The sequence below is a fragment of the Amycolatopsis sp. FDAARGOS 1241 genome (assembly GCF_016889705.1).
Taxonomy (GTDB): Bacteria; Actinomycetota; Actinomycetes; order Mycobacteriales; family Pseudonocardiaceae; genus Amycolatopsis.
Window position 1 is genome coordinate 3840139 of the sequence record NZ_CP069526.1, and the last position, 110638, is coordinate 3950776.

Consider the following 110638-nt stretch of genomic DNA (forward strand, 5'->3'; position numbering starts at 1 on the left):
CTTCCGGTTGGCGGCGCTGACGTGCCGGTCTTGTTCTTCGGTGGCGTCACACGGGTCTTCGTGCCGTTCGCCGAACGGGTCGGGGTAGCTGCGCCAGGCAGCTTCTCCATCGGCCAGCTCCTCGTCGGTCAGCAGCGCGCCCCGCAGCGCGTCCTCGAGGTCGCGCGGGGCCGCCAGATCGGTGACCACCACGAGCTCCTGCGCCCGGTCGCCCCAGACCTCGTGCCAGCGCAGCGACGCCAGCGTGCGGCGTTCGGGGGAGACGTCGGCCCAGTCCGGCCCGTGCGGGGACGCGAGCCACGGTCCGGCGTGCCCGAGGGCCAGGCCGCCGCCGGCCGACTCGAGCCAGAACGCGACGTCGGGCCGGCTCGCCACCCAAACGCGGCCGCGGGTGCGGACCACGCCGCCGAGCAACGTGTCGATCGCCTCGTGCAGGCGCTCGGGGTGGAACGGCCGCTGCGCGGTGAACGTGAGTACCTCGATGCCGCACTCCGCGTGCAGTGGCGGCTGGCCGCGCAGCAGGGCGCCGTGCAGGTCGGTGACCTCGCCGCGGCGGGCGCGCTCGGGCACGGCGGCGAGCAGCGCAGCCGCGTCCGTCCGGCTGAGCTCGACCCGCGGGACCGACGGTGCGACGCGGTCGAGCACGGCCGCGGACTTGGCCGCGCACCACGCATCCGGCGCCGCACCCGCGAGCACCAGGACGTCGGCGAACTCCACCTGCGCCAGCGCGACCTGGGCGACCGTCCGCTCGTCCTCAGGACTGCCCTGCAGGCCGCGTTCGAGCAGCAGCTCGTCGCCGGACGCGTCGGCCAGCCACGTGGCGCAGTCGACGACGGTGTACACGGCTTCGATCCCGACGTCGTCGCTCACGGGCCGGTCGCCGACGAGGACGTTGGCGATCGCCCAGCTCACGGGCTCGGGCTCCATGGCCTCGTCGAGGCGCACGACGATCCGGTCGACGTCGGGGCGGCGGGCGAGCCGGCGCAGCAGGGGGAGCAGGTCTTCGCGCAGGGTGCAGTTCACGCAGCCGTGGGCGAGCTCGAGCGCGGTGAGCTCTTCGCGGGCGCCGAGGCGGATCCGCCGGCGCACGACGCCGCTGCCGATCTGCCGCAGGTCGTGGTGGACCACGGCGACGCCGGGGCCGGCGCGGCGCAGCAGTTCGGCGAGCTCGTCGTCGGGATCGGCGGCGAGCCCGCTGACGAGCACGAGCGGGACACGCGGGTGTGGGGTCACTGAAGCTCCAGTCGACGGGACGGGGTACGGTGGCAGCTTAATTGAAAACGAATGTCACTATCAACTAGGGAGGGGCCGTGTCAGCCGTGTGCCAGGTCACCGGCCGCAAGCCGGGCTACGGCAAACAGGTCTCGCACTCGCACCGCCGAACGTCGCGGCGCTGGGAGCCGAACCTGCAGACCCGCCGCTACTACGTGCCGAGCCTCGGCCGGACGGTGCGGCTCAAGGTGTCCGCGAAGGGCATGAAGACGATCGACAAACGCGGCATCGACGCGGTCGTCACCGAATTGGGCGCGAAGGGGGTGAAGCTCTAGATGGCGAAGAGCACCGACGTCCGGCCGATCGTGAAGCTGCGGTCCATCGCCGGGACCGGCTACACGTACGTGACCAGGAAGAACCGCCGCAACGATCCCGACCGGCTGGTCCTGCGCAAGTACGACCCCGTGGCACGCAAGCACGTCGAGTTCAAGGAAGAGCGCTGATGGCCAAGAAGTCGAAGATCGCGAAGAACGAACAACGGAAGGTCATCGCGGCGCGCTACGTCGAGCGGCGCCGGGCGCTCAAGGCGGTCATCGCCTCGCCTTCGGCCTCGTCGCAGGAGAAGGCGGACGCGGTGGTGGCGCTACAGCGCATGCCGCGCGACGCGAGCGCCACGCGCATCCGCAACCGCGACGCCGCAGACGGCCGCCCGCGCGGGTACCTGCGCAAGTTCGGCCTGTCCCGCGTGCGCGTGCGGCAGCTGGCGCACCGCGGCGAGCTGCCCGGCGTCTCGAAGTCGAGCTGGTGAGCCGGATGCCGAAGCCCGGTCGTGACCGCGCCGCCCGCAAGCGGGTGAACCCCTTGCACGCCCGCGGGATCACCGTCGTCGACTGGAAGGACGTGGACCTGCTGCGCACGTTCATCTCCGACCGCGGCAAGATCCGCGCCCGCCGGGTCACCGGCTTGACGCCGCAGCAGCAGAAGCAGGTGGCCGCGGCGATCAAGAACGCGCGGGAGATGGCGTTGCTGCCGTATCCGGTCGCCGCGCGAGGCTGACGCGGGCCCGTCCCGGAGGCCGTGGCCCGGCCTCCGGGACGGCGCGTGATGCTCACCGCACCGCGGAGACGGCCGAACCGCGCCGTTCGCCGGCGCGACGGGGCCGGCGCTGCTCACCGGTGCCGACCGGGTGCTGCGGGCCTCGGCGGAGTCGCGGCCCTGCCGCAGCGCGCGACGGGACGGGCAGGCAGACTTCCCGGCATGGACGACCCGCACTACCTCTCCGGACTCCAGCTCGCCGGCCGTCGCGTCGTGATGGTCGGGGGCGGCTCGGTCGCCCAGCGCCGCCTGCCGCGGCTCATTCGCGCGGGCGCGCGCGTCGAGCTGGTGTCACCGCACACGACGCCGTCGGTGAGCGCGATGGCCGACGCGGGTGAGCTCGTGTGGCACGAGCGCCGCTACGCCGAGGGTGATCTTGCCGGCGCCTGGTACGCGCTCGCGTGCACCGACGACCCCGAGGTCAACGCCGCCGTGTGCGCCGAGGCCGAGCGCGAGCGGGTCTTCTGCGTGCGCGCCGACGAGGGGGAGTCCGGCAGCGCCGTGACACCCGCGTCGGGCCGCCACGGCGGGCTGCTGTTCGGCGTCCTGTCCGGCGGCGAGCCGCTGCGCTCGGCGGCCGTGCGCGACAGCGTCCTCGACGCCTTGCACGCCGGAACCGTCCTCGACGGCCGCGTTCCCCGTGCCGACGACACCGAACTGCCGGGCGTCGCGCTCGTCGGCGGCGGCCCGGGCGACCCGGACCTCATCACCGTGCGCGGCCGCCGGCTGCTCTCGCGCGCCGACGTCGTCGTCGTCGACCGGCTGGCGCCGCGTGAGCTGCTCGACGAACTCGCGCCCGAGGTCGAGGTCGTCGACGCCGCGAAGATCCCCTACGGCCGGGCCGCGAGCCAGGACGTCATCAACCGCACCCTCGTCGAGAAGGCCCAGGAGGGCAAGTTCGTCGTCCGCCTGAAGGGTGGCGACCCGTACCTCTTCGGCCGCGGTTTCGAGGAAGTGCAGGCGTGCGTGGCCGCGGGCGTCCCGGTGACCATGGTCCCCGGCATCACGAGCGCCTTCGCGGTGCCGGCCGTCGCCGACGTCCCGGTTACCCACCGCGGCGTCGCCCACGAAGTCGTGGTCGTGTCGGGCCACGTCGCGCCGGGCGACCCGCGCTCGCTCGTCGACTGGTCCGTGCTCGCCCGGCTGAGCGGCACCATCGTACTGATGATGGGCGTCGAACGCCTGCCCCAGTTCGCCGCGGCCCTGCTCGACGGCGGCCGCCCCGCCGACACCCCGGCCACCGTCATCGAAGACGGCACGATGCGCACGCAGCGCACACTGCGCTCGACCTTGGCCAAGGTCGCCGACGAAGCCGCGGCCGCGGGCGTGAAGCCGCCGGCGGTGATCGTGTTCGGTCCGGTGGCCGGCCTGGCCCGGTGAGGGCTCAGCTCTCGTAGCAGCGCTCGGCGAAGTCCTTGATCGCCGCCGTGAGGCGCTGGGGGTCCATGCGGAGTTCGACCGGGCTGCGCGCCTGGACGAACTCCGCGTTCGGCATGTCCGCGGCCAGCGTGTCGGCGTCGCCGAACGGGTGGATGGGGTCGCCTTCGTGGCCGATGACCAGGGCGGGCGTGGCCAGCGAGCGGCGGATCGACTTGGGGGGTGCGATCCGGCCGAACAGCACGCCGTGCAGGAGCGCCGCCATGGGCTCGGGCTGCTGGGTCAGGGTGTCGGTGACGACGTCGACCCACTGGCTGCCGTGCGGCACCAGGTTGGCGGCCAGCGCCACGCCGCGCACGGTCACGGGCAGGAAGCGCGCCGCGAACAGCAGCGGGGCGAACGTGAGCAGGCCGGCGACGATCGCGTTGTCCAGCACCGGCATCTCGACCACCAGGCCGCGTGCCCGCGCCGGGTCGGCCACCGCCACCTCGAGTGCGACGTTGGCGCCGAGCGACGTCCCGCCGATCACCGCCGACGGCAGCTCGAGGTGGTCCAGCAGCGCGACAGCCTGCTCGCCGAACGCCGGCATCGAGTAGCGCCACGACTCGGCCGGCCGGGCGGAGTCGCCGTGGCCCAGCAGGTCGAGGGTGACCACGCGGTACCCCGCGCGGGCGAGACGGCGGGCCAGGGGCGCGTGCATCCGGCGGGTGAACATGATCCCGTGCATCAGCACCACGACGCGGTCGCCGGTGCCGTACTCGGTGTAGCAGAGCCGCTGCCCGCCGACGGTGAACGAGCCCGACAGCTCGATCGGCCGGGTGCGGCGCGCGGGCACCGGATCCGGCGGCGGGACGTCGACGGCGGGGACGGGGGCCGGGCTCATGCGCCACCTTCCTCTCGTGGTCGAGGGCCGCTTCGATCTCTCGCTCCCCACACAGGAAAGCATCCCGGGACCGAATTGGCACAGCGTCAACCGGATGGGTCAAGATGACGGACATGACCGCACCTGCTGACGCCCTGCCCGCTCTCGTCTCGCTGCAAGTCGACCTCGAGGGCGCCATCGCCGAGGTCACGTTGCTCGGCCCGGCGAAGGGCAATGCCATGGGCCCCGACTTCTGGCGGGAGCTGCCGCTGGTGTTCGGCGCCCTCGACGCCGACCCGCGCGTGCGTGCGATCGTGCTCACCGGCAGCGGGGCGCACTTCTCCTACGGTCTCGACCTGCCCGCGATGATGGGCGGCTGGGCACCGCTGCTCGCCGGCGACGCGCTCGCCGGTCCGCGCACGGAGTTCCACCAGGAGGTGCGGCGCCTGCAGGAGGCCGTCAGCTCGATCGCCGAGTGCCGCAAGCCCGTGATCGCCGCAGTCTCCGGCTGGTGCGTCGGCGGCGGCGTCGACGTGATCAGCGCGGCCGACATCCGCCTCGCCAGTGCCGACGCCAAGTTCAGCGTCCGCGAGGTCAAGGTCGCGATCGTCGCCGACCTCGGCAGCCTGCAGCGGCTCGCGACGATCGTCGGTGAAGGCCACGTGCGTGAGCTCGCCCTGACCGGCAAGGACGTCGACGCCGCGCGCGCCGAGAAGATCGGCCTGGTCAACGACGTGTACCCCGACCGGGAGACGCTGCTCGCCGAGGCGCGCGAAGTCGCCGCCGACATCGCCGCGAACCCGCCGCTGGTCGTGCAGGGCACCAAGCAGGTCCTCGCCGCCGGCACCGAACGACAGGTCGCCGACGGCCTGCGCTACGTCGCCGCGTGGAACGCCGCGTTCCTGCCGAGCAGGGACCTCGCCGAGGCCGTGCAGGCGTTCCTCGAGCGGCGAGCGCCGGAGTTCAAGGGCGAGTAGAACAGGCACGTACGCGAGCAAGAGGGAGTACGACGTGAGCAATGGCGCTTCGGAGAGCTACCGGGTCTTCCGTGAGGCGCGGGACTACCTGCAGGCCAACCGCGAGGACTACGACACCGCCCGCCGCGATTTCGCCTGGCCGCAGCCGGCGGAGTTCAACTGGGCGCTCGACTGGTTCGACGTGGTGGCCCGCGACCCCGCGAACGCGCAGCGGTACGCGCTCTGGATCGTCGAGGAGGACGGCTCCGAGAACCGCTGGACGTTCCCGGAGATGTCCGCCCGCTCGAACCAGGTGGCCAACTGGCTGCGCCGCCTGGGGGTCGCGCGCGGTGACCGGCTGATCCTCATGCTGGGCAACCAGGGCGAGCTGTGGGAGACGATCCTCGCCGCGATCAAGCTCGGCGCCGTGATCATCCCGGCTTCGACGCTGCTCGGCCCGGCCGACCTCGTCGACCGCGTGGAGCGAGGACGGGCCAAGCACGTGGTGGTCCGCGCCGAGGACGCGCCCAAGTTCGCCGATGTGGCCGGCGACTACACGCGCATCGCCGTCGGCGACCCGGTCGAGGGCTGGCACGCGTTCACCACGGCCTACGCCGAGCCGGCCGAGTTCACCCCCGAGGGCACGACCGCCGCGGCCGACCCGCTGCTGCTGTACTTCACGTCCGGCACCACGGCGAAGCCGAAGCTGGTGCAGCACACGCACGTGTCCTACCCGATCGGGCATCTGTCCACAATGTACTGGATTGGGCTCGAGCCCGGCGACGTGCACCTCAACATCTCCTCGCCCGGCTGGGCCAAACACGCGTGGAGCAACGTGTTCGCGCCGTGGAACGCCGAGGCCACGGTGTTCCTGTACAACTACGCGCGCTTCGACGCCGGCGCCCTGATGGCGCAGATGGACCGTTGCGGTGTCACGAGCTTCTGCGCGCCGCCGACGGTGTGGCGCATGCTCATCCAGGCCGATCTCACCGTGCTGCGCACGCCGCCGAAAAAGGTCGTCGGCGCGGGGGAGCCGCTCAACCCCGAGGTGATCGAGCAGGTCGAGAAGGCCTGGGGGGTCACCATCCGAGACGGCTTCGGCCAGACCGAGAGCAGCGTGCAGATCGCGAACACCCCCGGTCAGGAAGTCGTACCCGGTTCGATGGGCCGTCCGCTGCCGGGCTTCGAGGTGGCGCTGATCGACCCCGTGACGGGCGAGCGCGCGACCGAGGGCGAGATCTGCCTCGACCTCGCGCACCGGCCGGTGGGCCTGATGGTGGGCTACGCGGACGACGACGAACGCACGGCGGCCGCGTTCGCGGGCGGCTACTACCACACCGGCGACGTCGGCTCGATCGACGAACGCGGCTACCTCACCTACGTCGGGCGCACCGACGACGTGTTCAAGGCGTCGGACTACCGGATCTCGCCGTTCGAGCTGGAGAGCGTGCTGCTCGAACACGAGGCCGTCGCGGAGGCCGCCGTGGTGCCCGCGCCGGACCCGATCCGGCTCGCCGTGCCGAAGGCGTATGTGGTGCTCGCCGCCGGGCACGAGCCGACCGCCGGCACCGCCCGCGAGATCCTCGCCTACGCGCGGGAGAACCTCGCGCCCTACAAGCGGATCCGGCGCCTGGAGTTCGGCGAGCTGCCGAAGACGATCTCCGGCAAGATCCGCCGCGTCGAGCTGCGCGGGCGCGAGCACGAGAACACCCGGCCCGAGGGCGAGTACCGCGAGGAGGACTTCCCGGACCTCAAGGGCTGACGGGCGCGGCCGTCGTCCCGCTCACTCCGACGGGACAACGGCCGCGAACACCGTCTGCTCGCCCTTGCTGCACGTCGTGCCTCCTTGCGACGCGGGTGGTCCCGACGTGCACAGCCACCCCGACACGGTGTCGTTCACCGCGTCGTTGGACCCGGCGCCCTGGCGGCCGGCGATCTTCGCGTGGAAGTCGCGGACGAGTGTCATGGCCTCGGCGCACGGCACACCGCCCGCCTGGCTGTCGAACACGTACAGCGTCAGGCCGCTCGCGGCCGTCACGGTGCCGCAGGAGCCCGGAACCGTGGTGGCCGACGTCGTGGGCTTCGCCGTCGTGCCCGGCGGCGCGTGCGTCGGCTGAGGCGGCGGGGGAGGGGAGAACGTCGTCGACGGCGGTGACGACGTCGGGGTGGTCGCGGACGGTGGCGGCGGTGCGGCCAGCCGGGGTGCGGGGTCGCCCGAACAGGCGGCGAGCGCCGGCACCACGAGCCAGGCCGCGAGCAGCGGCCGCCACGCGGGCTTCGACGGGGGCACCGGAGTCCTTTCGCCGGGGGTTCTGCCGGACATTCTGGCCCCCGGGACGCGCCGTAACCGGCACCGACACCCGGCACGGCGGACGGAGGTTACCGGAACCGGGGCTTCCGTCTCGCCGGGCTCCCCCGGAAGTGGGTCTACTGTGGACGGTTAAGCTGGTGTTAACGCGTTGATACAGCGGAAATCCTTTTCTCACCGATCGGACGAATCTCCGGCGCGGCCGCTAACGCCCGCCGCTCTCGTGCCGAAATACCGGTGGGAACGCCCCGTCGCGTTCCCGTCCCCGTCCACCCGCCGACCCCGAGAGACAAGAGCACCGCGAGCATGACCACCGAAACGGCCAGCGAGCCCGTCACCCCGTCAGCCACCGCAGAGACTTCAGAGACCTCAGTGACCGCAGAGATCTCCGAGACCTCCGGGAACTCCAAGGCCACGCCGCCCACCGCGCCCTGCAGCGTCGTGTGGTGCTGCGGCCGGCCCTACGTCCTCGAAGGCCGTCCCGGCCGTGCCCGCTGGGCCGGCACGGACGACCGCGGCCGCCCCGAGACGCTCAGCAACGCCGAACTCCAGCGCCGGGGCTGGAGCCACCGCCGCGCCGGCTGAGCGAACCGAGTTCGCACCCGCGGCCGGGTCCGCGCACCCCGTGACCCGGCCGCACCGCCGCCCCGTTGCCCGCATCCGCCATCAGCCGCCGCGCGGGCAAGCGCTGGCGGCGGGAAATCCGCGACCCGACCGCGTGACCACCGGCGTCAGCGGCGCTCGCCCCCTCTAGGCTGGGCGGGTGACGACGGTCCCCGAGCCCAAGACGGAGCCTTCCCTGCTGCGGCAGGCGTTCAACGTCCCGAACATCCTGTCGCTGCTGCGGCTCGCGGGCGTGCCCGTGTTCCTCTGGCTCCTGCTGGGCCCGAAGGAGGACGGGTGGGCGCTCGCGCTGCTCGTCTTCTCGGCGCTCACCGACTGGCTCGACGGCAAGCTCGCCCGCTGGCTCGACCAGATGTCGCGGCTGGGACAGCTGCTCGATCCCGCTGCCGACCGGTTGTACATCCTCGCGACCCTCGTCGCGTTCCTCATCCGCGGCATCATCCCCTGGTGGGTCGTGGTGCCGCTCGTGCTGCGCGAGGCCGTGCTCGGCGTGTGCGTGCTGGCCCTGCGCCGCGCCGGGTTCGCGCCGCCCGAAGTGACTTACATCGGCAAGGGCGCGACCTTCGTGCTGATGTACGCGTTCCCGTTCCTGCTGCTCACGCAGGGCGGGTCCACGGTGGCCGCGGTGGCGCGGCCGATCGCCTACGCCTTCATGATCTGGGGCGGGGCGCTCTACGTGTGGTCCGGCGCGCTGTACGTCATGCAGGCAGTGCGCGCACTGCGCAGCCGGTGATGGAAGACTGCCCGCGAGAAATCGGTTCCAGGAAGGGGAGGGGCGTTGACCACTCCAGAAGAGCTGCGTTACACGGAGGAACACGAGTGGGTGGCCACGCGGGAGGGCGCGCTCGTCCGCGTGGGCATCACGGAGTACGCCCAGGACCAGCTCGGCGACGTCGTGTTCGTCGACCTGCCCGAGGTCGGCAAGCAGGTCGGCGCGGGCGACGTCTTCGGCGAGGTCGAGTCGACCAAGAGCGTCTCGGAGCTGTTCGCGCCGGTCGACGGCGAGATCGTGGCGGTGAACGACGCGGTGGGCGAATCGCCGGAACTGATCAATTCCGACCCCTACGGCGAAGGCTGGCTCGTCGAGATCCGCATGGACGACCCGTCGGGGCTTGACGCCCTGCTCGAAGCCGAGGCGTACCAGGCGCTGACCAACGGCTGAGCCCGTTCGGGCTGGCCCGGGGGTTCCGCAGGCCGAAGGGGGGAGCCCCGGGGTCCGGAACCGATCAGGCACGGTACGTTGGCAGCTACACGTTCTTGGTCAATGGCAACATCTTGTGTAGAGGAGAGCTCAGGTGAGCACGAACGACGGGCCCGGCGTTCCCCCGGAGCAGTCTCCGGAGCGGACCTCTGTCTTCCGGGCCGACTTCCTGGCCGACGTCGAAGGCCAGGAGTCCGCGCCGGCCGCCGAGGCACCGGTCCAGGGTGTCGACGCCCTGCCACCGGGTTCCGCCCTCCTGGTCGTCAAGCGCGGCCCCAACGCGGGTTCGCGCTTCCTGCTGGACCGCGACACCACGAGCGCGGGCCGGCATCCCGACAGCGACATCTTCCTCGACGACGTCACGGTCTCCCGCCGGCACGCCGAGTTCCGGCGTGAGGGCGGGGAGTTCGTCGTCATCGACGTCGGTTCCCTGAACGGCACGTACGTCAACCGCGAGCCGGTCGACCAGGCCGTGCTCGCCGGCGGCGACGAGGTCCAGATCGGGAAGTTCCGCCTCGTCTTCCTGACGGGCCCGGGGCACGGGGGCCAGGGGGCGCAGTGACGGCGGCCGGGCAGCCCGGTCGTTCGGAGGCTCGGCGCGACGGGTTGAGCATCGGGGCGGTCCTGGCGCAGCTGCGCGGCGACTTCCCCGATGTCACCATCTCGAAGATCCGGTTCCTCGAGGCGGAAGGCCTGGTTCGGCCGGGCCGCACGGCCTCGGGGTACCGGCAGTTCGCCCCGGCGGACGTGGAGCGGCTGCGCTTCGTGCTGTCCGCGCAGCGGGATCACTACCTCCCGCTCAAGGTCATCAAGGAACAGCTGGACGCGGCGGACTCCGGTGCGGAGCCCGCCGCGGCCGCACCTCGCCTGCCTCGCAAGCTGGTGTCGCTCGACCCGGCCGACACCGGCGGCCTGCCGGCGGCGGAGGACTTCGAGACCGGGCCCGAGGTCCGGCTGACGCAGGAAGAGCTGCTGGCGCAAGCCGGCATCGACGTCGCCACCCTCGCCGAACTGCAGCAGTACGGTCTCGTGCGGCCGGGCGCGGCCGGGTTCTTCGGGCCCGACACGGTGCTGATCGCGCGCACGGTGAAGGCGATGACCGAATTCGGTATCGAGCCGAGACACCTGCGTGCCTTCCGCGCGGCGGCCGACCGCGAGGTCGGGCTCCTCGAGCAGATCGTGACCCCGGTGTATCGCCACCGTGACGAGGACGCGAAAGCCCGGGCCGACGAGGTGGTCCGGGAGCTCGCGGCGCTGTCGGTGACGCTGCACACGCTCCTCGTGAAGGCGGGTATCCGGGGTGTCACCGGTGGCTGAACCGGACACATCGGGCCGAGAAGCCGTTCACATCACTTGTCAATGCCTGAATGTTGGGCTCTGCATGCCGTACCGTGAGAGACGGTTTGCGGCGCAGCGAACCGAGAAAGTCCGCCACTAGCGAGCACAGTGCCCTGAGGACGGGTAGCGTCGAACCCAACGGCGCGAGTACGTCTCACCGCGCTGCAGCCCGTGTGCACGAGAGGGAGGCGAAACCCGATGAGCGAGATGCGCGTCGTCGGTGTGCGGGTGGAGCTGCCCCACAATCAGCCGATCTTGTTGCTGCGGGAGACCGAGGGCGAGCGGTACCTGCCGATCTGGATCGGGTCGGTCGAGGCGACCGCGATCGCCTTGGAGCAGCAGGGAGTCCGGCCCGCCCGGCCACTGACCCACGACCTGCTCAAAGACGTCATCGGCGCGCTCGGCCGCGAACTCGAGCAGGTCGTGATCACCGATCTGAAAGAAGGCACGTTCTTCGCCGAGCTGGTCTTCGACGGTGACATCCGGGTGTCCGCCCGCCCGAGCGACTCGGTCGCGCTGGCGCTGCGGATCGGCGTCCCCATCCACGCGGTCGACGCGGTGCTGGAGGAAGCCGGCCTGATCATCCCGGACGAGCAGGAGGACGAGGTCGAGAAGTTCCGCGAGTTCCTCGACTCCGTCTCCCCGGAAGACTTCCGCGGCGCCGACACCTGAGCCGTGCCGCCGGCGCGAGCGCGGTCGTCCCCCCGCGTTCGCGCCGACATCAGCGCTTCGGGGCCGTCGCCCGTTCGAACAGGTCCGCGACCTCCCGCCCGTAGCGGTCGAGGTCGATCGACGGGTCCGCCGCGTACGCCGCCGCCACACCGTCGATGGCCTGGGCGATCGACATCGCCATCACCTCCGGCGCGAACTCGCCGAACGCCCCTTCGGCCTGCCCCTGCCTGAGCTGGCGTTGCACGGCGCCCACGCGCAGCTCGCCCACCAGCACCGACGTCATGGCCCAGCCGTCCGCGTCGCCGGCATTCGCCGACAGCTCACCGAGCACCTTGACGCACTCGGGGTATTCGCGCAGGAACGCCACTGACGTCTCGATGTGCGCTCGCAGGTTCCGCGGCCGGTCACCGGGGTCGATGCCGTGGGTGCGCTCCTGGAGGAACATCGCCTTCGTCTCGGACACCGTGCTCAGCACGTTCTGCATCAGCCCGGCCTTGTTCGTGAAGTGGTAGCTGATCATGCGAGTGCTGGAGAGCCCCGCACGGTCCTTGATCTTGGCGAACGTCGTGCGCGCGTAGCCGTGATCGGCGATCGTCGCGATGGTCGCGCCGATGATCTGCGCTCGCGTGGTCGCCTCGGTGACGCTCAGGCCCAGCTCGGCCTGCGTGTCGAGGTTTACTCGCATGAGTAAATAGTTACTTGGCTGGATAAGCCATGTCAACTCGTACGGCGAACGGACCAAAGCCCCGAGACGAGCTGGAGGTACGCCGCGCGTCGCGTTGACCGGTCCGCAACGCGGCCTTACCGTCGAAGGCGGTAAATCGCCACGATGTGATTCTCCGACCGGAGCGCGGTCGCGGCGGTTCACCCCGGCCGATCCCGCTCCTGGGCTCGACCGGCTGTCGTTCGCCGGCCACCAGGTCGGGCGAAGGGAGGCTTGCGTGGTCGAGGCTGGTAGTCCGGAGAGGCCGCCCGTTCGTGCCGCCGATGGCGAGCAGGGCGAGCTGTTCCCCGACTCCTCCCTTCCGGACGAGCTGGTCGGCTACCGCGGCCCGGCCGCGTGCCAGATCGCGGGGATCACGTACCGGCAGCTCGACTACTGGGCCCGGACGAAGCTGGTCGCGCCGAGCATCCGCACCGCCCACGGCTCGGGCTCGCAGCGGCTGTACTCGTTCAAGGACATCCTGGTCCTCAAGGTCGTGAAGCGCTTGCTGGACACCGGGGTCTCGCTGCAGAACATCCGCGTCGCGGTCGATCACCTGCGCGTGCGCGGGGTCCGCGACCTGGCCCGCGTCACCCTCTTCTCCGACGGAACCACGGTGTACGAGTGCACCTCACCGGAGGAGATCGTGGATCTGCTCCAGGGCGGCCAGGGTGTGTTCGGCATCGCGGTCAGCGGCGCGATGCAGGAGATCAGCGGAACCATCCACGAGTTCCCGGCCGAACGGGCCGACGGCGGCGTGATCGAATCGGTCGTTCCGGACGAGCTCACCCAGCGCCGCAACTCCCGCCGCACCGGGTGATCACCGCCCGCGAAGGCGCGCTAGACTGAGCGTGCGGTCGACGAACCCGCGCGGGAGAGACCGAGCCGGCATCCACGAGCTCGGCGCCGAAGGAGCAAGTCCTCCCCGGAACCTCTCAGGCACCCCGGACCGCGCGGACGAGACGCCTCTGGAAAGTGGGCCGGTTGGAGACCACCAGCCGGTTCCGCCGACGGTGCAAGCCCGGCAATCCACGCGGGTGAAACTCTCAGGCGCCCCAAGGGGTACGGACAGAGTGGGGAGGACCACGGACCTGGCTGTCGCGCCGGGTCTGTGAAGGGTCGTTCCGGGTGGTTCAGACCTCATGCGGCGGAACGGGTGATCGTTTCGCGCCAGGATCACGGCTCCCGCATTGGTCTGAACCGCGCATCCGTCCACAGTGGACCGACGCGGCGGCGGACCCGCGTCCGGGCGAGCCCGCCGCTCTCGCGCGGCACGTCAGCCCGGGATCTTGTCCAGGAACCCGTGCACCTTGGTGATGCGGCCGTCGGCGAGTTCGACGACGTCGAAACCGATGGCGAGGGGCTCGGTGGCACCCGGCGCCGTGAGGTACCAGTGAAAGCGCGCCAGGTCGTGGTGCGCGTCCGGTGCCTCCGGCAGGCTGAACGTCAACCCGGCGAACTGCGCCTGCGCACCGCCGATGAAGCCGTCGATGCCGTCGTGGCCGGTGACGGCGCCGAGCGGGTCGGTGTAGGACACGTCGGGCGTGAAGACTTCGGCGACGAGGGCGCGCCGGCGCTCGGCGTCGGTCTCGTTCCAGATGGCGATGTACTGCTCGACGGTGGTGGTCACATCGGACACGGGTGCTCTCCCTCTGCTTGGCGGACAACGGGTTCGTCGTCCGGCGTGCCGCCAAGACTGCTGCGGCCGGCGCCATCCGTCGATTACGCGGGAGGTAACGCCCGCCCGGCCCGAAACCCGCACCCGCCGATTACCCCCGGGGTAATGGCCCCGGGCCGCCGCGGGCCGTAGCGTCGGACCCGTGACGACTTCGGTGAAGGCCCCCACGCGGCGCGCGGTCGGCGAGCTCCTGCGGGAGTGGCGCGACCGGCGCCGCATCAGCCAGCTCGACCTCGCTATCGCGGCGGACGTCTCCACGCGCCACCTGAGCTTCGTCGAGACCGGTCGGTCCCAGCCGAGCCGCGAGATGGTGCTGCGCCTCGGCGAGCACCTCGACGTCCCGCTGCGCGAACGCAACCGGCTCCTGCTCGCGGCCGGCTACGCGCCCGCGTACGGCGAGAGCGAGCTGACCGCGCCGGAGCTGACGGCGGTGCGTGACGCGGTCCGGCAGCTGCTCACCGGCCACGACCCGTACCCCGCGGCCGTCGTCGACCGCGGCTGGAACCTGGTCGATGCCAACAGCAGCCTCGGCCTGCTCGTCGAGGGGGTGGCACCGGACTTGCTGGCCGCCCCGGTCAACGTCCTGCGGGCCACGCTGCACCCCGACGGCATGGCGCCGCGCATCCTGAACCTGGGGGAGTGGCGCGCCCACCTGCTCGGCCGGCTGCGCCGGCAGGTCGAGAGCACCGCCGACGCCGAGCTCGCCGAACTGCTCGCGGAACTGCGCGGGTACCCGTGCGATCAGCCCGTGCCGGAGGTCGAGATGCCCGGGCCCGGCGACATCTTCGTCCCGCTGCGCTACGTGCACCGCGGCACCGAGCTGACGTTCTTCAGCACCGTGGCCACTTTCGGTACGCCGCTCGACGTCACCGTGGCCGAACTGGTCATCGAGTCGTTCTACCCCGCGGACCCCGGGACGGCGCGGTACCTGCGCTCGCGGGAGGGCTGAACACGCCGGACGGCGAGGTGCTGGGCCGGGGCGCGCGAGGAGTGGAAGGATCGTCGGTGCACCCCAGGACACCGCAGTGAGGATCCCGCCTTCATGGCCAACCCGCCCCTGCTCACCCTGAACAACTCCGTGCCGATCCCGCAGCTCGGGTTCGGCGTCTACCAGGTCCGCGCCGCGCAGGCGGAGAAGGTCGTCGCGGCGGCGATCGAAGCAGGTTACCGCAGCATCGACACCGCCACTCTCTACGGCAACGAGGCCGAGGTCGGCGCGGCCGTCCGCGCGTCGGGCCTGCCACGGGAAGAGCTGTTCGTGACCACCAAGGTGTGGAACGACTCTCACGGCTACGACAGCACCCTGCGCGCCTTCGACCGGAGTGCGGCCCAACTCGGGCTCGAGCAGGTCGACCTCTACCTCATCCACTGGCCGCAGCCGCGGCTGGATCGCTACGTCGAGACCTGGCGCGCGCTGGAGCGGCTCTACCGCGACGGCCGCGTGCGTGCGATCGGGGTGTCGAACTTCGGCATCCCGCAGCTGCGGCGGCTGCTCGACGAGACCGACGTGGTTCCGGCCGTGAACCAGGTGGAGCTGCACCCGTGGTTGCAGCAGCTGCCGCTGCGCACCTTCCACGCCGAGTACGGGATCGCCACCGAGGCGTGGAGCCCGCTCGCGCGCGGGCGGCTGCTGGGCGAGCGCGTGCTCACCTCGCTCGCGGCGAAGTACGGCAAGTCGCCGGCTCAGCTGGTGCTGCGCTGGCACCTGCAGCAGGGGATCATCGCCATCCCGAAGTCGGTGACGCCCTCGCGGATCCAAGAGAACTTCGCGGTGTTCGACTTCGAGCTCGCCGACGACGACCTCGTCGCGCTGGCCGAGCTCGACGAAGGCCGCCGCACGGGCGCCGACCCCGAAGCGTTCGGCTGAGCACCCGCGACCAGCGGCCGGCCCCGGTGTCCGGGACCGGCCGCTGGTCGCGTTCGGAGGTCAGGCCGCGCGGATGCCGGCCGCCGCGAAGGCCGCCAGCTGCGCAGGTTCCTTGAGGTACGCGCGGAAGGTCTGCGTGGCGCGCTGCTGGTTCTCGTCGGTCGCCGGCCCGCCGAGCGATGAGCCCACCAGACCCACGAACGGGTAGTCGGCGGGCTTGCCGGAGCCGATCGACATCGGCGGCGCGCCGATGAGCGCCGGCTTCGCGTTCGTGAGCTGCGTGATCCAGTACGACGACTCGGGGATCCAGCCGTCGGGCAGGCCGCCGATGGTCGCGACGTCGGTTTTGCCCGTCAGGGCGTTGAGCACGTCGGCGGAGGGCTTGCTCTCGACGTCGACGTGCACGCACGCGCCGTGGCTCTGCGTGAGGTCGGAGTTCCAGCGGGCCGCGGCGGTGTCGACCGGTTGGGCGATCTGCGGGGTGACGACGACCCGCACGGTCGTGCGCGTTCCGGTGCACGTGGCGGCCTGGGCCTCGGCGCGGTTGTTCAGGACGCTGTCGGCGTAGTTCCAGCCGAAGACACCGACCGCGACCAGGATGACGAGTCCCAGGCAGGCGAGGGGCCACTTGGCGATCCGGCGGCGCGGAGCCTTCGCGGCGACGATGCGGTGGGAACCGGTCGTCTCGCTGCGGCCCTGGGGGCGCTTCGGCGGATCGAGAGGGTGCGGCACCGGCTCTTCGGCCAGGCTGTGTCGCCCCATCGTTGTCCTTTCGAGATGTGCGCACACGCGCTGCTACGCAATTAAACCGTTATCACTCTAACAGGTTAGCGACCCTGGGTGAATAACATGACTCACAGTTGCACGGTCTGTGCCCAATTCACCTATTGCCGCCGAGCAGGTGACGGCAGTGCTCGATCAGCCGAGCTCGCAACGGTGCCGCGCGGCGCGCGAAAGCGCCCTGCGCACGGGCGTACTCCGCCCGACCCTCCGGTGTCTCGATGCGGACGGCCGAGTAGCCGTACCCGGCAAGATCATACGGGCTCGCCCGCATGTCGAGTTCGCGGATGTCGGCCGCGAGCTCGAAGCAGTCGGCCACCAGCTCGGCTGGGACGAACGGGTCGAGCTTGTAAGCCCACTTGAACAGATCCATGTTGGCGTGCAGGCAGCCCGGCTGCTCGAACTCGACCTGGTTCTCGCGCGCCGGCTCGAGCGTGTTGCGCTGCCGCGCGGGCGGGGTGAAGAACCGGAAGGCGTCGAAGTGGCCGCAGCGGATCTCCAGCGCCTCCACCACGCGGTCGGTCCCGGCCGAGCCCAGGCGCAGCGGTACCTGCGAGTGGCGCACCTCCGCCGCGGGTTCGCCGTAGACCATCGCCCACTCGTGCAGCCCGAAGCAGCTCAGGCGCGGCGAGCGCGACGCGGTGGCGTCGAGCAGCCGCAGCACGAACTCCGCGGTGCTCACGCGGCGGCCGGTGAACGCGGCCGGGTCGAGCGTCACGCCGTCGTCGGTCTCGACATAGGCGGGCCGGTCGAGGAACCGGCGCGCGCCCGGGCCGGCGAGCACCACGCCCGGGCCCGGTTGCCAGCGCTCGAGGTGACCGGGCCGGTACGAGTAGTACGTGAACAGGAAGTCGAGCACCGGGTGCTTCTCGCCCCGCGCCCGGCGCTCCTGGTGCGGGGCGATCCACGCCCGCATCCGCTGGACGTGGGCCCGTTCCCGGGCCCGCCACTGCGGCTCGGCGAGCACGACCGGCCCGGTCATGCCATCACGTGGGTGCCGTCGCGCACGGTGCCCACGTACTCCTCGACGAGGTCCTCGAGCGCGACGACCCCGACGGCGTGGCCCGCGGCGTCGAGCGCCCGCGCGAGGTGGCTGCCTTCCTTGCGCATGGCCGAAAGCGCCACGTCCAGCCGCGCGTCGGCGCGCAGTTCGGTGAGCGGGCGCGTCTTCGAGTCCGGCACGCTCGTGTCCGGGCTCTGACCCACGAGGTCGAGCACGTCCTTCACGTGGATGTAGCCGGTGAGCGTGCCGTCGTCGGTGCAGACCGGGAAACGCGAGAACCCGGTGGAGGACACCGCGCGCTCGACGTCGCCGAGCGTCGGTCCACAAGGGAGGGTCGTGAGCTGCGCGGTCGGCACCAGCACGTCGGAGACGGTCTTCGCGACCGACGACAGCGTCTGCGAGAGCCGCTGGTGCTCCGACTGGTCCAGCAGGCCTTCCCGGCGCGACTCGCTCAGCAGCTCGGCCAGCTCGTCGGACGTGTAGGCCGTCTCCAGCTCGTCCTTGGGTTCCACCTTCACCAGGCGCAGGATCGAGTTCGCCACGAAGTTCAGGAACCAGATCACCGGGTTCGCGAGCTTCACCCACGCGACGTGCGCCGGGACCAGCCACAGCGCGAGCCGCTCCGGCTCGGCGATCGCGAGGTTCTTCGGGACCATCTCGCCGACGAGCACGTGCAGCATCGTGATGAACGCCAGCGCGATCGCGAACGACACCGGGTGCAGCACCTGCTGGGGCAGCCCGAGCAGGTCGAAGAACCCGGAGAGCCGGTGCGCCACCGCGGGTTCGCCCAGCCGGCCCAGCAGCAGCGAGCAGATGGTGATGCCCAGCTGCGCGCCGGCGAGCATGCGCGACACGTGCATGCTCGCGCCGATCACGATCTTCGCGCGCGTCTTCCCCTGTTCCAGCAACGCTTCCAGCCGGTCGCGGCGCGAGGAGATCAGGGTGAACTCGGCGCCGACGAAGAACGCGTTCGCCAGCAGCAGCACCACGACGAGGGCGATGTTCAGCCAGTCGTTCACGCGATCACCTCGTGCCCGGCGGTCTGCGGTTCGGCCACCGGCTCGACGGGCCGCACCTCGACCTCGGCGATCCGGTGCCGGTCCATGCACGTGACGGTGAGCCGCCAGCCGTCGACCACGGCCGCGTCACCCTCGGCGGGGATGCGGCCGAGCCGCTCCAGGATCAGGCCGGCGATGGTCTCGTAGTCGCCGTCGGGCATGCGGAACCCGGTGACCTCGCTGACCTCGTCCGAGCGCAGCTGGCCGGACACCAGCCAGCTGTCGGAGCCGACCTGTTGCGAGGCCGGGGCTTCGCGCTCGTCGTGCTCGTCGCGGACGTCGCCGATGATCTCCTCGACCACGTCCTCGAGCGTCACGAGTCCCGCCGTGCCGCCGTATTCGTCGACGACGAGGGCGAGCTGGTAGCGCGAGTCGCGCAGGCGGTTGAGCAGGTCGTCGCCCGAGAGCGATTCGGGCACGGTCGGGACCGGGCGCATCACCGAGGCGATGGGGACGGTCGCGCGTTCGTCGGCCGCGACGGCGAACACCTGCTTGACGTGCACGGCGCCCTGCACATCGTCGAGGTCCTCGCGGTACACGGGGAACCGCGAGAACCCGGTGCGGCGCGAGATCTCGATGAGGTCGTTGATCGTGTCGTCGACGGTCAGCGACTCAACCTGCACCCGCGGGGTCATCAGTTCCTCCGCGGTGCGCTCGCCGAAGCGCAGCGACCGGTCCAGCAGCTCCGCCGTGGACGTGTCGAGCTTCCCGCTCTCGGCGCTGGAGCGCACGATCGAGCCGAGCTCCTGCGGGGAGCGCGCCGACCGCAGTTCTTCCTGCGGCTCCACACCGAACTTGCGCACCACGAAGTTGGCGCTGTTGTTCATCAGCGTGATGAGCCAGCGGAACAGCGCCGAAAACTTCGAGTGGTAGCCGGTGACGGCGCGAGCCGTGATCAGCGGGCGCGCGATCGCGATGTTCTTCGGCACCATCTCGCCGAGGATCATCGACAGGAACGTGGCCAGGACCAGCGCGACGACCACCGAGATGCCGGCGGCGACGGCGGTGGAGAACCCCACCGAGTCGAAGAGCGGGCGCACGAGCTCGCCGATGAGCGGCTCGGCCAGATAACCGGTGACCAGCGTGGTCAGCGTGATCGCGACCTGCGCGCCGGAGAGCTGGAAGCTCAGCGTGCGGTGGGCCTTCTGCACCGCGAGCGAGCGGCGGTCGCCGTTCTGGCGGACGTCGGCCTCGACCGTGCTGCGCTCAAGCGCGGTGAGCGAGAACTCCGCGGCGACGGCGAGGCCGGTGCCGATCGTGAGCAGGACGAACAGGAACACGCCGAGGACGGAGAGCAGGACGTGGGTCATGCCGCACCGCCCACGGAGGGCGAGGGGGCGGCTGGCGGGAAGCCGGGTCGTCGACCCGGCCCGGTACTGTCACCGGGCGACTGCGCGGCGCGCACGTGTGGAGTCACTCCTAGCGAAGATGAATCGGCTTGTACTGCGACGATGCCGACAATCCTAACGTGTGCCCGACGAGCGCCGGGGGAGTGCGCCGTGTGTCGGACGGCTCAGCGCGGCCGGCGGCCCAGCAGTGCGACCAGCCGCGTCGCCGCGCTCGCGCCGCGGCCCACCGCGACCGGCGGGTCGAACAGGCCGATGCCCTGCCAGTCGTCGACCATCGGACGCAGCACCTCGAGCAGGTGCGCGGCCAGGTCGGACGGCACCGGGTTGGGCTTGCCGAGCGCCATCGCGAGGTCCCAGCCGTGCACCGCGAGGTCGAGCACCATCTGCCAGCCGTACTCTTCGGCGGGGATCAGTCCGAAGGAGACGTGCACGGTGCGCTGCAGCACGCCCGGCGCGACCCACGCTTCGCGCGCGGCCGCGGCGGCCGTCTCCCACGCCGCGACCGGGTCGTCGCCGAGCACGTCGCCGTCGAAGCGGTCGCCGACGTCGTCCAAAGTGGCACCGTCGAGCAGCAACGGCGCCCACAGCTGTTCGGCCACGAGATGGTTGACCAGGTCGCGGACGGACCACCCGGCGCACGGGGTGGCGCGCCGCCAGTCGGCGGGGCCGGTTTCGTGCACGGCCCGGTCGAACACTTCGAGGGCTCGCGCGTGGGCGTCGAGGAGGTGCACGGGCACATTCAACACGAATTCCCGGGTCGCGCAGCGCGGAAATCTATCGGGTGGCGCCGGGCCGGTGCCGGCGGACGGTCTCCTCGACCAGGTCGAGCACCGGGCCGAGGTCGTCGCCGGGCAGGCCCATCGCCAAGTGCGAGACCAGGCCTTCGAGGACGAGTTCGAGGAACGCGGTGAGCACGTCGACGTCCACGTCGTCGCGCAGGTTGCCCGCTTCGCGCTGGCGCGTGAGGCGTTCGCGGGTCGCGGTGGTCAGCTGCTCGGAGCGCTCGGCCCAGCGCGCGCGGAACTCCGGGTCGGTCCGCAGGCGGCGCGAGACCTCCAGGCGCGTGCCGAGCCAGTCGGCGGGGTGCTCGCTGTCGCCGGCGAGCAGCTCACGCATGACCTGCACGAGGCCCTGCTCGGCCACGACGTCGGCCATCCGCACCGCGTCGTCCTCGGCGAGGGCGAGGAACAGCGACTCCTTGTCGCGGAAGTGGTGGAAGATCGCCCCGCGCGAGAGCCCCGTGGCCTCTTCGAGGCGGCGAACTGTGGCACCCTCGTACCCGTAGCGGGCGAAGCACACGCGCGAACCGTCGAGGATCTGGCGCCGGCGTGCGTCGAGGTGATCCTGGCTGACCCGTGGCATCCTCGAATCCTGACATCTGGGACGGGGCTTTCGCAATCCGTACGTACGTACTGTGACCCCGAGTTGCCGGAACCGCGCCCTGCCGTTCTTCGTCTCACCTTGGCCACGTTCTGCTGACACGGACGGGGCCGGTGACTACGCTGTGCGTGATCACGGTGAGTGAGACTGGGGAAAGGGATCGGCCTTGATCATCGGCGAAGCAGGCCGTGCGGCGCAAACCGTCTTCGGCGACGTGGCCGGCCGCGCTCCCGTGTACGGCGGCGGTGGCGGCGGCACGTTCGAGATGGACCTCGCGGAGCTCGACACCGTGATCGGGCTGTGGGAGGACCAGCTCACGAAGATCACCGAGGACGCCCAGACCATCCGCGCCATCTCCGACAACCTCCGCGCGCCCGGCACCGACCCGGCCAGCACCGGCTACGCCGGCACCGGGCTCGACTCGCTGCGGGCGCTCGAGGACCAGAACGAGTCGATGCGCAAGTACGTGCAGGGCTACGTCGAGAAGCTCAAGGCGGCCCGCGGCAAGACCGTCGCCGCCGACCAGGTGGCCGGCGACACGTTCGCACAGGCCCGGTGACCGTGGCCGAGTTCGCTCGACCGGCGGCCCTCGGGTGCGCCGTGGTCCTCGGTTCGGCTGTGCTCGTCGCGTGCTCCGCCGCGACCGGGGGCGCCGCACAGCCCGCGGCGGTGTCGGCGAGTTCCCCGGCGAACTCCGGCGCGCCGGATCCCGCTGTTGCGCGGGTCGACCACCCGCTGGACGTGTCCGCGTATGTGGGCGACCCGTGCCGGACCGTGCCACCCTCGGTGCTCGCGCCCCTGGGATACAGCAGCCCCGGCGAGCCGCACACCGCGGCCGCCGCGGACACCTCCGCCGGCCCGTACTGCGGCTGGCTGATCGGCGCCGGGGGACTGAGCGTCCAAGTGGGACTGCTCACCGGCAACCGCGATCGCGGCATCGGTGGGCTTTCGGGCCTGTACCAGGGCAAAGCCGCCGGGCAGGTCGGGTTCCTCGCACCCGCGCCCGCGGTCGCCGGGTACCCCGCCGTCTACACGGGACTGCGGGACCGCCGTGCGCAGGGCGACTGCGGCCTCGACGTCGGCATCGCCGACGACCTCGTCTTCTCGGTCGCCGCGCTGGGGTACCAGGGCGAGCAGGATTCCTGCCACGTCGCGGAAACCGTGGCGGCCGCCGTCGTCGGCACACTCAAGGGGGCTTAGGTGGACGGCAAGCAGATCTACGACAACTTCAGAAACGGCAACACCTCGGGGCTGCGTGCCGCGGCCACGCAGGTGCAGCAGCTGTCTTCGGCGTACCTGGAGCGGGCGCAGAGCATCAAGGATCTCCAGGACCGCATGGCGAAGTCGTGGCAGGGCGACGCGGCCGACGCCGCCAACGCCGGCGCGGGACCGCTGGAGAAGGCGTTCGCGAACACGGCGGACCCGCTCGACATGACCAACGCGTCGGTCGAAATGCAGGCCGGCAGCTTCGAGGAGTCGAGCCACGCGGTGGTCGAGGTGCCGCCGAAGCCGGACAAGCCCAACCCGTGGACGACGGGGCTGAAGGCTGCCATCCCGATCGCCGGGCCGTTCATGGCGGCCCACGACCAGAACTCCTACCAGGACAAGCTGAACGAGTACAACGCCGCCAACGACACGAACGTGCGCGTGATGGACCAGTACAACGGGGTCACCACGAGCACGAAGTCGGTGCTGCCGACGCAGTACGGCACGCTCGAGTCCGACGGCGCGGCCATTAGGCTGTCGACGCCGGCGCCGTCGGGGCAGGTGACCCTCCCCGGCGGCGGGGGAACGACGACGCCGGGCACCTCGACGGCCGGCACGACGACGGACCACACCGCGGCGACCGGCGTCCAGACCACCGGCACCGCGACGTCCACGCCCCCCGGCACCGGAAACCACGCCACTGGCAACCACGCCACCACGGGCGGGCACGACACGAGCAGCACCGGAGGTCCGCACGCCGGGGGCGCGCACGACCCGGCCGGCACCACGACGGCGCAGAGCAGCACCGGCGGCACCGACACGCTCCCGCCGCCCGGCACGCGGGTGCTGGGCGGTCCGGACCAGCCGTTCGGGCCCGGCCGCCCGGGTGGCACGCTCTTCGTCCCGGACACCGGAGCGACGTCCGTTCCCGGTCCGGCCGGGCTGGTCGGCGGCAGCCCGGAAAGCTCGCCGGGGCGCGGGGTGGCCGGCGGCCGGCCCGGCGGTGCGGGGGAGCCGGGTGGCTCGCGCGGTGGCGCCGGCGCACGGTCCGGCGCCCGTGGTCCGAAGGGGGTCGCCGCCGAGGAAGCGGCCGCGGCGCGAGGAGCGTCGGCGGGCCGGGGCGGGCCGATGGGATCCGCGAGTGGGGCCGGCCGTCGCGGGGAAGAGGAGGAGGACGCCGAACACCGCCGTCCCGACTACCTCGTCGAAGCCGACCCCGACGCCCTCTTCGGCACCGACCAGCGGACGATCCCGCCGGTCATCGGCGAGTGACGGCGGTGGCGAGACGGGTCGACGTGCCTCTCGAGGCGCTCGCGGCGCTGGCCGAACGCGAGCAGGTGGGCTCGTTGCACGTGACCCTGCGGCCCGAGCCCGTGTGGCTGTCCGACCTCGAACGCGAGGAAGCGGCCAAGCGCATCGACGCCGCGCTCGCCGAAGCCGGCCTCGTCGACGCGCGTGGCCGCGCCACCGTCGCGTTCCTCGACTGGCTGCCGCTGCTGGCCCGGCCCGCCCGGGAGTACTACGGGTGGGTTTCCGTCGACGGGCGCACCTACGGCGTGCTCGTCGCGGCCGGCGGGTTGCAGGCCGTGCTCGCGGTGTCCGACGGCGAGCAGGTGGGTGTGCAGGAGATCGACCGGCAGCGGCTGGTCGAGACCTTCGTCGAGCAGCTCCCGCACGTCGGTGCGGGCGGCGGAAGCCCGCGTTCGGTCCGGGTTTCCGACCTCGCGGACGCCGCCCGCGGCGGCGATGACGCGGACGCGCCGGCGCCGGCGCTCGCCGACCTCGTCAGGCTGGTGCAGCGCCCCGTTCACGGCAGCGGTGAGCTGTACGCCGCCCGCCGCGACGAAGTGGGCCGCCGCGTGTGCCTGGCGGCGCCGCTGCACTACGCCGACACGGACTGGGGCCGCTACTTCAGCTACACCACCGGTGTCGGCGCGGACGCCGTGATCCATCTCGGCCCCGCCGCGCCGGCCGACCTGTGCCGGACGCTGCGCGAACTGGCCACCGAACTGGACTGACGATGCCCGGCCTGTACCCCGAGATCACCCCGTACCGCACGGGCCGGCTCCACGCCGGCGACGGCCACTCCGTGTACTGGGAGGAGTGCGGCAACCCGGACGGCAAACCGGCGCTGGTGGTGCATGGCGGCCCCGGCGCCGGCTGCACCCCGGGCACCGCCGGTTCTTCGACCCCGCGCGCTACCGCGTGGTGCTGTTCGACCAGCGCGGCTGCGGCCGCAGCACCCCGCACGCCGGCGAACCGGTCGCCGACCTCTCCGCGAACACCACTCCCCACCTGATCGCCGACGGGGAGCTGCTGCGCACCACCCTGGGCATCAACCGCTGGCTGCTGCCCGGCGGTTCGTGGGGCTCGGCACTTTCGTTGCTGTACGCCCAACGCCACCCGAACCGCGTGAGCGAGCTGGTGCTGCTGAGCCTCGCCACCGACCGGCAGTCCGAGCTCGACCTGCTCACACGCGGGCGCGGCGCGGTCTTCCCCCAGGCGTTCGCCAAGTTCCGCGACGGCGTCCCCGCGCAAGACCGCGACGGCGACCTCGCTCGTGCCTACCACCGGCTGCTGATGGATCCCGATCCCGCCGTCCACGAACCGGCCGCCCGCCGCTGGTGCGAGTGGGAGGACGCGATCCTGTCTCGGGAATTCCCCTCGCCGCGCTTCGCCGATCCGGCCTACCGGCTCGCGTTCGCCCGCCTCGTGACGTACTACGTCGCCAACACCTGCTTCTCCACCGACGGCGCCATCCTGCGCGACGCCCACCTGCTCGCCGGGATCCCCACGGTGCTCCCGCAGGGCTTCCTCGACCTCGGCAATCTCGCCGGCACGCCGTGGCTGCTCGACCACGCCCTGCCGGACGCCGAACTGGTGCTGGTCTCCGACTCCGGGCACACCGCGGACACCGGATCCCTGGCCGAGGCCGTCGTGGCCACGCTCGACCGGCTCGCCGCCTGACGGCCGGGCGGGACAGGTCCAGGACAGTTTCCTGCTGGGACCCGCGCTCGACGAGCGGGAGCTGGTGCCGTTCGCCGATTCCGGCACCCGATGGACTTCGGGTCGGCGGTGGTTGCCGCCGGCGGCCCGGCGAGGAAGGGCCCGTCTCAAGCACCCTTGCGGGACGCCGAATCCGGGCTGGTCTCCGACTCCGGCACACCGCGGACACCGGATCCCTGGCCGAGGCCGTCGTGGCCACCCTCGGCCGGCTCGCCGCCTGACGGCCGGGCACCGATCAGCGGCCGGGGAAGCTTCGCGCGGTGCCCCGCCCCGGTCCGGGACACCGCGCGACCCCCGGCTCTACGGGATGAGCAGCGCCGGCGCGCCCTCGTCCGCCTGGGCGTCCGCGGCCCTCGCGGCGCGCGTCTCCTCGGCCAGCCGCAGGCCGGTGACGCGAGGCGGGACGCGGTCGAGGTGCCACTCGGCCAGCAGCAGTGCCACCTTCGCCTGCATCTCCGTGCGCAGCCGCAGGAACGAGTCGGCCGGGTCGGCGCCCACCTCGCCAAGCAGCAGCCACCACGCCCAGGCCGCGGCGCCCGCGTTCGCGACGAAATCGGGGATCACCGCGACGCCGCGGGCGGACAGAGCGGCCTCGGCCTCCGGGGTCGTGGCGGCATTGGCGGCTTCCACGACGACCTTGGCCTTCACGAGGTTCTCGTTGTCCACGTGCAGCGCGTACGAGATCGCGGCGGGCACGAGGATGTCGGCGTCGGTCGAGACGATCGCTTCGCGCGGCAGCGTGCGCACGCCCTCGGGCAGCCTTGTGCGGTCCACCTCGCCGAAGCGGTCGCGCAGCTCCAGCAGCGCCGGGATGTCCAGACCCGCCGGATCGTGCAGGGTGCCGGCGGCGTCGGCCACCGCGACCACCTTCACGCCCGCTTCGTGCAGGTACCAGGCGGCGCCACCACCCATGGTGCCGATGCCCTGGATCGCGACGGTCGTCTCGCCGCTGTCCCAGCCCCACGCGGCCGCGGCGCCGAGGCAGGCCTGCGCGACGCCGTAACCGCCGATCACGTCACCCAGCAGCAGCCCGCCCGGCACGGGGGCGTTGAGGCCCGCCTGCACGCGGCGCAGTGTGCGCGCCGGGTCGGCCGAACGGTGGATCGCGGCGTGGTAGGACTGCTCGAGCCCGAGCTTCTCGAACACCAAGTCGATGAGGTGCTGCGGCACGCCGAGGTCCTCGGCCGTCACCCAGCAGGCGTCGAGCCACGGGCGCAGGAACTCGCAGAACCGCGTGAGCACACCGAAGGCCCGCGGGTCCTTGGGGTCGAAGTCGAGGCCGCCCTTGGCGCCGCCGACCGGGAGGTTGAACGTGGCCGTCTTGTTCGCCATCCCGCGCGCGAGGTCCTCGACCTCGCCCATGGTGCAGCCCGCCCGCATCCGCGTGCCACCCGTGGCGACGCCGGACACGAGGCTGTGCACGACCAGGTAGCCGTGCGCGCCGGTGACGGGGTCGGTCCACGTCAGCCTCATCAACGGTTCGGCGTTCTGCGGAAGCATCGGGCCACTCACCTCCAGGAGTCGGGGGCGGCCCGGGTCGGCCGCCGCATTCGAGGGTGCTGGTGGACCCGGCTTCGCGTCCATTTAACGAAGCTGCACGAAGTTGTTTAGGGTTCCTGCATGGAGCTTTCGTTGCACCGCCTGCGGATGCTCCGGGAGCTGCGGCGCCGGGGGACGGTGACCGCTGCCGCGGCCGCGCTGCACTACACGGCTTCGGCCGTGTCGCAGCAGCTGGCGCAGCTCGAACGGGACGTGGGCGCGAAGTTGTTCGAACGGCTCGGCCGGCGCGTGCAGCTGACCGAGCTGGGCGTGCTGCTGACCGAGCACGCCGAGGAGATCCTGGGGTCCGTCGAACGGGCGACGCTGGCCTTGGAGGAAGCCCAGGGCACGATGTCCGCCCGGCTGACCGCGGGGGTGTGGGCGTCGGTCGCGTCGGGCCTGCTGCCGACGGCGCTCACGGCGCTGGCCGCCGAGTACCCGGGCATCCAGCTCAAAACGCGCGAGCTGGCCCCCGAGGACACGGCCGAGGCGGTCCGCGACGGCACCCTCGACCTGTCGTTCGTGATCGACTACTCCGACGCGCCGATGCAGTGGGACGCCGGGCTGGAACGCGCCGTGGTCGCCGTCGAGCGGCTGCACGCCGCGGTGCCGGCGGGCGCGGTGCCCGGCGGTTCGGCGTCGCTGGACGAGCTGGCCGAGCACCCGTGGATCCTCGCGAGCCCCAAGTCGCACTTCGGCCGCGCGATGCGCATGGCGTGCCAGCGCCACGGGTTCGCGCCGAAGATCAACCACGAGGTGGAGGAGCAGTCCACGGCCATGGCGATGGTCGGCGCGGGCCTGGGCGTCACGCTGGTGTCGGACCTGGGATTGCGGCTGCTGCGCCCGCCGGGCATCGACGTGGTCACGCTGACGACGCCCCTGCTGCGGACCGTGTCCATCGCCTACCGGCGCACGGAGATCCGGCGCCCGGCGCTGCACCTGGTGATCAGCGCGGTGCAGGCCGCGGCCGCGGAACTCGGGCTGGGCACCGAACCGGCGCTCCCGTGATCACCCTGATGGCCCGGTGATCCGGGATGTTCACGGTGAACACGCAGGTCAGTAGTCCTTACGAGATTCTTGTGAATGCCGCCCCCGGCTGCGTGGCCCTGATTTTGTCGGGCCCCGCGTGTAGCGTCCGAAGGCACGAGGTCCCACCCCGCGGGCCTCCTTCGATCGGACGGCGAACGATGACTGCGGTGCACGATTTTCCGGAAAAGTCCGGAAGTGCGTCGAACCGGACTGCGCGGGTGCTCGCCGACCGCGCGGCCGGGGAGGCGTACGTCGCCTCGGTGTGCTTCAAGCACGGCCCACCGAGACTGCTGGGCGTGGAGCTCGAGTTCACTGTGCACCACACCGAGGACCCGGCCCGCCCGCTCGATCCCGATGTCCTGGCCACGGCACTGGGTCCGCACGCCCCGCGGACCCTGCGCCCCGACAGTCCCGCAGCCCCGCTCCCCGCGGGCTCTCCCGTGAGTCTCGAGCCCGGCTGCCAGGTGGAGATCTCCACCCTTCCCCAGGCCTCGCTGCGTGAGCTGAACGCAGTCGCTTCGGCCGACCTCTCCTTTCTCACCACCCTTCTCGCCCGCCACGGTCTCGAGCTCGGCGAGTCGGGCATCGACGCGCACCGCCCGCCGCGGCGGGTCCTGCACACCCCCCGCTACGCCGCGATGGAGCGGCGGTTCGCACCGCTCGGCGACGGCGGGATCACGATGATGTGCAGCACCGCCGGGCTGCAGATCTGCGTCGACGTCGGAGAGGGCGAAGACGTCGCGGCCCGCTGGGCGGCGGCGCACCTCATGGGCCCGCCGCTGCTGGCCACCTTCGCGAACTCCCGGGTGCGTGCCGGTCGTGACACCGGCACCGAGTCGGCGCGCTGGCTCGCGGTGATGGACACGGAGCCGGTGCGCACGCGCGCGGCCGACCCCGGGCCCGATCCGGCCGCCGGCTGGGGGCGGCGGATGATGGACACGCCGCTCATGGTGCTGCCCCGCGGCGACCGGCCGTGGGACGCGCCCGACGGACTGACGTTCGGCGACTGGATCTGCGGCCGCGGCGCGGCAGCGGTCCTGAGCCCGCCGACCGTCGAGGACCTCGACTACCACCTCACCACGATGTTCACCCCGGTACGGCCCCACGGGTACCTCGAGATCCGCTACCTCGACGCCCAGCCGCCAAGGGAGTGGCTGCCCCCGGTCGCCCTCGTCTCGGCGCTGCTCGCCCGCCCGTCCACAGTGGACGAGGTGCGCGAGCTGTGCGCGCCGGTCGCGGGCCGCTGGGCCGACGCCGCCCGTGCCGGGCTGCAGGACGACAGCATCGCCGCTGTCGCCAAGGACGTGGTGGAGCTCGGGATCACCGAGCTGGGGACCACCGGTCTGGACACCGAAACCACCACCGAGATCGCCGAAAGCGTGCGTGCACGCGTGAACGGATCGAGGAGTCACCAGCGATGAGCGTCACCCCCGAGCACAACCCGCTGCTCGAGCTGAGCCCGCAGGACTTGCGGGCCCACGCGGCCGAAGCCCTCACGCGGGCACGGGCCCGAAGCGTCGCCCTCACCGACGCCGTCGACGACGAGGACCTGGTGCGCCAGCACTCGAAGCTCATGTCGCCGCTGGTCTGGGACCTCGCGCACATCGGGAGCCAGGAGGAGCTGTGGCTCGTCCGCGACGTCGGCGGCCGTGAGCCGCTGCGCCCGGACATCGACGACCTCTACGACGCGTTCCAGCACAAGCGCGCCGACCGGCCGGACCTGCCGCTGCTGGGTCCGGCCGAGGCCCGGGCGTATGTGCGCGAGGTCCGCGAGAAGGCGTTCGACGTGCTGGAGAAGGCGCCACTGGAGGGCCGGCGGCTCACCGAGAGCGCGTTCGCCTTCGGCATGATCACCCAGCACGAGCAGCAGCACGACGAGACCATGCTGGCCACGCACCAGCTGCGCCAGGGCGAACCGGTGCTCCACGCCCCGGAGCCGCCTCGCGCGCCGCGGGGCCGGCGCCCCGCTGAGGTCCTCGTGCCGGGCGGCCGGTTCACCATGGGCACGTCGGCCGAGCCGTGGGCGCTCGACAACGAACGCCCGGCCCACGAGGTCGACGTCCCGGCGTTCTTCCTCGACACCACACCGGTCACGTGCGGCGCGTACGTCGAGTTCCTGGAGTCAGGTGGTTACGACCAGCGCCGGTTCTGGAGCGCCGCCGGCTGGGCCTACCGGCAGGAGCACGACATCACCGCACCGCGGTTCTGGTACCGCGAGCCGGACGGCTGGTGGCGCACCCGGTTCGGCGTGCGCGAGCCGGTGCCGGTGAAAGAGCCCGTTGTGCACGTGTCGTACTACGAAGCCGAGGCCTACGCAGCGTGGGCGGGCAGGCGGCTGCCCACCGAGGCCGAGTGGGAGAAGGCCGCGCGCCACGACCCGGCGACCGGCCGCTCGCGCCGCTTCCCGTGGGGCGACGAGGAGCCGACGGCCGAGCACGCCAACCTGGGACAGCGCCACCTGCGCGCGGCCGAGGCGGGCGCCTACCCGACGGGGGAGTCGCCGCTGGGGATCCGCCAGCTGATCGGCGACGTGTGGGAGTGGACGAGCACCGATTTCCACGGGTACCCCGGCTTCGCGTCGTTCCCGTACCGCGAGTACTCGGAGGTGTTCTTCGGCCCGGAGTACAAGGTGCTGCGCGGCGGGTCGTTCGGCACCGACGCGGCGGCGATCCGCGGGACGTTCCGCAACTGGGACTACCCGATCCGGCGGCAGATCTTCTCCGGCTTCCGCTGCGCCCGCGACCCCCGGCCCGGCGAGGTGAGCTGACGGCGTGTGCCGGCATCTCGCTTATCTCGGCGCGCCCGTCTCACCGGCCGAGCCGGTGTTCACCGCTCCGCACGCGCTGCTCGTGCAGTCGTACGCGCCGCGCGACATGCGCGGCGGCGGCTCGGTCAACGCCGACGGCTTCGGCCTCGGCTGGTACCCCGAGCCGGGTGGCGCTCCGCAGCGCTACCGCCGCCAGTCTCCTCTGTGGACGGACGACACGCTGCCCGCCCTGGCCGCGTCGGTCCGGACCACGGCGTTCGTGGCCGCGGCCCGCAACGGCACCACCGGGATGCCGGTGACCGAGGCGGCCGCGGCACCGTTCACCGACGGGCGGTGGCTGTTCAGCCACAACGGTGTCGTGCGTGGCTGGCCCCGTTCGGTGGCCGGACTGGCGAAGGCGCTCGACGTCACCGAACTGCTGACGCTGGAGGCGCCGACCGACTCGGTGCTGCTGTGGGCGCTGCTGCGCGCCCGGCTGCGGGCGGGCGCCGACCCGCTGGCCGCGGTCACCGACCTCATCGGCGAGGTCGAGGCGGCGGCACCGGCCTCGCGGCTCAACTTCCTGCTGACCGACGGCGAGACGCTGATCGGCACCACGTGGACGCACTCGTTGTCGATGCTTTCGACGGCGGAGGGCGTGGTGCTGGCGTCCGAGCCGTACGACCCGGACCCGGCGTGGACCGCCGTGCCCGACCACCACGCCGTGCGGATCCGCCGTGGCGTGGCCGACGTGATTCCCCTGACCTCCGATCGGAGTGCCGCCTCATGACCGACGTGGACCTCGAAAGCCATCGGCGCGACGTCGCGGGCGAACTGCGCGCGGACGTGCGCGCCGGCCTGACGGCGAAGCAGAAGTGGTTGCCACCCAAGTGGTTCTACGACGCCGAGGGCAGCGAGCTGTTCGAGAAGATCACCGAGCTGCCCGAGTACTACCCGACCCGCAGCGAGCGCGAGATCCTCGCCGCGCGCGCTGGCGACGTCGCCCGGCTCACCGACGCGCACACGCTCGTCGAGCTGGGTTCGGGCTCGAGTGAGAAGACTCGGCTGCTGCTCGACGCGCTCACCGAGCACGGCACGCTGGAGGCGTTCATCCCGCTGGACGTGTCGGAGTCGGCGCTGGCCGACGCGGCCGAGGCGATCGCGGCGGACTACCCGAAGCTGGAGGTGCGCGGCGTCGTCGGCGACTTCACCCAGCACCTGCAGCTGCTCCCCGGCACGGCGCCGCGCGTGGTGGCCTTCCTCGGCGGCACCATCGGCAACTTCCTGCCCGACGAGCGCGCGGTCTTCCTGCGTTCGGTGCGCGACGTGCTCGACGAAGGGGAGTGGCTGCTGCTGGGCACCGACCTCGTCAAGGACCGCGAGACCCTCGAACGCGCCTACGACGACGCGGCCGGCGTCACGGCGGCGTTCAACCGCAACGTGCTGCGCGTGATCAACGAGGGCCTCGGCGCGAACTTCGAGATCGACGCGTTCGAGCACGTGTCCCATTGGGACGAGGAGCACGAGTGGATCGAGATGTGGCTGCGCGCCCGGCGTGAGGTCACCGTCGACGTCCCCGGCGCCGACCTCTCGGTGCACTTCGCGGCGGGTGAGCACATCCGCACGGAGATTTCCGCGAAGTTCCGGCGCAGCGGCGTCGAGGCAGAACTGGCGGCCGCCGGGTTCGCCGTCGAGCGCTGGTGGACGGACTCCGAGCAGCGGTTCGGGGTGAGTTTGGCAAGATCTGTGCGTGCGTAACCCTCTCGAGCCGCTCGCCCGCAAGCTCGGCACGCAGCCGTGGGTGATGACGTTGTCCCCCGGCATCATCTGGACCGACCAGCGGCTGCACCGCTTCTTCGGCGGCCGGGTGAGCCTCGTCGGCATCGCGGGCCTGCCGTCACTGCGCCTGACCACGACCGGGCGCAAGAGCGGCCTGCCCCGCAGCACGAACCTGCTGTACTTCCCCCACGGCGAAGACTTCGTGCTGACCGGCTCCAACTGGGGGCGGCCGAAGAATCCGGCGTGGACCTACAACCTGCGCGCCGAGCCGAAGGCGACGGTGGCCATCCGGGGCAGGGTTGTGGCGGTCAAGGCCCGCGAGCTCGAAGGCGCGGAGTACGACCGCATGTGGTCGGAGCTGCTCGCCTTCTGGCCGGGTTACGACATGGAGCGCGCGGCGGCGGCGCGGCCGCTGCCGGTGTTCGTGCTGTCCCGTCGCTAGCTCGCCCGGGCAGAACGGCCGGCGAGAATCGGGCAAAACGGGATAGAGCTCTTGTCAGGTGTGTGCGGATTCGTGAACCTGTTCGCCAGAAGTTCACCTGTGGTGCGGGTGAGGCACTGGGCCGCCTGGGGCTGGGCGGCGTTGGTCGGCCTCGTCGTGGCTGCCGCCGGGGTGGTCGTCACCGTCAGCCGTACGGACGAGCGGGCCGCCGCAGGCCCGATCGTCGCGTCACGCTCAGGCTGCGGCAGCGGCTGGGTGGCCCCTCCGCCGGGACAGCAGACGCTCCAGGTGCGCAACGACTCAGCGGTGACACCGGAAGTCGAGCTCATCGACCCCACCACCGGCGCGGTGTACGGAGAAAGGGTTGTGGCACAACGAAGACCTCGCCGCGCTCGACCCCGTCGCGACTCGGCTCGATGCCGGCGTGGACCAGCTGCGCACCGACTTCGCCGACACGCAGGCCGACCAGAACGACCTGCCGCTGCGCGCGCACGAGATCGCCGAGACCACCCTGCAGTTCGAGCTCACCGGCCGCACCGACTACGGCAGCCACGGCACCTTCGCCACGGCGCTGGCCACCATCACCGGCACCCGCACCGCGCTCGACGTGCTCCGGCCGCTGCTCACGACCCGGTTCGCGGGCCTGCCCGGCCTCGATGCGTGGCTCGATCGCACCGAGCGCGACCTGCGCGCGGCCGGGAGCACGGCGCTGACCGCCCTCGACCGGACCCGGCGCGAGAAGATCAACGCCGACGTCGCGGAGCTCACCGAACGCCTCGCCCCGATCGCGGCGATCGCCCAACCGAGGAGGGTGTCGTGACACTCGGGCGGCGCGCGTTCCTGCGGGGCGCGGCGGCCGCCGGGGCGGGCGCGGGACTGGTGGGCCTCGGCGGGAGCGCATCGGCGGCCGGGCCGGTGCCGTTCCGCGGCCCGCGTCAGGCCGCGGTGCTGAGTGAGCCGGCGCGGCATTCGATCGTCGCGGCGTTCGACGTGGTCGCGGAGAATCGCGGCGAGCTGACCGACTTGCTGCGCGAGCTGACCGACCGCGCCGCCTTCCTCACCGCGGGCGGCGCGCCGGCTGCGCTCGGCATCACCGGGCCGCCCGCCGACTGCGGTGTGCTCGGGCCCGAGGTGCCGGCGCGGGAGCTGGCGGTGCTCGTCGGCGTGGTTCGTCGCTGTTCGACGATCGTTACGGCCTCGCCGTGCGCAAACCGGCGAAGCTCAAGCCGATGCCGGTGTTCCCCGACGACGCGCTCGAGCAGCGTTGGTGCCACGGCGACCTCAGCCTCGTGCTGTCGGCGGCCGAACCCGACACCGTGCTGCACGCCCTGCGCGACGTGGCCCGCGCGACCCGCGGCGGGATGCAGGTCCGCTGGAAGATCGACGGCTTCACCTCCCCGCCGCGCCCGGCCGGCACCCCGCGCAACCTGCTCGGCTTCAAGGACGGCACCGCCAACTCGCAGCCGGCCGAGTTCGACCGTCTCGTGTGGATGGACGACGGCGGCAGCTACCAGGTGGTGCGGCTGATCCGGATGCTCGTTGAGTTCTGGGACCGCGTGTCCCTGGCGGAGCAGGAGAACGTGATCGGCCGCCGCCGCGACACCGGCGCTCCGCTCGATGGCGCCGAGGAGCACGACGAACCGCGCTACGCCGAAGATCCCATCGGCACCGTGATCCCGTGACCAGCCACATCCGCCTGGCCAACCCGCGTACGCCGCAGACCGGCGGCGAGCAGCTGCTGCGCCGCGCGGTGAACTACGACCTCAGCGTGGACACCAACGGCAACCTCGACCTGGGCCTGGTGTTCACGTGTTACCAGCGCGACCTCGAGCGCCAGTTCGAGGCGGTGCAGAAGCGGCTCGAAGGCGAGCCGCTCACGGACTACGTCTCGCCGTTCGGAGGTGGGTACTTCTACCTGCTCCCCGGCGTGACGGACCCGGCCGATCACTACGGCCGGGCGTTGCTGCGCCTGAACGGGAAGGGGCACGTCGTGGGCAGGAGCAGGAGGAGGACCGCGCTCGCCGCGGGGGCGCTGGGCGCGGCGGCGCTGCTGGCTGCGGCGTGCGCGAGCAGTGCAGCGGCACCGGCGGTGCCCGGGCACGCCGTGGACGCGTCGACGTTCGCCACCGCGACGCCGATCAAGCACGTGGTGGTGATCTTCGGCGACAACATCTCGTTCGACCACTACTTCGGCACGTATCCCCACGCCACCAACGAGAACGGCACCCCGTTCCACGCCGCGCCGCGCACGCCGAAGGTCAACGGGCTCGACCACAAGCTCCTGACCGGCAACCCCAACGCGTACAACCCGAAGCGCCTGAGTCCCGACCAGGCGCTCACCTGCGATCAGGCCCACGACTACAACAAGGAACAGGCCGCCTTCAACGGCGGCAGGAAGGACAAGTTCGTCGAGAACACCGAGAAGGACAAGTGCACGGGTCAGCCCGTTCGGCCCGTCCAGCCGCGCGATCAACCTGATCTCCGGGCAGACCCACGGCCTGCAGCCGGTGGACTCCGTGACGCGCGAGCCGAAGGTCGATCCGAACACGGCGGCCTCGCCCGACGAGCACGGCGTCGGCACGATGATCACCGACCCGGACCCGGCGTTCGACGACTGCTCCGACAAGAACCACACCGCCACCGACAACCTCGGAGCGTTCCTGGGCCGCAACGTCGGCGACCTGCTCAACGCCCCCCACGTCACGTGGGGCTGGTTCGAAGGCGGCTTCAGGCCCACCGGTGCGGCGAACGGTTACGCGGTCTGCGGTGCGCAGCACCCCAACGTCGGTGGGATCCCCCGCAGTGGACTACAGCCCGCACCACGAACCGTTCCAGGACCACGAGTCAACGGCCAACGTCGAGCACCTGCCGCCGAGCTCGCTGCCCGCCGCGGGCCAGAGCGACCAAGGCAACCACCAGTACGACGTGAGCGACTTCAACGACGCGCTCGCGGCCGGCACGATGCCCGCGGTGAGCTTCCTCAAGGCACCGTCCTACCAGGACGGACACGCCGGCTACTCCGACCCGCTCGACGAGCAGGCGTTCGTGGTGTAGGAGATCAACCGCGTCCAGGCCTCACCGCGCTGGCGCGACACCGCGATCGTCCTCGCCTACGACGACTCCGACGGCTGGTACGACCACGTGCCCTCGAAGATCGTCAACGGCTCGCACGACTCCGCCCAGGACTCGGCAGTCTGCACCTCGCGCCCCGTGCGCCTCGGCGGCTACGCCGACCGCTGTGGCTACGGCCCGCGCCTGCCGCTGCTCGTGATCTCGCCCCACAGCCGCGTGAACCACGTCGACCACACCATGACGGACCAGACGTCGGTGCTGCGGTTCATCGAGGACAACTGGCACCTCGGCCGCATCGGCGACGGCTCGTTCGACGCGCTGGCCGCACCGCTGACAGGCATGTTCGACTTCGCCCACCCGAAGGCGAAACCTCTAGAACTCGACCCGAAGACCGGCGCGGTGGTCCGCTGAACCGGGGATTCCCCGAGCAGCCTGACGAAACAGCGAAGGCCGCCCCGGGGAGTCCCGGAGCGGCCTTCGGCGGTCAGGCTCAGGCGTTGGTCATCTTGCGCAGCACGTACTGCAGGATGCCGCCGTTGCGGTAGTAGTCGGCCTCGCCCGGGGTGTCGATGCGGACGGTGGCGTCGAACTCGACCTTGGTGCCGTCTTCCTTGGTGGCCGTGACGTGCACCGTGCGCGGGGTCTCGCCCTCGTTCAGCTTGGTGATGCCGGAGATGTCGAACGTCTCCGTGCCGTCGAGCTTCAGCGACGCGGCGGACTCGCCGTCGGGGAACTGCAGCGGGATGACACCCATGCCGATCAGGTTCGAGCGGTGGATGCGCTCGAACGACTCGGTGATCACGGCGCGCACACCCAACAGCGAGGTGCCCTTGGCCGCCCAGTCACGCGACGAACCCGAGCCGTACTCCTTGCCACCCAGCACGACCAGCGGAGTGCCCGCGGCGGCGTAGTTCTGCGCGGCGTCGTAGATGAACGCCTGCGGGGCGCCTTCCTGCGTGAAGTCGCGGGTGTAGCCGCCCTGCACGTCGTCCAGCAGCTGGTTGCGGAGCCGGATGTTCGCGAAGGTGCCGCGGATCATCACCTCGTGGTTGCCGCGGCGCGAGCCGTAGGAGTTGAAGTCCTTGCGCTCGATGCCGTGCTCGGTGAGGTAGCGGCCCGCCGGGCTGTCGGCCTTGATCGCGCCGGCCGGGGAGATGTGGTCGGTGGTGACCGAGTCGCCCAGCTTCGCCAGCACCCGGGCACCGGAGATGTCCTGCACCGGAGCCGGTTCGGCGGACATGCCGTCGAAGTACGGGGGCTTGCGCACGTAGGTGGACTCCGCGTCCCACTCGAACGTCTTGCCCTGCGGGGTCGGCAGCGACTTCCAGCGCTCGCCGCCGTCGAAGACGTCGGCGTAGTCCTTGGTGAACATCTCCTGCGTGATCGCGGAGTCGATCGTCTGCTGGATCTCCTGCGGCGACGGCCAGATGTCCTTCAGGAACACGTCGTTGCCCTGCGCGTCCTGGCCCAGCGGCTGGGTCGCGAAGTCGAAGTCCATCGTGCCGGCCAGCGCGTACGCGATCACCAGCGGCGGCGAGGCCAGGTAGTTCATCTTGACGTCCGGGTTGATCCGGCCCTCGAAGTTGCGGTTGCCCGAGAGCACGGACACGGCGGTGAGGTCGTTCTCCTGGATCGCCGCGGAGATCTCGTCGGAGAGCGGGCCCGAGTTGCCGATGCAGGTGGTGCAGCCGTAGCCGACCAGGTGGTAGCCCAGCTTCTCGAGGTAGGGCCAGAGGCCGGCCTTGTCGTAGTAGTCGGTGACGACCTGCGAGCCCGGCGCCATCGACGTCTTGACCCACGGCTTGACCGAGAGGCCCTTCTCGACCGCGTTGCGCGCCAGCAGCGCGGCGGCCAGCATCACCGACGGGTTGGAGGTGTTGGTGCAGGAGGTGATCGACGCGATCACCACGGCGCCGTGGTCGAGGATGAACTCGCCGCGGTCGGCGCTCGACACCTTGACCGGCTTGGTCGGGCGCCCGGTGGCACCGTTGGCGGCCGAGTGCACCGGCACGGCGGACTCGTCCGCGAAGGACAGCGCGGCCGGGTCGGAGGCGGGGAAGGTCTCCTCGACGGTCTCGTCGACGTTGGTGTGCGGCGTCGGGAGCTCGTCCTCGGCGTAGTCGTGCACCGACTTGCGGAACGAGGACTTCGCGTCGGACAGCTCGATGCGGTCCTGCGGGCGCTTCGGGCCGGCGATCGAGGGCACGACGGTGGAGAGGTCCAGCTCGAGGTACTCGGAGTAGCTCGCCTCGTGCGCCGGGTCGTGCCAGAGGCCCTGCTCCTTGGCGTAGGTTTCCACGAGGGCGACCTGCTCGGCCGAACGGCCGGTGAGCTTGAGGTAGCGGATGGTCTCGTCGTCGATCGGGAAGATCGCCGCGGTGGAGCCGAACTCCGGGCTCATGTTGCCGATGGTGGCGCGGTTGGCCAGCGGCACCTGGGCGACGCTCTCGCCGTAGAACTCGACGAACTTGCCGACCACGCCGTGGCGGCGCAGCATCTCGGTGATCGTGAGCACCACGTCGGTCGCGGTCACGCCGGCCGGGATCTCGCCGGTGAGCTTGAAGCCGACGACGCGCGGGATGAGCATCGACACCGGCTGGCCCAGCATGGCGGCCTCGGCCTCGATGCCACCGACGCCCCAGCCCAGCACGCCGAGGCCGTTGACCATCGTGGTGTGCGAGTCGGTGCCGACGCAGGAGTCCGGGTAGGCCTGGCCGTTGCGGGACATCACCGTGCGGGCCAGGTGCTCGATGTTGACCTGGTGCACGATGCCCGTGCCCGGCGGGACGACCTTGAACTCGTCGAAGGCACCCTGGCCCCAGCGCAGGAACTGGTAGCGCTCGCGGTTGCGCTCGTACTCGATCTCCACGTTGCGCTCGAAGGCGTCGGCGCGGCCGAACACGTCGATGATCACGGAGTGGTCGATGACCAGCTCGGCCGGGGCCAGCGGGTTGACCTTGTCCGGGTCGCCACCCAGGTCGGTGACGGCCTCGCGCATGGTGGCGAGGTCGACGACGCACGGCACACCGGTGAAGTCCTGCATGATCACGCGGGCCGGCGTGAACTGGATCTCGATCGACGGGTCGGCGCTGGGGTCCCAGCCGCCGAGCGCGCGGATGTGGTCGGCGGTGATGTTCGCGCCGTCCTCGGTGCGCAGCAGGTTCTCGAGCAGGATCTTCAGGCTGTAGGGCAGGCGCTCGGCACCCTCGACCTTGTTCAGGCGGAAGACCTCGTACGAGGCGTCTCCCACCTTCAGCGTGTCTTTGGCGCCGAAGCTGTCCTTGCTGGCAGGTGCAGTCACGTCTAACTCCAGTGGCATGGACTCGCGCCTTTGCGGGCGTCCGTCCCGGGTCAGTTCGGTGTGTGTTCGGTGTGTTCCACGGCTCTCGGGGAGACCACGGCCGAGTCTTGCGCACCCCCACCGTAGGACCGGAATCGGGATGGCACATGTCGTCCGTCGACCCAAACAGTACGCGTGTCCTGTATTCACTTCAAGACGGCACGCGGGGTGAGCTGGGCCATTCGGACACGCCAGACCCCGGGGGTCCCCCGATGAGGGGAAATGGTGTCTACGGTGTGTGAGTTCCGCCTGAGGCTTGTGATAGTGGTGTGACTGCAGTGGCACGCGGTGTGATCACTGCTGCTCGGCGCAGGTGAAGCGGAGGTGGCGGGTCGTGGTGGTCCGGCGTGGACGGGTCGGCAGACCGGGCGTGCGGCGTGGGCTCACCGTCGGCGCCTTCGCGCTCGTGGTCCTGTTCGGAGCAACGGGCACGGGCCTGGCGGTGCCGCCGCCCCCGCCGAACCCGAGCGACTCCGAGCTCGACTCCTCGAAGGCCGCGGCCAGTGAGAAGGCCGGCGAGGTCGGCAAGCTCACCAACCAGCTCGCGCAGGCCGAGCAGAAGCTCAGCTCGCTGCAGGACGACGTCGAGCTGAAACAGGAACAGGCCATGAAGGCCCTGGTCGACCTGCAGACCGCGCAGGACGCCGCGGCGCAGGCCGAGCAGGCGGCGCAGGCTGCGCGCAAGGAGGCCGACGCGGCCGCGGGCGCGATCGAGAAGGCGCGCCAGGACCTGAAGACGTTCGCCGCCGCCAGCTTCGAACAGGGCAGCACGGTCGGTTCCGTCGCCGCGTACCTCACCGCCGACAGCCCGAAGGACCTGCTCGCGCGCGCCCAGATGCTCGACGCCATCGGCGGTTCGCGGCTCAACGCGCTGGACCGGCTCGAGCAGGCGCAGACGGCGAAGTCCAACAAGGACGCCGCCGCGCGCAAGGCCGTCGAGGTCGCGCAGCAGAAGCAGGACGCGGCGCGGCAGGCCAAGTCGGGTGCGGACGCGGCGCAGGCCGCGGCCGTGCAAGCCCAGCAGTCGCAGGCCACGCAGAACCAGCAGCTCGAGGCGAGCAAATCCTCGGTGGAGCAGCAGCTTTACGCGGCGCAGTCCAAGGTCAACGGCCTGCAAGGCCAGCGGCAGCGGTACCAGGACTGGCTCGCGCAGAAGCAGCGCGAGGACGAGGAGCGCGCCCGTCAGGCGGCGCTGGGCAAGCACCCGTCGGGCGGCGGGGGAGGTGGCCGGCCGTCACCGGCGGCGGGGTCGTCGATCGAGGCCGTGATCGCGCGGGCGCTGTCGCAGCTGGGCCGCCCGTACGCGTGGGGTGGCGGCAACGGCAGTGGCCCCACCCGCGGCATCCACGACGGCGGCGTCGCCGACATGTACGGCGACTACCGCAAGATCGGCTTCGACTGCTCCGGCTTGATGATCTACGCCTTCGCCGGCGTCCGGGCCCTCCCGCACTACAGCGGTTACCAGTACACGTCCGGCCGCCGCGTCCCGCTGTCCCAGATGCGCCGCGGCGACATGCTCTTCTGGGGCGGCCCCGGCGGTATCCACCACGTCGCCCTGTATCTCGGCGGTGGGCAGATGGTGGAGGCCCCGCAGTCCGGCTCGTACGTGCGCGTGACCGCTGTGCGCTACGGCGGCATCATGCCGTACGCGACCCGGCTGATCGGCTGACGACCTGGGCTTTCTTGTTCCGCAGCCCGGTGGCGCGGTCGGTGACACGGTGCCCGCCGTCGTCGGGGATGGCGCCCAGCTTCTTGATGTCGACATGCACCAGGTCGACGGGTGCGGCGTGCTCGTAGCGACGGACCGGCCGGCTGGGGGCCCGGTCGAGATGGGCCGGCCGGGAACATCGGTAACGAACCAGGACCCGGAGCACCGTGGACGGGTTGAGCCCGAGCAGAGAGGCGATCCGGGCTGGTGTCCACCGGCGGGCCACCGAGACCTTGATGATCCTTCGCTCGGTTCTGCTGGGCGTCTGGTTCGGGCTGCTGCGTGGTCGGCTGGACCTGTCGTGCCAGGTCGGCTTCGCCGTGCTCGCGGTCGCGGTCGGGCCATCGCAGCACGGTGGACACCGGCACCTGGAACCGCTCCGCAGCCCGCCGCAGAGACCAGCCCTCGTCCACGACAGTGCGGAAGCCACAGCCTGCCGGTCGGAGTCAGGGGTGCGTCGGCGTGGGTCACGAGGGTCTCCGTTGAGCGGTGTAGGCGTCGCAATCCACACCGGGCCCTCCCTCCCGCCAAGATCATCCGATTCGTGTCACCACAATCGCAACCTCCCCGGGCAGGACACCTACGCTCGTCCCGTGACCTGGGCCGGGGTGCGGAAGCGGGTCGGGCACTTGGCGCGGCGCCACGGTGCTGCTTCGGTGTTCGGCGCGGCGGAGCACCGGTTCCGGCTCGATCCGGCGCTGAGCGAACGCGACGTGGCCGCGGTCGAAGAGCAGTTCGGCGCGGTCGTGCCCGCGGAGTACCGCGGTTTTCTGCTCGAGGTCGGCGCCCGCGGCGCCGGGCCCGGCTACGGGTTGTTCGGGTTCCGGCGCGCGAACGGGCGGTGGGGGTTCGCCGGCGACCAGCAGCGGGGCCACGACCAGGTGGATCTGCGGACCGCGTTCCCGCACCGGACGGACCTTCCACCACCCCGCGTGGCCGGATCTCACCGACGTCCCGGAATTCGAGCGGCGCGAGTTCGCGCGGGCCCTGGACGCCCGCCAGGAAGCGGCGACCCGGGGCACGCTGCCGTTGTGCCACCAAGGGTGTGGTCACTACGACCTCCTGGTCGTCACCGGGCCGGACCGCGGCGCGGTGTGGGCGGACGCGGCAGCCGCGACGGCGGGATCGGCCCGCTCGCCGACCCGCCCGGCCGCACGACGTTCGACCGCTGGTACCTCGGCTGGCTCGATTCGGCCGAGGCGGGTCTGGAGCGGCTCAGCCGGGACGGCGAACGTAGGGCGTCGTGGTCGTCACGGCGGTGAAGCCGAGCCGTTCGAGGATCGGGGGGCTCGGGGGCAGGGCGTCCACCTGCAGGTAGCGCACGCCGCGAGCTTTCGCGATGGCCACGCGGTGCGCGACGAGCGCCCGGTAGAGCCCCCGGCCGCGCCACTCGGGGCGTGTCGCGCCGCCCCAGAGACCGGCGAACGTGGTGCCCCCGACGAGTTCCAGGCGGGCCGCGGAGACGAGCTGTCCGGCCGCTTCGGCGACGACGTGGGTGGTGGTGCCGTCGTCCTCGGCGGCGCGAGCCAGGAGTTCGCGGACGACGGCGTCGGCGTCACTGTCGAACACGGCGGCGCTCAGTTCGGCGATGCGGCGCAGGTCGTCCGGCCCGGCCGCTTCCCGCACGGTCACCGCGGCCGACGGCGGCGCCGACGCGGTGACCGCGTCGACCGGGGCGATGAGGACCGTTTCGGTCTCCTCGGGCGTGAACCCCGCGGCGAGCAAGCGCGCCGGCAGTTCGGCCGGCCGGTCGTACGCGCGGGTCTTCCACTCGAACTCCTCACCACGTGCGGCGAAGAACCGGACCTGGCGCTCGATCAGCGCCGCCAGTTCCGGCCCCGTCATGCCGAGGTCCGGTTCGCCGACGACGAACCCACGGCGCGCGCCGGAGATCCGGGCGACCGGCCCGTCGCGCTCGAGGCGGGTGCCGGGCTCGGCGGTGGTCAGCTCGGCCGTGCGTACTTGGGCGTCGTAGGCCGCGAGCAGGGTGTCGTGCACAGCAGGACGTTAGCGTGACCGGGGGAGTCCACTGTGGACCATTCGGGAAACAGGGCCAATCGGGCAGTGGTCACCGGGTGAGACCGTCTTCACAGCTGCCACACCGCCGATGCGGTTGGCTAACGTCACGGGCCAGCGTGCCGCGCGGACGGTTCGCGCTGCGAAGCAGTACGGTCGCGGGCAGGCCCCGCAGAAGCAGAACCACAGGAGGCAGAGTGACCGAGCCCGGCTACGCCGAGGGCGGGAACGGGCAGCAGCCCGGCACCCCGGCGCGGGACGCCCAGTTGCTGGAACGCACCGTGTTCGAGGTCAAGCGCATCATCGTCGGCCAGGACCGGCTGGTGGAGCGCATGCTCGTCGGGTTGCTGGCGAAGGGGCACCTGCTGCTGGAAGGCGTGCCCGGGGTCGCGAAGACGCTGGCCGTGGAGACCTTCGCGCGGGTGGTCGGCGGCTCGTTCTCCCGGGTGCAGTTCACGCCCGACCTGGTGCCGGCCGACATCCTCGGCACGCGCATCTACCGGCAGGGCGCCGAGCGCTTCGACGTGGAGCTCGGCCCGGTCGTCGCCAACTTCGTGCTCGCCGACGAGATCAACCGCGCGCCCGCGAAGGTGCAGTCGGCGATGCTGGAGGTCATGGCCGAGCGGCACGTGTCGATCGGCGGCGAGACCTTCCCGATGCCGGATCCGTTCCTCGTGCTCGCCACGCAGAACCCGATCGAGAACGAGGGCGTGTACCCGCTGCCGGAAGCGCAGCGCGACCGCTTCCTGTTCAAGATCGTGGTCGAGTACCCGACGGCTGAGGAAGAGCGCGAGATCATCTACCGCATGGGCGTGACCCCGCCCGTGCCGCACGAGGTGCTGAGCCCGGCCGAGCTCGTGCGCCTTCAGGGCGTGGCCTCGCAGGTGTTCGTGCACCACGCGCTGGTCGACTACGTGGTGCGGCTCGTGCTCACCACCCGCACGCCCAACGACCACGGCCTCGCCGACGTCGCCGGCTGGGTGTCCTACGGCGCCTCGCCGCGGGCGAGCCTCGGCATCATCGCCGCCGCCCGCGCGCTCGCGCTGGTGCGCGGCCGCGACTACGTGCTGCCGCAGGACGTCGTCGACGTGGTGCCGGACGTGCTGCGCCACCGGCTGGTGCTGTCCTACGACGCGCTGGCCGACGGCGTGCCCGTGGACCACATCATCACCCGCGTGCTGCAGACCGTGCCGCTGCCTCAGGTCTCGGCCCGGCCGCAGGGCGGCACCGGGCCGGTGCCGGCGGGCGCACCCGTCAGGTAGCGGCGTGGCTGGCAAGGCGCAGAAGGACCAGCGCCCCCCGTGGGCGCCACCGGTGCTGCGCGGCGACCGCCTGGAGGCGGGCCTGCGCACGCTGGAGCTCGACGTCCGCCGTCGGCTCGACGGGCTGCTGCAGGGCAACCACCTCGGGCTCGTGCCGGGACCGGGCTCGGAGCCGGGGGAGGCGCGGCCGTACCAGCCGGGCGACGACGTGCGGCGGATGGACTGGGCCGTCACGGCCCGCACGACCACCCCGCACATCCGCGAGACGGTCGCCGACCGCGAGCTGGAGACGTGGGTGGTCGCGGACCTGTCCGCGAGCCTCGACTTCGGCACCGCCCTGTGTGAAAAGCGCGACCTCGTCGTGTGCGCGACGGCCGCCGTTGCCCACCTCACCGGCGGGGGCGGCAACCGCATCGGGGCGCTCGTGTCCAACGGGGAGGGCGTGAACCGCCTCCCGGCGCGCGGCGGGCTCGCCCACGCGCGCGGCCTGATCCGCCGGCTGGCCGAGACACCGCGGGCGCCCGAAGGGGTGCGCGGCGACCTCGCCGACGCGCTGGAGCAGCTGCGCCGCCCGCCGCGGCGGCGCGGGCTGGCCGTGGTGATCTCGGACTTCCTGGGGCCCACGGACTGGCAGCGGCCGCTGCGGGCGCTCGGCGGGCGCCACGAGCTCATCGCCATCGAAGTCCTCGACCCGCGCGACGTCGACCTGCCCGACGTGGGCACCGTCGTGCTGGCCGACCCGGAGACAGGGAAACAGCGCGAAGTGCACGCTTCCGCCTTGCTGCGCAAGGAGTTCGGCGCCGCGGCGCACGCCCACCGCCAGGAGGTCGCGGCCGGTCTGCGCCGCGCCGGGGCGGCACACCTGGTGCTGCGCACCGACTCGGACTGGATCGCCGACATGGTCCGGTTCGTCGTCGCCCGCAAGCGCCGCTGGTCGGGAGGTGCCGCGTGAGTCAGTGCGCGAAGCGGCCGTTCGTCCCCGCGCCCCGGCCGGCAGCACTGTTCGGGACTGCGCCTCGCCCTGAAGCCGGCACGCGCCGGGGCGCCGCTGTCAGCGACTTGGACCAGGGCGAGGTGGTCGCGTGAGCCTGACGGGGTTCACCTCGCCGTGGTGGTTCCTGCTGCTGATCCTGGTGGCGGCCGTCGCGGCCGCGTACGTGCTCGCGCAGCGGGCCCGGCGCAAGCGCGTGATGCGGTTCGCGAACCTCGAGCTGCTGGACAAGGTCGCGCCGAAGACACAGGGGTGGATCCGGCACCTGCCCGCGGTGCTGATCGTGTTGTCCCTGCTGGTGCTCACCGTGGCGCTGGCGGGGCCGACCGCCGAGCAGAAGGTGCCGCGCAACCGGGCGACCGTGATGCTGGTGATCGACGTGTCGCTGTCGATGGAGGCGACCGACGTCGCGCCCAACCGGCTGAAGGCGGCCCAGGACGCGGCCAAGCAGTTCGCCCAGAACATGACCCCCGGCATCAACCTCGGCTTGATCTCCTTCGCCGGCACGGCGACCGTGCTCGTCAACCCGACGACCGACCGCGCCGGCGTGGTGAAGGCGATCGACAACCTGAAGCTCGCGCAGTCGACGGCCACGGGCGAAGGCATCTTCGCGGCCATGCAGTCGATCGAGAGCTTCTCCGCCGTGGTCGGCGGAGCGGACGGCCCGCCACCCGCGCGCATCGTCCTGATGAGCGACGGCAAGCAGACCGTACCCGAGGACCTCTACGCCCCGCGCGGCGCGTACACCGCGGCGCAGGCGGCGAAACAGGCGCAGATGCCGATCTCGTCGATCTCGTTCGGCACCACGCACGGCTCGGTCGACATCGAGGGCAAACCGCAGGACGTCCGCGTCGACGACGATTCGCTGAAGGAGATCGCGCGCCTTTCGGGCGGCGACTTCTACAAGGCGGCGAGCGCGGACGAGCTCAAGAAGGTCTACGCCGACCTCGGCGAGCAGATCGGCTACGAGCTCAAGAACGCCGACGCGAGCAAACCCTGGGTCGTCGTCGGCACGCTCGTGCTCATGATCGGCGCGGCCGCGGCGCTGCTGATCGGGCAGAGACTCCCGTAGTCAGCCTGGCGGCAGGGCGAACCCGTTCTGCCGCCAGGCTTCGTACAGCGTGATGGCCGCGGTGTTGGCCAGGTTCAGGGAACGGCTCGTCGGCAGCATCGGCAGCCGCACGCGCTCGGTGATCTCCGGGGCCCGCTGGACGTCGGCGGGCAAGCCCGCGGATTCCGGGCCGAAGAGCAGCACGTCGCCGGGCTCGTAGGCGACCTCGGTGTACAGGCGGGTGGCCTTGGCGCTGAACGCGTACACCTTCGCCGGCAGCAGCGCGTGCCACGCGGCGTCGAGGTCGGCGTGTACGCGGACGCGCGCCAGATCGTGGTAGTCGAGGCCGGCGCGGCGCAGCTGCTTGTCCTCCAAGGTGAAGCCGAGTGGTTCGACCAAGTGCAGTTCGCAGCCGGTGTTGGCGGCGAGGCGGATCGCGTTGCCGGTGTTCGGCGGGATCTCGGGGTGGTAGAAGAGCACGCGGAACACGGCAGGACCTCAGGACGCGGTGGGGGCGGGCAGGTGGGCCGCGTAGACCTCGCGCACCGAGGCGGGCGGCTCGGTCTTGCGCAGGGTGGCCGGATCGACGAAGACGTAGCGCACCCGCACCTCGGTGGTGATCAGGCCGTCACGGCGGATCTCGAACTCGTAGCCCATCGACGTGGTCCCGAGGTGGGCCAGGTATGCCGCGACCACGAGGTCGTCGTCGTAGCGGCAGGGCGCGCGGAAGCGCAGGTTCGACTCCGCGACCACGACGTCGACTCCCGTGGCGAGGAACGCGTCGTGCGAGCCGAACAAGGCCTTTTCGACCTCGAACGAGGCCATGTCCACGTACGCGAGGTAGTGGGCGTTGAAGACGATCCCCTGGCCGTCGCACTCGTGGTAGCGCACGCGCAGCGGCATCTCGACGAGCGGGCGGCGGGGTGCGGTCACGCGTCCAATCTAGCGAGGGCGGCTCAGCCGTGGAGCGCCCGGTAGGTGTCGGCCGCGCCCGCGTGCAGCGGGACCGGCTGGGTGCCGATGAGCGTGCGCACGTCGAGGAACTGCGTGCCGACCGCCTGCGCGGGCACGAGATTCGCCGCGCGGCCGGCCAGCACGCGCACCACCGCGGCGGGGACGTCCGGCGGCAGCCCGGGTGCGCAGACGAGCAGGTTGGCGACCCCGATCGTCGCCGGTGCGCCGACGCCCGGGTACGCGCCGGCCGGCACCTGCACCTGTTCGTAGACGGGGCCGTGCTCGGCGCGTAGCCGCGGGATCACCGACGCCAGTGGCAGCAGCGCGAGCGGGGTCGTGCGGTTGAGCTCCGCCAGCGCCGGCGTCGGCAGGCCCCCGGACCACAGCAGCGCGTCGATGCGGTGCGCCGCCAGGGCTGCGATCGCTTCGGCGAGCGGCAGGTGCCGCGCCTGGACGGTGACCCCGGCGGCGGCGAACACGCGCTCGCCCAGCTGCGCCGCGCCCGACCCGCCGGCGCCGACCGACACCGGCCGGTCCGCCAGGGCGCGCAGGTCCGCGACACCGTCGCCCGCGCGGACCACGAGCTGCAGGTAGTTCTCGTACACCCGGCCCAGCGCTCGCAGCTGCACGGGCGCGGGGAACGGCGGTTCACCCGCGAGCGCGGACTGCGCGACGTCGGCGAGCACGAGCCCGAGGTCGGCGCGCCCGTCACGCACCCGCTCGACGTTCGCCACGCTCGCTTCGGTCGGCACGGCCGCGCAGTGCAGTCGCGGCTCCGCGCGGTTCAGCTCGGCCGCGAGGACCTCGGCGAACGCGAGGTAGAACCCGCCCTGCTCGCCGGCGGCGATCGTCACGGACCGGTCGGGACCGCGGTACCCGGGCGCGCAGCCGGCAGCCGCGAGGGCGAGCCCGCCGAGCAGCGCGGTGCGGCGCGTGACGGTCACGGGGTCACCGCCGGCAGGGTCACGCGCACCTCAAGCCCGTGGGGGACGGCGGCGCGGAGTTCGAGCACGCCGCCTCGGGCCCGGGCCTGCTCGCGGGCGATCGCCAGGCCGAGCCCGGTCCCGCGGGGCGCGCCGTCACCACCGGCGCGCCAGAAGCGCTCGGTGGCGCGGGTGAGGTCCGCGGCGGGCAGGCCGGGGCCGTCGTCGGTCACCACGAGCACCGCGGTGCCGTTGGCGGCCTCCCAGCTCGCCGAGATGGTCGCGCCGCGGCCGGCGTGGTGCACGGCGTTGTCCAGCAGCACGTCGAGGATCTGCGCGAGCTCACCCTCGGGTGCGGCCACCAGGACGGGTTCGTCGTGGCCGGGGCAGGGAAGCAGCGTGGCACCGGCGTCGTCGGCAGCGGGGCGCCACGCGTCGACGCGTTCGGCGATCACAGCCGCGAGGTCCGCCGGCTCGCCGGAGTCACCGCCGGCGCCCGCGGCGATCCGGGTCGCGGTGCTCTCGGCGGTCGCGAGTGCGAGCAGGCCGTCGAGAATCCGTTCCAGGCGTTCGACCTCGGCGACCGTCGCCCGGTAGGCGGCCTGGTCCCGGACGTCGGCACCGAGTGCGTCGACGCGCAGGCGCAGCGCCGCCATCGGGTTGCGCAGCTGGTGCGAGGTGTCGGCGACCAGCCGGTGCTGCTGGTCGGCCGCCTCGGCGACCGCGTCGGACATCCGGTTGACCGACGCCGCGAGTGAGCGCAGCTCGCCCGGCCCGGAGCTCTCCGGCACCTGCGCGCGGTGCCCGCCCGCCACGGCGAGCACGCCCGTCTCCAGCTCCACCAGCGGCCGCACCATCCAGCGCGCCAGCAGCACGGCCAGCAGGACGAACACCACGGCGACGAGAAGCGTGCCGGCCGCGATCGCGCCCCAGCGGGCGGCGACGTCGGCCGCCGCCGCGGCCACCGACGCACGCAGCACGACGACCCCGGACACGCGCGCACCCGAGCCGACCGGCCGCGCGAACAGCACCGGTCTGGCCGACCACGGGCTCACCGGCGCGACGGGTGGTGCGGGTTCGTTGCGCATCGTGGCTTCCACGAGCGCGCGCACGTCCGGCGCGCCTGCCGTCAGTCCGCCGGTCTGGACCACCGGCGCGCGCTGGGCGTCGACGACCACCACGGCCTCGCCGTAGAGCGCCGAGTACCGCTGCGCCTCCGCGGTCAGCGCCGCCGGATCGCGGGTGTCCACCGCCTGCTGCGCGAGCACCACGAACCGGTCGACGTCCCCGCTGCGCGAGATCACCAGCTGCTGCGTGCGCTGCTGCGCGGTGGCCGACAGCAGCGGCACGGCGAACGCGGCCACCACGAACAGCGCGAGCGCGACGAGCACGACCAGGAGGCGGGTGCGCACCGGTCAGTCCCGGCCCAGCCGGTAGCCGAAGCCGCGGATCGTGGTGAGCAGGCCGGGCCGGTCGAGTTTCGCGCGCAGCTGGGTCAGGTGGACGTCGAGCGACCGCGACACGGCGAGGTACGCGTCGCCCCACACCTCGTCCATCAGCTGCTGGCGGCTCACCGCGGTGCCCGGGCGCGCGGCGAGCACCGCCAGCACGGCGAACTCCTTCGTGGTGAGCCCGATGTCGCGGCCCGCGACGAGGACCCGCCGGGCGCCGAGGTCGATCTCGACGTCCTCGACGCGCACCACCGCGTCCTCGGCCGGCGCGCCACGGGCGCCCGCTCGCCGCACGACGGCGTCCATGCGCGCCAGAAGTTCGGCCAGCCGCACGGGTTTCGTGAGGTAGTCGTCGGCGCCAAGCCGAAGGCCGCGCACGACGGAGCGCTCGTCGCCGCGCGCGGTCAGCACGATCACCGGCACCGGCGAGACCTGCCGGATCTTGCGGAGCACGTCGAGCCCGTCGAGGTCCGGCAAGCCGAGATCGAGCAGTAGGAGGTCGGCGTCGCGGTGGCGGTGCAGCGCGTCGGCGCCGCGGCCGACGCTGGTCACGGCGTGGCCGCGCGCGTGCAGCGTCTGGGCGAGCGCACCGGCGACCCCGGTGTCGTCCTCCACGAGCAGCACGCGCACGGCCGTCCTCCCGTTCAGTCCTCGTCACGCTCCAGTGCGGACGAACGCGACGTTTCGCGCATTGTCCCGTACACGATGAGGGAGACGAGGATGCAGCCGGCGACGTACCAGAAGAACAGCGATTCGTGCCCCGCCTTCTTGAGCGCCTGCGCGATGAGCTCCGCCGTGCCGCCGAAGATCGCGACGGTCAGCGCGTAGGGCAGGCCGACCCCGAGCGCGCGGATGCGGGTGGGGAACAGCTCGGCCTTCACGATCGCGTTGATCGACGTGTAGCCGGTGACGATCACGAGCGCGCCGAGCAGCAGCAGCAACGCGAGCAGCGGCTGCCCGGTGTGCGCCATCGTGGTCATGATCGGCACGGTGAGCACAGTGCCGGCGATGCCGAAGAACAGCAGCAGCTTCCGGCGGCCGATGCGGTCCGAGAGCCGCCCGGCGAGCGGCTGCAGGATCGCGAAGACGAGCAACGCGATGAAGAGGATCCACGTGACGGTGCGCCGCGGGATGCCGGCGGTGTTCTCGAGGAACTTCTGCGTGTAGGTCGCGTAGGTGTAGAACGCGACGGTGCCGCCGAGCGTGAGGCCGACGACGAGCGCGATTTCCTTGGGGTACTTGACGAGCGTGCGCAGTGTGCCGCGTTCACCGGCCTGGCGCCCGGGCCCGCTCTCGGCCGCGACGCGCTCGTAGCTGGCCGACTCGTCCATCGTGCGCCGCAGCGCCATCACCAGCACTGCCGCGATCGCGCCGACGACGAACGCGATGCGCCAGCCCCAGTCGCCCATCTGCGCGTCGGTGAGCACGTTCTGCAGGATCAGCTGCAGCCCGAGCGCGAGCAACTGCCCGCCGACGAGCGTCACGTACTGGAAGCTCGAGTAGAACCCGCGCTTGCCGGGAGTGGCCACTTCGGACAGATACGTCGCCGAAGTCGAATACTCGCCGCCCACCGACAGGCCCTGCAGCAGCCGGGCGAGCACCAGCAGGATCGGCGCGGCGACGCCGATCGCCGGGTAGCCGGGCGTCGCGGCGATGAGCAGTGAGCCGAACGCCATCATGGAGACCGACAGCACCAGCGCCGAGCGCCGGCCGAAACGGTCGGCGAAGCGGCCCAGCAGCCATCCGCCGAGCGGGCGCATGAGGAACCCCACGGCGAACACGGCCGCGGTGTTGAGGAACTGGGCGGTCGCGTCGCCGCCGGGGAAGAACGCCTTGGCGAAGTAGGTGGTGAACGCCGAGTAGGCGTACCAGTCGTACCACTCGACGAGATTGCCGATCGAGCCGCGCAGCACGTTGCCGGCGACCCGCCGCTCGCCCTCGCGGGCCGTGGTGGGGATCCGGGTAGTCATCCTTGACCTCCTGTGTCGCGACTGACGGTGACCACCCGGTTCGCGCGCGGCAAGGCCGTGGCGCGGTTCCTAACTTCCGCTTAGGGCACTCGCCCCGTCCGCTGCGCCGTTCGGACGCGGCCGCGCCCGGCGATCCTGATCACGTTTTGTTCGGTTCACACGCCGGGCCCGACCCCGGTTTGTAGGAACCCTCTGGTCTGCGCAAACGGCCCGGCGTGTCTGGCTCTAACCTCCCCAGCGGGCGCGGCGCCCGCCCGTGCGCGGAGGTGGCGCCGGGTGCAGCGGCGCGGCGCGCGGCCGATAGCCTCGTCCCGGCACGAACCCGGCACGGGTTCGGCCCCAAGGACACCGAGCAGAGGGAGACGTGCAGTGGGACGGTCGGTCTTGGTCACCGGCGGCAACCGGGGCATCGGTCTGGCGATCGCCCGCGACCTCGCCGAACAGGGCCACCGGGTGGCGGTGACCCACCGCGGTTCCGGTGCGCCTGAGGGGCTCTTCGGGGTCGAGGCGGACGTCACCGACGCCGAGCAGATCGACGCCGCGTTCAAGCTGGTCGAGGAGCACCAGGGCCCGGTCGAGGTGCTCGTGTCCAACGCCGGGCTGACCGACGACACGCTGCTGATGCGCATGAGCGAAGAGCAGTTCGAACGCGTGGTGAACGCGAACCTCACCGGCGCGTTCCGCGTCGCCAAGCGCGCGTCCCGTGGGATGCTGCGCGGCCGCTGGGGCCGGTTCATCTTCATCTCGTCGGTGGTCGGGCTGTCGGGCTCGGCCGGCCAGGCGAACTACGCCGCGTCGAAGGCCGGGCTCGTCGGCTTCGCGCGCTCGCTCGCGCGCGAACTCGGCTCGCGCAACATCACCTCGAACGTGATCGCGCCCGGCTTCGTGCGCACCGACATGACCGACGCGCTCGGCGAGGACCGCAAGAAGGAGATCCTCGCGAACGTGCCCGTCGGCCGTTACGCGGAGCCGGCGGAGATCGCCGCGGCGGTGCGTTACCTCGCCTCCGATGAGGCCGGGTACGTGAACGGCGCGGTGCTGCCCGTCGACGGCGGCCTCGGCCTCGGCCACTGACCCTTCCCGCATTCCCACCGAACTGGACTGGAGGACTCCTTGCCCGGACTGCTCGAAGGCAAGCGGCTGCTGATCACCGGTGTCATCACCGACGCCTCGCTCGCGTTCCACGCGGCCAAGATCGCGCAGCAGGAGGGCGCGCAGGTCGTGCTCACCGGGTTCGGCCGGCTGTCGCTGGTGAAGACCATCGCGAAGCGCCTCCCGAAGCCCGCCCCGGTACTCGAGCTCGACGTGACCGACTCCGAGCACCTCGACTCGCTGGCCGACCGCGTGCGCGAGCACGTCGACGGCCTCGACGGCGTGCTGCACTCCATCGGCTTCGCACCGCAGACCTGCCTGGGCGCGCCGTTCCTGGACGCGCCGAGCGATGACGTGAAGATCGCCGTGGACGTGTCGGCGTTCTCGTTCAAGTCGCTCGCCGTCGCGACCCTGCCGCTGCTCACGCGTGGCTCGTCGATCGTCGGCATGGACTTCGACGCCCGAGTGGCGTGGCCGGCCTACAACTGGATGGGCGTCGCGAAGGCGGCCCTGGAGTCGGTGAACCGCTACCTCGCGCGTGAGCTCGGCCCGCGCGGCATCCGCGTGAACCTCGTCAGCGCCGGCCCGATGAAGACCATGGCCGCGAAGTCGATCCCGGGCTTCAACGAACTCGAGGACGGCTGGAACGACCGCGCCCCGCTCGGCTGGGACAGCTCCGACCCCGACCCGACGGCCAAGACCGTCTGCGTCGCCCTGTCCGACTGGCTCCCCGCCACCACCGGCTCGATGATCATGGTCGACGGCGGCGTGCACGCCCTCGGCATCTGACGGTCCCGGCGAACGGCTCCCGCGAAACCTCGCGCGGGAGCCGCTCGCCGGTTTTCCGGTGCGCCGGCTATTCAGACGTGGTGCGCAAGCAGGTGGTGAGCCGGATGCCGGCCGTCGAGCCGGTAAAGACTAGTCCTGAACGGAAAATCGCTGGTGACGGCCGAGCGGCCGCGCGCACACTGCGGGCGTGGCCGTACTGGAGAAAACCGCGTCCGCACGGGGAACCGGGCTGAGCCTGACCTCGTGGGTGCTGTTCGGCAGCTCCGGTCCGCTTGCCAAGGCGGTCATGGCGGCCGGCTGGTCGCCGGCCGCGGTGACGGCGGTGCGGATCGCGCTCGCGGCGGTGCTGCTGCTCCCGGTGGTCGCGGTGCTGCGGCCGGGAGCGTTGCGGTTCCGGCGCGGTGAGCTGCCGCTGCTGTTCGGCTACGGCCTGCTCGGCGTGGCCGGGGTGCAACTGTTCTTCTTCGTGGCGGTGGCCCGGATTCCGGTCGGCGTGGCGATGGTGCTGGTGAACCTGGCGCCGGCGCTGGTCGCGCTGTGGGTTCGGGTGGTGCGGGGCGCGCGGCTGCCCCCACTGGTGTGGACCGGGCTCGCGCCGGCCCTGCTGGGTCTGGCACTGGTCGCGCAGTTCTGGCACGGGCCGCGGCTGGACCCGCTCGGCGTCGGCGCCGGGCTCGCCTCGGCCGCGTGCTCCGCCGGGTACTTCCTGCTCGGTGAACACGGCGCTCGCCGCCACGACTCGTTCGGGCTGACGGCGGCCGGCCTCGCGATCGGGGCGGTCGCGCTGGCCGTCGTCAGCCCGCCGTGGTACGCCGGACCGCTCACGAGCTCCGCGGCGCTCGGCGATCTCCGGATCCCGGTGTGGCTGTTGGTCCTGGTGCTGGCCGGGTTCGCCACCGCCGTGCCCTACCTCGCGGGGCTGCGGGCCCTGCGTGACCTCTCGTCGTCGCGGGCGAGTGTGCTGGCGCTCGTGGAGCCGCCGGTGGCCGCCGTGCTGGCCTGGGGTGCTGCTCGGCCAGGCGCTCGGGCCGGCACAGCTGGCCGGCGCGGTGCTCCTGCTCGCCGGGGCGGTACTGGTGCAGGTCGCGAGCTCACGGGTGCTGCCCGGATGACACAGCCGTGGTCAGGCCAGCACCTCCGCGTTGTGCTCACCGATTCCGGGCGCCGGGCGCGGGTCCAGGCGCGTGCCGTCGACCACCAGCGGGGACTTCGGCGCGCGATGGGGGCCCACGCCGGGCTGGTCGAGGGTCGCGAACAGTTCCCCGTCGAGCGCGCCGGACCTGGGGAGCTCGGCGAAGGTCCGGTACCGCTGCCACAGGATGCGGTGGCCCTCCAGCGCTTCGGCTGCTTTGGCGAACGGCGTGCGTTCGAACCACTGCGCCAGCAGTGCCGAGATCAGGTCGCGGTGATCGTAGCGCGCCGCTTCGCCGGTGAAGTCGATCCCGAGAGAGGCGGCCAGGGCCGCGAACGTGTCCGTGAGGCCCGTGGCGGTGAGGAGCTTGGCCCAGTGCCGCTCGGTGAGGACGACGATCACGACGCGGACGCCGTCGGCGGTGGTGAAGTCGCGGCCGTACGTGCCGTAGATGTCGTTGCCGGATTTGGTGCGTTCGTGGTCGGTGACCTGCGCTTCGGCGAGGTAACCGAGGTTGCCGGCGGTGGCGAGGGCGACGTCTTCCAGCGCGAGGCGCAGCGACGTGCCCCGGCCGGTCTGAAGCCGGCGGCGTTCGGCGGCGAGCAGGCCCGTCGCGAGGTACAGGCCCGCGGCGAGGTCCCACGCGGGCAGCACGTGGTTCACCGGCGCGGGAAGTGCGGCCGGCCCGGTGATGAGCGGGAAGCCGGTCGCCGCCTGCACGGTGTAGTCCACCGCGCCTCCGCCGTCGGCGCGGCCCTCCAGCAGCGCGTGGATCACGTCCGGGCGGCGCGCGGACAGCGCCTCATAGGTGAGTTCCGGGTGGCGGTCGGTGTTGGTGACCACGACGCACGGTCCGCTGTGGACGATCAGGTCGGCCACGCGCTCGCGGCCCCCGGCCGTCGCGAGGTCGACCGCGATGGCGCGTTTTCCCTTGTTCAGCCCGGTCCAGTACAGGCTCGTGCCCTCGTCGGACAGCGGCCAGCGTGTGCGGTCGGGCGCGCCGCCGAGGGGTTCGACGCGCACGACATCCGCTCCCAGCTGCGCGAGCGTGAGCCCGCACAGGGGAGTGGCGACGTAGCTGGAGATCTCGACGACGCGCAGTCCCGCGAGCAGAGCTTCAGGCATCTGCTTTCCCCGTGAAGTCGGGCTTGCGGTGCTCGCGGTGCGACGCGAGGCCTTCCCGGACCTCCGGGCCGGCGAAGCCGTAGAACTCCAGCGCCACCGACGCGTCGAAGATCGAGCCGGCGAGCTGGCGGTACCACATGTTGAGGCTCTGCTTGGTGAAGCGGATCGCGTTCGGCGCTCCATTCGTGAGCTCGTGGGCGATCTCCCGCGCGGTCGGCAGAAGTTCCGCGTCGTCGTCCACACACAGCGAAACCAGGCCGATCCGCTCGGCCTCCTCGCCGGTGAGCGGGCGGCACGTGAGCAAGTAGTACTTGGCCTTCGCCATCCCGCACAGCAGCGGCCAGCAGATCGCCGCGTGGTCCCCGGCCGCGACGCCGAGCCGCGTGTGGCCGTCGACGATCTTCGCCGTCTTGGTCACCACGGACACGTCGGCCAGCACCCCCGCGACGAGTCCGGCGCCGACGGCCGGGCCGTGGATCGCCGAGACGATCGGCTTCGAGCAGTCGATCACGTTGTAGACGAGGTCGCGCGCCTCCCGCATGGTGCGCGAGCGGGCCTCGAAATCGGTGGTCAGCTTCTCGACCAGGTCGAACGAGCCGCCCGCCGAGAACCCTTTGCCCTCACCGCGCAGCAGCACCGCGTTCACCTCGCGGTCGCGGTCGAACTCCCGCCAGATCTCCGCGAGCTCCCCGTGCGCCTCATCGCTCACGGCGTTGAGGTTCGGCGCGTCCAGCACCAGTTCGACGACGCCGTCCTCGTCCGGCCCGTCGACCCTCAGGTGCCCGAAACGTGCGTACCGGCTCATGCGGCTCCCTCCGTGGTCAGGCGGCGGGCGGGCTCGGGCCTGCCGGTGAAGGTGACGTCCCCCCCCTTCACCGTCCGGACCGGCTGCGCCCATCCTCGCGGTGAGGCTAGCGAGTCCGGTGCAGGGCGCGCAGCGGATGAGGGAGCAAGGCGGGGTCAGCGCACGGTGACCTCGAACCGTAGCCCGAAGTTGTCGAGCGTCAGCGGCAGGTCGCCCGGTGTCAAGATGGTGTCGCGGAGGCGGAAGTCGTGGTGCTGCAGCAGGTTCGCGAGCATCGTCGACGCGGTGAAGAGCACCAGGTCACGGCCCGGGCAGGCGCCGGGGCCGCCGCTGAACGGGACAAGCGCCGGGTTGGCCGCGGCGCGGCCGTCGAGCCACAAGGCCGGGTCGAAGGTGTTCGCACATGGCAGCTGGTCGGGGTCGCGGTGGAAGAAGGGCGTGTAGATGAAGAACGTCGTCTTCTCCGGGCCCCAGGCGGTGGCGGTGCGGCTTTCGCGCAGCAGCGCCGGCGTGGTGGGCCAGAGCCGGACGGATTCGAGCACGGCCGCGCGGAGCAGGGGGAGCTGGTGCGGTTGCGTCAAGTCGAGGCCAGCCGGCTCGGCGTGGGCTTCGGCGCGGCTGTCGGGGTGGGTAGCCAGCAGGGCCAGGGTCCGGAAGACGGCCATCCCCGCCGCGTCGAACGCGAACAGCCAGTGCGGCAGCTGCCCAGCCGGGTCGGTTACACCGTTGTCCGGCTGGGCCGCGAGCGCGGCGGCGAGGCTGCCCGGCCGGGCCAGTGCGACCTGGCGGCGGACGAGGTCGAGGAACCGTTGCCGCGTTTTGCGGTGCTTCGGGCGCGCGTAGGCCCAGTTGGCGTCGAGCCGCAGCTGTGCCAGCAGGTCGGTCAGCTCGCGGTCCTCGGCCGTGTCACCCCCGAGCACGATCTGCCGGACGGCGATCCACCAGTGCTCGTTGAAGCTGTCCCAGTCGAGGGTGCGGCGCAGCAGGACATCGGCCTGGTCGTGAAGCACCCGCGCCCACGGCCCGGCCAGCTCGTGCACCTCACGGCCCGGCTCCAGCACGGCCTCGTTCACCTTGCGCCGCACCTCGCGCGCGTGGCCTTCGGAGATCAGCACGCCGTGGGGCTGGAAGTGCCCGAGCGCCGCCGCCTTCTCGCGCGTGTCCGCGCTGAACGGCCACGGCGTCCCGGCCAGCAGCGCGCCGACTTCCTCCGGTGAGAGCACGAGATCGATCGCCCGCCCGGGCACCCGCAGCCGCAGCGGCCGCATACCGTAGCGGCGCCGCAGCCGGCGCAGCTCGTCGACCGCGGGCCGGCCGGCGCGCAGCTTCTGCGCCAGCGCCAGCACCCACGGCCGGCGCTTGATCACGCCGGTGGCCAGTGTCGGCAGCAGCACCCGCGTCACCACCCTCGCGGTGTCCGCCACGCTCGCCCGCGCGGCGGGTTCGCGCGGCTCCGCGGACTCGGCGAGGGCCTGCTCGGACGGGATTGCCTGCGGTCCTTGTCGCGTCACCATGCCCAGGGCTTACCCGCTCGGCGGGGCGGCGCAACCTGGTTTAGCGCAGTCGGCAGCCGGGCAATCCGAGTCGCGTGCTGGACCATTCGCGTGCACCCGTCCTGGAGGCTGTCCACCGCTACCGGGCAGACGGTTACCTGAGTTTCCTGCCCCCGGGCCACAAGCAGGGCCGGGGCGTCGATCCGCGCGTTGCCGAAGTCGTCGGCCGCGACGTGTTCGCCTCGGACGTCATCCTGATGAACGGCATCGACGACCGGGCCATGAGCCGAGGCGTGCTCGCGCGTGCCGAGGACCTCATGGCCGACGCCGTCGGCGCCAGCCGCGCGTTCTTCTCGACGTGCGGCAGCTCCCTGTCGGTCAAATCGGCGATGCTGTCGGTGGCCGGGCCGGGGGAGAAGCTGCTCTTGTCGCGCAACGCCCACAAGTCCGTGGTCGCCGGTGTGATCATCAGCGGGGTCGAGCCGGTGTGGGTGCACCCGCGCTGGGACGGTCGTCTGCACCTGGCGCACCCGCCGGGACCGGACGCCGTCGAGGCGAACCTCGAACTTCACCCCGACGCCAAGGGCATGCTGCTGATCACGCCCACCGACTACGGCACCTGCGGCGCGATCCGGGAGACCGCGCGGTTGTGCCACGCGCGCGGCCTGCCCCTGATCGTCGACGAGGCGTGGGGCGCTCACCTGCCGTTCCACCCGGACTTGCCGACGTGGGCGATGAACGCGGAGGCCGACCTGTGCGTGACGAGCGTGCACAAAATGGGCAACGGGCTCGAACAGGGCTCGGTGTTTCACCTGCAGGGCGACCGCGTTGATCCCGAGGTGCTCGCCGCGCGCGCCGATCTGCTGGGTACGACCAGCCCTTCGTCGCTGATTTTCGCGGGCCTCGACGGGTGGCGCCGGCAAATGGTGGAGCACGGCCGCGAACTTCTCGACCGCGCGATCGAGCTCGCGAAGGCGACGCGCGCCGATCTGTCCGCCATCCCGGGGATCAAGGTCATGGAGCGGCCTGACTTCGTCGGGCCCGGCCTCGCCGATGATCAGGACCCGCTGAAGATCGTGCTCGACCTCGCCGAGCTCGGCCGCTCCGGCTACGACGTCAACAACTGGCTGCGCGACGAACACCGCGTCGACCTCGGGCTGTCGGACCACCGGCGGGTGACCGCGCAGCTCACGGTCGCCGACGACGAGGAGACCGCGAGCCGGCTCGTCGCCGCGATCCGGTCGCTCGCCGAGCGCGCGGACGAGCTGCCTGCGGCCAAGCCCATCGACCTGCCCGGCCCCGGCGAACTCGAGCTGGAACAGGCCCTGCTGCCGCGCGACGCGTTTTTCGGACCCACCGAGGACGTCGAACCCGGCCAGGCCGTAGGCCGGATCGCGGCCGAGATGATCAGCCCGTACCCGCCGGGCGTCCCCGCCGTGCTGCCCGGCGAGCGCATCACCCGGACCGTGCTCGACTACCTGCTCAGCGGCCTGGACGCGGGCATGTACGTGCCGGACCCGGCCGACGTGCGCCTGCGCACGCTGCGCGTCGTCGCCTCCTGATCGGCGTTTGCCCCGCCGCGCCGTGGGTATTCACCGCTGTGATCCACGGCGGACGGGAGGTCGGGTGGCGCAGCGGGACGGGATCGGCGAGCCCTGGGGCACGAGGACGCCGTACGGGCGGGGTGAGCGGTGGCCGGCGCGGGTGGACAGTCACCTCGCCGAGGGGGTACGCCCGGAAGATGTCGAGGGTTGGGCGCGCAGCGCGGCGGTGCTGCATTCCAACGGCGACGGTCTCGACCTGGCGGTCGCCGGCGGGCGGATCGCCGGGGTGCGCGGCCGGGCCGACGACCGCGTCAACCGCGGGCGGCTGGATCCCAAGGACCTCTTCGGGTGGCAGGCCAACTCGGCGCCGGACCGGCTGACGGTCCCGTTGGTGCGCCGGCACGGTGAGCTGGCCGAGGCGAGCTGGGACGAAGCCATGGACCTCGTCGTCCGCCGCAGCAAGGAGCTGCTCGACGAGCAAGGGCCTGGTGCGCTGGGCTTCTACACCAGCGGCCAGCTGTTCGCCGAGGAGTACTACACAGTGGCCGCGGTCGCGCGCGGTGGCCTCGGGACGAACCACCTGGACGGCAACACCCGCCTGTGCACGGCAACGGCCGCGGCGGCGCTCAAGGAAACGTTCGGGTGTGACGGGCAGCCCGCGTCCTACACCGATGTCGACCACGCCGACGTCATCGCGCTCTTCGGCCACAACGTCGCCGAAACACAAGCGGTGCTCTGGGAACGGATCCTCGACCGGCTGGCCGGCTCCGAGCCCCCGAAACTGCTGTGCGTGGACCCGCGCGCCACGCCGGTCGCTCGCGCCGCGACCCTGCACCTCGCCCCCCTGCCCGGCACCAACGTGGCGTTGATGAACGGGCTGCTGCACGAGATCATCGAACACGGCTGGGTCGACCGCGATTACGTGGACCGTCACACGGTCGGGTACGACGAGCTCGCGGCGACGGTCGCGGACTACCCGCCCGAGCGCGTCGCGGAGGTCTGCGGGCTCGACGCGGCGGAGATCCGCGAAGCCGCGCGGCTGCTCGGCACGGCGGAGGCACTGCTGTGCACCGTGCTGCAGGGCTTCTACCAGTCCCACCAGGCCACGGCCGCCGCCGTGCAAGTCAACAACGTCGTGCTGCTGCGGGGGATGCTCGGCAAACCCGGCGCCGGCGTGCTGCAGATGAACGGGCAGCCCACCGCGGAGAACACGCGCGAGTGCGGCGCCGACGGTGACCTGACCGGATTCCGCAACTGGGCCAACGACGAACACGTGCGCGAGCTGGCCGAACTCTGGCGCGTCGACGTGAGCCGGATCCCGCACTACGGGCCGCCGACCCACCTCATGCAGATGCTGCGCTACGCCGAGAACGGCAGCCTGCGTTTCCTGTGGGTATCGGCCACCAACCCGGCCGTGTCCCTGCCCGACCTGCACCGCATCCGCTCGATCCTGGCGCAGGACCGGCTGTTTCTCGTGGTGCAGGACGCGTTCCGCACCGAGACCGCCGAGCTCGCCGACGTCGTGCTCCCGGCGGCGATCTGGGGGGAGAAGACCGGCACGTTCACCAACGCTGACCGCACGGTGCACCTGTCGGAGAAGGCCGTCGACCCGCCGGGGCAGGCGCGGGCCGACCTCGACATCTTCCTGGACTACGCGCGGCGGATGGACTTCCGCGACCGGGACGGCGAGCCGTTCCCGGCGTGGACCGACGCCGAGTCGGCATTCGAGGCCTGGCAACGGGCGTCGGCCGGCCGCCCGTGCGACTACAGCGGGCTGAGCTACCGGAAGTTGTGCGAGGTGAGCGGGATCCAGTGGCCGTGCACCGACGAGCACCCCGACGGCACCGAGCGGCTCTACACCGACGGGAAGTTCTTCGCCCACCCCGACTACTGCGAAAGCTACGGGCGTGACCTGGTCACCGGCGCGCCCACGGAACCGGTCGAGTACCGGGCGATGAACCCCGAGGGCAAGGCGATGCTCAAGGCCGCCGGGTACTTCCAACCCCACGAGACACCGGACACCGAGCGTCCGTTCTTCCTGATCACCGGCCGCACCCTCCACCACTTCCACACCCGCACGAAAACCGGGCGCGCGCCGCAGCTGGATGCGGCGGCGCCGGAGGTGTGGCTGGAGGTGTCCGAAGCGGACGCCGCCGCGGCGGGGCTGTCCGAAGGGGACCTCGCGGAGGTGTCGACGCCGCGCGGCGCGGTGCGCGCCCACGTCCGGGTCGGGGGGATCCGCGACGGGGTGCTGTTCCTGCCGTTCCACTACGGCTACTGGGACGTCGACCACGCCGCAGGTAAGGACGGTGACCGGGCGGCGAACGAGCTGACGTTCACCGACTGGGACCCCGTGTCCAAGCAACCGTTGTTCAAAACCGCCGCCGCCGCATTGCGCAAGGTCGGGGAGGACAAGCCGGCGGCCGCGATCGCGCCGGCACACACGACGGTCCACGAGGACCCCGCCGGGGAGGCCGCCCGATGAAGCTGGGCCTGGCACTGCGTGAACTGCACCGCGCCGAAAAGGCGCTGGCGCGCGACCTGCGCAAAACTGCCGACCGGCACGTCGTCGAGCACGAGGTGCACCACGTCGGCCGGGACCTGGCCGGCTGGTCGGCGGCGCACGTGCGGGAAATCGCGCGGTGCGGCCGGGCCTACGGGCTCCGGCTCGACGAAGACGTGCCCGGCTCGGGTCCGCTGGCCCCGGTGCGCTCGGCGCTGGCCGAACTGAGCGCGGGCCGGCCGGAGCCAGGGCTGCTGCTGCTCGCCGACCTGCGCCGGCTGCACCGCAAGGCCGCCGGCGTCTCCCTCGACTGGGAACTGCTCGCGCAAGGTGCGCAGGCGGCGAAGGATACCGAGTTGCTCGACCTGGCGAGCCGCTGCCACCCGCAGACGCTGCGCCAGCTGAAGTGGACCAACGCGATGCTGAAGATCCTCTCGCCGCAGATCCTCACGAGCTGAACCGGTTGGGGCGCCGGTCGCGGGGTACCCGGGGCGCGCCGCACGGCTGACCGAAGGAGGCTCATGACCACCACGAAACGCGAAACGGACCTGATCTCGGTGATCGTCGACGACCACCGCGCAGTGGAAGGCGTGTTCACCGAACTGGAGTCGGGCACGGGCGATGCGCAGCGGCGCAAGGACCTGGTGGATCACGTGATCGCCGAACTGGTGCGCCACTCCGTCGCGGAGGAGCAGCACATGTACCCGGCCGCACGCAAGCACCTCGAGGGCGGCGACGAGCTCGCCGACCACGAGATCGAGGAGCACTCGGAAGCCGAGAAGGTGATGAAGCAGCTCGAGCGGCTCGACCCGGGCGACGACGGCTTCGAGTCGCTGCTGGCGAACCTGATGACGGACATCCGCCACCACATCGAGGACGAGGAGCAGGACCTGCTCCCCAAGCTGCGCGCCGCGTGTCCACCCGAGGAACTGCGTGACCTCGGGGAAAAGGTGCTGGCCGCGAAGGAGAAGGCGCCCACGCGCCCGCACCCGGGCGCACCGGACCGTCCGCCGGTCAACCTCGTGCTCGACCGCGGGGCCGCGTTCGTCGACAAGATCCGCGACACGCTGTCCGGGCGGCACACGTAAGTCCCGCCTGAACTCCCGCGCCTGGATTCCCGCGCCTGAAACTCCCGGAGTGCCCCGGCCGCCCTGCAGCGGCCGGGGCACTTCTGTGCTCGGCGCTAATGCGCGGTCGGCGGCCGCGAGGCCGGCTCCGTCGGATGTGGACGGCGGGTGTGGATGTGGGGCGGCCGCAGGTGGCGCCGCACGGGCCGCTGCGCCGAACGGTCGATTTGCGTGCTGCGCCCGGACCACGGCAATTCTGCACCGTTTGCCGACCATTTCTCGTGTCGATCTTGAATGGATCGTTCATTGCTGCGCGCACTTTTCTCGATCATTCGGCAGGTCGGGTGCCCCTTTTTGAGGAAAGCTACTGGCCGGTATCAGGCGCGTTGATCTTCGGAACCGCTTCCGTGAATGGGTCTTCTTTCGGCCGGACAACCAGGAAATCGGTTTTCATCGATCTCGTGTTTTCGGGCCGATCGATACGGGTAGCTGAACTGAGTGACGCAGCCACATTCCTGTTCGCCTTGTTTTCGGGGGCAGCGTGCGGGTTGTGCATGTGGAACTCGCTACCGCAAGAGTCAGGAGGAGCGGCAATGAAGGCAGGAACGCGGATGGCGCTCGGCGTCGCGGCCGGCTATCTGCTGGGGCGTACCAAAAAGGGGCGTCTGGCGTTGATGATCGCGGCCGCCGGGGCGACCGGGAAGGCCGGGGTGTCCCCGACGAAACTCGTCCAAAGTGGTCTGAAGCAGCTGAGTTCGTCGGCGGAGGTCGGCCAGCTGACCTCGCTGGCGCGCGACGAGTTGCTGAGCGCGGCCAAGTCGGCCGCGGTGACGGCGGCGAGCGGGAAGATCGAATCGCTGAGCGAACGCCTCCAGGACGGCAGTGCGCTCACTCGCGGCAAGAAGTCCCGCGGCAAAGCCGAGGACGATACCGAGGAAGAGCGCGACGAGCACGATGAGCGCGACGAGCAAGAAGACGAAGCCGAAGACGAAGCCGCCGACGAGGAGCAGGACGAGAGCCAGGACGAGGACCAGGAGCAGGACGAGTCCGAGCCCGAGCCCGAGCCCGAGAAGCCCAAGCGGCGACGCGCGGCGAGCCGCCGGACCGGTGACGAGGACGAAGGTTCCGAGCGTCCGGCGCGCCGGCGTCCGGCGAGCCGGCGCTCGTCGTCGTCCGAGGACGACGAGGGCTCTGGTAGCACGCGCACGGCCACCCGGCGCTCGCCCGTGCGGCGGGCCAGGAGGTGAACGCAGTGGTCACGAAGACCCTGAAGAAGACCACGGACAAAGTGACCGACACGGCCGGCAAAGCGACCGGCGCCGCCACCGGTGCGGCGACCGGCGCAGTGTCGAAGGCCACCGGCGACACCAGCGTGCTGACCGACGCGCTGAAGGGGCTGGGCCAGGCGGCGGTGAACCGCGCGACGACTTCGCTGACGAAGCGAATCTCATCCACGGCCGGTCGCCTCACCGACTTCGCCGAAGGCGGCGGTGGGGGCCTGCTGGAGGCCGCCACCGGCGGCAAGCCCGGCGTCAAGGGCAAGGCGATGATGGGTGCGGTCAAGGGTGGCCTGTCCGGGATCGCGCAGAAGGTCAAGGACGCGTTCACCGGTGGGGGCGGCGGTGGCCGGGGCGACAAGATCAAACTCACGAACATCGTCGAGGAGATCGACATCGGCGCGCCCATCGACCTCGTGTACGACCAGTGGACCCGGTTCACCGAGTTCCCGTCGTTCATGAAGAAGGTGAAGAACGTCGAGCAGGTCAGTGACGAGAAGACCGAGTGGAAGGCGCAGGTCTTCTGGTCGCACCGCAGCTGGGAGGCCACGACCCTCGAACAGGTGCCCTACGAGCGGATCGTGTGGCGCTCGAAGGCGCAGAAGGGCCACGTCGACGGCGCGGTGACCTTCCACGAGCTGACTCCGGACCTCACGAAGGTCGTGCTCGTGCTCGCGTACCACCCGCAAGGCATGTTCGAACGCACCGGCAACATCTGGCGGGCCCAGGGCCGCCGTGTGCGGCTGGAGCTCAAGCACTTCCGCCGCCACGTGATGACCGAGGCCCTGCTCCACCCCGACGAGGTCGAGGGCTGGCACGGCGAGATCCACGACGGCCAGGTCGTCGAGCAGCAGGACGAGGACAGCGATCGCGACGAGAGCGCCGACACCGAGTCCGAACAGGAGCAAGACAGCGGCGCGGCCGGAGCCGAAGAAGACGAAGACGCCGAAGAGTCCGAAGAGGAGCCCGAGGAAACCGAAGACACCGACGAGTCCGAAGACAGCGATGAACCCGAAGAGGCGGCCGAAGACGAGCGGCCGCGCCGCCGGCGCGCCCGCGCGGGAGCCGGCAGAAGTCGAGGAGGGAACCGATGACGACAGCTGTACAGCCGTCCGGAGGGGGCGGGGGTTTTGACCGGCCCAGTTCGAGCAGCCTCGCCGACGTGATCGACACGATCCTCGACAAGGGTCTCGTGATCGACGCGTACGTGCGGGTGTCCCTGGTGGGCATCGAGCTGCTGACCATCGACGCACGGGTCGTCGTGGCCAGTGTGGACACCTACCTGCGGTTCGCGGAGGCCGTGAACCGGCTGGACATCTCCGACACCGAGCAGAAGGGGCTGCCCGACCTGCTCGAGGACGTGACCTCCGGTGGCGCCAAGTCGAAGACCAAGGGCGCGATCGAGGCGGCCGGCGACAAGCTGCGCGACATCCTGGGTGAGGACGAGGAAGAAGGCGAACCCGCGGGCCGGGGAAGAAAGGGGCGGTGAGGCGATGAGCACCGACACGAAGACCGACACCGACACCGCCGTGTACGTCTACGGGATCGTGCCCTCCGACGTCGAACTCGACGAGGACGTGCAGGGGGTGGGCGATCCGCCCGCGGCCGTCAAGACCGTCCGGAGCGGACCGATCGCGGCGCTGGTGAGCGAAATCCCACAGGATGCGCCACTGGGCCGTCCCGAGGACCTCTCCGCACACGCCGGGCTGCTGGACGCGGCCGCCGCCGAACTGCCTGTACTGCCCCTGCGCTTCGGCGCCGTGGTCACGGACGAGCAGGCGATCGTCGACGAGCTCCTCGACGCGAACCGCGACGACTTCACCGCCGCACTCGAGCAGCTGGAGGGCAAGGCTGAGTTCATCGTCAAGGCGCGCTACGACGAGCGGGCCATCCTGCGAGAGGTCCTGTCGGACAGCGAGCAGCTGCAGCAGCTGGCCGAGGCGATCCGGGGCAAGCCCGAGGACGCCACCCGCAACGAGCGGATGGCCCTGGGTGAGCAGATCACCCAGGCGATCGAGGCTAAGCGTGCGGCCGACACCCAGCGCGTGGCCGACGCGCTCGCCGAGGTGGCCGTGGAAATGGCCCCGCGGCAGCCGACCCATGAGGAGGAGGCCGTGCACTTGGCCGTCCTGGCCGAAACCGGGCGGCAGGAGGAGCTGGAAGCCGTGCTGGACGAGCTCGCGACGGAGTGGGAAGGCCGCGTCGAGGTCCGCGTGCTCGGGCCGCTGGCGGCGTACGACTTCGTCGTGACGCGGGCACCGGAGTAGCGCGATGGGCCTGTTGTCGGGGATCGCCGGCCTGCCGCTCGCGCCGCTGCGCGGGGTACTCGCCCTGGGCGAGCTGATCCGGCGCCGGGTCGACGAGGAGATGCACGACCCGGCGTCCGTGCGGCGCGAGCTGGAAGCCGTGGAACGGGCGCGGGCGGACGGCGAGATCTCGGCCGAGGAAGAAGCCGAGGCGCAGCAACAGGTGCTGGATCGGCTGACCCGCGCCCGGCCGCCCGGCCCGTCCGACGAGAAGAGGAGGTGACGGCTGATGGCCACGTCGAAGGGCGAGGGCCGCACGTCGTCGACCCGCAGTCGTGCGAAGGACGGCATGGTCGCCTCGACGGCGGCCGCCGCGGCGGTGCGGCAGCTGGACGAACTGATCACGAGCGAGCCGGTGGGCGTCACGTCCGTCGAGCCGATCGAGGACGGCTGGGTCGTGGAGGTGGAGGTGATCGAAGAACACCGCATCCCGTCTTCGGCCGACTTGCTGGGGCTGTACGAAATCGAGCTGGACGATGAGGGTGACCTCCTCGCGTTCCGCCGGACGAAGCGGTACGCGCGCGGTAAGGCGGGTACCGGCTACGAGGGGAGCTGACATGGTTTCGGGGCAGCCGGTCACCAGGTCCCAGGGTGGGCTGGGCGCCGCGGGCGGCCAGCCCGCGAACCTCGGTGACATCCTCGAACGCGTCCTGGACAAGGGACTCGTCATCGCCGGGGACATCCAGGTCAACCTGCTCGACATCGAGCTGCTGACCATCAAGCTGCGGCTGGTGATCGCGTCGCTCGAGACGGCGCGTGAGGTCGGCATCAACTGGTGGGAGAGCGACCCGTGGCTGACCGGCGACAACGGGCAGCTGCAGAACGAGAACCGGCAGCTGCGGGCGCGCATCGCCGAACTCGAGTCGGGGCGCGAACGGGAGTCCATCGAGAGCGGTGGGGACGACGATGACCGCGACTGACGGGACCGCCGTCTGGCTGTACGCGGTGACCCGCTCGGCGGAGTTCGCCGGACTGGACATGCTGCCGGGCGTTGCGGCTGAACCGCCGCGGGTCATCGAGGCCGGCGGGCTGGCCGCATTCGTCGGCGACGTGCCGCTGACCTCGTTCGGCGAGGAAGCCTTGCGCCGCAACCTCGAAGACCTCGATTGGCTCGCCGCGGTGGCCCGCGCGCACGACGCGGTGATCGCCAACCTGGTGGACCGCGCGCCGGTGGTCCCGATCCGGCTCGCGACGGTGTACCACGACGACGAATCGGTGCGCGCTGTGCTCGAGCAGCGAGCCGAGGACTTCGAGCGGACGCTGCGGCACGTGTCCGGCCGGATCGAATGGGGCGTGAAGGCGTTCCTGGACACCGAACCGGAGCCGGCCCCCGCCGCTTCGCCGGGCAAGGGCGCCGGCGTGGCGTACCTGGCTCGGCGGCGAAGTGCCCTGGCCGCGCGGGAAGAACGCCAGCAGCGCGCAGCCGAGGAGGTGCACCGCCTTCACGCCGCGTTGTCCGAGCTGGCAGTCGACGCGTGCACGCACCCGCCGCAGAGCCGGGCGCTGGCGGGGGAGGACGGGCCGATGGTGCTCAACGGCGCGTACCTCGTCGACACCGGGCAGTCCGGCCGGTTCGCCGAGGCGGTGGACTCGTGCGGCCGGGAAAGCGGTGTGCTGTCGGTGCGCCTGACCGGCCCGTGGCCGCCGTATTCCTTTTCTTCGCTGGAGGCACCATGACTTTGCCGGCGCGTGCGGGGGAACGCAACGTCGCTTTGATCGACCTGCTCGACCGGGTATTGGCGGGTGGTGTCGTGGTGAGTGGGGAAATCACGTTGTCGATCGCCGATGTGGATCTGGTCCAGATTTCCCTGCGCACCCTGATCTCGTCGGTCTCCGCATTGCAGCCGCGCCATGGGTGACGCGCGGGAGAACCGGATCAACGCCGACCCGGAGACGGCCGAACGCAGCCTCGTGAGCCTGGTGCTGACCGTGGTCGAGCTGCTGCGCCAGCTCATGGAGCGCCAGGCGCTGCGGCGCGTCGACCACGGTGACCTCGACGACGACAAAGTCGAGGAGATCGGGCAGACGCTGATGTACCTCGATCTTCGCATGGACGAATTGTGCGAACACTTCGGTCTGGAGCGGCGGGAACTGAATCTTGATCTGGGTCCGCTGGGTCCGCTTCTGTCCGAAGAATAAGTTTCGGCGAGGCATTTCCGGGTATTCACGGGCATCGCTTTGAAAGGAAGTCGGCGATGGCTGTCACCGGAATCATCAGCGCAATCCTCGTCGGGTTGGTCATCGGCGTGCTGGGGCGTCTCGTGGCGCCGGGCAAGCAGAAGATCCCGATCTGGCTGACGATCGTCATCGGCATCATCGCGGCGTTCGCGGGCACCGCCATCGCGCGCGGCGGTTACGCCGAGACCGCGGGATTCGACTGGCTCGAACTGCTGACGCAGGTCGTGCTGGCCGCGCTCGGGGTCGCGCTCACCGCTGCCGCCTACGGGAAGAGGCGCAAGGTGTGGCGCTGACCCCCGCCCAGAGCCCAGCCCGGTCCAGTCCCTTCTGGACCGGGCTGGCGCCTGTCCGGTGCCGGTCAGTCGCGCCGGCGTTCGCGCTGCTCGCCGATGACCTGCTGACCCGTGTCCTCGGCGTCGCCGACACCTTCGGGCGGCTCGCCCTCACCGTGCATCTCCTGCGTGGGATCGGGTTCGGGGTGGCGCCGCTGTTCGTCCATGGCGGACGGATACCCCGTCGCGGCTCCGGTTTATCCCGCGGTGGCGGGGGTATCGCGCGATCATGGAGCTGCCCACGGTGACTGATCTCGACGGCCTGGCCGCGCTGTTCGGCCGCGAAGGCGGAGAGGACCTGTACGTCCGCTGGTCCCACGGTCCGGAGGCCGACATCGCGGACAGCGAGCGCGCGGAGTCCAGCCGGGACGCGCTGACGGGCGCGGCGCTACCGGGGTTGTCGGCCAACTCGCTGCGGACCGAACCGTGGTGGTGCGGCCGCTCGACGCGGCTGTGGCTGGCGCGGCGCCTGTACGACTACGAGCACCTGCGCGATCTGCGCGGACCGGGCGTGCGCCCGTGGGTGCTGCGCGGCCGCGAGATCGCCCGCGGTCCCGACAACGAGCCGCTGGTCGTGGACGTGGAGCCGCTCGCCTGGGTCGCCGACGCGGTGCTCCACGAAGCCCGGCGCCTGGTGGACGAACAGCAGTCGGCGGAGTGGGGGCCGCTGGATCGCCGCGTGCACACCCGGTGAGCTGACCGGATCGCCGGCTCGAGGGGGACCCGCTCGGACGTCGTGATGAAGCAGACCCCGGACCGCCGCGAGAGGTGACCCGAAGGCGCCGGCGAACGTGCCTGCGCCTTTGCCACCTCACGATCGCTGTGGCGGGCTTCGACGACCTGCTTGACGGGCAGACGTTGGAGGTGCCGCCGGCCCGGACGGACCGGCGGCGCCCCCGGGCGTGGCCTGGCTGGGACCGCGTGGACCCACGCCCGCAATGCCGGTACCCGTTCGTGCGCGGCCCAAACGCGGGTCACCCCGGGCCGGCGGACGGCAGGTGCCAGGTCATGGTGACCGTGGTGCCGTCGGTGCCGGAGTGGAAGTCCGCGCGGTCGGCCAGCAACCGGATCAGGGGTACGCCGCGGCCGTGGAGGGAGCCGGCCCGGCGGACCGGTTGCCAGTGGCCGTGATCGGTGACCGTGACCCGGAGGCTCTCGCGGTCCTGGCGCGCGTGGATCTCGACGTCGCCGGGCGTACCGCCGGCGTAGGCGTGCTCGACGGCGTTCATCAGTGCTTCGTAGGCGGCGAGTTCGACGTCGGACACGAGCGGGGCGGGCAGCCCGCGGGCGCCGGCCCATTGGGCGAGGGCGCGGCGCAGCGCGGTGGCGTCGTCGACGCGCGCAGGCCGGCACAGAGTCAGCGTGGCGGCGGGATCGGCGCTGCGAGCCGGGCACATCGAGGGAGCTCCTCGGGTTTCGCGGATGTCTGGTGCCGCATACCCATCCCGGCCGTCGGTACACTTTACGTCCGGTTCGGCCGTGTTCGCCGATGACCTGACAGCCTGGCGGTGCCGAGAGAAGCGCCGGCTCATCGGCCCGCAGGCCCGAGCATGATTAAGTACGCCGGCGCGGCTGCCTCGTCACCGGGGGTGCCGGTGCAGCGGCTTCACCGCGGGCCCCTGGACGACGCCTCCGTCGACGTCGAACCGGGAGCCGTGGCACGGGCAGTCCCACGTCTTCTCGGCGTCGTTGAACGCGACCAGGCAGCCCAGGTGAGTGCAGTGCGCGCCGACGGTGTGCAGCTTCCCGGCCTCGTCGCGATAGGCGGCGACGAGCTCGGCACCCGCCCGCACCACCGCCGCCTGTCCGGGGCCGACCTGGTCCAGGGAGCGGTCCTGCCACAGCAGGGCCAGGTGGTCGCCCACCAGGTGCCGCCCGACGGTCAGGTTGTCCTCGAGCAGGTCCAGGGTCGATCGGATGTCGAAGCGGTTCGGGTCGAACAGGCCCGCCGCCGGGTGGTCTTCGCCGAGGATCCGCGCCGCCAGGACGTGGCCGGCGGCGGTTCCGCCGGTCATGCCCCACTGGCCGAAGCCGGTCGCGACCCACAGGTGGGCTGAGCCCGGCAGGTACCGGCCGACATACGGCAGTCCGTCCACAGTGGACATGTCGTGGGCGGACCAGCGGTGGGTCACGCGGTGTACGCCGGCGTGCTCGCTCGCCCATCCGGCGAGGCGCTCGTAACGGCGGTCGATGTCGGTCTCGGCGCCGACGCGGTAGTGCTCGCCGCCGGCGATGACCGTCGTCGTGCCGTCCGCGGTGTAGGAGCGGACGGAGTGGTGGGTGTCCGCGTCGAGGTACATCCCGGCGGGCGCGGTGTTCCCGGCGGCCGGTCCGGCGACCACGAGGTCGCGGACCGGGTCGAGGCGGGCGAAGTACAGGCCGCGGTCGAACACCGGGTAGTGCGTGGCCACGACGATGTCCTCGGCTTCGATGTCGCCGTCGGACGTCCGCACGAACCGGCCGCGCAGGTCGAGGCTCATCGCCCTGGTGTGCTCCAGGATCGTGCCGCCCAGGCGTTCCAGTTCGGCGGCGAGACCGAGCAGCCAGCGGCGCGGGTGGAAATGCGCCTGCGCGGTCACGCGCACGGCACCCAGCGCGGGCACGTCGAGTTCGACCTCGTCGGTGAACGACGCCGGCAGCCCCGCCTCGACGGCCGCGTCGGCTTCGCGCTTGAGCGTGTCGACGGTGCCGGCGTGGGTCGTGTAGACGAAGCTGTCAGCCCGGGTGAACGCGCAGTCCAGATCAGCCGCCGTCATCGCGATCCACTCCAGCGCGTCCGTCTGGGCGGCCGCGTAGATCTTCGCGGCTTCGGTGCCGTGGCGGTCCCTGAGCATCGAGTACTTCACCGCGTGCTGCGCGGATACTTTCGCCGTCGTGTGCCCGGAGACGCCGCCGGCCACGCGCTCGGCTTCCAGCACCACGACGGACCGGCCGGCCCGGGCGAGCAGCAGCGCCGTGGTGAGGCCGGCGATCCCCGCGCCGAGCACGACGACGTCGGCCGACGGGGGCAGCGGTGTCGCCGCACGGTCGGGAGCCGGCGCGGTGTCCACCCACAACGAGAGCGGTTCGGGCAAGACGGTCATGCCCGGGTGGTTCCCCCGCACAACCGGGTCAAACCTCCGGTTACCGGCGCGCGAGCGCGGAGTTTGCCCGGTCGGCCGCGGGGTAATCGGCCGCTGACCGCGACGTCGAGGAGGCCTTGATGACGACCGTCCCCACGGAAGCAGCCGCCGCAGCCGGGAGAACGACGCTGCGCGAGGTGCTGCCGGTGTTCCCGAGCGGGCGCGCGCTTCCCGCTCGCGGGCTGCTGCGCCTGCCCGGCGTCTACCGCCCGCAAGCCGACACCTGCCTGCTCGCTTCAGCCGTTCGCCGCAGCGGGGTACCCGCCGGCGCCCGCGCGCTGGATCTGTGCGCCGGCACCGGCGCGCTCGCCCTCACGCTCGCCCGCGCCGGGGCAGCGTCCGTGCTGGCCGTGGACCGGTCCCGGCGGGCGCTGCTGTCGGCGGGCCTGAACGCCGGCCTGCGGGGACTGCCGGTGCGGGTGCGGCGCGGCGATCTGCTCGCGGCCGCTGCCGGCGGCCCCTACGACGTCGTGGTGGCGAACCCGCCCTACGTCCCGTGTCCGCCGTCTGCCGGGCCGGCCGATCGTCGCGTCGACGCGGGCCCGGACGGCCGCTCGGTGCTGGACCCGTTGTGCGAGGGCGCCGGCGCGCTCGTCGCTCCCGGCGGGTTCCTCCTGCTCGTGCAGTCGACGATGGCCGATGTGGACCGCTCCGCCGCGCTGCTCGCTGCCGGGGGCTTGCGCCCGCGGGTGGTCGCGCGGGCGGCGGTCCCGTTCGGACCGGTCCTGTCCGGACGGACGGACTTCCTCGAACAGCGGGGTTTCGTGGCCCCGCAACAGCGGGAAGAGGAGCTGGTGGTGCTGCGTGCCGACCGCTGACGAACGGGAACATCGCCGGGTCCGGGTCGTGCCCGGCGGCCCGCTGCTGGTGGAGGGGCCGGTCGAGCTTCAGACGCCCGACGGGGACGTGGTGCGCTCGGACCGGTTCGTCGTGGCGGTGTGCACCTGCCGGCGCAGCAAGCGGTTCCCGCTGTGCGACACCAGCCACCGCAAGCGGGTGCGTGCTCAGGACAGCGGCTGAAGCAGTGAGGATCGCCCGGCCCGCCAGCACGTGAGCAGGTGCTCGCCGAGGCGGTCCTCCAGGAAGTTCGTAGCCTGCACTCCGAAGACCACGTCCGCGGCGAGACTCGGGTCCTGGGCGAGCAGGTCGCCGACGACGTCGTGGCGCATCACCTGCTCGTGCACCGCGTCGGCCTCGACGTGTTCGGCGTAGAAGAACTTGCAGGCCTCAGGCGCTCCGAGCCGGGTCAGCGCCTGCACCATCCGCTGAGCCGACGGTGCGGTCGTGACTTCCGCGGCGGCGAAGTGCCCGACGAGCGCGCCGCGCAGGGCTCGGTGCAAGCCGAACAACGACATCATGTTCACGATCGCCGGCATCGGCGCCGGCACTCGGTCGAGCAGCGCCAGGTAGCCGTCCGGCAGCCCGGCCCCGCGCAGCAGGTCGGCGAACAGTCGCGAGTGGACGAACTCGGCGCGCCCGCCGCCGAACTCGTCGAACTCGACGGCGACGAGGGCGGCCTTCGCCCGGCCGCGCAGCCGCGGGATGACCCACGCGTGGGGGTCGGCTTCCTTCAGGTGGTAGATCGATCGGTGCGCGAACAGCTCGCGCACGTGCCACCACTCACCTTCGTCGCGCAAGAAGTGCGAAACCCCGTGCGCGTCGACGGGCTCGACGAGCAGCGCGGCGAACTCGGCGTCGACGTCGTCGCCCCCGGCCACGGCGGCCCGCAAGGCCGTCAGGAACCGGCCCTCGAGCTGCGCCCGCAGCCGCAGCAGGCCGGGGTCCCACTCCCAGCTCGCGTCGACGCCGGGCAGGCCCTGGTAGTGCAGCTCGTAACACAAGTGCAGGGCGAGCTGCACGTCGTCGCCGAGCGGGTCGGCGTCCGCGAGGGAGCCCGTCTCCAGTGGACGCCCGGCCGGGGGTGCGGAAAGAGCCTCGGCGACGGTGGCCGAAATCGGGCCCCGGGCGACGGGAAGCGCTGCGGAGGACACAGTCGTCATGGTGTCCGGTTACCCCGCGGCCGCGGCTTCATGCCCGGCGACCGGCACCGTCCGCTCTTCGAGGAGCCGGACGACGGCGGGCAGGTCGTCCGCCGCGGCAGCGCGCTGGGCAACGGCGCCGGTGCCCTCGGTGAGCAGGGTCTGGATGTGCGTCTCGGCGAAGGCGCGGTCGCCCGCGTCCTCGAGCGCGTCCGACACGTGGGCGAGCAGATCCCGGACGACCTCCGCGGCCGGGCTCTGCCGTTGCCGGACCGGATCGACCAGGAAGGCGGTGAGGCCGTGGCGCGCGGCGGCCCACACCGCGGCGGCGCACACCTGAGGAGACAGGCTCGGTGCCGCCACGCCCCGGCCGAGGTCGGCGAGCGCCGTGCGGACGAGCGCGCGCGACAGCACGGCTTGCAGCACGGTGTCGTCCACCGTCGGCACTGTGTCGGCCACTCGCAGCTCCACCGTCGGAAACCGGGGCGACGGTCGCGCCAGCCAGAAGCTCTGTTCCCGGTCCACGAGCGCGCCGCAGGCCACGAGGGCGTCCACCGCCTGCTGGTACTCGGTATGGCCGGCGAAGTTCGGTGCGACCCCGGAACCGGGGAAGCGGGTCTGCAGCACCATCCGCCAGCTGTGGTACCCGGTGTCGTGCCCGTCGGCGAACGGCGAGTTGGCCGACAGCGCCAGCAACGCCGGCAGCCACGGCGCGAGGTGGTTCACCACCGCCACGGCCGTGTCCCGGTCGGCGACGCCGACGTGCACGTGGCAGCCGCAGGCCTCGTAGTCGGCCGCCAGCGGGCCGTAGGCCGCGTGGATTTCCGCGAACCGGCCCTCGGGTTCCGGCGTTTCACCCCGTCCGGGAGCGTTCACCGGCGTGCCGCTCGCGACGAGTGCGCAGTCCTCGGCCGCCGCGGCCTCGGCCAGCAGGCGGCGCCCGGCGGTGAGCTGTGCCCGGAGCTCGTCGGCCTCCGTGCACACACCGGTCGCCAGCTCCAGCTGCGTCGGCCGCAGCTCCCGATGTGCGCTCGCGCCGGGCGGCAGCCGGCCGGCGCGGCCGCACCGGGCCAGCACCGCGTCCGCGCACGGCGTCGTCCGGCCCGTGCGCGGGTTGACGAGGAGGAACTCCTCCTCGACGCCCACGGTCGTGCCGGCACCGCCCATGCCCACCGGTTACCCGTTCCCGCGCTGGTGCACGCGCCTGAGGAAGCGCTCGACGTGGTTGAGCGCTTCGCGGCCCTCCGGGAGGTTCTGCATGACCCAGTTGTGGAACATGCCGGGGTATTCGCGGTAGTCGAGCGCGACCCCGGCGTCGTGGGCGCGGTCGCGGAACCGGCGCGCGTCGGGGAGCAACAGGTCGCGGGTGCCGATGAACAGGCTGACCGGGCCGAGCCCGGTCAGGTCGGCGTGCAGCGGGCTGATCCTCGGATCGTGCGGGTCGGTGCCCTCGGAGTATATGCGCCCGGCCTCGCGCAGCCCGGTGATGCCGAGGATCGGGTCGTGTTCGTCGAGTACCACGGAGATCGGGTCTTCGAGCGTGACGTCGAGCCACGGCGAGATCAGCACGAGCCCGTCCGGCTGGGGGCGGCCCTCGTCGCGCAGCCGCTGGGCGATCGCCAGGGCGAGCGCGCCACCCGCCGAATCACCGGACACGACGCGGTGGTCCGCACCGGCCGCGAGTTGTTCGTAGGCGGCGTGGACCATCGGCAGGGTCTCGGTGTGGTCGTGGCGTGGGACGAGCGGGTAGATCGGCAGCGTCACAGCGCAGCCGAGGCGGGCCACGAGTTCGGCCGCGAAGCGCCAGTGGTGCTGCTGGATCTCCTCGACGTAGCCCCCGCCGTGCAGGTGCAGCACGTGCAGCCCGGCGGTTCCGCGGCGCGGCCGCAGCGTCCAGCACGCGAATCCGCGGACCTCGTGCCGGTCCACTGTGCACTGCCGGCGGATGCGGTGTGGCGGGCGGGCCATCGAGGGGCGCTGGTGGCTGCGCAGCGTCCGGTGCAGCGTCCGGGCGTCGTCGTAGAACCGTTTGTGGCCGGAGGCGCGCTGGTACGCCATGTAGAGCTTCGCTTTCGTGCTCACCATACCGAGCGGGTACCCGCGGCAGTGGCCTGGGCAACTCCGTGGTTGTTCCACCCGCGGACGGGTACGCCGATCGGGAGCTGACCGGGAGAAGGGAGCACGGATGACCACCACGGAGAAGCCACTGGCCGTCGTCACCGGCGCGTCGAGCGGGATCGGCCTCGAGCTGGCCAAGCAGTTCGCCCAGCACGACTTCGACGTCGTCCTCACGGCTGAGGACGACGAGCTCGCGGCCGCGGCCGAGCAGGTGCGCTCGTGCGGTGCGGCCGTGGACACGGTGCGGACCGACCTCGCGCGGCCCGAGGGAGTCGAAGAACTGGTCGGGCGGATCGCCGAAAGCGGCCGACCGGTCGAGGCACTCGCGGTCAACGCGGGTGTCGGCATCAACGGCGAGTTCGCCGGCGACACCCGCCTCGACGACCAGCTGACCGTCGTCGACCTCAACGTGCGCTCCGCCGTGCACCTCGCCAAGCGCGTGGTGCCCGGCATGGTCGAACGCGGGCGCGGACGGGTGTTGTTCACCTCGTCGATCGCCGGCGCCGCGCCCGGGCCGTACCAGGTGGTGTACTCGGCGTCGAAGGCGTTCCTCACGTCGTTCTCCGAAGGCCTGCGCGGCGAGGTGAAGGACAAGGGCATCACGGTCACGGCACTGCTGCCCGGCCCGACCGACACGGAGTTCTTCGAACGCGCCGACATGGAGGACACGAAGATCGGTGCGGGTCCGAAGGACAGCGCGGCCGACGTCGCCGAAGCCGGCTTCGCGGCGCTCATGGCCGGCGACGACAAGGTCGTGACGGGGGCGAAGAACAAGGCCACGGCCGCCGCATCTCGGGTGCTGCCCGATGAGGCGAAGGCGGCCCAGCAGGGCAAGATGATGAAACCCGGCTCGGCCGAGGAGTGACCAGGTCCCGAGCGGGCCACCCTCGGCGAGCCGAGGCCAGCGCGTGGACCCGCTCGGCGGCGCCGAGCAGCACGTCGCGCTGGCTCCACTCCAGCCGGCGAGCGGTGTCGTCGGCCACCCGGTCCAGTGCCGTGGTCTCCCGGGCGGAGGGGGTTCGCCCGCTGAGGTGGTGGTGTGTGGAGAGCACCGGAGCCACCGCCCGCTCTTTGGTGCGCGTACCGGCGTGCTCTGCACCGCGTGGCTGCCGGCGGCCAGCAGGGCTTCCTGGGCGAGGGTGTGGTCGAGGGCCGGGTCGTCGCCGACGTCCGGGACGACGATGCGCTGCAGCTGCCGGGCGGCGGAGACGGAGGTGGTTTCCGGCCCGTCCACGTGCGAAGGTGGGTCACGAAGTCCTGGAGGAAGGCCGTGATGGGCGACCAGCTGCAGCCCGGTGCGCATAAGGGCTGCGCGGCACCCGCGTCGGCTTCGGCCACGACCATGCCGGCGAGCAGCGCGTCGTCGAGAAGGCGGCGGGGCACGGGAAGCCCCCGGTGGCGCAGGGGAAGGCGACCGGTGGAGCGGCAGGCCGCAGGTCGCCGGTGAGCCAGGGTCCCGTGGACCCGGGTCGGGGCAGGTCGAGCAGCGTCCGTGCCAGGTCGGCCATCCGAACGTTGCTCGTCTGCGAGGCGCCGCGCAGCACGGCGTGGGCGACGTCGGTGTCGGGAAGCAGGTAGCGCTCGACGAGCATGCCGAGGCCTGGGCGATCACGGGACGGGTGGCGAGTTCGGCCTGGAGGTTCGAGAGACCGGGGTCGTCCTCGCGCGCCACGACGGCCGCGGTCCGCGCCGCAGCGAGGGTTTCGTGGACGTCGAGCACGTCGTCGACCCGCGCGATGCGCAACACCCGGCGGCACGGTGCCGGGATCCGCGGCGACGCGCAGGCGGCTGCCGACGCGGGCGAATTAATCCGTCACCGGCGCGCAGCATCCGGGCCGCGGCGGCGCTGAGCACCGTGACCGCGGTCAGGTCGACGATCACGTCGCCGCCGGGGTCGCGGACCTCGTGCAGTTCGGTCTCGACCGCGACGATCGCACGACCGCAGAGTTCCCCGGCCGCGGTGACGACCGGCAGCCGGTGTGCCCGGTCCTCCTCAGGGGCTTCACGGATCCGGATCAGCCGGTCCGTCGATGGGGCGCGCCACGGGTCCTCTCTCCCCGTTCGCGTCGTGTTCGGCGCAACCCTGTTGGCACTGGCTCTGGCGGGAAAAGCGGTGAACTACCCGGGGCGCGCTGCGGTCAAACGGTTTCGCGGCGGGTTCCCCGGGTAGCCGGAGGACGTGCGAATCGTGATCACCGGCGCGAGCGGGAACATCGGCACGGCTCTGCTGCGGCAGCTGCCCGAGGGCTGGGAGCTCACCGGCGTTTCGCGGCGGATCCCCGATTTGACGGCCGAGCCGTACGCCGGCGCCTCGTGGTTGCAGCTGGACGTCGGCGAACCCGGTTCCGACGAAGCTCTGGCACGCGCGTTCGACGGCGCCGACGCGGTCGTGCACCTCGCCTGGGCCATCTCGCCGGCCTGGGACGACCCGCCGATGTCGCGCACCAACGGGGACGGCACCCGGCACGTGCTCGCCGCCGCGGCGAAGGCCGCGGTCCAGCACGTCGTGTGCGCGTCGTCGGTGGCGGCCTACGGGCCGGCACCACGTGCCGAGAAGGTGCCCGAGACCTGGCCGTGCACCGGCATCCCGGCCAGCGCTTACAGCAGGGGCAAGTCCGAACTGGAGACGGTGCTCGACCTGTTCACCGCCGCGCACCCGGAGGTCGGCCTGGCCCGGATCCGCCCGTGTGCGGTGCTGCAACGGTCTGCGGCGGGGGAGTTCACGCGGTGGCTGCTGGGGCCGGTCGTCCCGCCCGGGGTGCTCGGCGGCCGGCTGCTGCCGGTGCCGCTGTGGGACGGCCTGCGCGCGCAGGCCGTCCACGCCGACGACGTGGCCCAAGCCCTGCGGCTGATCCTCGAGCGGCGCGCCACCGGCCCGTTCAACCTGGCGGCGCCGGACGTGCTCGACGCCGACGCCCTGGCCCGGTTGTTCGGCCGGCTGCGGGTGCCCATCAGGAAACCGTTCGCGCGGTTCGTCGCGCGCGTCGCGTGGACGGCGGGCCTTCAGCCCCTGCACCCGGGCTGGCTGGAATTGGCTGACCGCGCGGCGCTCGTGGACACCACGCGCGCCGAGGTGGTCCTGGACTGGCAGCCCCGGCACACCACGGCGGCGACGCTCGCGGAACTCGTCGCCGGCCTCCGGGAGCACGCCGCGGGCGCGTCGCCACCCCTGGCCCGCGCCCGCACCGGCGCGCGATCGCGGCTGCGGGGGGTCACGCGCATGCGCCCGACGCACCAGTCGCAGGCCTGAGGAGGCGCGGTGGAGACCGTCGACGCGATCGTGGTCGGAGCCGGCCACAACGGCCTGGTCGCCGCGAACCTCCTGGCGGACGCCGGGTGGGACGTGCTGGTCCTGGAAGCCACCGACACGCCGGGCGGCGCAGTGCGCACCGCCGAGGTGACCGCCCCCGGTTTCCGCAACGACCTGTGCAGCGCTTTCTTCCCGATGTCGGCCGCGTCGCCGATCATGCGCGGGCTGCGGCTGGAAGAGCACGGCTTGCGCTGGCGGCACGCGCCGGACGTCCTCGCCCACGTGCTGCCGGACAACCGGTGCGCGGTGCTGTCGCGCGACGTCGACCGCACGGCCCGGTCGGTGGCGCGGTTCGCCCCCGGCGACGGGGACGCGTGGCGCGAGTTGTTCGCGCAGTGGCAAGGCCTGCGAGACCGGCTGCTGGACGCGCTGTTCACGCCGTTCCCACCGGTGCGGCCCGCCGTCAAGCTGCTCCGGCGCACCGGTACCGCCGACGCGGTGCGGCTCGCCCGGATGCTCACGCTGCCCGCCCGGCGGTTCACGGCCGAACGGTTCGCCGGCGAGGGCGCGCGGCTGCTGCTCGCGGGCAACGCCGCGCACAGCGATCTGTCCGTGGACAACGCGGGCAGCGCGGTTTTCGGCTGGCTGCTGGCGATGCTGGCGCAGGACGTCGGCTTCCCCGTGCCCGAAGGCGGCGCGGGCGAACTCGTCTCGGCGCTGCTGCGGCGGCTGGGCGAGCGGGGCGCGGTCCACTGTGGCCGCGAGGTGACGGAGATACTGGTGGCGAACGGGCGTGCGGCCGGCGTCCGCTGCGCCGACGGATCAGCGGTCCGGGCGCGCCGGGCGGTGCTGGCCGACGTGCCGGCACCGGCGTTGTACGGCCGGCTCGTCGCACCCGAATGGTTGCCGGCGCGGCTGCTGCGGGACCTCGACGCGTTCGAATGGGACAGCGCGACGGTGAAGGTCGATTGGGCGTTGACCGGCCCGGTGCCGTGGACGGCGCCGGAAGTGGCGGGGGCCGGGACGATCCACCTGGGCTGCGACGAAGACGGGCTCGCGGCGTTCGGCGGGGAGCTGGCGCGGGGCTGCGTGCCGAGGCGGCCGTTCCTGCTGCTCGGGCAGATGACCACCGCGGACCCCACCCGGTCACCGGCCGGGACGGAAGCCGTGTGGGCGTATACGCACGTGCCGCGCGGTTCGGTGGCGACCTCCTCGTCGCTGGCGCGGCAAGCAGAGGGGCTCGAGGACTCGATCGAGCGGCAGGCACCCGGGTTCCGCGACCGCATCATCGCGCGGTACGTCCAGGGGCCGGACGAGCTCGCCGCCCACGACCCGAGTCTCGTGGGCGGTGCGATCAACGGGGGCACCACCGCCATCCACCAGCAGCTGTTCTTCCGGCCCGTGCCGAGCCTCGGCCGGGCGGACACCCCGGTCGACCGCCTGTACCTCGCCGGTGCGTCGGCCCACCCGGGCGGCGCGGTGCACGGCGGACCCGGCGCCAACGCAGCCCGCGCGGCGCTGGCCCGCAACGGCGCACTCGGCGGCGGATACGCGACGTTGATCCGTGCCGCGCACCGAGCGCTCTACGGCTGACCGGTCCGCCGCTCACGGCCTTCGGCGAGGGCGGCGAGGCGGGCCAGCGACTCGCGGTTGCGGGGCCGCAGCACGAGGCCCTGGACCGCCTCCGGCAGCAGCTTCCCCAGACCTCGTAACGCCCGCTCGCCCATGCGGACCAGTGTCTGTCCATTGTGTCCGGACAGGGTCACGGTCACCTCGGCGGTGCCGAGCGGCCAGCCCTGAGCCTCGAGGGTGAGGGCCGAGCCGGGCTCGAGGGCGTGCACGATCGTGGTGTCCCGCAGCTGCAGGGGCCAGACCCCGACGCTGTGGTGCAACCGGCTGCCGACGGCGGGCCAGCCGGCGTCGACGTCGCGGATGTGGGAACTGCCCACGACCCACCCGGAATACATCCAGCCGTCCGCCAGCACCGCGAACACGGTGGCGGGCGCAGCCTGGACCACGCGGCTGACTTCGATCATCACTGCCTCCTCGGCGGATTTGCCGCGCTGCCGCGGAACCCGGGTCTGCCTACACTGGAACGGGTGAAGTCCCGCACCGGCGAGACCCATAATGAGCAACTCGGCCGGAACGTGAACGAACTCCTGCAGGAGCTGCGCGTGGCCCAGGCCGGGGTGCAGATCCTCTTCGGATTCCTGCTGACGGTGGTGTTCACCTCGCAGTTCCACGCCGCGAGTGGATTCGAAAAGGGGTTGCATCTCAGCGCCGTCTTGCTCGCGGTGTCCGCGACCGCGTTGCTGGCCGCGCCCGCCGCCTGGCACCGGGTCTTGTTCCGCACGGGTGCCCGGGAGGACATCGTCGCGACGGGCAACCGAGTGGTCGTGGCCGGCCTGGCGTGCCTGGGGCTCGCGATCACGACCACGGTCGCCTTGATCGTGAAGGTCGTGTACGGCCCGGGGGCGATGGTGGCCGTGGCCGGGCTCGTGCTGGCGCTGTTCGCGATCCTGTGGGCGGTGGTCCCGCGGGTGCTCCGGCGGCGCGACTGACGTCGGGCATCGGCGGCTCCTTCCGTTCCACGACCACGGTTACCCGCGGGCGGGCCGGGTAACCGGCTGGCGATGACCGAGTTCGAAGGCCGCCGCCGGATGGCAGGCTCCGCCGCGCACGTGTACTCGGTGGCTGCGGACACCCGACAGCTCGACGCGTGGCTGCCGGGCCGTGCCGTCGTACACGAGGGCGAGCCGCCGGGCCTCGACGTCGACGTGCACTCACCCGACGGAGCCGATCGGCCGCCGGTGGTGCTGACCGCGCAGCGGGACCGGCTGCGGCTCGAGTGGGGTCGCCGCACTGACGTGCACCGCGGGTGGCTGCAGGTCACGTCGGCCGGCGACGACAGCAGCCTCGCGACGCTGAACGTCGCCTTTCCGGGCGCGGCCGAGGACGTGCAGAGCACGGTGGAAGAGTCGTTGCGGCGGCTGGCGAACCTCGTCACCGGCAACGGCTGACGCAGTACCGCGGAAGGAGACCTCATGACCAGGGACGGACCAGGCCCCGCCTTGCGGCGCATCCGCGCGCGATACTCCGCCGGGGAAGACCGGCCGCTGGCAGGCTATCTCGGTGCGCTGGGCGCCTACGCCGGTACAGTCGGCGCGCTGGGCGCGCTCGGCCGGGTGGCGGGCGTGAAGCTGCCGCGCCGGTGGAGTCCCGGCGACCTCGCTCTGCTCGCGCTCGCGACCTTCAAGGGCTCTCGCACGCTGGCCAAGGCGACGGTGACCAGCCCTCTGCGTGCGCCTTTCACGCGGTTCGAAGGCCCGGCCGGTGAGGACGAGCTGAACGAGTCCGTCCCCGTCTCCGGGCCGCAGCACGCCGTCGGGGAGCTGCTGTCCTGCCCGTTCTGCCTCGACGTGTGGGTCGGCACGGGGTTGACGGCGGGGTTGGTCGCGGCACCGCGGGCGACCCGCCTCGCCCTGACCCTCCTGACGGCCCTGGCCGGCGCCGATGTGGCCCACCTGCTCTACGACAGCGCGAAGAAGCTCGCCGAGCTCTGATGCGTCTGCCGGTTCCCCGGGCCGGACGAACCGGCCAGTCGGCGTGCTCACTCGGCTTGGGCCGGGTGGCGGCACCGTCGGTACTCGGGTTGCCCGGGTTCGGGTACGCCGGCCCGGCGGCGATCACGTGGGCCGGTCAGTGGGCAGGGCTCATCGCCCGCGGATACCCGCTTCGACCGGCCGCACGGCCGCGAGGAGATCACGGGCACCCGCCCGCGCCGCGTGGATCGCCGCACCGCCGAAGCCTGCAGCGGTGTCGCCCAGCGGTTCGAGCAAGCACAGAGCCCGGTCGGCCGCGGCCCGCGCGGAGTCGGCACCGCCCACTCCGGCCAGTGCGCCGCAGGCCTCGGCCAGCGCGGTGACCGCGTCGTGGAAGGGCGGGGGAAGGTGTTCGCCGGCGGCCAGCGCGGCGCCGGTGATCCGGACGAGGCTGAGCACGGCGTTGGCCTGCAAGGTCAGCCGTTCGCTCTGGGCCGCGGCTCGGCGGACCCGGTCACGCCGCGGCCGTCGGCGCGGCGCGATGAACACGACGTGCCGCGCGGTCTTGCGCGCCTGGGCCAGCGCGGCCAGGTCACCGTGGATGCGCTGGCCGACTTCGAGTTCCCAGGCGGCCGGCTCGTCGCCGGTGCGGCGGGGCCGGTTTTCGGCGAGCTGGCCGGCGAGGTCGGTGAGGGCGTCGCGCAATCCGGTGAAGAGCCGTTGCGTGGCCTCGCGCAGCAGGCGGTCCGGATCGGCCGGCAGCAGCAGGACGCCGATCACCACGACCACCCCGCCGCCGATGAGGGCGTCGACGAGGCGCTCGGTGCCCGAGCCGGGTTTGTGCAGCGCGAGGATGAGCACGGCCGACGCCGTCGTCTGGTTGACGAACATGAGGCCCTGGCCGAACATCCCGCCGCCGACGGCCAGCGCCGCGTACATCGCCACGAGCGCCGCGAGGGCGAACGCGAGGGCCCCGGTTCCGGCGACGGCCTGTACCACGGTGCCGATGGCGATGCCCAGCGCCACGCCCGTCATCAGCTGGACGGCACGTTGCCCGCGCAGCACGTCGCTCGCCGACAGCGACACCGCCGCGGCGATCGGCGCGAAGAACGGCTGGGGGTGGCCCAGCAGGTCGTGGGTGAGGAACCACGACGCGCTGACCGCGACGGCCGTCTGCACGACCGCCCACCGGGCCGAGAGCATCCGTGCGCCGGCGGCGCGGCCCAGCCGGCGTACGAGCGGCGCGGTGAAGTCCATGCGGTCTCCTTCCGGGTTCCCGCGTGGCCTACCCCGGCACTGCGGCGGGAAACCGGGCGTTTGCCGGCCGGTCCGGCGGGGCACCCGCGGGGAAACGGCGCAGGAAGGGGTGCAGGCGGATGAAGCACACGGCCGGGTCGCCGCTCGACCCCGGTGACCAGAAGCTGCGCGAGAGCAGGATGCCGCTCACCGCCGAGCTGTTGTCCGGGGTGTGGCTGGTGATCGCCGCGTTCGTGTTCACGTACTCGTTCACCCTCGCCGGCGCCGCGGGGTTCTGGTGTGCGGCGTCGTCATCGCGGCCGTGGCGCTCGCTCGGCTGGCGCTGCCGGACCCGCTGCGCTGGCTGGGCGTGGTGAACCTGCTCGTCGCGTGCTGGCTGATCGCGGCGCCGTTCGCGTTCGGCTACCCACCCGATGGCCACCGTGACGCGGTGCGGACCAATGCCTTCGTCGTCGGTGTGCTGCTGGCGATCTTCACCGTCATCTCGCTGACGGTTGCGCTGCGGCGCCGCCGCGGGAGCTTCGCGCCGCGCCGCTGACCGTGTTTCGAGCCGGCCGGCCGGGGTACGCGGAAGTCCATGGGTACTCGCGCGCTCGCAGCACTGCCGTATGAGATCATCGAGGACGAGAACGTGGAGATCCCCGTGTCGGACGGGATCCGGCTGGCGGCGCGGATCTGGCGGCCGGCCGGGTCGGAGTCACTGCCGGTACCCGGGATCCTGGAGTACATCCCGTACCGCAAACGCGACCTCACCTCGGTGCGTGACTCGATCCACCACCCCTACCTCGCCGGCCACGGCTACGCGTGCGTCCGCGTCGACATCCGCGGCACCGGCGAATCCGAAGGGGTGCTGGTGGACGAGTACCTCGAGTCCGAGCAACGCGACGCCGAAGACGTGCTGCAGTGGCTGGCGGATCAGCCGTGGTGCAGCGGAGTCACCGGCATGATGGGCATCTCCTGGGGCGGGTTCGCCGCGCTGCAGGTGGCCGCGCGCAAGCCGCCGAGCCTGCGCGCGATCGTGATCTCCTCGTTCACCGACGACCGTTTCGCCGACGACATGCACTACATGGGCGGCTGCCTGCTTTCGGACAACGTCGCCGAGTCCGGCACGATGTTCTCCGATTCGACGCTGCCGCCGGATCCCGCGCTGGTGGGGGAGCGCTGGGAGCGGATGTGGCGCGAGCGGCTCGAGGGCTGCAGCCTGTGGGCCGAGCAGTGGCTGCGCCACCAGCGCCGCGACGAGTACTGGCGCCACGCGTCGGTGTCGGAGGACTACCGCGACGTCCAGGTGCCCGTGCTGGCCTCCAGCGGCTGGGCCGACGGCTACTCGAACGCCGTCACGCGCCTGATGGCCCACCTCGACGTGCCGCGGCTCGGCTTGATCGGCCCGTGGTCGCACAAGTACCCGCACCTCGGCGAGCCGGGGCCGGCGATCGGTTACCTGCAGGAAGTGGTGCGCTGGTGGGACCACTGGCTCAAGGATGCGGACAACGGCGTGCTGGACGGACCGATGGTGCGGACGTGGCTGCAGGAAAGCGTGCCGCCGTCGACGTCGTATGAGGACCGGCCCGGGCGGTGGGTCGGGGAGACGCGGTGGCCGTCGCCGCATGTGCGCCCGTCGGAGCACGCGCTGGCGCCGCACCGCATCGCACGGCCGGGCGAGCGCGTGCCGGACGAGGTGCTGCCGGTGTCGTCCCCTCTGTCGGTGGGACAGTTCTCGGGGAAGTGGGCTTCCTACAGCGCCCCGCCGGACCTGCCGTACGACCAGCGCGAGGAGGACGGCGGTTCGCTGGTGTTCGACACGGACGTGCTGACCGAGCGCTGCGAAATCCTCGGCGCGCCTCGGGTGCGCCTGGCGCTGTCGGCGGACCGGCCGGTGGCGATGGTGGCCGCGCGCCTGTCCGATGTGGCCCCCGACGGGCGGGCCACCCGGGTCACCTACGGACTGTTGAACCTCACCCACCGCGACGGCCACGAAGAACCCCGGCCGATGGAGCCGGGCGAGGTGTGCGAAGTGGAGTTCGAGCTGAACGGCGTCGCCCAGGCTTTCCCGGCCGGGCACCGGATCCGGCTTTCACTGTCCACTTCGTACTGGCCGCTGGCGTGGCCGCCGCCGGAGCCGGTGACCTTGTCTGTCCACACCGGACGAAGTGTGCTCACCCTGCCGGTCCGGCCGGTGGCCGAATCCGACGAAGTGGCGGACAACCCCTTCGGTGAGCCGGAAGGCACGGCGCCCCTGGGGACGACGCAGCTGACGCCACCGGAGCAGCGGTGGGAGGTGTCGCGGGACCTGGTCGCATACCACTCCGCGCTGGACATCGTGAAGAACTCCGGCACGGTGCGGTACGACGACATCGACCTCACCGTCGCCCGCGACGTGCACGAGCGCTACACGTGGGTCGCCGACGACTTCTGCTCGCCGGTGGCCGAGACGACGTGGGACGTCACCTTCGAGCGGGGTGAGTGGTCGGCGCGCAGCGAGACGAGCACCCGGGTTTCGTGCACTCCCACGGAGTTCGTGATCGACGCGCGACTGGACGCCTACACCGGCGGCCGCCGGATCGTGTCCCGCAACTGGCACCGGAGGGTGCCCCGGGATCTGCTGTGAAGCGTTTGCCGCCGCGGTGGCGGGGCATCCGGTGGCGACGAAAACACCGGACGAACAGGAGCTGCGGACCGATGACGGCGAACATCTTCGTGATCGGGCTCGACGCCGACAACGCGCGAGTGCTCGAACGGTTGCCCGACGCCGAGAACCACACCTTTCACGGCCTGCTGACGCCGGACGAGCTGCAGCACGGCGACATCGACATCGCCGACCTGCTCGACAAAGCCGAGCAGGTCCTCGACGCGTTCGACGGCCCCGTCGACGCGATCGTCACCTTCTGGGACTTCCCAGCGGCGACGCTGGTTCCGCTGCTGTGCGAACTCCACGGCCTGCCGCACGTGCCGCTCGAAGCGATCCTGAAGTGCGAGCACAAGTACTGGAGCCGTCTGGAGCAGCGCGCGGTGATCGACGAGATGCCGCACTTCGGCGTCGTCGACCTCGACGATGCCGAGCCCCGCCTGCCCGAAGACGTGTCGTTCCCCGCGTGGCTCAAGCCGGTCAAGTCGTTTTCCTCCGAGCTGGCGTTCCGCGTGGCCGACGAGGAGGAGTTCTCCGGCGCCGTCGCGGAGATCCGGGCGGGTGTCGGCCGCGTCGGCGATCCGTTCGAGGAGGTGCTCGGCAAGGTGGCGCTGCCGCGGGAAATCGCCGAGGTGGGCGGGGCGGCCTGCCTCGCGGAAGACGCGCTGCACGGCGTGCAGGCCGCCGTCGAGGGATACGCGTACCAGGGGAAAGTGACGGTGTACGCGGCGCTCGATTCGGTCGACTACCCGGAGAGTTCCTCGTTCCTGCGCCACCAGTACCCGTCCCAGCTCCCCGAGGAGGTGGGGCAGCGCATGAAGGACGTCGCGCGGCGGGTGATGGAGCGGATCGGCTTCGACAACGGCACCTTCAGCGTTGAGTTCTTCTGCGACCCGCAGTCCGGCCAGGTGTGCCTGCTGGAGATCAACCCGCGGCACTCCCAGTCGCACGCAGAGCTTTTCGAACTGGTCGACGGGATGGCCAACCACGACGTGATGGTCCGGCTGGGCCTCGGGCAGCCGCCGCGGCACCGCCTCGGTGCCGGCCCGTACCAGATTGCCGGCCGCTGGTACCTGCGCCGGTTCTCCGGTGACGCGGTGGTGAAGCGCGTGCCGACGGCGGAAGAAATCTCGGCTCTGGAGGAGAAGGTCGAGGGGGTCCGGATCAGCGTGTCGCCGGCGGAGGGCCACTGGCTCTCGGAGCTGCCGGAGCAGGACAGCTACTCGTTCGAGCTCGCGCAGCTGATCATCGGCGCGCGGACGGAGAACGAGATGGAGGAGAAGTACCGCACCTGCGTCGACGAACTGCACTTCGAATTCGGCGATGCGGCCTGACCGGCCGGTGGCACCGGCTCGTGGCGGTGCCACCGGATGGCTCAGGTTCGGGACGTTTGCTTCGGGTTGCCCACGTAGCGCCGCGTCGGCGGGCACTGGGCCCGGGCGCGTTCGACCACGGTGCAGGCGAGGCCCAGCACGATCATGCCGGCGCCGAGCCCGAGGTGCAGCCAGTCGTCGGCGTGGTCCAGCGGCACGAAGTTCGCCGCGCTCTGATCGGCGGTCGTGGCACCGTAGATCCACAGCACCAGGTACACCAGTCCGCCGATCATCGGGAACGCGCGGGGCTCCTCCGGGAGCCCGGGCCGCCACCAGGCCGACGACGCCGAACAGCACGTGCACGAGGTCGTGCAGGATCGACACGCCGAAGACGCCGAACAGTTGCGCGCCCGAATGCGGCCCGGCGAAGCGGAGGTCCCCGTGGTGCGCCGTGAGGCCGGGGATGAAGCCGAGCGCCACGGTCGCGGTGACGACCTGGACCGGTCGCCGGGAGGTGGGTGCTTTCTCCTCGCTCATCGAGGTTGCTCCGTTCGTCGGGCGACCGGCCAGCCGGCGAAGTGCGGGGCAAACGATGCCGCCGCCGGGGTTTGCGGGCGCGGGCACCGGGTAGCCGCCGCGTTCGCCGGGAGGATCAGTCGAAGGAGGAGACATGGCGAACGCGAACCCGATCGAGGTGCAGAAGTACCTGGCGGGAGTGGACTACCCCGCCCGCCGCGACGAGCTGGTCACGGCCGCGAAGGACAACGGTGCGGACGAGCGAACGCTCGAGCTGCTGAAGTGGACTTTCGACCGGGATTACGAAGGTCCGAGCCGCGTGGGCAAGGAGATCGGCGGCAGCCGACGGCAAGGGGCCGGGTGAGAGGGAGACCCGGCCCCTCCTTCGCTCACACGTAATCGAGCGCCAGCAGCACGAAAAAACGCCGCCACCGCCAGTACGACGATCGCCAGGACCACGAGCCACGCGGTGGGCATCTTGCGCGACGGCATCGGCTGCGGGTGGGACAGGCCGGAGGTCTGGCCGGCGTCCGGTGGGGTGTCGCCCGGGGCAACGGAGCCGCCCGGTTCCAGGCCGGGCACTTCGTCGGGTTCGGGGCCGGGTGCGGTCATGGCTGATCACCTCTCCGTGGTCGTCCTCAAGCTCCCGGACTACCGCGTGGTGGCGGGGCTAAGCGCGTAGGGTGGCCTGTATGGGGGTGCTCGAGGAGGCGTTCGAAGCGGTTGTCGCGAAGTGGTCGGCGCCGGCCTCGGTGAGCTGGGTTTCGACGCGGCTGGGCGAAACCCGAGTGATCGCGTGCGGTGAGGGCGACCCGATCGTGCTGCTGCCCGGCAGCGGGGCCACGGCGGCCTCCTGGTTCGGCGTCGCCGGCCGATTGCCGGGGCGGGTGTACGCCGTGGATCTCCCCGGCACCGCGCGGACTCTCGACGACCTGATGTCGTGGGTGGACGCCGTCCTCGCCCGGCTGGAGATCAGCCGGGTCGTGCTGTGCGCGCACTCCTATGGCGCGTGGCTCGCCCTCAACTACGCGCTCCGCCACCCGGCCGCCGTGTCCCGGCTGGCGTTGCTCGACCCGACGGACTGCTTCACCGGGCTGAGCCTGCCCTACCGCATCCGGGCCGTCCCGCTGATGCTCCGCCCGTCGGGCCGGCGCCAGGAAAGCTTCCTCCGCTGGGAAACCACCGGCCGCCCTCTCGATCCCGACTGGCTGCGGCTCGTGCGCGCCGTCGCCGACCTGCCCTCCCCGCACATCGTCTTCCCCCGGCGCCCGAACCTCCTGGGGCTCACCGTTCAGACCCTCGTGCTCATCGCCGCCGACGGCAGAGCCCACGACCCGCGCCGGGTCGCCGAGCGCGCCGCGCACCAGCCGGCGGTCACCGCGGAACTCCTCGACAACGCGACGCACCACAGCATCCCGGTGCACGAACCGGATGTGCTGGCGGCGCGGATCACCCGATGGCTGGTCAGCCAAGGCTGATGCGGCCCGGCGGAGGATTTTCAACGCGAACCTTCCACTCCGGCCCAGCGGCTACTGTGGGCGTTTGCCTGCCACGAGGAGGGCTGATGAGCACTGACGACTTGCAGCGCGTCGACATGAAGATCGAGGTGCTCGTGGTTCCCGTCGCCGACGTCGAACGCGCGAAGGAGTTCTACGAGCGGCTCGGGTGGCGGCTGGACGAGACGCCGCCCGGGATCGTGCAGTTCACGCCGCACGGGTCGGCGTGTTCGGTGCAGTTCGGGGCGAACCTGACGGACGCCGAGCCCGGCTCGCGCATGGGGTATCTGGTCGTCGCGGACATCGTCGCGGCGCGGGACGCGCTGGTTGCCGCCGGGGTCGAGGTCGGCGAGATCTTCCACGGCGGGCCGGACGGGCGGGAGCCGGGGCTCGACCCGGACCGCGGAACGTACCGCTCGCGCGCGGCGTTCGCCGACCCGGACGGCAATCGGTGGCTGTTGCAGGAGATCACGAGCCGGCTGCCGGGCCGAGTGGAGGCGGCCGAGACGGCGTTCTCATCGGTCAGCGACCTGGCCGCCGCCCTGCGCCGCGCGGAGGCCGCGCACGGTGAGCACGAGAAGCGCACCGGCGAGTACGACGCGAACTGGCCCGACTGGTACGCCGAGTACGCGGTCGCCGAACGAGCCGGGACGGAACTGCCGACCTGAGCACCGGCCCGGAACCGAGGCGGAGGAGATCATGACGGACGGGGAACTCGCCGGCCAGACCGTGGTCCTCATCGGCGGCAGCGCCGGCATCGGACTGGAAACGGCGCGGCGCGCGCTGGCGGAGGGCGCGAACGTCGTCCTGACCGGGCGCAACGAGGAACGCCTCGAGAAAGCCGCCGGCTTCGTCGACACGCCGCTGTCGGCGTCGCTGCTCGGCGACGACCTGGACGCCCGCCGCGCCGAACTGAGCCAACGCCTCCCGATCGGCCGCGTGGTGGGCCCCCGCGACGTCGCCGCGCTCGCCGTGCACCTCATGACCAACACCGCCCTGACCGGCGCCACCTACGACATCGACGGCGGGCAGCAGTTCGTCTTCTGACTCCGGTTCGTCTTCTGACTCCGGTGTGACGGGTGGTGCGGCAGGACCGGGTGAACGCGTTTTCCCGGCGTGGTGGGGTGGTCGTGCACGGTTTCGGGCGCGGTGACCGGGAACCTCGCGCAACTGCGTGGAATCCGCTTCGGTAGCACTGTCTGTCCATTTGCGACTATGCGGCCCTGGTGGGCGGTGTTGAGCGAGATCCGCCCGTCGAACGGGCCGAACTGCGCGAGCTGACCACGCGGCGGCCGACTACCGGCGAACGGGTGAGCGTGACGAAGTGGGCGGTGATCGCGGCGGGCAGGGCGCCGGCGTGGTGCGGGCGGCGCTGGGTCCAGTCCACGCAGCTGCGGGCGGATACCCGCCGCGGGCTCAGGCGACGTCGAGACCGAGGTCGCGCATGAGCGTCTCGCCGGTGGGGTGTCAAGGCGTGGTCGCCACGTCGAGCAGGCGCAGGGCACCGGCAGCCAGGAGGTGCTCGCGCAGTTCGACGCCGCGGCGGCCGGCGAGGTGGTCGTAACAGGTGCGGGCTTCGGTGAGCGCCTTGGCGGCGTGGTGGGTGCGCAGCGAACGGACCGGGGCCGCCGGCGCGAGCTGTGCCAGTGCTTTGACGACGGCGGCCACGCGCGGACCGGCGAGTGCGTGGTAGCGGTGCCCGGCCTGGGCGCGGACCACCACCAGGCCGCCGTCGACGAGACGGTGCAGGTGGTCACTCACGGTGCCCGGGCGGACGCCGGCGCGGGCTGGCGAGCTCCCCGGCCGGCAGGGCGTGGCCCGCGGCGAGCGCGGCGAGGATGCGGATGCGCGTCGGGTCGCCGATCAGGACGCGACGGGCGCGAGGTCGCGGTCGGGCACCGGGTCGGTCATCGGCCCAGCGTGGCACGGGGGTGCCGATCCGGAAGAGCAATCATGACCACGGACATCGAGCACATCTTCACCGCGTGGGACGGCGCGCTGGGGGCCGAGGACGTCGACGCGGCGATGGCGCTGTACGCCGAGGACGCGACGCTGGAGAGCCCGCTCGTCTGCCCCCTGCTGGGCACGGACGAGGGGGTGGCCCGCGGCCGCGGCAACCTGCGGGAGTTCGTCGAAAAGGTGTTCGCGCACCAGCCCGCCAAGCGGCGCCGCTACCGCACTGGCTACGTCACCGATGGTGCACGCCTGCACTGGGGGTACCGCGGGCCGCGCCCGACGGGGAGCAGCTGGACCTCGTCGAGGGCGATGGAAGTGCGCGACGGGGTGATCGCGCACCACCGGGTGTACTGGGGGCGGGTCGGGGTGGGGATGCTCGCTCGTGGCGAGCACTCCCGTCAGCCGGTGCCGATCGGCGCGGGCGGCTCGGCGGGTTTCCCGCCGGCGCCGCGCCGGGCGGTGCAGGTCGTGGCTCGATCGGCCGGTTCCGCCAGTGGTGGCCAGCGGACGGTGCTCAGCCGGGTGCTGCCGGTGTGATCAGCGGGTGGCGATCCACGTGGTTCGGGCCGGTCCTGATCAGCGGGTGGTGATCAACCGGGTGCGCGGCGGTGCTGATCGGATGGTGATCAGTCGGTTTCCGGCTGTTGCCACTCGCGTCCCGCGCGCTGCGCCGCGACGCGGATCTCGTTGGCCACTCGGCGCCGCTTCTCGCCGGTCGGGTGGCCGAAGTGGGTCCGGCGCGGGGCGGGGACGGGGACCGTCTCGGTGTCCCGGGTTGTCTGCTCCTTCATGGCAGCCTCCGTTCTCTTGACAGGACAACGATTCCTGATCCCCGCCGTCGCGGCAAGAAAATTCATCGGCGCTTCACTCGGACGGTGTGGACCACTGCGAGCGCGCACCCGGTCAGGAAGCCGGCGAAGGCAAGGCCGCCACGGCCGGCGAACACGCCGGTCACGAGGGCGAGCACCGCCGTGACTTCGGCGAACAAGAGCACCGCGAGCCAGCTGATGCGCTCGGCCAGAACCCGCACGGCGAACGCGCGGGTGGTGAAAGACTGGGGTCGCAGCTCGGCTTCGATGTCCCGCAGGGCACGGCTGTCCCGTTCGTCCAGCATGGCTCCTCCTCGTGCGTCGGCCGTTGGTGAACGACTACCCGCGTGCACGCCGGTTACCCGTTTGCCGGCCGGGTGGCTGCGGGTATGCCCGGGAAGACGACGACCGGGAGGTGATCGGCATGGCTGTGGACGAGGTCCTGTGGACGGAGTTCCACCGGGTGGTGAACATGACGTCGCGCGAACTCGCCGACTGGCTGCGCACCCGTGAAGCAGGCACTGATGACGAGCCGCTGCCCGACCAGGCGGGCACGCCGAAGGGGCACCACGTCCTGGCGATCCTCGGGAAGCGCAAGTCCGATGTGGACTCCGCGGACGAGGCCGTGATGCGCGCCGTGGTGGACCGCGTGCACGCCGAACGCCGCGAGGATCTCGAACCGGTGGCCGGCGAGGCCCACTGGCGCCGGCGCCTGATGTCGCTGGGCCACGACCCGCTCAAACCCGTGCGCTGAGGGGTACGCGGTTGGTGGCGGGGGCGGCGGGCCTGCCACCAATGCGAGGTTCAGCTCGTCGGCGGCGGCGCGGGTTCGTCGTCGTCGGCGGAGAGTTCCGGATCGCGCCAGTCTTCGGCGCGGGTGGGCCCGTTGCCCTTCAGCGTGCCCTGCAGCTCGGACTTCAGCTCGTCGTCCACACGGGGCGAATGCTGGTCGCTCTCGCGCGGCATGAACACCTCCAGCCTGGTCGGGACGGGAACACTCGACTGCGGTTACCCGGTGACCGACGCCGGAAACCCGGCCACCGCGGCCGGCTCGGGTTCGGCGAGCTCGGCCACCGCGCGACAGACCTCCGCGGGGTCGATCGCTTCGAGGCACGGGTGGCCGCGCACCGGGCAGGTGCGCGCGCGACTGCCGCGGCAGGGCGCGTGCTGGTCGCCCAGGAGCGCGGCCGGCACCCCGTACGGAGCCCAGCGCGCGGCGGGCACGACCGGCGCGAACAGCGACACCACCGGCGTCCCGGCGGCGGCGGCCAGGTGGGCGGCTCCGGTGTTGGGCGCGACCACGACCTGCGCGCCGGTCAGCACCGACGCGAGCTCGGCCAGCGGGGTGTGCCCGCCGAGGTCGACGGCCGCGTGCCCGGCCACGCGCCTGGTCAACTCGCGCTCCGCCCGGTTGCCCGTCACGACCACCCGGTATCCGCGAGCGACGAGCGCCCGCACAAGCCGGTGGCTCCACTCCGCCGAGGGGCGCCGCGCCGGGACGGACGCGCCCGGGTGCACGACGACGTACGGCCCACCGCCGGTCAGTCTCGTGGTGTTCGGAAGAGGCCGGCGCACCGCCAGGCCGCCGTGGTCGTGCTCGGGCAGCCGGTACCCGGCCGCCTCGGCGAGCGACAGCATGCGCAGGGCCTCGGGCGGATCACCGTCGACGTGGTGGCGCAGGTCGAGCAGGCTGCCCGGGTAGTCGTCGGAGATCGCGCCGATCCACGGCACGCCGGCCTGGCGCAGCAGCAGCGCGAGCGGCAACGGGGACTGGTGGAACGACGTGAGGATCAACGCCCGGTCCGGCGCCCGCTGCCGGACCTCCCGCACGAAAGCCCCGGTGCCGGCCGCTGTGACGGGCGGGGGTTGCGGGTCGATCCACGGCGCGAGCCACGTCATCAAGTCGTCGACCCCCAGCAGCAGCTCACCGGCGGCTCGTCCGTTCGGTCCGGTCAGCAGGGTGACCCGGGACGCGCCCGCGGCGACGGCCCGGACGCAGGGCCCGGCGAGCAGGACGTCGCCGAGGTTGTCCTGGCGCGCGATGAGGACGTGGGTCATGCGGCGACCCCCGCCACGCGCAGTGCTTCGGACAGGTCCCGGGCGACGGCGGCGTACCGGCGGGCATGCGCGACTTCGACGTCGAGTGTGCGGTCGGTCGGCACCAGCACCGCGCGGGCGCCTGCGGCCAGCGCCGCCCGGACGTCCCCACCGGTGTCCCCGATGACCACGCACGACGCGGGATCGACGCCGAGGTCCGACGCGGCTCGCAGGATCAGTCCCGGCGCGGGCTTGCGGCAGCCGCAGCCGTCGCCGTCGTCGTGGACGCAGACCTGCCACGTGCCGAAGGGTCCGAGCAGTTCCTCGACGCGGGTGTTCACCGCCTCGAGCCGCTCGGGCGTGATCCGTCCTTTCGCGACCCCGGACTGGTTGCTCACCACGCCGACGGGAATGCCGTGATCCCGCAACCTCTGGATCACGTCGGCGGCACCGGGCACCGGCCGCACGCCCTCTGGGTCGTCGAGATAGGGGATATCGGTGATCAGCGTGTCGTCGCGGTCGAACAGCACCGCGACGGGCCGACGGCGGCGCCGGGCGGAAATCGCGCCACGGAGCCGGTGGTAGCAAGCGACCGGGGGGATGAGGGCACTGGTGACGGCCATCCGCGCCACTTCGCCCGGCTTCGGCGGGCCCGCGAGCACGCGCCGGGCCGCGAACTCCGCCGTGAGCCCGGCCCAGACGCTCGCGGCGAGCAGCGCCTTGCCCTTGAGTCCGCGCGCCGCGAAGGCGACCGCGGCCACACCGGCCACGGTGGACACCGCGTGCTCGCCGAGGCGGCCGCGGCCTTCACCTGTGCGCTGCCGCCACAGCGCACCGTGCTTGGCGCGCATCAGAGCGTTGTCGGCGTTGCCCCGCTGCGCTTTCACGCTGGCGAAGAACCCGGCGGCCCGCGCGGGGTGCGTGGTGATCCGGTCCCCGCGCACGATGCGGTGACCCTTCAGCGTCACGCGCAGCGCCAGGTCGGAGTCTTCGCGGAACGCGCGCGGGAAGCGTTCGTCGAACCCGCCCGCTTCGACGAGCGCGCTGCGCCGGTAGGCCATGTCCGCGGTGATCCACCGGGCGTGCTCGAGCCCGGCCGTGCCGCGCTCATCGTCGGTCGGGCGCCGGTCCGCCGGTAGCGGCACGGTGATGCGCGCCTGCGACGCGGCGACCTCCGGCGGCAGCGGCATCAGGTCCTTGGCGAGCTGCCGCGGCCAGTCAGCGGCGAGCACGACGTCGTCGTCGACGAAGGCGATCCACTCGCCGGCCGCGGTCCGCCACCCGAGGTTGCGCGCGGCTGCCGGGCCGCGGCCACTGGAGCGCAGCACGCGGACACCGGGCGGAACGGTCAGCGGGGCGCCGCCGGGGCGGTCGTCGACGACGATGACCTCTGCTGGTCGCGGGCCGTCGCCGTGCAGGAGGGTTTCGAGCAGCGGGCGCAGGGTGTCGCGGCCGGTCGTGGGGATCACGACGGCGTAGTCGGGCGAAGCAGTCACCGCAGCGGGCTACCCGGTGCGGGCCGGGACAAACGGGTGTCGAACTGCTGCCGGCGGGTAACCGGGCGGGAAAGGAAGGAGGTGCGGAGTGACCGCCGGGACAATTGAAATCCGGAACCCCGCCGACGGACGGGTGGTGGGCACCGTGCCCACCGCCACGGAGTCGGACGTCGACGCCGCTCTCGCCGTGGCCAACCGGACGTGGCCCGGCTGGGCGCGTACGCCGGCGGCTGAGCGCGGGAAGCTGCTGCACGCCGCGGCGGCGCGGCTGCGAGTGCACGCCGACGAACTGGCGGCGCTCAACGAGGCCGAGACCGGGCGGCCGAGGGGCGAAGCAGTGGAAGGAGTGCTCGCCGGTGCGGGCACACTGGACCAGTACGCCGAACTCGGCCCGGTGCACCGCGGGCGCAGCTTGCTGGGCGACTTCGACGCGACGGACCTGATGGTGCCCGAGGCGCGGGGTGTCATCGTGGCGCTCACCCCCTGGAACGATCCGGTCGCGGTCGCCTGTGGACTGCTCGGTGCCGCCCTGGTCACCGGGAACACCGTGGTGCACAAGCCGAGCGAACGGGCACCGCACACGGGCGCGCTGCTGGACGATGTACTCGCCGGCGTGCTGCCCGGCGGCGTGTGCCAGACCCTCCATGGCGACGGCGGCGTCGGGGCGATCCTGGCGATGCGGGACGACGTCGACGTGATCGCCCACGTCGGCAGCGTCGCGGCAGGCCGTTCGATCGCCGCGAGCGCTGCGGCCACCGGGGCGAAGACGCTGCTCGAGAACGGCGGCAACGACCCGCTCGTCGTCGACGAGGACGTCGATCCCGCGTGGGCGGCCGCGCAGGCGGCGCTCGGCGCGTTCGCGAACTCGGGGCAGATCTGCGTCGCGGTGGAACGGATCTACGTGCACGAGGCCATCGCCGAGCGGTTCCTGACCGAGCTGGTGCGGGAGGCCGAAGCGCGCACCCTGGCGCCGCTGGTCGACCGGCGCCACCGGGAGCACGTGCACTCCCACGTCGAGGACGCCCTGGCTCGCGGCGCCCGAGCGCTGGCCGGGGGAGCGGTGCCGGACGGGCCCGGTGCGCACTACCCGGCGACTGTCCTCGCGGACTGCACGGCCGGACTGCGCGTGCTGACCGAGGAGACGTTCGGTCCGGTGGCGCCCGTGCAGGTGGTCCGGAGCTTCGAGGACGGCCTCGCCGAAGCCGCGCGCGGCGACTACGGGCTCGCGGCGACGGTGCTGACCGGCTCGATGTCCCGCGCCCAGCACGCCTGGCGGGAACTGCCGGCGGGCACGGTGAAGGTCAACGCCGTGTTCGGCGGTGCGCCCGGCGGTGCCGCGCACCCGCGCCGCCACAGCGGGAACGGCTATGGCTACGGACCCGAACTGCTCGACGAGATGACCCAGACCAAGGTCGTGCACGTGGCGCCACCGGGCCCCTGACCCCGGCACGCGGCGCGGAAGCTGCGGCTACGTCGTCACGCCGGATCCGTTCTCGTTCCGGCGGCGGTGGCACTCGGTGCACACCATCGTCTGCCCGAGCAGTTGGCCGTCGCCGGCGACGAGCCGGGCGACGTGCAGGGTCGGCTGCCCGCAGTCTTCGCACGGGATGGGCTGGCTTTCCTGGCTGATCATCATCCGGTTGGCCACGGGGCCTCCTCGTCGGTCGGGCTGGTCCGGACCGCGTACCCAGCGGTCTGGACCACATTCCCGCCCGGTCCCAATGTCACCCGAAAGGAGCAGCGTCCGGGTGTCGCCGGCCGACGGGCAGGTGCGTGAACCCCGCTTCGGCCAGCTGCCCGGAGTCCAGGAGGTTGCGGGTGTCGACGACGACCGGCCGCGCCGTCGCCGCGGCGAGCCGGGCCCAGTCGAGGTCACGGAACTCGGGCCACTCGGTGAGCACCACAAGCGCGGCGGCGTCTTTGGCGACCAGGTAGGGGTCGTCGACCACCTGCAGCGCGTCGAGCCCGGGGCCGGGCCCGACGGCCGGGTCGTGCGCGGTGACTTCGGCTCCGCGGCGGGCCAGTTCGGTGGCGATCGCCAGGGCGGGCGAGTCGCGCAGATCGCCCGTGCCCGCCTTGAACGCGAGGCCCAGCACGCCGATCCGCGCGCCGGACAGGGCACCCCAGGGAGAGCCGGTGACCGCTTCGCGCACCGTCCGCACCGCGCGGGCCCGCTGGCGCGCGTTGACGCGCACGGCGTCGCGAAGGATGCCGAAGTCCACGCCTGCCGAACCGGCCGCGTGCAGCAGGGCCGTGGTGTCCTTCGGCAGGCACGAGCCGCCCCAGCCGGGGCCGGGCGCGAGGAATTCCGGGCCGATGCGCGAGTCGAGGCCCATCGTCCGGGCGACCTCGCCGACGTCGGCGCCGAACCGTTCGCACAGTTCGGCGAGCACGTTCACGTAGGACAGCTTGACTGCCAGGAAGGCGTTGCTGGCGTACTTCGCGAGTTCAGCGCTGGCGGTGTCCGCCCGCACGACCGGCGCGCGCGTCGGGTCGTACAGCCGCTCGATCCGCCGGGCCGCCTCGGAACCCGGCGGATCCGTACCGACGACCACGCGGCCGGGACGCAGGAAATCGTCGACGCAATGCCCTTCGCGGAGGAATTCCGGATTGCTCACGACGGACAGGTCGGTGCGGCGCAGCAGATCCGGTAGCCGGGCCGCGGTGCCGACCGGCACGGTCGACTTCGTCGCCACGACGGCGCCCGGCGCGAGGAGCCGGCCCAGTCGAGGCACGACGTCTTCGAGGACACCGAGGTCGGGCTTGCCTTCGTGGTCGGGCGGGGTCGGCAGGCACAGGAGGACGATCCCGCACTCGGCGAGGGCGGTGTCGTCGGCGGTGAACGCGAGGGTGCCGTCGGCGAGGCCCTCGGCCACCAGTTCGGGAAGACCGGGTTCGGAGATCGGCACCTCCGCTCGGGCCAAATTGTCCACTTTGGACTCGTCGATGTCCACGCAGGTCACTCGGTGGCCGAGGTGCGCGAAGCACGCGGCGCTCGTCAGTCCGACATAGCCCGCACCCACGACGCCGACGTGTTCACCCATGCCGCACCTGCGCGGCCAGCGCCGACCGCGCGGCGGCGAGTACGCGGTCTTCGCCGAGCAGGAGGAGTCCCTCGTCGGGCCGGTTCCCGTGCGGGTCGCCGACGTCGCCGCTCCAGAGCACCCGATGCTGCCGCGCGTCGGGTGGCGGGCCCCACAGCCTCGGCGGGGTGGGCCCGAACAGCAGGACCGAAGGTGTGGCGAAGGCGGTCGCCAGGTGTCCGACGCCGGTATCGCCGCAGATCACCAGTGCCGCTTCGGCGACCAGCGAGGCCAGTTCGGCCAGGTCTGTCGCGCCCGCGAGGATCGCGTCATGCGGGAGTCCGGCGTCTCGGGCGATGCCGCGGGCCAGGTCGAGCTCCGCCGCGCTGCCGGTGATCACGACCCGGTGGCCGTCCTGCGCCAAGTCCCGCACCACGCGGGCGAAGCGCTCGGGTGGCCAGCGCCGGGCCGGGAACGCCGCTCCGGGGTGGACCACCACAGCGCCCGGTGCCGGGCTCGGGCCGGGCGGCGCGGGCAGCCGGAGCGCGGAGCGGTCGGCTTCGAGATGGGCGTATTCCACGAGCCGGCACCAGCGGTCGGCCTCGTGCACATCGGCACGCCACTCGAGCCCGGGCACGTCGGGGAAGTCCGGGTGGCGGTGCGTCAGCAATCTGCCCGGCTCGGTCGCGAGCAGGTCGTGGATGCTCTCCGGGCCGTTGCCGTGCAGGTTCACCGCCAGCTTCGGCGGCGGGCCGGGCCAGGCCAGCTTGCCGAGCCCGGCGGTCGGCAGGAGCTCGTCGACGGCATCGATCAGCTCCGCGAGGTCGCGCAACTCCCGGGGCGCGGCGAGGACGAGCCGTTCGTCGGGATGCGCCTCGTGCAGTGCGCGCAGCGCGGGCACTGCGGTGAGCAGGTCCCCGATGCCGAGGGCGCGCAGCACCAGGATCGCGGCGCTCACGGCCACGACCCCTCCTCGGAGGCGCAGACCACCAGCTCGCGGACCTCCGAGCCGGGCGGCTGCTGCAGCGCGAAGACGACCGTGCTCGCGGTGTGCTCCGGTTCGTTGAGCTTCGCGTCGGGTGGCGGCTTGTACTGGTCGGTGCGGTTGTCGAAGAAGTGCGTCCACATGCCGCCGGGGATGAGCAGCGTGACGCCGACCCGTCCGGCCAGCTCGGCGGCGAGCGCGCGGGTGAAGCCGACGACGCCGAACTTGGCGGCACAGTAGGCGGTCGCGTCGCTCACGGCCTTGATGCCCAAAGTGGACGCGCAGGTGACGACGGTGCCGTGGGAGCGCTCGAGGTACGGCAGCGCGGCGCGCACGACGGCGGCCGTGCCCAGCAGGTTCACCTTGACCACTCGTTCCCACTCGTCGGTCGGCACTTCGGACAGCGCGCCGCACGCGTCGATACCCGCTGCCGTGAAGACGCCGTCCAGCCCGCCCGCGCGTTCGGCGAGGTCGCGCACGGCGCGTTCGGTCGCGGCGGTGTCGGTGAGGTCGGCTTCGGCGTATTCGGCCGGGTCTTCGGGGCGGACGCGGTCGAGGACGTACGGGGTGCCGCCCGCCTTGCGGACGGCGTCGACGGTGGCCGCGCCGAGGCCCGAGGCGCCACCGGTGATCAGGACGTTGCCGAGGGGTCGCATCGCTCTCCTTCGGGTTCGGTTCGATTGCGGGGTCAGGCGCCGGCCGTCGCGGCGACCAGGCGCGAGGTCGAGTAGCCGGGGACAGTCGGCACGAGCACCACTTCACCGCCGTGGCGCTCGACCACTTCGCGTTCGGGTAGCTGCGCGTGTGTGTAGTCGCCGCCCTTGACCCACACGTGCGGACGCAACCGCTCCAGCACGGCGGCCGGGGAAAGCTCGTCGAAGACCACGACGGCGTCCACGAACGACAGAGCGTTCAGCAAGCGCGCTCGGTCGCGGTCACGCACGAGCGGGCGGCCGGGACCCTTGAGGCCGCGCACGGAGGTGTCGGAGTTGAGGCAGACGACGAGGGCGTCCCCGAGGGCGCGCGCCTGGCGCAGCAGGCTGACGTGCCCGGGGTGGAGCAGGTCGAAGCAGCCGCCGGTGGCGACGAGCCGGCCGCCGTCGCCACGGACCCGCTCGGCGAGGCCGAACGCGTCGCCCGCGGGCTGCGGGTCCTTGACCGGAGCATCCTCTGTGGACAGTGCGGTCGCACCGCCGTCGGCCACGAACCGGGCCGCCGCCTCGACCGCGGTCGCGACGGCCCCGGTCGGGTCCGCGCCGGACAGGAGTGCCGCGGTGGCCGCGGCTGCGAACCGGTCACCCGCGCCGCACGTGTCCGGTGCGCCGCGCCCGGGGGCCCGCGCGAAGGCCGGGACGGGGACGGCGGTCGCGCCTTGCTCGTCGGCCAGCACGGCGCCCCCCGGCCCCGTGGTGACCGCGACCGCCTGCGCGTGCCAGTGCCCGCGCAGCAGCTTCGCCAGCTCGGCCGGCTCCTCGTGTCCCGGCACCGCTGCTCGCGCCTCCGCCACGTTCGGGCTCACCAGCCGCACGCCGGATATCGGCGCCGGGCCGCGTGGGTGCGGGTCCCACACCACCGGGACACGCCGGGCCGCCTCGCGCAACAGCCGGCGGACGTGCGGGTTGCGCGTCAGCCCGCGTCCGTAGTCCGCCACGAGCACCGCGCCGGCCTCGTGCACGACGTCGCGGACGCGATCGGGCAAGGGGGCCGTGGTCGCGGTTCCGTCGCCGGAATCCAGGCGCAGCAACGACTGGCCGCCGGCGCGGACGCGGGTCTTGCACACCGTCGACCCGCGCAGCGGCAGCGGCAGCACGGTGACGTCCGGTTCCAGCAGTCCGGTCAGCGTGTGGCCGGCCTCGTCGTCGCCCAGCGGCGTGACGAGCACGACCTCGACCGCCGAGCGCGCGGCCAGCAGCGCGGCGAGGCCCGCACCTCCAGGGCGGCGCAGCCGCGCCTTCAGGTCGACCACCGGCACCGGCGCTTCGGGGCAGAGCCGCTCGGCGGTACCTTCGGCGTCGACGTCGAGCAGCGTGTCGCCGAGGACGACCAGCGGCTTCACGCGGCCACCCCGAGCGCGTCGTCGAGCGCGGCGCACAGGGCGTGCACCAGCGCGAGGTGCAGTTCCTGCACGGTGGCGACCGAGGGCGCTGGGACGGTGATCGCGTCGTCGCACAGCGCGGCGAGCGGGTTGGGCGCGGGCCCCGTCAGCGCCCACGTCGTCACGCCCAGTTCGTGCGCGGCCTTCGCCGCCGCGACGACGTTCTGGCTGCTGCCGCTCGTGGACAGGCACACCAGCACGTCGCCGGGCCGGCCGTGGGCGCGAACCTGGCGGGCGAACACCTCGTGCTCGCCGTAGTCGTTGCCGATGGCGGTGGCCGCCGACGTGTCGGCGTGCAGCGGGATCGCCGACAGCGGCCGTCGTTCGCCGCGGAACCGGCCCACGAGCTCACCGGTCAGGTGCTGGGCTTCCGCGGCGCTGCCGCCGTTGCCGCAGGCGAGCAACCGCCCACCGGCGTCGAAAACCGCCGCGAGATGATTGCCCCAGGCGGCGATCGTCGGGGCGGAAACGCTGGTCCGCAGGGCGGCTTCCCGCAACGCGGCGAGATGGTCGTCCATCACGGCACCTCCTTTTCCTCGGGCGCCGCGGCGCCGATTCGTGCGGCGCGCCGGAGCACGAACGGCCCCAGCGCGAGTAGGTCGATCGGGGCGGAACCGAAGCATTCGAGCGCGTCGCGCGGCGAATCGACCATCGGCCGGCCCGCGGTGTTGAGGCTCGTGTTGATCACGACGGGCACGCCGGTCAAGCGTTCGAACCCGGCCAGCATCCGCGCCAGCTCCGGGTTTTCGCGGTCGTCGACGGTCTGCACGCGAGCGGTGCCGTCGACGTGGGTGACGGCCGGGATGCGATCGCGCCACTCCGGCGCGACGTCGTGCACGAAGAGCATGTACGGGCTGGGCAGCGGGCCGCGGCCGAAGATCTCGCTCGCGCGCTCGGTCCGCACCATCGGTGCCACCGGCCGGAACTGTTCACGGCCTTTGACGTCGTTGAGCCGTTCGAGGTTGACCGCGCGGCCGGGGTGAGCCAGCAGCGAACGGTGGCCGAGCGCGCGCGGCCCGAACTCCGCGCGGCCTTGGAACCAGGCGACGACCTCGTCGTTCGCCAGTGCTTCGGCAACGGTTCCGGCGAGGTCGGCGGGACGTTCGTAGGGGAGTTTCGCGCGCCGCAGCACGTCTTCGAGCTCGTCGTCGCGCCAGCCCCGGCCCAGTCCGGCGTCGCCCATCGGCGCGCCGCGCTCACCGGCATCGGCGGCCAGCTGCAACGCCGCGCCGAGAGCCGTTCCGGCGTCGCCGGCCGCGGGTTGCACCCAGATGCGCTCGAACGGGCCTTCGGCGTGCAGGCGGGTGTTGGCGACGCAGTTGAGCGCGATCCCGCCCGCGAGCGCGAGATCGCGGTGCCCGGTGCGCTCATGCAGCCAGCGCACGAGGTCCAGCAGCACCTCTTCGAGCACGGTCTGGACGCTCGCGGCGAGGTCGGCGTGGCGGCGGGTGATGTCGTCGGCCGCGGCGCGCCGCGGCGCGAACTCCGCCAGGTTCACCCCGGCCGCGCGGAAACCGCCGTCGCCCGTCGCACGGACCTTTGCCCGCAGCCGGTCGCGGTACTCGGGCGTGCCATAGGAGGCGAGCGCCATCACCTTGTACTCGTCGCTGGAGCGGGCGAAGCCCAGGTGCTCGGTGAGGTCCTCGTAGAGCAGGCCGAGCGAATCCGGCAGCCGCTGGGCCGCGAGCTCTTTCAGCCGGCCGTCGCGGTATTCCCCGGCGAGCGCAGAGGTGCTTTCACCGCGGCCGTCGGCGACGAGCACCGCGCAGTCGCCGAACGGTGCCGCGAGTGCGGCCGACGCGGCGTGCGCGACGTGGTGGCGCACGAACCGCACCACTCCGGGGTGCAGCCCGGGCAGCGCGGCCGCGAGGAACTTCGGGGCCCGCTCGGCGTACTCGGTGCGCAGCTCTTCGCCGCTGGGGTCGTGACCGGGCAGGCCGGGCTCAACGAGCGCCGGGTCGTAGGAGTACCCGACGGCATCGACGTCTTCCGGCGCCAGGCCCGCCTGGGCCAGGCACCAGGCCGCGGCCTGAGCAGGCTGCTCCCACGCGGAGAACGGCACCGCCTGCTTGCCGTGTTTGCGGCGCGTGAAGCGCTCCTCCTCCGCCGCGGCGACGATCTCGCCGTCGACGACCAGCGCGGCGGCCGGGTCGTGGAAAACAGCGTTGATTCCGAGGATGCGCATCGACCTGCCTCTGGCGTTCGGGGCGGACCGGGGCCGGCCCGCTCTCGTCCGTAGCGCTACCCGCTGAAGTCGGTGATAAACGAATGACGGCAAAAGCCCTGGGCGTCGCTACTCAGCGCAGCGGCGCGCGGCGGAACCAGGCCGCCGTGCGGCGCAAGCCGTCCTCCACGTCGACCTTCGGCGCCCAGCCCAGGACTTCCCGCGCGAGCGTGATGTCGGGACACCGCCGCCGCGGATCGTCGACGACCGCGTCGACGCACTCGATCGGCGAACCGGACCCGGTGATCTCCTTCACCCGCTCGGCGACCTGACGCACGGTCAGTTCATCCGGGTTGCCCAGGTTCACGGGCCCTGGGTGGTCCGAGCACGCCAGGGCGAGCAGGCCGCGCGCGGTGTCCTCGACGTAACAGATCGAACGCGTCTGCTCGCCGGTTCCGGTGAGGGTCAGCGGCTCGCCGGCGAGCGCCTGCGTGAAGAACGCCGGGATCATGCGCCCGTCGCCGGCGCGCATGCCGGGGCCGTACGTGTTGAAAATTCGCGCGATCCCCGTGTCGGAACCGTGTTCGCGGCGGTAGGCGGACGTGAGCGCTTCGGCGTAGCGCTTGGCCTCGTCGTAGACGCTGCGCGGGCCGATCGGGTTGACATGGCCCCAGTACTGCTCGCGTTGCGGGTGTTCCAGCGGGTCGCCGTAGACCTCGCTGGTAGAGGCGAGCACGAACCGCGCTCCGCTGCGCCGGGCCAGCTCGAGCGCGTGCTCGGTGCCGTGCGAACCGGCGCGCAGGGTTTCGATCGGCCGGGCGAGGTAATCCCGCGGCGAGGCGGCCGAGGCGAGGTGGAACACCACGTCGACCGGCCCGTCGAAGGCCATCGGCTCGGTCACGTCGTGGTGCACGAAGCGGAACCGGTCGTGCCGGCGCAGCCGGTCGAGTGCGTTCTCCGCGGCCGTGGAGAGATCGTCCACCGCGACCACTACGCAGCCCTCGGCGAGCAACAGCTCGCACAGGTGCGCGCCGACGAAACCGGCGCCTCCGGTCACCACCGCGTGCTCGAACCGCCTGGTCGTCATGCGACGGCGGCTACCCGGCACCGCTCCCGGCGAAACCGTGTGATCGGTTCACGCCCGGGTACTCGGCGGGCATGCGAGTTCTCCTCACGGGCTGGGCCAGTTTCCTGCACGGCGAAGCCACGGCGGGCGACGTCCTGAGCCTCCGGGCGGCCGGCGCCGCGCTGTCGGCGGCCGGGATCGAGCACGACGTGGCGTGGAGCCCGGGATTCCGACCGGACCGGCTCCATCTGGGCGACGCCGCAGTGGAGGACTACACGCACGTGGTCTTCGCCTGTGGCCCCGTGCACGGACCGCAGCTTCGCGAACTGCACGAACGCTACGCCTCGTGCCGGCGGATCGCGGTCGGCGTCTCGGTGGCGGATCCGGCGGACGCGGCGGTGACCGGGTTCCACCGCATCCTGCCGCGCGACGACGCCGCGACCGCCGTGCCGGACCTGTCGCTGGCCGCGACCACGTCGAGGGCTCCGGTGCTCGGGATCGTCCTCGCGTCGCGGCAACCCGAATACGGCGCCGCCGGTCGCCACGACGAGGTGCACGCTGCGCTGACGCAGTGGCTGGCCGGGCTCGACTGCGCCCGGGTGCCGCTGGACACCCGGCTGGCGCACGAGAACTGGACCCGCTGCGCCACCCCCGACCAGTTCGTCTCCGCTCTGTCCCGGGTGGACGTCGTGGTGACCACCCGGCTGCACGGGTTGGCGCTGGGGCTGAAGGCGGGTGTGCCCGTGTGTGCGGTCGATCCCGTCGCGGGCGGCGGGAAGGTGACGGCGCAGGGCCGTGCGCTCCACTGGCCGGTGCTCGCGGCGAACGAGGCGGGTGATGCGGCGCTCCTCGACGAGCACCTGGCGTGGTGCCTGTCCCGGGGCGGGCCCGCGCCGGCGGTGCCGGGCGCGGGGTCTTCGCTGGACGGTCTCATCGACGAGCTGGTGGGGCAGCGGTGAGCGCGCGCACGACGGTCGTGATCGCCACGCGCGACCGCGCGCGGGAACTGGACCGGACGCTGACCGAATTGTCCGCCGTGGACCCCCGGCCGCCGGTGGTGGTGCTCGACAACGCCTCCCGCGACGACACGGCCGCGGTTGCCGGGAAACACGACCAAGTCCGGGTGATCCGGCTGCCGCACAACCTCGGTGCGGCGGCGCGAAACCTCGGCGTGCTGGTCGCCGGAACCCCGTACGTGGCGTTCAGCGACGACGATTCCTGGTGGGCGCCCGACGCGCTGCGCGAAGCCGAGCGGATCTTCGACGACCACCCCCGCGTGGGGCTGCTCGCCGCCCGCACGCTCGTCGGCCCGGAGTGCCGCGAGGATCCCGTGACACCCGCGCTGGCGCACAGTCCACTCGGGACACCCGAGGGTGGCCCCGGCCCTCTCGTGCTCGGCTTCCTGGCGTGCTCGGCGATCGTGCGCCGCGCCGCCTACCTGGAAGCGGGCGGCTTCAGCCCGCTGCTGCACTTCGGCGCGGAGGAACAGTTGCTGGCCTACGATCTCGCCGCCCGTGGCTGGGACATGTGCTACGCCGGACAGCTGCGGGCGCACCACCACCCGTCCCGGTCCCGGCCGCCGTCGTCGTGGCGACGCCGAGCCGAACGGCGCAACCGGCTGCTCATCGCCGTCCTGCGGCGACCGTGGCGCGAGGTCGTGCGCACCGCGCTCGGCGCGCCGTCGGCCGTGCCGAGCGCCTTGCCGAAGCTGGCGCGCGCGTGGCACGGACGCCGCGTCCTGCCCGACCGGGTCGAACAGCAGGCCCGCACACTGGAAGGAACCGCGTCGTGACCCGCATTTCGGTCGTGCTGATCACCCACAACCGGCGCGAGCAGCTGCGCCGCACGCTGCGCCACATGACGTCGCTGCCCGACGACGCACCGATCCTCGTCGCCGACAACGCCTCCACCGACGGGTCCGCGGATCTCGTCGCCCGCGAGTTCCCCCGGGTTCGGTTGCTGCGGCTCGTCAAAAATCTCGGAGCTGTGGCGCGCAACCTCGCGGTAGCCGAGGTGACCACCCCGTATGTCGCCTTCTGCGACGACGACACCTGCTGGCAGCCCGGCGCCCTCACCCGAGCCGCCGACCTGCTCGACGCCCACCCCGGCCTCGCTTCGGTGACGGGCCGCTGCCTGGTCGAACCCGGGCTCGGCGAAGACCCGATCACGCCCGAACTGCGCGAGTCGCCGGTCCCCGGCCCCGATTGGCTGCCCGGTCCGGCGCTGCTCGGCATCATGGCCGGGCTGACGGCCGTCCGGGTCGACGCCTTCCGCGCGGTCGGCGGGTTCTCGTCCCGCATGTGGCTCGGCGGAGAGGAAGAACTGTTCGCCCTCGACCTGGCCGCCCGCGGCTGGTGGATGTGCTGGGCCGAGGATGTCGTGATCCACCACTCGCCCTCAGCCCGGCGCGATCCCCGCGAGCGCCGCCGCCTCGGCATCCGCAACACGCTGTGGACGCTGGTGCTGCGCCGACCCTGGTCCGCCGTCTTCCGCCGGGGCGCCGACGTGCTGCGCTCGGCTCCGTTCGACGCCGCGACGCTCGCCGCGCTGGCCGAGGTGGTCCGCGGCCTGCCGGGGGTTCTGGCCGAGCGCCGGGTCGTGCCGCCGCGCGTCGAAGAAGGGCTGCGGCTGCTGGAGGGACCGCAACGCGACTCGGCGGCCCGCCGCTATGTCGGCTGACGCATGAGGAAGGCCTCGTCACCGGGATACGGCGACCAGGCCTTGAACGTTCAGCGGGCGTGCGCCGTCGCGGCTGCTTCCGGCACGACTTTGCGGTATGCCCGCAGCGTGTCGGCGGCGACGCGGTCCCACGAATAGCGCGCCCGGACCCGGTCGAGACCCGTGGCGCCGTAGGCGTGGCACAGCGCGGAGTCGTCGAGCAGCGCGCGCAGCCGCGCCGCCAGCTCGTGCGGCCGGCGGGGCCGGACCAGCACTCCGGTGACGCCGTCGACGACCGTGTCGGTGAGGCCTCCGACCGCGGCCGCCACCACCGGCACCCCGCAGGCCATGGCTTCGAGCGGGACGATGCCGAACGGCTCGTACCACGGCGTGCACACGACCGCGTCGGCCGACCGCAGCAGTGCCGGCATGTCCGGCCGCGATACCTGGCCGGCCCAGCGGACCCGGTCGGCGACACCGAACCGATCGGCCAGCCCCCGCAGGCGCCGCACCTCCGGATCCGAGGCCAGCTTGCCCTTCTCCGGCCCGCCCGCGATCACGAGCTCCGTGTCGGGCAGTTGCGCGAGCGCGACGATCGCCGTGTCGAAACCCTTGCGCGGCACCAGCCGGCCCACGGCGACGAGCCGGTGCGCCGCCCGCCGCTTCGCCACAGGGCCGTCGGGGGTGAAGCGCTGGAGATCCACTCCGCACGGCACGACGGAGATGCGGGTGCGCGGCACACCCATGCGGGAAAGCTCGAACACCTCGTCGGAGCACGTCGCGACCACGCGGTCGGCGCGCCGGCCGACCATGCGCTCCAGGCGGATCCGGTCGGCGGGGCTGGTGTCCCGGTCACGCTGGTAGCGCTTTTTGACCACGCCGAGCGCGTGGAAGGTCTGCGCGATGGGCGTGCCGGTGGCCTTCGCGGCGAGCGCGGAGGCCACGCCGGACATCCAGAAGTGCGCGTGAGCGACCTCTGGTCGCTCGACCGCCCATCGGTCTCGCAGGAAACTGCCGAACTCGCCCATGTGCGGCAGGAGCCGGTCTTTCGGCAGCTTCTTCGCCGGCCCCGCCGGCACGTGCACCACGCGATAGCCCTGCTCCGTCGTCAGCTCGTCATCCTGGTCCGGGTTCTCGCGTCGCGTGTAGACGGTGACGTCGTGGCCGGCCCTGACGAGCGCCGCCGACAGTTCCGCGACGTGCACGTTCTGCCCACCGGCATCTTCGTCACCCAGTGCGGACAGGGGGTTGGCGTGCTCGGACACCATCGCGATCTTCATCGGTGTGGTGCTCCTTTCTCGGTCAGCGGGCCGTTTCGGCCAGGAGGTGGTCCCAGGCGGTGAGGAAGGCGTCGAGGCCGAAGTGCTTGAGGGCGTACGCCCGGGCGTTCTGACCGGCGAGCGCCGCGAAGTCCGGTTCGTGCAGCAGTTCGCGGAACCCGCTCGTCAGCACGGAGAGGTCGGTGGACAGCACGCCGGCTTCGGCGGGCACCGCGGCGACCGCCTCGGTGGCCGCGAAGACGACCACCGGCATCCCGAG

The 110638-nt window shown here is 72.2% G+C and carries 119 protein-coding genes, 8 pseudogenes and 1 riboswitch (2 of these 128 running past the window's edge); of the genes and pseudogenes, 77 read left to right on the forward strand and 50 right to left on the reverse strand.

The genetic code is table 11. From position 1 onward, the window contains the following. Positions 1 to 1233: the 5' portion of a ribosome hibernation factor-recruiting GTPase MRF gene (mrf, locus tag I6J71_RS18860; protein ID WP_204095898.1), read on the reverse strand. The gene continues 15 nt to the left of window position 1, outside the view; the window shows 1233 of its 1248 coding nt (coding positions 1-1233); it begins with the start codon at positions 1231 to 1233; its stop codon lies beyond the left edge, outside the window. A 77-nt stretch (positions 1234 to 1310) separates the two neighbouring features. Here mrf and rpmB point away from each other — a divergent pair, with 77 nt between their 5' ends. The 5 genes from rpmB to cobA all read left to right on the forward strand — a co-directional run bounded on the left by rpmB (position 1311) and on the right by cobA (position 3687). Continuing rightward, a complete protein-coding gene (gene rpmB / locus I6J71_RS18865) occupies positions 1311 to 1547 on the forward strand; it encodes a 50S ribosomal protein L28 (RefSeq protein WP_204095899.1) in 237 nt (78 codons plus the stop codon). Next, positions 1548 to 1715, forward strand: coding sequence for a 50S ribosomal protein L33 (rpmG, locus tag I6J71_RS18870; protein WP_204095900.1), 168 nt, complete (start codon positions 1548 to 1550; stop codon positions 1713 to 1715). It begins immediately after the preceding gene. Next, entirely contained in the window at positions 1715 to 2020 is a 306-nt protein-coding gene (gene rpsN / locus I6J71_RS18875) for a 30S ribosomal protein S14 (RefSeq protein ID WP_204095901.1), read from the forward strand. The genes rpmG and rpsN overlap by 1 nt, the downstream gene beginning before the upstream one ends. Then, on the forward strand, positions 2017 to 2268 hold the full coding sequence (gene rpsR / locus I6J71_RS18880) for a 30S ribosomal protein S18 (protein WP_204095902.1): 252 nt from the start codon (positions 2017 to 2019) through the stop codon (positions 2266 to 2268). The genes rpsN and rpsR overlap by 4 nt, the downstream gene beginning before the upstream one ends. Before the next feature lie 201 nt (positions 2269 to 2469). Continuing rightward, positions 2470 to 3687: a uroporphyrinogen-III C-methyltransferase gene (gene cobA, locus I6J71_RS18885; RefSeq protein WP_204095903.1), complete on the forward strand. Its 1218-nt coding sequence runs from the start codon at positions 2470 to 2472 to the stop codon at positions 3685 to 3687. Between the two features lie 4 nt (positions 3688 to 3691). On the opposite strand, the gene I6J71_RS18890 is transcribed toward cobA, so the two are convergent. Beyond that, positions 3692 to 4567 carry an alpha/beta fold hydrolase gene (locus tag I6J71_RS18890; RefSeq protein WP_204095904.1) on the reverse strand — a complete coding sequence of 292 codons (876 nt, stop codon included), beginning with the start codon at positions 4565 to 4567 and terminating at the stop codon, positions 3692 to 3694. A gap of 113 nt (positions 4568 to 4680) precedes the next feature. On the opposite strand from I6J71_RS18890, the gene I6J71_RS18895 reads away from it, so the two are divergent. Next, positions 4681 to 5523: a crotonase/enoyl-CoA hydratase family protein gene (locus tag I6J71_RS18895; protein WP_204095905.1), complete on the forward strand. Its 843-nt coding sequence runs from the start codon at positions 4681 to 4683 to the stop codon at positions 5521 to 5523. Between the two features lie 34 nt (positions 5524 to 5557). After that, entirely contained in the window at positions 5558 to 7264 is a 1707-nt protein-coding gene (locus I6J71_RS18900; protein WP_204095906.1) for an AMP-binding protein, read from the forward strand. 21 nt (positions 7265 to 7285) lie between these two features. Here the strand turns inward: I6J71_RS18900 and I6J71_RS48400 are convergent, their stop codons facing one another. Continuing rightward, a complete protein-coding gene (locus I6J71_RS48400; protein ID WP_239155022.1) occupies positions 7286 to 7792 on the reverse strand; it encodes a hypothetical protein in 507 nt (168 codons plus the stop codon). A gap of 390 nt (positions 7793 to 8182) precedes the next feature. On the opposite strand from I6J71_RS48400, the gene I6J71_RS18910 reads away from it, so the two are divergent. The 6 genes from I6J71_RS18910 (at position 8183) to I6J71_RS18935 (ending at position 11645) form a co-directional block, all read left to right on the forward strand. Then, on the forward strand, positions 8183 to 8395 hold the full coding sequence (locus I6J71_RS18910; protein ID WP_239155024.1) for a hypothetical protein: 213 nt from the start codon (positions 8183 to 8185) through the stop codon (positions 8393 to 8395). A 178-nt stretch (positions 8396 to 8573) separates the two neighbouring features. Then, positions 8574 to 9167 (forward strand): CDP-alcohol phosphatidyltransferase family protein, encoded by a 594-nt coding sequence (locus tag I6J71_RS18915; RefSeq protein ID WP_204095907.1) that lies wholly within the window; start codon positions 8574 to 8576, stop codon positions 9165 to 9167. Positions 9168 to 9212: 45 nt separating this feature from the next. Further along, positions 9213 to 9596 (forward strand): glycine cleavage system protein GcvH, encoded by a 384-nt coding sequence (gene gcvH, locus I6J71_RS18920; RefSeq protein WP_204095908.1) that lies wholly within the window; start codon positions 9213 to 9215, stop codon positions 9594 to 9596. 133 nt (positions 9597 to 9729) lie between these two features. Beyond that, complete coding sequence (gene garA, locus I6J71_RS18925) at positions 9730 to 10197, forward strand: glycogen accumulation regulator GarA (RefSeq protein ID WP_033287853.1); 468 nt, start codon at positions 9730 to 9732, stop codon at positions 10195 to 10197. Continuing rightward, positions 10194 to 10952, forward strand: a complete 759-nt coding sequence (locus I6J71_RS18930; protein ID WP_204095909.1) for a MerR family transcriptional regulator — start codon at positions 10194 to 10196, stop codon at positions 10950 to 10952. Before garA ends, I6J71_RS18930 begins: the two co-directional genes overlap by 4 nt. A gap of 219 nt (positions 10953 to 11171) precedes the next feature. Next, a complete protein-coding gene (locus tag I6J71_RS18935; RefSeq protein ID WP_204095910.1) occupies positions 11172 to 11645 on the forward strand; it encodes a bifunctional nuclease family protein in 474 nt (157 codons plus the stop codon). A 49-nt stretch (positions 11646 to 11694) separates the two neighbouring features. On the opposite strand, the gene I6J71_RS18940 is transcribed toward I6J71_RS18935, so the two are convergent. Then, on the reverse strand, positions 11695 to 12330 hold the full coding sequence (locus tag I6J71_RS18940) for a TetR/AcrR family transcriptional regulator (RefSeq protein WP_204095911.1): 636 nt from the start codon (positions 12328 to 12330) through the stop codon (positions 11695 to 11697). A 256-nt stretch (positions 12331 to 12586) separates the two neighbouring features. Between I6J71_RS18940 and I6J71_RS18945 the strand changes: the two genes are divergently transcribed. Next, positions 12587 to 13168, forward strand: a complete 582-nt coding sequence (locus I6J71_RS18945; RefSeq protein WP_204095912.1) for a MerR family transcriptional regulator — start codon at positions 12587 to 12589, stop codon at positions 13166 to 13168. Between the two features lie 41 nt (positions 13169 to 13209). Further along, a riboswitch (glycine riboswitch) is annotated at positions 13210 to 13310 on the forward strand. Positions 13311 to 13624: 314 nt separating this feature from the next. Here the strand turns inward: I6J71_RS18945 and I6J71_RS18950 are convergent. Next, the gene (locus tag I6J71_RS18950) at positions 13625 to 13987 is read right to left on the reverse strand and encodes a nuclear transport factor 2 family protein (RefSeq protein WP_204095913.1); all 363 of its coding nucleotides are present in this window, start codon (positions 13985 to 13987) and stop codon (positions 13625 to 13627) included. Between the two features lie 181 nt (positions 13988 to 14168). Between I6J71_RS18950 and I6J71_RS18955 the strand changes: the two genes are divergently transcribed. Beyond that, complete coding sequence (locus tag I6J71_RS18955; RefSeq protein ID WP_239155026.1) at positions 14169 to 14975, forward strand: helix-turn-helix domain-containing protein; 807 nt, start codon at positions 14169 to 14171, stop codon at positions 14973 to 14975. 93 nt (positions 14976 to 15068) lie between these two features. Continuing rightward, a complete protein-coding gene (locus tag I6J71_RS18960; protein WP_204095914.1) occupies positions 15069 to 15893 on the forward strand; it encodes an aldo/keto reductase in 825 nt (274 codons plus the stop codon). Between the two features lie 60 nt (positions 15894 to 15953). Here the strand turns inward: I6J71_RS18960 and I6J71_RS18965 are convergent, their stop codons facing one another. From I6J71_RS18965 to I6J71_RS18990, 6 genes are all read right to left on the reverse strand, one after another. Then, positions 15954 to 16655, reverse strand: a complete 702-nt coding sequence (locus tag I6J71_RS18965) for a substrate-binding domain-containing protein (RefSeq protein ID WP_204095915.1) — start codon at positions 16653 to 16655, stop codon at positions 15954 to 15956. Between the two features lie 118 nt (positions 16656 to 16773). Next, a complete protein-coding gene (locus I6J71_RS18970) occupies positions 16774 to 17655 on the reverse strand; it encodes a 3-methyladenine DNA glycosylase (protein ID WP_204095916.1) in 882 nt (293 codons plus the stop codon). Next, on the reverse strand, positions 17652 to 18695 hold the full coding sequence (locus tag I6J71_RS18975; RefSeq protein WP_204095917.1) for a hemolysin family protein: 1044 nt from the start codon (positions 18693 to 18695) through the stop codon (positions 17652 to 17654). Before I6J71_RS18975 ends, I6J71_RS18970 begins: the two co-directional genes overlap by 4 nt. Then, on the reverse strand, positions 18692 to 20044 hold the full coding sequence (locus I6J71_RS18980) for a hemolysin family protein (RefSeq protein WP_204095918.1): 1353 nt from the start codon (positions 20042 to 20044) through the stop codon (positions 18692 to 18694). Before I6J71_RS18980 ends, I6J71_RS18975 begins: the two co-directional genes overlap by 4 nt. 203 nt (positions 20045 to 20247) lie before the next feature. Beyond that, a complete protein-coding gene (locus I6J71_RS18985; RefSeq protein WP_239155028.1) occupies positions 20248 to 20829 on the reverse strand; it encodes a TIGR03086 family metal-binding protein in 582 nt (193 codons plus the stop codon). A 28-nt stretch (positions 20830 to 20857) separates the two neighbouring features. Continuing rightward, on the reverse strand, positions 20858 to 21445 hold the full coding sequence (locus I6J71_RS18990; RefSeq protein ID WP_204095919.1) for a TetR/AcrR family transcriptional regulator: 588 nt from the start codon (positions 21443 to 21445) through the stop codon (positions 20858 to 20860). Between the two features lie 184 nt (positions 21446 to 21629). Between I6J71_RS18990 and I6J71_RS18995 the strand changes: the two genes are divergently transcribed. The 5 genes and pseudogenes from I6J71_RS18995 (at position 21630) to pip (ending at position 25636) form a co-directional block, all read left to right on the forward strand. Continuing rightward, entirely contained in the window at positions 21630 to 22022 is a 393-nt protein-coding gene (locus I6J71_RS18995) for a hypothetical protein (RefSeq protein ID WP_204095920.1), read from the forward strand. Then, positions 22019 to 22663: a DUF3558 domain-containing protein gene (locus I6J71_RS19000; protein ID WP_239155030.1), complete on the forward strand. Its 645-nt coding sequence runs from the start codon at positions 22019 to 22021 to the stop codon at positions 22661 to 22663. Before I6J71_RS18995 ends, I6J71_RS19000 begins: the two co-directional genes overlap by 4 nt. Next, a complete protein-coding gene (locus I6J71_RS19005) occupies positions 22664 to 23941 on the forward strand; it encodes a WXG100 family type VII secretion target (RefSeq protein WP_204095921.1) in 1278 nt (425 codons plus the stop codon). Positions 23942 to 23964: 23 nt separating this feature from the next. After that, the gene (locus I6J71_RS19010; protein WP_239155032.1) at positions 23965 to 24687 is read left to right on the forward strand and encodes an ESX secretion-associated protein EspG; all 723 of its coding nucleotides are present in this window, start codon (positions 23965 to 23967) and stop codon (positions 24685 to 24687) included. A gap of 2 nt (positions 24688 to 24689) precedes the next feature. Next, positions 24690 to 25636 (forward strand): annotated as a pseudogene (gene pip, locus I6J71_RS19015) (prolyl aminopeptidase). Between the two features lie 339 nt (positions 25637 to 25975). Here pip and I6J71_RS19020 read toward each other — a convergent pair. Then, entirely contained in the window at positions 25976 to 27175 is a 1200-nt protein-coding gene (locus tag I6J71_RS19020; protein WP_204095923.1) for a Glu/Leu/Phe/Val dehydrogenase, read from the reverse strand. A gap of 120 nt (positions 27176 to 27295) precedes the next feature. Between I6J71_RS19020 and I6J71_RS19025 the strand changes: the two genes are divergently transcribed. The 10 genes and pseudogenes from I6J71_RS19025 (at position 27296) to I6J71_RS50840 (ending at position 36693) form a co-directional block, all read left to right on the forward strand. Next, positions 27296 to 28222: a LysR family transcriptional regulator gene (locus tag I6J71_RS19025; RefSeq protein ID WP_204095924.1), complete on the forward strand. Its 927-nt coding sequence runs from the start codon at positions 27296 to 27298 to the stop codon at positions 28220 to 28222. A 179-nt stretch (positions 28223 to 28401) separates the two neighbouring features. Then, positions 28402 to 29664 carry a glutamate-cysteine ligase family protein gene (locus I6J71_RS19030; RefSeq protein WP_204095925.1) on the forward strand — a complete coding sequence of 421 codons (1263 nt, stop codon included), beginning with the start codon at positions 28402 to 28404 and terminating at the stop codon, positions 29662 to 29664. Next, entirely contained in the window at positions 29661 to 31010 is a 1350-nt protein-coding gene (gene egtB / locus I6J71_RS19035) for an ergothioneine biosynthesis protein EgtB (protein WP_204095926.1), read from the forward strand. The genes I6J71_RS19030 and egtB overlap by 4 nt, the downstream gene beginning before the upstream one ends. A gap of 4 nt (positions 31011 to 31014) precedes the next feature. Then, complete coding sequence (gene egtC, locus I6J71_RS19040) at positions 31015 to 31779, forward strand: ergothioneine biosynthesis protein EgtC (RefSeq protein ID WP_204095927.1); 765 nt, start codon at positions 31015 to 31017, stop codon at positions 31777 to 31779. Further along, entirely contained in the window at positions 31776 to 32747 is a 972-nt protein-coding gene (egtD, locus tag I6J71_RS19045; protein WP_204095928.1) for an L-histidine N(alpha)-methyltransferase, read from the forward strand. Before egtC ends, egtD begins: the two co-directional genes overlap by 4 nt. Continuing rightward, positions 32740 to 33210, forward strand: a complete 471-nt coding sequence (locus I6J71_RS19050; RefSeq protein ID WP_204095929.1) for a nitroreductase family deazaflavin-dependent oxidoreductase — start codon at positions 32740 to 32742, stop codon at positions 33208 to 33210. The genes egtD and I6J71_RS19050 overlap by 8 nt, the downstream gene beginning before the upstream one ends. Before the next feature lie 364 nt (positions 33211 to 33574). Then, positions 33575 to 34030, forward strand: coding sequence for a hypothetical protein (locus I6J71_RS48405; protein WP_239155034.1), 456 nt, complete (start codon positions 33575 to 33577; stop codon positions 34028 to 34030). Further along, positions 34027 to 35179: pseudogene (locus I6J71_RS19060) on the forward strand (Dyp-type peroxidase); the annotation flags it as partial. The gene I6J71_RS48405 and the pseudogene I6J71_RS19060, both read left to right, overlap by 4 nt. A gap of 228 nt (positions 35180 to 35407) precedes the next feature. Continuing rightward, positions 35408 to 36139: pseudogene (locus I6J71_RS50835) on the forward strand (hypothetical protein); the annotation flags it as partial. Beyond that, positions 36091 to 36693: pseudogene (locus I6J71_RS50840) on the forward strand (phospholipase C). The pseudogenes I6J71_RS50835 and I6J71_RS50840, both read left to right, overlap by 49 nt. A 79-nt stretch (positions 36694 to 36772) precedes the next feature. Here the strand turns inward: I6J71_RS50840 and I6J71_RS19070 are convergent. Next, positions 36773 to 39583, reverse strand: a complete 2811-nt coding sequence (locus tag I6J71_RS19070) for an aconitate hydratase (RefSeq protein WP_239155036.1) — start codon at positions 39581 to 39583, stop codon at positions 36773 to 36775. A gap of 376 nt (positions 39584 to 39959) precedes the next feature. Between I6J71_RS19070 and I6J71_RS19075 the strand changes: the two genes are divergently transcribed. Continuing rightward, positions 39960 to 41291 carry an NlpC/P60 family protein gene (locus tag I6J71_RS19075; protein WP_204097136.1) on the forward strand — a complete coding sequence of 444 codons (1332 nt, stop codon included), beginning with the start codon at positions 39960 to 39962 and terminating at the stop codon, positions 41289 to 41291. A gap of 7 nt (positions 41292 to 41298) precedes the next feature. On the opposite strand, the pseudogene I6J71_RS48410 reads toward I6J71_RS19075, so the two are convergent. Further along, positions 41299 to 41801 (reverse strand): annotated as a pseudogene (locus I6J71_RS48410) (leucine zipper domain-containing protein); the annotation flags it as partial. Between the two features lie 122 nt (positions 41802 to 41923). Here I6J71_RS48410 and I6J71_RS19085 point away from each other — a divergent pair. Beyond that, positions 41924 to 42592: an SMI1/KNR4 family protein gene (locus I6J71_RS19085; protein WP_204095932.1), complete on the forward strand. Its 669-nt coding sequence runs from the start codon at positions 41924 to 41926 to the stop codon at positions 42590 to 42592. Here the strand turns inward: I6J71_RS19085 and I6J71_RS19090 are convergent. After that, the gene (locus I6J71_RS19090) at positions 42546 to 43328 is read right to left on the reverse strand and encodes a GNAT family N-acetyltransferase (protein ID WP_204095933.1); all 783 of its coding nucleotides are present in this window, start codon (positions 43326 to 43328) and stop codon (positions 42546 to 42548) included. The genes I6J71_RS19085 and I6J71_RS19090 overlap by 47 nt on opposite strands. A 215-nt stretch (positions 43329 to 43543) precedes the next feature. On the opposite strand from I6J71_RS19090, the gene I6J71_RS19095 reads away from it, so the two are divergent. The 3 genes from I6J71_RS19095 (at position 43544) to I6J71_RS19105 (ending at position 46671) form a co-directional block, all read left to right on the forward strand. Continuing rightward, a complete protein-coding gene (locus I6J71_RS19095; protein ID WP_204095934.1) occupies positions 43544 to 44608 on the forward strand; it encodes a MoxR family ATPase in 1065 nt (354 codons plus the stop codon). Between the two features lie 4 nt (positions 44609 to 44612). After that, positions 44613 to 45560: a DUF58 domain-containing protein gene (locus tag I6J71_RS19100; RefSeq protein ID WP_204095935.1), complete on the forward strand. Its 948-nt coding sequence runs from the start codon at positions 44613 to 44615 to the stop codon at positions 45558 to 45560. A gap of 130 nt (positions 45561 to 45690) precedes the next feature. Continuing rightward, positions 45691 to 46671, forward strand: coding sequence for a VWA domain-containing protein (locus I6J71_RS19105; protein WP_204095936.1), 981 nt, complete (start codon positions 45691 to 45693; stop codon positions 46669 to 46671). Here the strand turns inward: I6J71_RS19105 and I6J71_RS19110 are convergent, their stop codons facing one another. The 6 genes from I6J71_RS19110 to I6J71_RS19135 are packed head-to-tail and all read right to left on the reverse strand — an operon-like array spanning position 46672 to position 51948. Continuing rightward, positions 46672 to 47139, reverse strand: coding sequence for a tRNA (cytidine(34)-2'-O)-methyltransferase (locus I6J71_RS19110; RefSeq protein WP_204095937.1), 468 nt, complete (start codon positions 47137 to 47139; stop codon positions 46672 to 46674). Between the two features lie 9 nt (positions 47140 to 47148). Next, on the reverse strand, positions 47149 to 47583 hold the full coding sequence (locus I6J71_RS19115) for a thioesterase family protein (RefSeq protein ID WP_204095938.1): 435 nt from the start codon (positions 47581 to 47583) through the stop codon (positions 47149 to 47151). Between the two features lie 23 nt (positions 47584 to 47606). Then, positions 47607 to 48548: a TAXI family TRAP transporter solute-binding subunit gene (locus I6J71_RS19120; protein WP_204095939.1), complete on the reverse strand. Its 942-nt coding sequence runs from the start codon at positions 48546 to 48548 to the stop codon at positions 47607 to 47609. Beyond that, a complete protein-coding gene (locus I6J71_RS19125; protein WP_204095940.1) occupies positions 48545 to 49939 on the reverse strand; it encodes a HAMP domain-containing sensor histidine kinase in 1395 nt (464 codons plus the stop codon). The genes I6J71_RS19120 and I6J71_RS19125 overlap by 4 nt, the downstream gene beginning before the upstream one ends. A gap of 3 nt (positions 49940 to 49942) precedes the next feature. Beyond that, a complete protein-coding gene (locus I6J71_RS19130) occupies positions 49943 to 50608 on the reverse strand; it encodes a response regulator transcription factor (RefSeq protein WP_204095941.1) in 666 nt (221 codons plus the stop codon). A gap of 14 nt (positions 50609 to 50622) precedes the next feature. After that, positions 50623 to 51948, reverse strand: coding sequence for an MFS transporter (locus tag I6J71_RS19135; RefSeq protein WP_204095942.1), 1326 nt, complete (start codon positions 51946 to 51948; stop codon positions 50623 to 50625). Positions 51949 to 52317: 369 nt separating this feature from the next. Here I6J71_RS19135 and fabG point away from each other — a divergent pair, with 369 nt between their 5' ends. The 3 genes and pseudogenes from fabG to I6J71_RS19150 all read left to right on the forward strand — a co-directional run. Next, positions 52318 to 53022: a beta-ketoacyl-ACP reductase gene (fabG, locus tag I6J71_RS19140; protein ID WP_204095943.1), complete on the forward strand. Its 705-nt coding sequence runs from the start codon at positions 52318 to 52320 to the stop codon at positions 53020 to 53022. A 39-nt stretch (positions 53023 to 53061) separates the two neighbouring features. Continuing rightward, positions 53062 to 53829: an enoyl-ACP reductase FabI gene (gene fabI, locus I6J71_RS19145; RefSeq protein ID WP_204095944.1), complete on the forward strand. Its 768-nt coding sequence runs from the start codon at positions 53062 to 53064 to the stop codon at positions 53827 to 53829. A 286-nt stretch (positions 53830 to 54115) separates the two neighbouring features. Further along, positions 54116 to 54775: pseudogene (locus I6J71_RS19150) on the forward strand (EamA family transporter); the annotation flags it as partial. Positions 54776 to 54952: 177 nt separating this feature from the next. Here the strand turns inward: I6J71_RS19150 and I6J71_RS19155 are convergent. The 3 genes from I6J71_RS19155 to I6J71_RS19165 all read right to left on the reverse strand — a co-directional run bounded on the left by I6J71_RS19155 (position 54953) and on the right by I6J71_RS19165 (position 58405). Further along, the gene (locus I6J71_RS19155; RefSeq protein ID WP_204095945.1) at positions 54953 to 56086 is read right to left on the reverse strand and encodes a CoA transferase; all 1134 of its coding nucleotides are present in this window, start codon (positions 56084 to 56086) and stop codon (positions 54953 to 54955) included. Next, entirely contained in the window at positions 56079 to 56891 is an 813-nt protein-coding gene (locus tag I6J71_RS19160; RefSeq protein WP_204095946.1) for an enoyl-CoA hydratase/isomerase family protein, read from the reverse strand. Before I6J71_RS19160 ends, I6J71_RS19155 begins: the two co-directional genes overlap by 8 nt. Positions 56892 to 57046: 155 nt before the next feature. Beyond that, positions 57047 to 58405: a cytochrome P450 gene (locus I6J71_RS19165; RefSeq protein ID WP_204095947.1), complete on the reverse strand. Its 1359-nt coding sequence runs from the start codon at positions 58403 to 58405 to the stop codon at positions 57047 to 57049. Positions 58406 to 58482: 77 nt separating this feature from the next. Between I6J71_RS19165 and I6J71_RS19170 the strand changes: the two genes are divergently transcribed. From I6J71_RS19170 to I6J71_RS19240, 15 genes are all read left to right on the forward strand, one after another. Continuing rightward, entirely contained in the window at positions 58483 to 59946 is a 1464-nt protein-coding gene (locus I6J71_RS19170) for an aminotransferase class I/II-fold pyridoxal phosphate-dependent enzyme (RefSeq protein ID WP_204097137.1), read from the forward strand. 64 nt (positions 59947 to 60010) lie between these two features. Next, positions 60011 to 62413: a molybdopterin oxidoreductase family protein gene (locus tag I6J71_RS19175; RefSeq protein ID WP_204095948.1), complete on the forward strand. Its 2403-nt coding sequence runs from the start codon at positions 60011 to 60013 to the stop codon at positions 62411 to 62413. Beyond that, positions 62410 to 62889, forward strand: a complete 480-nt coding sequence (locus I6J71_RS19180; protein WP_204095949.1) for a hypothetical protein — start codon at positions 62410 to 62412, stop codon at positions 62887 to 62889. The genes I6J71_RS19175 and I6J71_RS19180 overlap by 4 nt, the downstream gene beginning before the upstream one ends. A 63-nt stretch (positions 62890 to 62952) precedes the next feature. Beyond that, a complete protein-coding gene (locus tag I6J71_RS19185; protein ID WP_204095950.1) occupies positions 62953 to 63519 on the forward strand; it encodes a hemerythrin domain-containing protein in 567 nt (188 codons plus the stop codon). A gap of 260 nt (positions 63520 to 63779) precedes the next feature. Beyond that, a complete protein-coding gene (locus I6J71_RS19190) occupies positions 63780 to 64745 on the forward strand; it encodes a hypothetical protein (RefSeq protein ID WP_239155039.1) in 966 nt (321 codons plus the stop codon). Then, complete coding sequence (locus I6J71_RS19195) at positions 64742 to 65869, forward strand: SRPBCC family protein (protein WP_204095951.1); 1128 nt, start codon at positions 64742 to 64744, stop codon at positions 65867 to 65869. The genes I6J71_RS19190 and I6J71_RS19195 overlap by 4 nt, the downstream gene beginning before the upstream one ends. Next, a complete protein-coding gene (gvpJ, locus tag I6J71_RS19200) occupies positions 65866 to 66264 on the forward strand; it encodes a gas vesicle protein GvpJ (RefSeq protein ID WP_204095952.1) in 399 nt (132 codons plus the stop codon). Before I6J71_RS19195 ends, gvpJ begins: the two co-directional genes overlap by 4 nt. A gap of 4 nt (positions 66265 to 66268) precedes the next feature. Further along, on the forward strand, positions 66269 to 67042 hold the full coding sequence (locus tag I6J71_RS19205; RefSeq protein WP_204095953.1) for a GvpL/GvpF family gas vesicle protein: 774 nt from the start codon (positions 66269 to 66271) through the stop codon (positions 67040 to 67042). Positions 67043 to 67046: 4 nt separating this feature from the next. After that, on the forward strand, positions 67047 to 67304 hold the full coding sequence (locus tag I6J71_RS19210) for a gas vesicle protein GvpG (RefSeq protein ID WP_204095954.1): 258 nt from the start codon (positions 67047 to 67049) through the stop codon (positions 67302 to 67304). Between the two features lie 6 nt (positions 67305 to 67310). After that, positions 67311 to 67637, forward strand: a complete 327-nt coding sequence (gvpO, locus tag I6J71_RS19215; protein WP_204095955.1) for a gas vesicle protein GvpO — start codon at positions 67311 to 67313, stop codon at positions 67635 to 67637. 1 nt (position 67638) lies between these two features. Then, positions 67639 to 68001: a gas vesicle protein gene (locus tag I6J71_RS19220; RefSeq protein WP_204095956.1), complete on the forward strand. Its 363-nt coding sequence runs from the start codon at positions 67639 to 67641 to the stop codon at positions 67999 to 68001. Next, positions 67988 to 68758 carry a GvpL/GvpF family gas vesicle protein gene (locus tag I6J71_RS19225; RefSeq protein ID WP_204095957.1) on the forward strand — a complete coding sequence of 257 codons (771 nt, stop codon included), beginning with the start codon at positions 67988 to 67990 and terminating at the stop codon, positions 68756 to 68758. Before I6J71_RS19220 ends, I6J71_RS19225 begins: the two co-directional genes overlap by 14 nt. Next, entirely contained in the window at positions 68755 to 68940 is a 186-nt protein-coding gene (locus tag I6J71_RS19230) for a gas vesicle protein (RefSeq protein WP_204095958.1), read from the forward strand. Before I6J71_RS19225 ends, I6J71_RS19230 begins: the two co-directional genes overlap by 4 nt. Further along, positions 68933 to 69220 carry a gas vesicle protein K gene (locus tag I6J71_RS19235; RefSeq protein WP_204095959.1) on the forward strand — a complete coding sequence of 96 codons (288 nt, stop codon included), beginning with the start codon at positions 68933 to 68935 and terminating at the stop codon, positions 69218 to 69220. Before I6J71_RS19230 ends, I6J71_RS19235 begins: the two co-directional genes overlap by 8 nt. A 56-nt stretch (positions 69221 to 69276) precedes the next feature. Beyond that, positions 69277 to 69552 carry a GlsB/YeaQ/YmgE family stress response membrane protein gene (locus I6J71_RS19240; RefSeq protein WP_204095960.1) on the forward strand — a complete coding sequence of 92 codons (276 nt, stop codon included), beginning with the start codon at positions 69277 to 69279 and terminating at the stop codon, positions 69550 to 69552. A 65-nt stretch (positions 69553 to 69617) separates the two neighbouring features. Here the strand turns inward: I6J71_RS19240 and I6J71_RS19245 are convergent, their stop codons facing one another. Next, positions 69618 to 69758, reverse strand: coding sequence for a hypothetical protein (locus I6J71_RS19245; RefSeq protein ID WP_204095961.1), 141 nt, complete (start codon positions 69756 to 69758; stop codon positions 69618 to 69620). 62 nt (positions 69759 to 69820) lie between these two features. Between I6J71_RS19245 and I6J71_RS19250 the strand changes: the two genes are divergently transcribed. After that, complete coding sequence (locus I6J71_RS19250; RefSeq protein WP_204095962.1) at positions 69821 to 70285, forward strand: DUF6098 family protein; 465 nt, start codon at positions 69821 to 69823, stop codon at positions 70283 to 70285. A 280-nt stretch (positions 70286 to 70565) separates the two neighbouring features. On the opposite strand, the gene I6J71_RS19255 is transcribed toward I6J71_RS19250, so the two are convergent. Further along, a complete protein-coding gene (locus I6J71_RS19255) occupies positions 70566 to 70988 on the reverse strand; it encodes an ATP-binding protein (protein ID WP_204095963.1) in 423 nt (140 codons plus the stop codon). A 183-nt stretch (positions 70989 to 71171) separates the two neighbouring features. Then, entirely contained in the window at positions 71172 to 72674 is a 1503-nt protein-coding gene (locus I6J71_RS19260) for an FAD-dependent oxidoreductase (protein WP_204095964.1), read from the reverse strand. 119 nt (positions 72675 to 72793) lie between these two features. On the opposite strand from I6J71_RS19260, the gene I6J71_RS19265 reads away from it, so the two are divergent. Beyond that, positions 72794 to 73531 (forward strand): methyltransferase, encoded by a 738-nt coding sequence (locus tag I6J71_RS19265; RefSeq protein ID WP_204095965.1) that lies wholly within the window; start codon positions 72794 to 72796, stop codon positions 73529 to 73531. Beyond that, entirely contained in the window at positions 73518 to 73733 is a 216-nt protein-coding gene (locus I6J71_RS19270; protein WP_204095966.1) for a CDGSH iron-sulfur domain-containing protein, read from the forward strand. Before I6J71_RS19265 ends, I6J71_RS19270 begins: the two co-directional genes overlap by 14 nt. On the opposite strand, the gene I6J71_RS19275 is transcribed toward I6J71_RS19270, so the two are convergent. The 3 genes from I6J71_RS19275 to I6J71_RS19285 are packed head-to-tail and all read right to left on the reverse strand — an operon-like array spanning position 73718 to position 76777. After that, positions 73718 to 74713 (reverse strand): iron-containing redox enzyme family protein, encoded by a 996-nt coding sequence (locus I6J71_RS19275; protein WP_204095967.1) that lies wholly within the window; start codon positions 74711 to 74713, stop codon positions 73718 to 73720. The two genes, I6J71_RS19270 and I6J71_RS19275, sit on opposite strands and share 16 nt — an antisense overlap. Positions 74714 to 74722: 9 nt before the next feature. Continuing rightward, positions 74723 to 75859 (reverse strand): glutamate--cysteine ligase, encoded by a 1137-nt coding sequence (locus tag I6J71_RS19280; protein WP_204095968.1) that lies wholly within the window; start codon positions 75857 to 75859, stop codon positions 74723 to 74725. A 9-nt stretch (positions 75860 to 75868) separates the two neighbouring features. After that, complete coding sequence (locus tag I6J71_RS19285) at positions 75869 to 76777, reverse strand: alpha/beta hydrolase fold domain-containing protein (protein ID WP_204095969.1); 909 nt, start codon at positions 76775 to 76777, stop codon at positions 75869 to 75871. A gap of 100 nt (positions 76778 to 76877) precedes the next feature. Between I6J71_RS19285 and I6J71_RS19290 the strand changes: the two genes are divergently transcribed. The 3 genes from I6J71_RS19290 (at position 76878) to I6J71_RS19305 (ending at position 81653) form a co-directional block, all read left to right on the forward strand. Further along, entirely contained in the window at positions 76878 to 77675 is a 798-nt protein-coding gene (locus tag I6J71_RS19290; protein WP_204095970.1) for an SDR family oxidoreductase, read from the forward strand. A 1314-nt stretch (positions 77676 to 78989) separates the two neighbouring features. Next, the gene (locus tag I6J71_RS19300) at positions 78990 to 80060 is read left to right on the forward strand and encodes an NAD-dependent epimerase/dehydratase family protein (RefSeq protein WP_204095972.1); all 1071 of its coding nucleotides are present in this window, start codon (positions 78990 to 78992) and stop codon (positions 80058 to 80060) included. Positions 80061 to 80069: 9 nt separating this feature from the next. Continuing rightward, positions 80070 to 81653 (forward strand): NAD(P)/FAD-dependent oxidoreductase, encoded by a 1584-nt coding sequence (locus tag I6J71_RS19305; protein ID WP_204095973.1) that lies wholly within the window; start codon positions 80070 to 80072, stop codon positions 81651 to 81653. Here I6J71_RS19305 and I6J71_RS19310 read toward each other — a convergent pair. Next, positions 81644 to 82096, reverse strand: a complete 453-nt coding sequence (locus tag I6J71_RS19310) for an SRPBCC family protein (protein WP_204095974.1) — start codon at positions 82094 to 82096, stop codon at positions 81644 to 81646. The genes I6J71_RS19305 and I6J71_RS19310 overlap by 10 nt on opposite strands. A gap of 63 nt (positions 82097 to 82159) precedes the next feature. Between I6J71_RS19310 and I6J71_RS19315 the strand changes: the two genes are divergently transcribed. The 3 genes from I6J71_RS19315 to I6J71_RS19325 all read left to right on the forward strand — a co-directional run bounded on the left by I6J71_RS19315 (position 82160) and on the right by I6J71_RS19325 (position 83623). Beyond that, positions 82160 to 82621: a DUF6328 family protein gene (locus I6J71_RS19315; protein WP_204095975.1), complete on the forward strand. Its 462-nt coding sequence runs from the start codon at positions 82160 to 82162 to the stop codon at positions 82619 to 82621. A gap of 72 nt (positions 82622 to 82693) precedes the next feature. Continuing rightward, the gene (locus I6J71_RS19320; RefSeq protein ID WP_204095976.1) at positions 82694 to 83080 is read left to right on the forward strand and encodes an SRPBCC family protein; all 387 of its coding nucleotides are present in this window, start codon (positions 82694 to 82696) and stop codon (positions 83078 to 83080) included. Between the two features lie 24 nt (positions 83081 to 83104). Beyond that, entirely contained in the window at positions 83105 to 83623 is a 519-nt protein-coding gene (locus I6J71_RS19325) for a DUF1360 domain-containing protein (RefSeq protein ID WP_204095977.1), read from the forward strand. Between the two features lie 150 nt (positions 83624 to 83773). Here the strand turns inward: I6J71_RS19325 and I6J71_RS19330 are convergent, their stop codons facing one another. Beyond that, positions 83774 to 84859 (reverse strand): FUSC family protein, encoded by a 1086-nt coding sequence (locus I6J71_RS19330; RefSeq protein ID WP_239155042.1) that lies wholly within the window; start codon positions 84857 to 84859, stop codon positions 83774 to 83776. A gap of 119 nt (positions 84860 to 84978) precedes the next feature. Here I6J71_RS19330 and I6J71_RS48415 point away from each other — a divergent pair, with 119 nt between their 5' ends. The 4 genes from I6J71_RS48415 (at position 84979) to I6J71_RS19345 (ending at position 88819) form a co-directional block, all read left to right on the forward strand. Further along, on the forward strand, positions 84979 to 85215 hold the full coding sequence (locus I6J71_RS48415) for a hypothetical protein (protein ID WP_239155044.1): 237 nt from the start codon (positions 84979 to 84981) through the stop codon (positions 85213 to 85215). Next, on the forward strand, positions 85212 to 85397 hold the full coding sequence (locus I6J71_RS48420) for a hypothetical protein (protein ID WP_239155045.1): 186 nt from the start codon (positions 85212 to 85214) through the stop codon (positions 85395 to 85397). Before I6J71_RS48415 ends, I6J71_RS48420 begins: the two co-directional genes overlap by 4 nt. Before the next feature lie 39 nt (positions 85398 to 85436). Further along, positions 85437 to 87467 carry a CocE/NonD family hydrolase gene (locus I6J71_RS19340; protein WP_204095978.1) on the forward strand — a complete coding sequence of 677 codons (2031 nt, stop codon included), beginning with the start codon at positions 85437 to 85439 and terminating at the stop codon, positions 87465 to 87467. A gap of 71 nt (positions 87468 to 87538) precedes the next feature. Beyond that, a complete protein-coding gene (locus I6J71_RS19345; RefSeq protein ID WP_204095979.1) occupies positions 87539 to 88819 on the forward strand; it encodes an acetyl-CoA carboxylase biotin carboxylase subunit family protein in 1281 nt (426 codons plus the stop codon). Positions 88820 to 88860: 41 nt separating this feature from the next. On the opposite strand, the pseudogene I6J71_RS19350 reads toward I6J71_RS19345, so the two are convergent. Continuing rightward, positions 88861 to 89335, reverse strand: a pseudogene (locus I6J71_RS19350) (DUF4383 domain-containing protein). A gap of 133 nt (positions 89336 to 89468) precedes the next feature. On the opposite strand from I6J71_RS19350, the gene I6J71_RS19355 reads away from it, so the two are divergent. Further along, complete coding sequence (locus I6J71_RS19355) at positions 89469 to 89678, forward strand: DUF2795 domain-containing protein (protein ID WP_204095980.1); 210 nt, start codon at positions 89469 to 89471, stop codon at positions 89676 to 89678. 53 nt (positions 89679 to 89731) lie between these two features. Here I6J71_RS19355 and I6J71_RS48425 read toward each other — a convergent pair. Continuing rightward, a pseudogene (locus tag I6J71_RS48425) lies at positions 89732 to 89926 on the reverse strand (DUF6480 family protein); the annotation flags it as partial. Between the two features lie 80 nt (positions 89927 to 90006). On the opposite strand from I6J71_RS48425, the gene I6J71_RS19360 reads away from it, so the two are divergent. The 3 genes from I6J71_RS19360 to I6J71_RS19370 all read left to right on the forward strand — a co-directional run bounded on the left by I6J71_RS19360 (position 90007) and on the right by I6J71_RS19370 (position 91857). After that, positions 90007 to 90792 (forward strand): alpha/beta fold hydrolase, encoded by a 786-nt coding sequence (locus I6J71_RS19360; protein WP_204095981.1) that lies wholly within the window; start codon positions 90007 to 90009, stop codon positions 90790 to 90792. 86 nt (positions 90793 to 90878) lie between these two features. Further along, the gene (locus I6J71_RS19365) at positions 90879 to 91478 is read left to right on the forward strand and encodes a VOC family protein (protein ID WP_204095982.1); all 600 of its coding nucleotides are present in this window, start codon (positions 90879 to 90881) and stop codon (positions 91476 to 91478) included. A gap of 31 nt (positions 91479 to 91509) precedes the next feature. Beyond that, positions 91510 to 91857 carry an SDR family oxidoreductase gene (locus I6J71_RS19370; RefSeq protein ID WP_204095983.1) on the forward strand — a complete coding sequence of 116 codons (348 nt, stop codon included), beginning with the start codon at positions 91510 to 91512 and terminating at the stop codon, positions 91855 to 91857. A gap of 420 nt (positions 91858 to 92277) precedes the next feature. Here I6J71_RS19370 and I6J71_RS19375 read toward each other — a convergent pair whose 3' ends face one another. Next, a complete protein-coding gene (locus I6J71_RS19375) occupies positions 92278 to 92571 on the reverse strand; it encodes a hypothetical protein (protein WP_204095984.1) in 294 nt (97 codons plus the stop codon). A gap of 192 nt (positions 92572 to 92763) precedes the next feature. On the opposite strand from I6J71_RS19375, the gene I6J71_RS19380 reads away from it, so the two are divergent. Beyond that, positions 92764 to 93303 (forward strand): nuclear transport factor 2 family protein, encoded by a 540-nt coding sequence (locus tag I6J71_RS19380; RefSeq protein ID WP_204095985.1) that lies wholly within the window; start codon positions 92764 to 92766, stop codon positions 93301 to 93303. 89 nt (positions 93304 to 93392) lie between these two features. On the opposite strand, the gene I6J71_RS19385 is transcribed toward I6J71_RS19380, so the two are convergent. Together I6J71_RS19385 and I6J71_RS19390 are read right to left on the reverse strand one after the other, a co-directional pair. Then, complete coding sequence (locus tag I6J71_RS19385; protein WP_204095986.1) at positions 93393 to 93557, reverse strand: hypothetical protein; 165 nt, start codon at positions 93555 to 93557, stop codon at positions 93393 to 93395. A 62-nt stretch (positions 93558 to 93619) separates the two neighbouring features. Further along, positions 93620 to 93880 (reverse strand): hypothetical protein, encoded by a 261-nt coding sequence (locus tag I6J71_RS19390; protein ID WP_204095987.1) that lies wholly within the window; start codon positions 93878 to 93880, stop codon positions 93620 to 93622. 119 nt (positions 93881 to 93999) lie between these two features. On the opposite strand from I6J71_RS19390, the gene I6J71_RS19395 reads away from it, so the two are divergent. Beyond that, positions 94000 to 94329: a DUF3140 domain-containing protein gene (locus I6J71_RS19395; RefSeq protein WP_204095988.1), complete on the forward strand. Its 330-nt coding sequence runs from the start codon at positions 94000 to 94002 to the stop codon at positions 94327 to 94329. Positions 94330 to 94379: 50 nt separating this feature from the next. On the opposite strand, the gene I6J71_RS19400 is transcribed toward I6J71_RS19395, so the two are convergent. From I6J71_RS19400 to I6J71_RS19410, 3 genes are read right to left on the reverse strand one after another with little or no spacing between them, the layout of a single operon-like run. After that, positions 94380 to 94541 (reverse strand): hypothetical protein, encoded by a 162-nt coding sequence (locus I6J71_RS19400; RefSeq protein WP_204095989.1) that lies wholly within the window; start codon positions 94539 to 94541, stop codon positions 94380 to 94382. A 42-nt stretch (positions 94542 to 94583) separates the two neighbouring features. Beyond that, the gene (locus I6J71_RS19405; protein ID WP_204095990.1) at positions 94584 to 95633 is read right to left on the reverse strand and encodes a glycosyltransferase family 9 protein; all 1050 of its coding nucleotides are present in this window, start codon (positions 95631 to 95633) and stop codon (positions 94584 to 94586) included. Next, the gene (locus I6J71_RS19410; protein ID WP_204095991.1) at positions 95630 to 97108 is read right to left on the reverse strand and encodes an HAD-IIIA family hydrolase; all 1479 of its coding nucleotides are present in this window, start codon (positions 97106 to 97108) and stop codon (positions 95630 to 95632) included. The genes I6J71_RS19405 and I6J71_RS19410 overlap by 4 nt, the downstream gene beginning before the upstream one ends. Positions 97109 to 97196: 88 nt before the next feature. On the opposite strand from I6J71_RS19410, the gene I6J71_RS19415 reads away from it, so the two are divergent. Beyond that, a complete protein-coding gene (locus tag I6J71_RS19415; protein WP_204095992.1) occupies positions 97197 to 98549 on the forward strand; it encodes an aldehyde dehydrogenase in 1353 nt (450 codons plus the stop codon). A 27-nt stretch (positions 98550 to 98576) separates the two neighbouring features. Here the strand turns inward: I6J71_RS19415 and I6J71_RS19420 are convergent, their stop codons facing one another. The 8 genes from I6J71_RS19420 to I6J71_RS19455 form a co-directional block, all read right to left on the reverse strand. After that, positions 98577 to 98756, reverse strand: coding sequence for a hypothetical protein (locus I6J71_RS19420; RefSeq protein WP_204095993.1), 180 nt, complete (start codon positions 98754 to 98756; stop codon positions 98577 to 98579). A gap of 76 nt (positions 98757 to 98832) precedes the next feature. Further along, entirely contained in the window at positions 98833 to 100152 is a 1320-nt protein-coding gene (locus I6J71_RS19425; RefSeq protein ID WP_204095994.1) for a UDP-glucose/GDP-mannose dehydrogenase family protein, read from the reverse strand. Beyond that, positions 100145 to 101095 (reverse strand): glycosyltransferase family 9 protein, encoded by a 951-nt coding sequence (locus I6J71_RS19430; RefSeq protein WP_204095995.1) that lies wholly within the window; start codon positions 101093 to 101095, stop codon positions 100145 to 100147. The genes I6J71_RS19425 and I6J71_RS19430 overlap by 8 nt, the downstream gene beginning before the upstream one ends. Further along, positions 101086 to 101772 carry an SDR family oxidoreductase gene (locus I6J71_RS19435; RefSeq protein ID WP_204095996.1) on the reverse strand — a complete coding sequence of 229 codons (687 nt, stop codon included), beginning with the start codon at positions 101770 to 101772 and terminating at the stop codon, positions 101086 to 101088. The genes I6J71_RS19430 and I6J71_RS19435 overlap by 10 nt, the downstream gene beginning before the upstream one ends. Positions 101773 to 101804: 32 nt before the next feature. After that, complete coding sequence (locus I6J71_RS19440; protein ID WP_204095997.1) at positions 101805 to 103172, reverse strand: PfkB family carbohydrate kinase; 1368 nt, start codon at positions 103170 to 103172, stop codon at positions 101805 to 101807. Continuing rightward, complete coding sequence (locus I6J71_RS19445; RefSeq protein WP_204095998.1) at positions 103169 to 103729, reverse strand: SIS domain-containing protein; 561 nt, start codon at positions 103727 to 103729, stop codon at positions 103169 to 103171. Before I6J71_RS19445 ends, I6J71_RS19440 begins: the two co-directional genes overlap by 4 nt. Next, positions 103729 to 105396 carry a carbamoyltransferase C-terminal domain-containing protein gene (locus tag I6J71_RS19450; RefSeq protein WP_204095999.1) on the reverse strand — a complete coding sequence of 556 codons (1668 nt, stop codon included), beginning with the start codon at positions 105394 to 105396 and terminating at the stop codon, positions 103729 to 103731. The genes I6J71_RS19445 and I6J71_RS19450 overlap by 1 nt, the downstream gene beginning before the upstream one ends. A 112-nt stretch (positions 105397 to 105508) precedes the next feature. Next, on the reverse strand, positions 105509 to 106462 hold the full coding sequence (locus I6J71_RS19455; protein WP_204096000.1) for an SDR family NAD(P)-dependent oxidoreductase: 954 nt from the start codon (positions 106460 to 106462) through the stop codon (positions 105509 to 105511). A gap of 71 nt (positions 106463 to 106533) precedes the next feature. Here I6J71_RS19455 and I6J71_RS19460 point away from each other — a divergent pair, with 71 nt between their 5' ends. From I6J71_RS19460 to I6J71_RS19470, 3 genes are read left to right on the forward strand one after another with little or no spacing between them, the layout of a single operon-like run. Next, complete coding sequence (locus I6J71_RS19460) at positions 106534 to 107400, forward strand: polysaccharide pyruvyl transferase family protein (RefSeq protein WP_204096001.1); 867 nt, start codon at positions 106534 to 106536, stop codon at positions 107398 to 107400. Continuing rightward, on the forward strand, positions 107397 to 108233 hold the full coding sequence (locus I6J71_RS19465) for a glycosyltransferase family 2 protein (protein WP_204096002.1): 837 nt from the start codon (positions 107397 to 107399) through the stop codon (positions 108231 to 108233). The genes I6J71_RS19460 and I6J71_RS19465 overlap by 4 nt, the downstream gene beginning before the upstream one ends. Next, complete coding sequence (locus I6J71_RS19470) at positions 108230 to 109120, forward strand: glycosyltransferase family 2 protein (protein ID WP_204096003.1); 891 nt, start codon at positions 108230 to 108232, stop codon at positions 109118 to 109120. The genes I6J71_RS19465 and I6J71_RS19470 overlap by 4 nt, the downstream gene beginning before the upstream one ends. 50 nt (positions 109121 to 109170) lie before the next feature. Here the strand turns inward: I6J71_RS19470 and I6J71_RS19475 are convergent, their stop codons facing one another. Further along, positions 109171 to 110379: a glycosyltransferase gene (locus tag I6J71_RS19475; protein ID WP_204096004.1), complete on the reverse strand. Its 1209-nt coding sequence runs from the start codon at positions 110377 to 110379 to the stop codon at positions 109171 to 109173. 22 nt (positions 110380 to 110401) lie between these two features. Further along, positions 110402 to 110638, reverse strand: the final stretch of a protein-coding gene (locus tag I6J71_RS19480) for a glycosyltransferase (protein ID WP_204096005.1). The gene runs 705 nt beyond the window's last position; the window shows 237 of its 942 coding nt (coding positions 706-942); its start codon lies off the right edge, out of view — the gene reads right to left on this strand; the stop codon is at positions 110402 to 110404.

Coding starts and splice junctions, on each gene's coding strand:
- rpmG (WP_204095900.1), top strand. CDS start 1,548: ATGGCGAAGAGCACCGACGTCCGGCCGATCGTGAAGCTGCGGTCCATC.
- rpsN (WP_204095901.1), top strand. CDS start 1,715: ATGGCCAAGAAGTCGAAGATCGCGAAGAACGAACAACGGAAGGTCATC.
- cobA (WP_204095903.1), top strand. CDS start 2,470: ATGGACGACCCGCACTACCTCTCCGGACTCCAGCTCGCCGGCCGTCGC.
- I6J71_RS18890 (WP_204095904.1), bottom strand. CDS start 4,567: ATGAGCCCGGCCCCCGTCCCCGCCGTCGACGTCCCGCCGCCGGATCCG.
- I6J71_RS18895 (WP_204095905.1), top strand. CDS start 4,681: ATGACCGCACCTGCTGACGCCCTGCCCGCTCTCGTCTCGCTGCAAGTC.
- I6J71_RS18935 (WP_204095910.1), top strand. CDS start 11,172: ATGAGCGAGATGCGCGTCGTCGGTGTGCGGGTGGAGCTGCCCCACAAT.
- I6J71_RS18940 (WP_204095911.1), bottom strand. CDS start 12,330: ATGCGAGTAAACCTCGACACGCAGGCCGAGCTGGGCCTGAGCGTCACC.
- I6J71_RS18960 (WP_204095914.1), top strand. CDS start 15,069: ATGGCCAACCCGCCCCTGCTCACCCTGAACAACTCCGTGCCGATCCCG.
- I6J71_RS18965 (WP_204095915.1), bottom strand. CDS start 16,655: ATGGGGCGACACAGCCTGGCCGAAGAGCCGGTGCCGCACCCTCTCGAT.
- I6J71_RS18970 (WP_204095916.1), bottom strand. CDS start 17,655: ATGACCGGGCCGGTCGTGCTCGCCGAGCCGCAGTGGCGGGCCCGGGAA.
- I6J71_RS18980 (WP_204095918.1), bottom strand. CDS start 20,044: ATGACCCACGTCCTGCTCTCCGTCCTCGGCGTGTTCCTGTTCGTCCTG.
- I6J71_RS18990 (WP_204095919.1), bottom strand. CDS start 21,445: ATGCCACGGGTCAGCCAGGATCACCTCGACGCACGCCGGCGCCAGATC.
- I6J71_RS19020 (WP_204095923.1), bottom strand. CDS start 27,175: ATGCTTCCGCAGAACGCCGAACCGTTGATGAGGCTGACGTGGACCGAC.
- I6J71_RS19025 (WP_204095924.1), top strand. CDS start 27,296: ATGGAGCTTTCGTTGCACCGCCTGCGGATGCTCCGGGAGCTGCGGCGC.
- I6J71_RS19030 (WP_204095925.1), top strand. CDS start 28,402: ATGACTGCGGTGCACGATTTTCCGGAAAAGTCCGGAAGTGCGTCGAAC.
- egtB (WP_204095926.1), top strand. CDS start 29,661: ATGAGCGTCACCCCCGAGCACAACCCGCTGCTCGAGCTGAGCCCGCAG.
- egtD (WP_204095928.1), top strand. CDS start 31,776: ATGACCGACGTGGACCTCGAAAGCCATCGGCGCGACGTCGCGGGCGAA.
- I6J71_RS19135 (WP_204095942.1), bottom strand. CDS start 51,948: ATGACTACCCGGATCCCCACCACGGCCCGCGAGGGCGAGCGGCGGGTC.
- I6J71_RS19155 (WP_204095945.1), bottom strand. CDS start 56,086: ATGCCTGAAGCTCTGCTCGCGGGACTGCGCGTCGTCGAGATCTCCAGC.
- I6J71_RS19160 (WP_204095946.1), bottom strand. CDS start 56,891: ATGAGCCGGTACGCACGTTTCGGGCACCTGAGGGTCGACGGGCCGGAC.
- I6J71_RS19165 (WP_204095947.1), bottom strand. CDS start 58,405: ATGGTGACGCGACAAGGACCGCAGGCAATCCCGTCCGAGCAGGCCCTC.
- I6J71_RS19180 (WP_204095949.1), top strand. CDS start 62,410: ATGAAGCTGGGCCTGGCACTGCGTGAACTGCACCGCGCCGAAAAGGCG.
- I6J71_RS19185 (WP_204095950.1), top strand. CDS start 62,953: ATGACCACCACGAAACGCGAAACGGACCTGATCTCGGTGATCGTCGAC.
- gvpJ (WP_204095952.1), top strand. CDS start 65,866: ATGACGACAGCTGTACAGCCGTCCGGAGGGGGCGGGGGTTTTGACCGG.
- I6J71_RS19205 (WP_204095953.1), top strand. CDS start 66,269: ATGAGCACCGACACGAAGACCGACACCGACACCGCCGTGTACGTCTAC.
- I6J71_RS19210 (WP_204095954.1), top strand. CDS start 67,047: ATGGGCCTGTTGTCGGGGATCGCCGGCCTGCCGCTCGCGCCGCTGCGC.
- gvpO (WP_204095955.1), top strand. CDS start 67,311: ATGGCCACGTCGAAGGGCGAGGGCCGCACGTCGTCGACCCGCAGTCGT.
- I6J71_RS19220 (WP_204095956.1), top strand. CDS start 67,639: ATGGTTTCGGGGCAGCCGGTCACCAGGTCCCAGGGTGGGCTGGGCGCC.
- I6J71_RS19225 (WP_204095957.1), top strand. CDS start 67,988: ATGACCGCGACTGACGGGACCGCCGTCTGGCTGTACGCGGTGACCCGC.
- I6J71_RS19230 (WP_204095958.1), top strand. CDS start 68,755: ATGACTTTGCCGGCGCGTGCGGGGGAACGCAACGTCGCTTTGATCGAC.
- I6J71_RS19235 (WP_204095959.1), top strand. CDS start 68,933: ATGGGTGACGCGCGGGAGAACCGGATCAACGCCGACCCGGAGACGGCC.
- I6J71_RS19240 (WP_204095960.1), top strand. CDS start 69,277: ATGGCTGTCACCGGAATCATCAGCGCAATCCTCGTCGGGTTGGTCATC.
- I6J71_RS19245 (WP_204095961.1), bottom strand. CDS start 69,758: ATGGACGAACAGCGGCGCCACCCCGAACCCGATCCCACGCAGGAGATG.
- I6J71_RS19250 (WP_204095962.1), top strand. CDS start 69,821: ATGGAGCTGCCCACGGTGACTGATCTCGACGGCCTGGCCGCGCTGTTC.
- I6J71_RS19255 (WP_204095963.1), bottom strand. CDS start 70,988: ATGTGCCCGGCTCGCAGCGCCGATCCCGCCGCCACGCTGACTCTGTGC.
- I6J71_RS19260 (WP_204095964.1), bottom strand. CDS start 72,674: ATGACCGTCTTGCCCGAACCGCTCTCGTTGTGGGTGGACACCGCGCCG.
- I6J71_RS19265 (WP_204095965.1), top strand. CDS start 72,794: ATGACGACCGTCCCCACGGAAGCAGCCGCCGCAGCCGGGAGAACGACG.
- I6J71_RS19275 (WP_204095967.1), bottom strand. CDS start 74,713: ATGACGACTGTGTCCTCCGCAGCGCTTCCCGTCGCCCGGGGCCCGATT.
- I6J71_RS19280 (WP_204095968.1), bottom strand. CDS start 75,859: ATGGGCGGTGCCGGCACGACCGTGGGCGTCGAGGAGGAGTTCCTCCTC.
- I6J71_RS19285 (WP_204095969.1), bottom strand. CDS start 76,777: ATGGTGAGCACGAAAGCGAAGCTCTACATGGCGTACCAGCGCGCCTCC.
- I6J71_RS19290 (WP_204095970.1), top strand. CDS start 76,878: ATGACCACCACGGAGAAGCCACTGGCCGTCGTCACCGGCGCGTCGAGC.
- I6J71_RS19310 (WP_204095974.1), bottom strand. CDS start 82,096: ATGATCGAAGTCAGCCGCGTGGTCCAGGCTGCGCCCGCCACCGTGTTC.
- I6J71_RS19320 (WP_204095976.1), top strand. CDS start 82,694: ATGACCGAGTTCGAAGGCCGCCGCCGGATGGCAGGCTCCGCCGCGCAC.
- I6J71_RS19325 (WP_204095977.1), top strand. CDS start 83,105: ATGACCAGGGACGGACCAGGCCCCGCCTTGCGGCGCATCCGCGCGCGA.
- I6J71_RS19330 (WP_239155042.1), bottom strand. CDS start 84,859: ATGGACTTCACCGCGCCGCTCGTACGCCGGCTGGGCCGCGCCGCCGGC.
- I6J71_RS48415 (WP_239155044.1), top strand. CDS start 84,979: ATGAAGCACACGGCCGGGTCGCCGCTCGACCCCGGTGACCAGAAGCTG.
- I6J71_RS19340 (WP_204095978.1), top strand. CDS start 85,437: ATGGGTACTCGCGCGCTCGCAGCACTGCCGTATGAGATCATCGAGGAC.
- I6J71_RS19345 (WP_204095979.1), top strand. CDS start 87,539: ATGACGGCGAACATCTTCGTGATCGGGCTCGACGCCGACAACGCGCGA.
- I6J71_RS19355 (WP_204095980.1), top strand. CDS start 89,469: ATGGCGAACGCGAACCCGATCGAGGTGCAGAAGTACCTGGCGGGAGTG.
- I6J71_RS19360 (WP_204095981.1), top strand. CDS start 90,007: ATGGGGGTGCTCGAGGAGGCGTTCGAAGCGGTTGTCGCGAAGTGGTCG.
- I6J71_RS19365 (WP_204095982.1), top strand. CDS start 90,879: ATGAGCACTGACGACTTGCAGCGCGTCGACATGAAGATCGAGGTGCTC.
- I6J71_RS19370 (WP_204095983.1), top strand. CDS start 91,510: ATGACGGACGGGGAACTCGCCGGCCAGACCGTGGTCCTCATCGGCGGC.
- I6J71_RS19380 (WP_204095985.1), top strand. CDS start 92,764: ATGACCACGGACATCGAGCACATCTTCACCGCGTGGGACGGCGCGCTG.
- I6J71_RS19385 (WP_204095986.1), bottom strand. CDS start 93,557: ATGAAGGAGCAGACAACCCGGGACACCGAGACGGTCCCCGTCCCCGCC.
- I6J71_RS19390 (WP_204095987.1), bottom strand. CDS start 93,880: ATGCTGGACGAACGGGACAGCCGTGCCCTGCGGGACATCGAAGCCGAG.
- I6J71_RS19395 (WP_204095988.1), top strand. CDS start 94,000: ATGGCTGTGGACGAGGTCCTGTGGACGGAGTTCCACCGGGTGGTGAAC.
- I6J71_RS19400 (WP_204095989.1), bottom strand. CDS start 94,541: ATGCCGCGCGAGAGCGACCAGCATTCGCCCCGTGTGGACGACGAGCTG.
- I6J71_RS19405 (WP_204095990.1), bottom strand. CDS start 95,633: ATGACCCACGTCCTCATCGCGCGCCAGGACAACCTCGGCGACGTCCTG.
- I6J71_RS19425 (WP_204095994.1), bottom strand. CDS start 100,152: ATGGGTGAACACGTCGGCGTCGTGGGTGCGGGCTATGTCGGACTGACG.
- I6J71_RS19435 (WP_204095996.1), bottom strand. CDS start 101,772: ATGCGACCCCTCGGCAACGTCCTGATCACCGGTGGCGCCTCGGGCCTC.
- I6J71_RS19445 (WP_204095998.1), bottom strand. CDS start 103,729: ATGGACGACCATCTCGCCGCGTTGCGGGAAGCCGCCCTGCGGACCAGC.
- I6J71_RS19450 (WP_204095999.1), bottom strand. CDS start 105,396: ATGCGCATCCTCGGAATCAACGCTGTTTTCCACGACCCGGCCGCCGCG.
- I6J71_RS19455 (WP_204096000.1), bottom strand. CDS start 106,462: ATGACGACCAGGCGGTTCGAGCACGCGGTGGTGACCGGAGGCGCCGGT.
- I6J71_RS19460 (WP_204096001.1), top strand. CDS start 106,534: ATGCGAGTTCTCCTCACGGGCTGGGCCAGTTTCCTGCACGGCGAAGCC.
- I6J71_RS19475 (WP_204096004.1), bottom strand. CDS start 110,379: ATGAAGATCGCGATGGTGTCCGAGCACGCCAACCCCCTGTCCGCACTG.